Source organism: Pseudochelatococcus sp. B33, assembly GCF_053570585.1.
Genome location: NZ_JBSEFH010000016.1, coordinates 1 through 111,945 on the forward strand (window position 1 = coordinate 1; position 111,945 = coordinate 111,945).

Here is a 111,945-nt window from a genome sequence, read left to right on the forward strand (position 1 = left end):
CTTGAGCTGTCGCAATTGCACTCGTTTTAATTCGAACCTTTACGGATTCCGGGTGGCGGCAATGTCCGCGAGACCCTGGCCGAAACCGCGCGTTTCCTGTGCAGGCCGCCTCCACCTTCGGCGCAGCCGCCCCCAGCAGCGCGCCCCGCGCGCAACGCTGCCGGAAGTCCAGGGGCAGCCGCCGGATTCCCCAAAACTAAAGTCGTACGTGTTGATTCAGCGCAATCTCTAAAACTCAGAACGGTTATAAGCTGGAATCATTTAATTGTTCACGGACTGGAATGGTTCAATAACGGAGAGCCATCATGCGCACCCACCTCGTACTTCTGCTTTCTTGTACCTTCCTTGCCGGCGCCCCGGCGCTCGCCCAGCAATCCATCGATGTGGAGGAATTGCGCGCTACCGCGCAGAGCCTGTTCCAGCCCGTTCCCACGGCCGAGGAAGTCATCAAGGCGCGCAACGTCAGCCAGGAGCAGATCCAGCTCGGTCATTGGCTGTTCTTCGAACCGCGCCTGTCGTCGAGCCAGATCATCACGTGCAACACCTGCCACAGCGTCGGCACGGGCGGTGCCGACAACATCTCGACCTCGATCGGCCACGGCTGGCAGGCCGGCCCGCGCAATTCGCCGACAGTGCTCAACGCAGTCTTCAACATCGCCCAGTTCTGGGACGGCCGTGCCGAGGATCTGGCGGCCCAGGCCAAGGGCCCGGTGCAGGCCAGCGTGGAAATGAACAACACGCCCGGCAAGGTGGAAGAAGTTCTGAAGAGCATCCCGGAATATGTCGATCTCTTCAAGACGGCCTTCCCCGGCGACGACAGCCCTGTCAGCTTCGACAACATGGCCAAGGCCCTGGAAGCGTTCGAAGTGACGCTGGTGACCCCCAACTCGCGCTTTGACCGGTTCCTCACGGGCGAATCGTCGCTGGGCGAGCAGGAACTGGCCGGTCTGGACCTGTTCATCAACAAGGGCTGCGTCGCCTGCCACGGAGGCCAGAACGTCGGCGGCGAAAGCTACCATCCGTTCGGGGTCGTCGAGAGGCCCGGCGCCAATATCCTGCCCGAAAACGACAAGGGCCGCTTCACGGTGACCGAGACGGTCGACGATGAATACGTCTTCCGCGCCGGTCCGCTGCGCAATATCGCGCTCACTGCGCCTTACTTCCACAGCGGCCAGGTGTGGGATCTCGAGCAGGCCGTTGCCATCATGGGCACGAGCCAGTTGGGCGAGGATCTGAACGACGACGAGGTCAAGGCGATCGTCGCCTTCCTGCACACCCTGACCGGCGATCAGCCGCAGGTGGTGTATCCGACGTTGCCTCCGAGCACGAAGGATACACCGCGCCCGGTCGCACCCGGCGGTCGTCCCGGCTGATACTCACGGCCCGCCAGAGCATGTTGTCTTTTCACGAAAACGACAACATGCTCCAACTTCCTAATTTTGAACGATAAGCGCTCTGGGCCCGACGGGAATCGTCAGAGCGGCCCCTTCGCTTCGAGGAAGCAACGGGCCGCTCTCTCGCAAGTTCCTGCGTTTCTTCGTGGTCGCTCAGTCCCGCATCAACGATGCGACAATCTTGAGTTTGCGAATGCGTTCCTCCGTCCAGGGCAAGGAAAGATTGAGCGCTATGAAGTTGCCGAACGAGTTTGTGACAGAGAACATCGGCCCCGGCGGCAGGCTTATCTGATTGGTAAACGCGATTCTTGACGCTTTCATCGAATCGAAGTTACGCGGCCCGCGCACCCAGCACATGAAGCCTCCCATCGGTCGGTGGACGGTGCAGGCAGCAGGGAAATTTTCGGCAATCAGTTGCAGGCCGTGATTGATACGCTCGGCGAGCATTGCCCGCACCTGCCGCAGATGCCGATCGTAGCCGGATTTGATGATGTATTCCGCGATGCCATGCTGGATAATCCCTTCGCCGCTGGAAAGCACCGCCATAAACTGCCGCTGCGTGAGGATCGGCTGATAACGCGGGCTAATGACGCTGCTTACACCGTAGCCGTAGGCCAATAGGCCGCCCAGAGTCGAGAAATGCAGGACCTGGTCCTTGGTGTCGTATTGCTTCAGGGACGACATCGTCTCCCCGCAGTGCGTCAGTTCACCGAAGAGGTCGATTTCAATAATAGGCACGTCCATGCGATTGGCGGTGGTGACCACGCTCTGCATCGTCTCCGCCGAGTATGTGATGCCCGTGGGATAATGATGAACTGGCATCAGAATGCAAGCCTTGACCGGATTGTTATGTAACAGATGCCGAAACTGATCCGCGTCAATTCCGGTCTTGGGATGCGAGTAAATCTCCACTGCGCGCAACTGCCGCCGCTGGAGCGCCGCGAAGACCGGGAAGAAGGACGGGCTTTCTATAAGCACCAGATCGCCGGGTGCGGTCAGAACCTCAATGCAGAGATCCAATCCCTGGATGCCGCGCCCGAGGATCGCAACATCGGCCGGTCGAACGATGATACCCTTCAGCACCGCGCGGCGCGCGATGACTTCCCGCAAGAGCGGATCTCCCTCCGGCGAATCCATTTCCGGAAAGGCGCGACCGCGTACACGGAGAATCTGGCGGATATGCTGATCGATCTTCTGCCGCACGCCGAGATCCCGGCTCGGATAGATCGCGCCAAACGCCTCCAATTCATGACGATGCCAGAGCGAGGTGACCCGAAAGGCCATCTCATCGACCGACACAAGATGATTGGACTGGATTTCGTTGTCCTCTGCCGCCGCATCGGCTGTCGCCTCCAGCTGACTTTCGACGACGAAGAACCCGGAGCGCGGTCGCGCGACGATGATGCCGTCGCCTTCCAAAAGAGAATAGGCATGATGGATGGTCGTCATGCTGAAGCCCGTCAACCTGTGCAGCTTGCGCACTGACGGCAGCTTGTCTCCCGGCTTTAGCGTGTTCGTCTCGATTCGATGACGGATCAGGTCAACAATCTGCTGATAACGCGTGGATGGGGGCTGTGCTGTATCGTCCATGTGTACTGATACGGTTGAGGTCAAACTGCTGCTATCGAAAATCGCTCAAATTGCTTCACTGGGTGAGTCAGGAGATGCGCATCGGACGTGTGTCCGATGTGCTCTGCGAGGTACCTTGTTGGAGGACGAGACATACGGGGCAATCTGCGTTGAAGAAAAAACACAATAACACGATAATATAACATTCGCAATAAAAAACTTAAAACGATCAACTGCACCCTTTCCAGAATTATATTCTGGTAAATATCGGTATTGTGTTGGCACAATATCCATATAAGATTGTATAAATTAAATAACAACTGATAATCAATCAACAAATCAAGGGAGGAGTGTTGACCATGCCGCGTACCTACCTTTTTGCTGCAGTTTCATTGGGGCTCTCGTTGGCTTTCGGTGTGCCTGCCTTGGCGGAATATCCGTCCAAGCCCGTGACGATGGTCGTGCCTTTCGGCCCCGGCGGCGGAAACGACATGGTGGCCCGGTATCTGGCCGATCATCTCGCCAAACTCTGGGGTCAGACGGTCGTCGTCGAAAACAAGCCCGGAGCCGGCACCGCCATCGGCACGGCGTATGTCGCCAACGCAGCCCCGGACGGGCAGACGCTGCTGTTCGTGTCCAATACCTTCACAACGACTGCGGCCGCCCAGGCCAATCTGCCCTACGACGCCGCCACTGATCTTGTTCCTGTCGCCATGTCCGGCAAAGTGCCCATGGGTCTCGTCACCGGTCCCAAGACGCCCGCCAAAACGGTTGCGGAACTCATCGAGGCCGCCAGGAGCAAAGAATTGCTCTATGCGACTTCCGGCCCGGGCACGATCAACCATTTCGGTGCCGAGCTATTCAACGATGTCGCAGGCATCAATGCGCGTCCGGTGCACTACAAGGGCGGCAACGAGGCACTGACCGCCCTGATGGGTGGCGAGATCGATATGTTCTTCAGCAGCTTCCTGCAACTGGAGTCGTTCATCAGTGCCGGTCAGGTGAACGGCCTCATGGTGACAGGCCCCGAGCGCGTGCGGAGTTCGCCCGATCTGCCTACTCCGGCCGAGGCGGGCGTAGGCGGCTCTGAAGTTGAACTATGGTGGGGCGTATTCGCTCCGGCCGACACGCCGCCCGAGACGGTCGCCATGATCAACGATCGGGTGAACGAGATCATGCAGTCGGACGAGACCAGGGAGTTCCTCGCCAAGAACGGCGCTACGCCGACCGTGATGACCGCGGACGAATTCGCGGCTGCCGTCAGCGATGAACTGACGAAGTGGAAGGAGATCGCGAGCAAGGCAGATCTGGGCCTGGAGGCGCAATAGCCAACCCGTCCGTGCAGGAGCCTCGCGCATCATCGCGCATGCGCGAAGCCCATACGGAAGACATCATACGGAAGACATCGGGCATGAAAATCAGAAATCAGACAGACACTGCCTCCGGCCTGTTTTTCATCATTCTCGGCGGCGGGTTCGCCGCTGGCGCTTCGAACTACCGCCTGGGAAGCGCAGCCAACATGGGACCGGGCTATTTCCCCTTCTGGGTGGGGCTCGCTCTGGCCGCGATCGGTGCCGTGGTGCTCATACATGCCTTCAGGGATCCTCAGCCGAAGCCGATAAGCGCCTGGGACATCCGCGGTCTGCTGCTTGTCCTGCTTTCGGTCGTTCTGTTCGGCCTGCTTATCCGGACTGCCGGCCTTGTCGTGACCATCAGCCTCGTCGCCCTCGTGTCGAGCTTTGCCGGGCGCGACGTCACGTGGAAAGCGACGCTTGTTACCATTGCCGTCGCTCTGGTGATCAGCGTCGCGATATTCAGCTACATTCTGGGGCTGCAGATCCCGGTATGGCCGACCCTTTTCGGTGATTGAGCGCAGCGATGAGCCTTATCGAGAATCTCGCACTTGGCTTCCAGACCGCCCTTTCGCTGGACAACGTCTTCTATGCGCTGATCGGCTGCGTACTGGGAACAGCCATCGGAGTGCTGCCGGGTCTTGGCCCGCTGGCCACCATCGCGATGCTCCTCCCGTTCACCTACGGCATCGAGCCCGTCGGCGCGCTGGTCATGATGGCCGGCATCTATTACGGCTCCGCCTATGGTGGCTCGACGACCGCGATCCTCGTCAACCTGCCGGGCGAAGCGTCGTCGGTGGTCACGGCGATCGATGGTTATCAGATGGCCCGGCAGGGCCGCGCAGGCGTAGCGCTTGTCACTGCGGCGTTGAGTTCCTTCTTCGCGGGATGTGTCGGCACCCTTGTTCTGGCGACCTTTGCCATCCCGCTCGGGCGGGTCGCGCTGAGTTTCAATTCCCCAGAATACTTTGCCCTGATGGTGCTCGGGCTGGTCGGAGCCGCATCGCTGAGTTTCGGCTCGGCGCTCAAATCCATCGGCATGATCCTGCTGGGCGTGCTGCTGGGGCTCGTTGGCACGGATCTGAACACCGGGGTCATGCGCTACACCTTCGGGTTCCCCGAACTATGGGAGGGAATTGACTTCACCGTCGTCGCCGTCGGCATCTTCGCCTTCGGCGAAGTCATTGCCGGCCTCGCCAACACGCAAGGCGGCAAGAGCCTGCTGACGAAGGACCTCAGGCTCTGGCTGACAAAGGCGGACTTCCTGCGTGCAATACCGGCAACGCTGCGCGGTACGGGACTGGGAGCCGGAGCCGGGCTCCTGCCGGGGGCCGGGCTGTCGATCGCATCCTTCTTCGCCTACGCACTGGAAGCGCGTACATCCAAATACCGTCACGAACTGGGAAAGGGCGCCATCGAGGGCGTCGCATCGCCGGAGGCCGCCAACAACGCGGCTGCTCAGACCGCCTTCGTTCCGACCCTCACGCTCGGCATTCCGGGTAGTCCGACCATGGCGCTGCTGCTCGGCATCATGACCATTCACAACATCCAGCCGGGGCCGATGGTGATGACGACCAACCCCGCGCTGTTCTGGGGGCTGATTGCCTCGATGTGGATCGGCAACGCCATCCTGGTCATCCTCAACCTGCCGCTCGTCAGATTCTGGGTGCGGGTCACAATGGTGCCGTTCCAGTACCTGTTTCCGATCATTCTGGTTGTGTCCTGTATCGGCATTTTCACGCTGCGTTATTCGGCGTTCGACGTGTTGCTGGCGGCTCTGTTCGGGTTGTTCGGCTATCTGCTGCGGAAGATCGACTGTCAACCGGCACCGCTGATGCTGGGGCTGGTTCTCGGGCCGATGCTCGAGGAGAACTTCCGGCGCTCGCTGGTGATCTCCCAGGGCGACATATCGATCTTCTTCGACCGCCCGATCTCGCTGGCTCTCCTGCTCACCGCTGCGTTGCTGATCGTGCTGGCAAGCCTGCCCAAGTTCCGCAGGAAGGCTGATGCGATCATGGCGGAGGAATAGCGTTGCGACCGGTTATACCGCCGGCCGTCCGGCCGGGAATGAACAATGCGCGTGTCACGCCGGATCCGTGGTGCTGGTCCAGCAACAAGGGTGGAACTCATGAGTGAGAGTGTCGATTGGATAGAGGCCGCCTCGGTGGCGGATGCAGCCGAGAGTGAGATGCTCCCCGTGGAACTGAACGGGCGGTCGCTGGCGCTCTATCATGTGAACGGCGAATGGTTTTGCACCGACAACATCTGCTCGCATGCCTATGCGCTGCTCACCGATGGGTGGCTGGACGACTACACCGTGGAATGTCCTCTCCACAACGGCCAGTTCGACATCAGGACAGGCCGCGGTCTGTGCGCGCCGATCGAGGAAGACATCTCCACCTTCCCCGTTCGCGTGGAAGGCGAGAAGGTTCTGGTCGGGCTGCCGGCCGGTGAACGACGGGACTAGGTTGAGGCGAGAATGTCACAGACAGACATCGTCGTCGTTGGCGCAGGGCAGGCGGGAAGCCATGCCGCCATGGCGCTCAGAAACGCCGGCCATCACGGCTCGATCACGCTGGTGGGTGAGGAGAACGAACCACCCTACGAGCGGCCACCTCTGTCCAAGGAGATGCTGACAAGCACTGAAATGCCGGCGCCTGCCCATTTTCACCCGTTAGAACGTTATGGCGAGAAGAAAATTGACCTGATCTGCGGTGTGAGGGTGAGCGCCATCGATCCGGGCCGCCGGGTCGTCTCCCTCGATGATGGTCGGGCGCTGCCCTTTGGAAAGCTCCTGATTGCAACCGGCAGCCGGCCTCGCCGCATGGAGGTGCCGGGCAATGAGCGACTGATCTATCTGAGGAACCTGGAGGACGCCCGCGTTCTCAGACAAAGGCTCAATCCCGGAATCCGGGTTGTATGCATCGGCGCAGGTGTCATAGGCTTGGAAATAGCTTCGGCAGCGATCGCGCGGAACTGCGCCGTGACGGTCATAGAGGCAGGCCAGGGAGCGATGGCGCGATCCGTCAGCACCGAAGTCGGGAAATGGCTGTGCACCCGGCACGAAGAGCATGGTGTGCGTTTCCTGTTCGGCAGCAGCATCGCGGAAATCCGTGAGGAAGGCGTGGTCACAGCGGGCGGACACTTCGTCCCGGCGGATGTCGTCGTTGCGGGGATAGGTACGGAACGCGATACGGCGCTCGCGGCTTCGGCGGAGATCGCGGTAGCCAACGGCATTCTCGTCGACGAGTTCGGCGAAACGACCATTGCCGGCATCTACGCGGCCGGAGACGTAGCGGCATTCTGGTCCGCGCGCCATGGGCGGCACGTGCGGCTCGAAAACTGGCAACATGCCCAGGACCACGGCAGTGCCGTCGGACGGTCCATGGCGGGTCAGCGCGTGCCGTATGATCCGGTTCCCTGGTTCTGGACAGACCAGCACGGCATCAACCTGCAGATGGCGGGTTCGGCGGAGGGGGCCGCATCGGCAGTTGTCAGGGGCTCGACTGCCGACGGAGCGTTTTCGGTATGGACGTTCGACACCGCCGATCTCGTGATCGGGGTGACAGGGATCAATGCCCCGCGTGACGTACGGGCCGGAAGGATGCTCATCCGCAGTCGAAAATATGTCGATCCCGCGCTGATCGCGGATGTGTCGTACCCCGTGCAGACACTTGTGAAGGCGGTGGCGTGATGCTTCGGCACCGCGCAAGGAGCGAGCAGCGCTGGGAGTTCGTTGCTCACAGGCAAGCTGGAGAGTCTTGGAAGGGCTGACGATGACACTGAGACCCATTGATTGCGACGTTCACCCGATGCTGCCCGGCATGAAGGCGCTGCTGCCCTATCTGGAGCCGTACTGGCAGGATCAGGTAACGACGCGCGGTATGGATGCGTTTGACATTACGACCTATCCTCCGAAATACGACATCACCGTGCGGCCCGACTGGCGTCTGAAGGAGGACGGCACCGGCCAGAGGTTCAAGATGTTGCGCGATCAGGTTTTGGGCCGGTTCAATGCATCGGCGGCTATCTGCAACGTCGTCTATGGCGGACAGATCGTCTTCAACGTCTATCTGGCGGCGGCCATCTGCCGGGCCATCAACGACTGGATCGTGGCGGAGTGGCTGGAGCTCGACGACCGTCTGCGAGCGTCGATCGTCATACCCGTGCAGGACACCGAAATGGCCATCGAGGAAATCGAACGGCGCGCCGATGATCCCCGGTTCGTGCAGATCCTGTTTCTGAGCGGCGGCGACACGCCGCTGGGACAGCGCCGATACTGGCCGATCTACCGCGTTGCAGAAAAATACGGCCTGCCGATCGGCATTCATGCGGGACACGCCCACCGCTTCGCACCGACCTACACGGGATGGCCGTCCTTCTATCTGGAAGACCATGCGACGTTGTCGCATGCGATACAGGGACAGCTTCTGAGTCTGGTCTATGAAGGCGTATTCGCAAAATTCCCCGATCTGCGGGTCGTGCTCATGGAGTCGGGGGTATCGTGGCTGCCCAGTTTCATGTGGCGCGCCGACAATACCTGGCGGGCGTTGCGCAGCGAAGTACCATGGGTCGAACAGCCGCCCAGCAGCATCGTGCGCGAGAGGGTTCGGCTGACCATGCAGCCGCTGGACGTGCCGGCCAATGGCACTGTTATCACCGCGCTCTTCGAACAGATCGGCTCGGAGGACATGCTGCTCTATGCCAGCGATTTTCCACATTGGCAGTTCGATGGTGACGCGGTGTTCGCTCCCGGCATTTCCGATGCGCTCAAGCACAAGATCGCCATCGAAAATCCCTTGGCCACCTATGATCGCCTGAGAGGAGTCCAATAATGAACGTTTCGGTTTCCTCCGCCTCGACGAAGGCAGGTCCCCAGACCAAGCCGAAAATCATCGACTGCGACGTGCACCCGCTGCTCAAGCGTCCTGCGGATTTGAAGAAATATCTTGCCAGGGAGTGGCATGCGCATTTCGATGAATACGGAAATTTCCTGCGCATGCCCTATGCGGCCGGCGATCTCTATCCCAAGAGCGCCCCGTTCATCTCGCGTCGTGATGCCTACCCGCCGAGCGGCGGCCCTCCCGGGTCGGATCTCGATTTCATGCGCGAGCAACTGCTCGACCTGTTCGACATCGAGCTCGGCATCCTGCAAGTGCTCTATCCGAACGGCGCCAGCCAGCGAAATCTCGCGTACGGCTCGGCAATCACCAGCGCGCTGAACGATTGGCAGATCGCGGAGTGGATAGAGCCCGAGCCGCGCCTCAAGGGTTCCCTCGTGGTCGGCAACGACAATGTCGAACACGCCGTGGCCGAAATCCACAAGCACGGCGACGACAAGCGTTTCGTCCAGATCTCTTTCTCTCCGCGAAGCATTGAACCGATCGGCAGGCGCAGGTATTGGCCGATCTATCGGGCAGCGGTCGAGCATGATCTGTCCATCGGGTTGCATACGCACGGCCACAACGGCCATCCCTCCGTTCCGGGGGGCGGATGGTGCTCCTACTATGTCGAGCATCATCAACTCGTTTCCATCGGTATGCAGGCGACGCTCGCCAGCCTGATCATGGAAGGCGTGTTCGAAGAGTTCCCGACGCTGCGGGTGATGTTCATCGAAGGCGGTTTCTCCTGGGTGCCGGCCTTTCTATGGCGGCTCGACAGGCTGTGGGAACGGCTGCGTTCGGAAGTGCCGCACGTGAAGCGCAGGCCATCCGATTATGTGAAGATCAATTGCTGGTTCTCGACCCAGCCGATGGAGGACGTAAACGAGCCGGACCATCTGCGTCAGGCCATCGACTGGCTGGGCTGGGACCGTCTGTGCTTCTCGACCGACTATCCGCATTGGGACTTCGACGATCCGCGCTACGCATTTCCTTTCAGGATGTCCAATCAGGAGCAGGCGCTGGTGTTCCGCAACAATGCCCTGCGTTTCATGAATATCCCGGAGGAACCGGCTGCATGAAGAAGATCGTCGTCTGCCGAGTGTCGGAGTTCCCGGAAGGAACCCGCCGTCTCGAGACGATCGCCGGCCGGCCGATCGTCATCTTCAACGTCAAGGGCGAGTTCTTCGCCCTTCTGAACAGATGTCCGCATCAGGCGGCGTCGTTGTGCCACGGTGTTCTCACAGGAGTTGCTGAAAGCTCGGAACCGGGGCTGATCGAATACTCGCGTCAGGGCGAGATGTTGCGCTGCCCTTGGCACGGCTGGGAGTTCGACGTCCGCACGGGTCAGTCCTGGTTCAACCCGTTGCACACCAAGGTCAAGCTGTATCCGACGGAGGTCAGATCGGGCAGCGAACTCATCAAGGGCGACTACAAGGCGGAAACCTTCGAAGTGGAGTTGCGGGATGACTATGTGGTCGTCACCGTATGACACGTTCATTATCGAAGGACGCTAGCTCATTTCATCGAAGCGCGCTCTAGAGGACGGGGGAAGAAATGACTCAGCAACAGAACCCAGACTGGAACGGAAAATATCCCATCGTCGGTCTCAAGATCGACACATCCTTCAACCGCACGCCGGAGGAGAAGGCGAGACGTTTCCATGACTTCTCCGTGCCCGATATCAGCGATTGGGTCGGACTGATGTACACGATGGACGGGCTGTTGAGGCCCGGTTACACGCCGATGCGCAAGCTTGTAGGCCCAGCCTTCACCGTGAAGATGCCGCCCGGCGACAATCTGATGCTGAAGAAGGCGATCACGCTGGCCGAACCCGGAGACGTGCTGGTGGTGGATGCGCGGGGCCACGCCTCCTACTGCTGCGGCGGCGCCGAGATGATGTTGATCGCCAAGAAGCGCGGTGTTGCCGGGATGGTCCTCGATGGGTTCTATCGCGATCTGAACCAGATGAAGTCATTCGACTTTCCCATTTTCTGCCGCGGCGTGCATCCGGCCACGGGACCGAAACGCGGTCCCGGCGAGATCGGCGTTCCGGTCAGTTGCGGAGGTGTCGTGGTGCATGCCGGAGATGTCATCGTCGCCGACGAAGACGGCATCTGTTGCATACCGCAGGATGACGTCGGCGCGGTTATCGAGAAGTGCGGCACTGTCCGCGAATGGAAGGTCGAGGACGACTGGCCGACCGTTGTCGAGGACAATCGGAAGAAAGACGAGTACTACGATTCCGTACTGGCCAGCCGCGGCGTGAAGATCATCAAGTGACCGGCCGCTCCTCCCGGGGCGGCGGCCGCACTACAAGACCAGCACGGGGCTTTTCCATTGGATGAAGACCGTACAGCCGTTCTCCGTCCAGACGCTGTGCTCCGTTCCTTCCGGATTGCAGATGACGGAGCCGGTTTCGTAATAACCACGTTCGTCCGATTGGCTGCCATCGACCGCGACGATGGTTTCGAGCCCGGTATGGCGATGACGCGGGACCAACGTACCGGGTTTGTAGCGCAGAAAGGCCCAGACCGGGCCTTCGGCATCCCGCTGCCGCCACAGGTAATGGACGTCGACCCCGTCTCGGAACGGCTCGTAGGGCAGATCGCGCCACGCACCGCTCAGAAGCGCCGGAAGGGCCTTCGGGTCAGCCATGGAGTGCCTCCAATATCATGTGGGTTTCCGCCGCCCAGCCGACGATGCCCCCCCTGCGCCACGATCATTTCGATCGTGGCGTCGTGAAAAGCGGGGAAGTAGCTCGCTGTCGCGTCCGTTGCGAGCAGGCAGTCGAAGCCGCGGTCGTTCGCCTCGCGCATGGTCGTCTGGACGCAAACCTCGGTGGTGACGCCGGCGAACACCAGTTGCCGGATGTTCCTGTGGCGCAGCACCACCCCGAATTCGGTGCCGTAGAAGGCGCCTTTGCCGGGCTTGTCCACGACGACCTCCGTTCGCAGCGGCGCAAGTTCGGGGATGATATCGGCGCCCGGCTCACCCGCGACGAGCAGCCGCCCCATTGGTCCCGGCTCGCCGATCCGCAGTGCCGGTTGGCCGCGATCCCGTTTTGCCGGAGGCAGGTCGCTCAGATCCGGGTGGTGACATTCACGCGTATGCAGGACAGGCAGGCCCGCGCGCCGGAACCCGCCGATCAGACGGGCCACCGTGGGCACGATGCGGCGCAACTGCGAGACATCGTTGCCAAGCGACGCGCCGAAACCGCCTTCTTCGAGGAAATCGCGCTGCATGTCGATGACGACAAGCGCCAGGGTCTCGCGTTCGAACGGGAAGGGGAAAGGTCGCGCAGGGATTGTATCAGTGATCGTATCAGTGATCGTATTCATGCCGTATGCCCCGCCATGTAGCGGCCAAGGATCGCGGGATCCGCTCCGGTGGCCGAGGTCTGCCAGGCGACAGGCCGTCGGCCATCACCACGATCCTGTCGGAAAGTTCGAGGATTTCGTCCAGATCCTCGCTGATCAGCAGCACTGCCGTACCGGTATTGCGAACCTGGACAATGCGGTCCCGGATCGCGCGTGCAGCCGAGAAATCGAGACCGAAACACGGGTTTGCGACCACCAGCAGCGAACACATTCCCGCTCAGTTCCCGCGCCAGCGCCACACGCTGGACATTGCCGCCGGAAAGGTCGCGCACCGGAGTGTGCGGGTTGCGGGTCCGGATGTCGAAATTCCGGATCAATTCGTTCGCCCGGCGCATTATCCGGCGGCGATCGAGCAGGAACCGGCGCCCGTCACCGTCGAAGTCGCGCAGTGCAAGGTTATCCGCAACGCTCATCCGCGGGGCGCAGGCATTCAACAGCGGCTCTTCGGGCAGACATCGGTGGTGATGCCGGTCAGCACGATGTTCTCGATACCATGCAGACGCAGGACCAGTTCGAGATCGGTTGCGCAGAAGCTGCCCTTGCCCGGCTTGTCAATGATCGCCTCTCCCGGGAGGCAGCCTTTCGAAGATGGGGGAGCCGAATTCCTCTTCGAAGCGCTGGATCCGCCGGTTCAGTGCCGAAGCTGTGATGTTCATGTCATCGGCGGCTTTTCGTATCGAGCCGGCCCGCATGATCGCTTCGATATATCTGAAATCCTGAAGATGCTTCATCGCGGCCTCCCGAGCGGTGCATTGAATGCACCTGTTTTATGAAAAATTAGCAATAGAGATTTCGCTCGGAACACTCCACAACCGCGGAATAAAGCGTTTTCAAGCAAAGTGGGTACTGGTTTGCGTGAAGAAAACGCGTTAAATTAAAAAGTTAAATCATTTCTGCGTTTCAACGAAACGCAGAAATGATTTAGGCAAGGAGAGCATCGAATGAGCATTCCGTTGACGCTGCGGGAACTGAAGGCTGTCTATGCTGCGGGCGTTTCGCCGGAAGAGCTCGTCCGGCAGGTCTATGCGCGCATCGCGGAAGTTGCCGATCCGGGGATCTTCATCAGTCTGCGGGACGAGGCGGATGTTCTCTCCGATACCCGGGCATTGGGCGCTTATGATCCTGCGCTACCGCTTTGGGGCGTTCCCTTCGCGGTGAAGGACAACATCGATGTCGCGGGATTGCCGACGACCGCCGCCTGCCCGGCGTGGCGCAATGAACCGGCTGCGGACGCCTTCGTCGTTTCCCTGCTGCGTCAGGCCGGAGCGCTGGTGATCGGCAAGACCAACCTCGATCAGTTCGCGACCGGGCTGGTCGGCGTCCGCACGCCTTATGTGCCCCCGAAGAATGCGCTCGATCCCGAGATCGTGCCCGGCGGATCTTCCAGCGGTTCGGCCGTGGCCGTTGCCCACGGCATCGTCAGCTTCGCACTGGGCACCGATACCGCCGGATCCGGCCGCGTTCCTGCGGCATTGAACAATATCGTCGGGCTCAAGCCGTCGCTCGGCGCATGGTCGGCGCGGGGATCCGTCCCGGCCTGCCGCTCGATCGAAACGATCTCGGTCTTCGCACTGACGGTAGAGGACGCCTATGCCGTCTACCGTGTCGGTGCCGTCTACGATGCGGAAGATGCCTATGCCAGGCCGATACTGGCCGGCGATCTGTTCAAGGTCCGTCCGGGGCTGCGCATCGGCGTCCCGGACGGAACGAGTCTGCGCTTCTTCGGGGATCGGGTTCAGGCCGCCTCCTTTGCTGCGAGTCTCGACCTTTTGCACGAAGAGGGGCATGAGATCGTTCCGGTGGACTTTACCCCGTTCTATGACATCGCGAACATGCTTTACGAAGGTGCCTGGGTCGCGGAACGCAACAGCGTGATCGCGGACCTCATGGTCTCGGATCCGGAGGCGATCCTCCCTGTCATCCGCCAGATCATCGGCAAGGCGGGGACGTTTTCGGCAACAGACGCGTTCCGCGGGTTCTACCGATTGCAGGAGTTGAAACGGCGCGTCGAACCCGTTCTGGCTGCCCTCGACTTGCTCTGCGTGCCGAGCGTCCCGACTTTCTATACCGTAGCCGATCTGGAAGCCGATCCGGTAACGCCGAACACGAAGCTGGGCACCTATACGAATTTCGTGAACCTGATGGACATGTGCGGACTGGCCGTTCCGACGCCAGCGCGTACGGACGGGCGTCCCGGCAGCGTCACCTTGCTGGCGCGTTCCGGTCAGGATGCGCTGCTGGCGAGCGTTTCCGGCTGCCTTGAGCGCGCAGGCAAACGCAGCCTCGGTGCGACCGGATGGTGCTTGCCGGACCGTCTTCCCGCCTCCGATCTGCCTGAGGGGTTCATGAAACTCGCGGTCTGCGGCGCGCATCTGTCGGGCTTGCCATTGAACCCGCAGCTGACCTCGCGCGGGGCGTATCTGCTCGAAGCCACGCGCTCGGCGCCGTTCTATCGCTTCTATGCCCTCGCAGGAGAGGGGCAAGCACGTCCGGGGATGATCCATACCTCGGAACGCCAGAGCGCGGGGATCGCGCTCGAAGTCTGGGCGATGCCCCTTGCGCGGGTGGGCGATTTCCTTGCCGGCATCCCGGCGCCGCTCGGACTTGGCAAGGTGATCCTGGCGAGCGGCGAGGTGGTCTGCGGCTTCATCTGCGAAGCAAGCGGAGCTGAAAATGCCACAGACATCACCGGCGTGGCAAAAGTGGGAACCGGTTTTGCATCCGGAATTGCGTAAAAACAAAGAGATAGAGCATTTCTCTCTGTTTCAACGAAAAGAAGAAGTGCTCTAGAGCGCTTTCCGATCAAATGGAATCATTTGATCGATCAGAATTCGCTCCAATCAAAGAAGCGCAGAGTAATAGCCGATCCAATCAGATCGGCTATTACTCTAGCCGGCGTAGATCATCGTCTCGACCGGAACGGCCGACGCCAAGATGCCCCTGTCGGTGAACAGATCGAAGAAGGTCTGGAAATAGCCGATGCTTGTCGAATCCAGCTCGTCATACATCGCATAATCGGACATGGGCACCCGCGCGGCAACCTCGCCTTTCAGCGGGGTATAGCCCGCGAAATACTGCCGGGCCTCGTCGGGATTGCCGCGGACGAATTCGACGCCGCGGCGATAGGCCGCGATATAGGCCCCGGCGGTATCGGGATAGGCGTCGATGAATGCCGAAGTAAGGCTCGCCGCGCCTCCATCCCAGGGCGCCAGCGGGTCGCCGAGGATATATTTGGAGATGACGCCGGCCTTGAGGATGCGTGTCGTGCCGTTGACCGTGCCGACCGTCTCTTGCGGTTCGAGCGAATAGGCGCCGCTGATCTGCCCTGCGACGATCGCCCCGACATGCTGGGGAAACGGCAATTCGACCACATTGGCGCCGGCGGCCCCGCCGCGCTCGAACACCAGCCGCGCCAGCGTCATGTTCTGTATCCCGGGTCCGCCCGCGACGGTCAGGCCAGCCAGATCGGCGATCGTCTGATGGTCGCTGCCCGCCGGAACCAGGACTTGATCGAGGACGAACTTGGCATTTGTCGGGTTCGTGCAGATCAATTTGAGCAGTCCCGGCTGGGCGAGTTCCCCAGGCGCAAGATTGGCAGACGCGGTGCCATTGGCGCTTCCGTCGCACCGCCCGGCGAGGATGGCCTCGACGATCTGCTGCGCGGTAGCGTAATTCTGCCTGCGTCTTTACACGCACCGCCCGGAACCAGCCGGTGCGCATGGTGTTGGCGATCCTGCGCGCATCGCTGCGGTCGGCCCGCCCGGCAGTCGCGCGACAGCTTGGACGCGTACAGCTTCGGTCCCTCATGGAGCGACGCCTCATCCGGTAACCGGCGAGGTTTCGCAGCGCCGGAGAACTCGATGACCGTCGCGGCGTGAGACTGACGCTACAACCCCAGTGAGGTCAGGCCCGGGTGGTCGTCCGGGCGTCGGCCGAGCGGCCAATGGAACTTGCGCTCGGTCTCGGCGATGGGCAGATCGTTGATCGAGGCGAAGCGGCGGCGCATCAGGCCCCGGGCATCGAACTCCCAGTTCTCGTTGCCGTATGAACGGAACCAGTTGCCGCTGTCGTCGTGCCATTCATAGGCGAAGCGCACGGCGATGCGGTCGCCGCCGAAGGCCCAAAGTTCCTTGATGAGGCGGTAGTCGAGCTCCTTCGCCCATTTACGGGTCAGGAAGGCGACGATCTCCTCACGGCCGCACGGAAATTCGGCGCGGTTCCGCCATTCGCTGTCAGGCGTGTAGACCTGCGAGACACGCTGTGGATCGCGGCTGTTCCAGCCGTCCTCCGCCATGCGCACCTTCGCCGTTGCGGTCTCGAATGTGAAAGGTGGAACAAGATTCATCGGTTCTGTCATCCAATTAGGAGCGCCGCTGCGAGGGCGGCGCGATGGTACGCTATTCCTTGAAGCCGTACTCCGGCACATTGCCGGATGCGCCGTAGTACTTGTAAGGCAGGAACTTGCCGGACATCACCAGCTTGACGCGGTCGCCCTTGGGATTGGGCAGGCGCTCCATCGTCATGTCGAAGTCGATGGCCGACATGATGCCATCGCCATACTCCTCCTCGATCAGGGCCTTCCAGGCCGGCCCGTTCACCATCACCAGCTCGTAGAAGCGGTAGATGAGCGGGTCGGTCGGCGGCATTGGCATGCCGCGCATCGGCGTCTCGTTCAGCATGGCGATCTCGGCCTTCGACAGGCCGAACAGCTCGCCGGCTTTCGCCGCCTGCGGCTTGGTCAACTTCATCTGGCCGAGAATGGCGCCGACGACCAACACCTCCGAATAGCCCCCTATCCGCTCGCATATGTGTTTCCACGACCAGCCGTTCTCACGCTTGATGTCGAGCAGTTTCTCAGTGAGGTCTTCACGCTTCATGTCCGTCTCCGTTTTGTGAGAGTTGCGTTGGATCAGGCCCGCACGCCTGCGATGCGGTGCAGCGCAGGTGCCCGCTCCTCCTCGGGCTCGGTGCCCGGCGAGACGAGGGGAACGCTGCGCGGGTCGTGGGCCGGGTTGGCCGCCCGGAAGGTGCGGCTGCGGGTGACCAGGAAGTCGACGATGTGGTTGCGCACCGGGTAGTAGGCCGGGTGCTTGTGGAGATCGATGCGCGACCGCTCCTTCGGCAGCGGGTTCTGGATGATCTCGGCGAGCACCGCCCCCGGCCCGTTGGTCATCAGGAAGATCTTGTCGGCGAGGAAGATCGCCTCGTCGACGTCGTGGGTGATCATGAAGGACGTCTGGCCGGTCTCCAGGCAGATGCGTCTCACCTCGTCCTGCAAGGTTCCGCGCGTCAGTGCGTCGAGCGCCGAGAACGGTTCGTCCATCAGCAGGATCTTGGGCGTGATGGACAGCGCCCTGGCGATGCCCACCCGCTGCTTCATGCCTCCGGACAGTTCCGACGGGCGCTTGTGTTCCGAGCCGCCGAGCCCGACCAGTTCGATGAATTGCCGGGCGTGCTCCCTGACTTGCGTCGCGGACCACGACGGCCATTTCGACGTCACGGCGAAAGAGACGTTTCCGAGCACGGTCCGCCAGGGCAGCAGCGCATGGCTCTGGAAGATGACGGCGCGGTCGAGGCTGGTGCCCGAGATCGCCTTGCCGTCGACGATGACCGTGCCCTCGCTGGGCGCATCGAGGCCGGCGAGAATGTTGAGCACCGTCGTCTTGCCGCAACCCGAATGGCCGATCATGCAGCCAAACTCGCCACGGTCGAGCGACAGCCAGAGATCCTCGAAGACGGTGGCGGTCCGGCCCGCAGCCTTGCCCGGATAGCGGCGGGCGATGCCCTCGATCGAGATGAACTTGCTCATCGGCTTCACTCCGGGAAGGTGACCATGCGCGTCGCCCGGCCGAGCAGTTGGTCGAAGAGCATGCCGACGAGGCCGATCACGAGGATTGCGATGATGACATTGGTGATGGAAAGGTTGTTCCACTCGTTCCAGACGAAATAGCCGATGCCGGTGCCGCCCACGAGCATCTCGGCTGCGACGATGACCAGCCAGGCGATGCCGATCGAGATCCGCATGCCGGTCAAGATCGTCGGCGCGGCCGCCGGGAGGATGACGGTGAAGGCGCGGCGCAGCGTGCCGACCTCCAGCGTCCGGGCGACGTTGATCCATTCCGTCCGTACCGAGGCGACGCCGAAGGCGGTGTTGATCAGCATCGGCCAGACGGCGCAGATGAAAATGACGAAGATCGCCGAGAGGCCCGAATCCTTGATCGTGTAGAGGGCGAGCGGCATCCAGGCGAGCGGCGAGATCGGCTTCAGCACCTGGATGAACGGGTCGGTCGCCCGGCCGATGAGCGGCGACATTCCGATCAGGAAGCCGAGCGGGATCGCCACGGCCACGGCGAGCATGTATCCGAGCAGGACACGGGCGATCGAATAGGCGAGTTGGATGCCGAGCCCCTTGTCGTTCGGTCCGTTGTCGTAGAACGGGTTGATCAGATGCTCCCAGAGCTGCCGGCCCACGTCGAGCGGACCGGGCATGGCCGATGCGCCCTGGGTGACCTGGATGCCCATCAGCCTTGCGTATTCGGGGTCCATGTCGGCCGCTGCGCTGCCGCCCCGTGTGGCGGCATGCCAGACGACGAGGAAGACGACAAGGATTGCGACCGAGAGGAGTGCCGCGCGCAACTTGAGGGAGGCGGCCATGTCAGTCCCCCCGCTTGATCGCGAAACTGTCGAGATAGGCGTCGGGTTCGGCGGGGTCGAAGGTCTTGCCCATCACGACGAACGACTTCGTCACCTCCGCCGGCGGGGTCAGCCCGACCTCGTCCATCAGCCGGGCGGTGTCCGTTGCAAGGAAAACCTCCTTCGCGATGGCGTTGTAGTCGACGTCGCCCTTGATCTGCCCCCAGCGCTTCATCTGGGTCATGATCCAGACGGCGAAGGATTGCCAGGGGAAGGGATCGAAATCGACGCGGTTCGGCTCGCGCACCACATTGCCGAGACCGTCGGCGAACGTCCCGGTCAGAATCTGTTCCAGCACGATCTCGGGCTGGTTGAGATAGTTGGCCGGTGCAATCGCAGCGGCGATCTCCTTGCGGTTCTCCGCCTTCGTGGCATAGGCCGTCGCGTCGATGATCGATTTCAGCAGCGCGGAATAGGTGTTCGGCATTGTCTCGATGAATGCCTTCGAGGCGGCGAAGGCACAGCAGGGATGCCCCTCCCAGATGTCCTTGGTGAGGATGTGAATGAAGCCTACCCCGTCATAGACGGCGCGCTGGTTCATCGGATCGGGCCCGAGGAAGCCGTCGAGATTGTCGGCACGCAGGTTGGCGACCATCTCCGGCGGTGGTACGGCGCGTATCTGTACGTCGGTATCGGGGTCGATGCCGTGCTCGGCCAGATAGTAGCGCAACAGGTAGTTGTGCATGGAGTAGTCGAAGGGCACGGCGAACTTGAAGCCCTTCCAGTCCTTCGGGTCGCGCCGATCCTTGTGCTTGAGCGCCAGCGTGATCGCCTGGCCGTTGATGTTCTCGACCGCCGGCATGGCGTATGGCTGGGGGGGCGAGCCGATGCCCATCGTTATCGCGAGCGGCATCGGCGAGAGCATGTGCGCGGCATCGTATTCCTTGTTCAGCGTCTTGTCCCGGATCACCGACCAGCCGGCGGTCTTGATGACCCCCACGTTGAGGCCGTGCTTGGAATAGAAGCCCATCGGATGAGCCATGATGATGGGCGTCGCGCAGGTGATCGGGATGAAGCCGACGCTGAGGTCGGGTTTCTCGATCGGTCCGCCCTGCGCGAACACCTCGGTCGCCGTCACCAGCGGGAAGAATTGCGCGACCACCGCTGCCGCGGTCGAGGCGCCCACCGCCCTCAGAAAGGCGCGGCGCGAGACGTCCTGCGGAAACATCGCCCGCATCACCGCCGCGGCGACGACGTTTTCATATTGCCGTTCGGCACTGGAGCCGACCTGCTCCGCCAGGTACCGGCTGTCGTGTTCGCTCTGGCTGGCGTGGCGGCCGCAGCTGCAGCCGGATGGGACTGAACGGTCGTCGAACGGGTTGTTGAACATGCGGTTCCCCTGTGCTTCTATCTGCAGTACGTGAAGCAAGCCGCATGCCAGTTTCGCCGCGAGGGGCTTGTCCCTGTAGACAAGGGATTTTTTTCGTCACGCCGGGTCCGTATTGACTCACGAAATTTCGTAGATTACGATTTTTCGTATCCGGCAGTAACGAGATTTCGGATGCATCCGCCGCTGGCCGAGAGCTACTTCCGCCATTCCCCGCAGGCCGAACTGATCTTCGATCCCCACGAAGACCGGATCGTGGAGGCGAACGTGTCCGCTTGCCGGCTGCTCGGATACGACCGTGACGCGCTGATCCGCTTCAAGGTTTCGGAAATCCATCCGGGGCAGTTGCCAACGCTCATCGTGTTCACGCAGGCGGTGATGGCCCTCGGCAGGTGGTGGACCACCTCGCTCAAGCCGCGCCATGCGGCCGGACGCGAGGTCGAAGTCGAATATGTCGGCTCGGTCCTGCCCATCAATGCCGGCCGGAAGCTCATCCTCGTCGCCGCAAGCGACATGCAGGAGCGCCGCAAACGGTCGGTCGATGCGGCTGCCGACGATTTCATGGGCGGCGGCATTACCGAGTGGCAACGTGTCGAGCGGGTCTTCCGCGACATCGAGCGCGAGAACCGCCTGATCTTGCGTGCCGCTGGCGAGGGCATCTACGGCGTGAATGCCCAGGGCAAGACGACCTTCGTCAACCCTGCCGCGGAACGGATGCTGGGATGGAGCGCGCAGGAACTCGCGGGCCGCGACATCCATAGCATCATGCATCATACGCGCCCGGACGGCACACACTATCCGCATGAGGAGTGCCCGATCTATGCGGCCTTCCGCGACGGCGCCGTACACAAGGTCGACGACGAGGTGTTCTGGAGGAAGGACGGCAATCCCGTGTGGGTGGAGTATACCTCCACCCCGATCCGCGACCGGAACGTGATCGTCGGTGCGGTGATCGTCTTCCGCGACGTCTCGCAGCGTCGGGAGGCGGACGAAAAGCTGCGCGCGGCGCTGGCCGAGGTCGACCGGCTGCGCGAACGGCTCGAGCTGGAAAATGCCTATCTCCAGGAGGAGATCCGCATCGAGATGAATGTGTCCGGCATCGTGGGAAGCTCGCAGGCGATCCAGTCCACCCTGCGCCAGATCCAGCTCGTCGCGCCGACCGATGCGGCCGTGCTCATCACGGGGGAATCGGGAACCGGCAAGGAGCTGATCGCTCGCGCGATTCACGAGGCGAGCCATCGCAAGAACCGTCCGCTGATCCGGGTGAACTGCGCGGCGATCCCGCGGGAACTCTTCGAGAGCGAGTTTTTCGGTCATGTGAAGGGCGCCTTCACCGGCGCCCTGCGCGATCGCGTCGGCCGCTTCGAACTCGCCGATGGGGGCACGCTCTTCCTTGACGAAGTCGGCGAGATCCCGCCCGAACTGCAGGGCAAATTGCTGCGCGTGCTGCAGGAGGGGGATTTCGAGCGTGTCGGCGAGGAACGGATGCGCTCGGTGGATGTGCGGGTGATCGCGGCGACCAACCGCGACCTGAAAGAGGCGGTGCGCCAGCGGCAGTTTCGGAAGGACCTCTATTTCCGCCTCAACGTGTTCCCCCTTCAGTCGGTGCCGCTCAGGGACAGACGCGAGGATATTCCCCTGCTGGCGAGGCATTTCCTCGCGCTGGAGGAAAGAGCGAACCGCCCGAGGCTCGTGCTGCCCGAGACGGAGCTGAGAAAACTCATGCACTATGACTGGCCGGGCAATGTGCGCGAACTGCAGAACGTCATCGAGCGCGCAGTGATCCTGGCGCAGAACGGCCGGCTGACGATCGACCTGCCTGACAGCGCCGTGGGCGCTGCCCCGGGCGAGCCCGCAGGCCCACAGGATGCATCGTCCGATCGCATTCTGACCGAGGCGGAGATTCGATCGCTGGAACGCAGGAACATCGAGGCAGCCATCGTGGCATGCAACGGCCGCGTTTCCGGCGCGGGGGGAGCGGCCGAGCTTCTCGGCTTGCGTCCGACGACGCTCGCCTCTCGGATCAAAGCTCTGGGTATCGACCGAATTGGGTGACGCCGGCGTTCGGCCCCGAGTGCTCGGCCAAGGTGCGGCCTTTCCGGATTGATGCTCGGCCCAGATTTTCACAAGAAGGCTCCGTCAATGAAGAGTATGAGTTCTTGCCGTTCTGGGCGGGGCTCATGGCTTTGCACGAATGCGAGCCAGAGGCAACTCTGGAAAGTCAATCAACAAATTGCGCCGGGTTCAGAAGCCATCTACTCTGCATGTAGTATCACCGCACCAGTAGAGCTTCTACAACTTGCCTGGAATAAGCTCAGGACTTGTCGATGAGAGCCGGCAGGTGACAGGAGCGGCGATGCAAATGGCCGAGAAGCATGTGTGGGCGCATAGGCCGCTATGGGCACGTGGACAAAGGTTTGCGGACGGTTGGTGCTTGTATTTCATTGGCTTTGAATACCAGCCGACAGGTGTTCTGGTGAACGGCAAGCACTATCCCATCGTGAGCATGGATTGGGTGGAGGGCGACACGCTCGGATCGTTCCTTGAAGACAACTATTCTGACAAAGGATATTCTGACAAAGGACGCATCGAATGTTTGCGCTCCCAATTCGCCGAGGTTGAACGATTCCTGCGGTCGAAGGGGCTTGCGCATGGCGACCTTCAGAGAAACTAATCGATCATGATGGAATCTATGTGCCGACAATGGCGACCGGACAGGGTGCTGAACCCGGCACAAGCATTTCCAGCATCCGAACCGCTCGACAGCAGACTTCGGACCGGACATGGACCAGTTTTCGTTCATCGTGATCGATTTGAGCCTTTGGGCAGTAAGTAGCATACGATCCAATGCGCGCTCCGCCAGTCCGATCGTCTATGGCAGCGGCGACTTTCCCGCCTGCCTGGAGCGCGTCCTGGCTGTCACCGATCACGCCGGCTTCGCCGCCGGGGGGCGCAGGCCGCCAGTCAGGGCAGGCGGCCGGGCTTCGTCGCTGCCACGGGCATCAAGTATAGCGGACGCGGCCTCTATGAATCGGCCATCGTGCGCGTCGGCCGCACAGGAAAGGTCTCTGTCTACACCGCGCCTGATCATGGAGCAGGGATTGAAGACGGTGGCCGGCTGGAGCAATCCGCGACCCCGCGTCATTTTCGCTTGACACCCTATCCGGGCACCGGTTTAACTAGTTAGTAAATAAAGCCAGGGGAATGCAAACAAGTCCTATGACAAGAGTTATGTCGTCGTATCTTCTTTCGGCGGCGGACGTCGAGGCATCGTGCCCGTCGTCCGTCTGGCATCGGCGCGGGAAACCACATCGGCCGCTTGGGCGATGCGGAATGGTAGGTGCCCGATGAGCGCCCGGCCTGACTATCAAGGATACCGGAACAATGCCGGCGGCAGGCTTGCGGAGCCGATGGTCGATCACCTCGGAGAGGGCAAGAGCGCGATCGAGAAGGACGAGATTCCGGCAATCCATGCCTTCGATATAGCGCATGCCATCATGCTGACCGAACAGAGGATCGTTGAGCGGGCGGTCGGGGCCGACATCCTGCGCGGGCTGCAGGAAATGGAGCGCCGCGGTATGGCCGAGACGCGGCTTGCGACCGGCGGGGGCATCCATTCGGCCGAAACCTTCCTGATCCGCGAGTATGGCGATGCAATAGGCGGGTGGCTGCATCTCGGCCGCAGTTCGGGCGACCTGCACGCAGTCTCGCGCCGCGTCGCGCTGCGCGGGCAGGTCCATCGCATGCTCGCGGCGCTCGGCGCCCTGCGCGAGGCGCTACTCGACGTCGCCAGCGAGCATCTGTCCACCGTCATGCCGGGCTATACGCACGGCCAGCACGCCCAGCCGATCACCTACGCACTCTGGGCGACCATGTTCGAGGAGGCATTCTCCCGCGACGCCGGAAGGCTGCTTTCCTTCCATGAGCGGCTGAACCTGTCGCCGGCCGGGGCTGCCATCATGACTGGCAGCGATTTTCCCGTGGATCGGACGCGTGTATCCACGCTGCTCGGCTTCGACGCGCCGCTCGGCAATACGTTGGACGCGATCCTGAGCCATGACATCGAGATGGAAGGTGCTGCGGCGCTCGCCTTGCTTGCGCAGACGCTGAGCCGCATGGCGAGCGACCTGCATCTGTGGTCCGGTTTCGAGTTCGGCTTCGTCGAACTGCCTGACCGCTACTGTGGCACCAGCAGCATCATGCCCCAGAAGAAGAATCCCGATGCGCTGGAAGACATGAAAAGCATGGCGGTGCAATCACTGTCTTCCTTCGTGACCACCTTTACTACCAATTACGGCCCGACTGGCTTTCCGATCTTCGAGCAGCGGCACAGCTTCCATCTCCAGGCGGCATTCGGCGAGACGCTGGCGATCCGGCTGGAGGCGCTAGCGCCGATGCTGCGCGACATGGCGGTCAAGGTGGAGCGGATGCGCGCCCTCGCCGGCGCGAACTGGGCGCAGGTGACCGATGTGGCCGGCATGCTGGTCCGCGAGGCCCGGCTGAGCTGGCGCACGGCCCACCATGTCGTCGGCGCTTTCATCCAAAGCTGTGTGGAGCAGGGGATCTCGCCGGATCAGACAAGAGTGGGCCACTTGGCGCAGGCCGCCGCCGGCATCGGCCACAGGCTGCCGCCGCTCGACCCTGCAGCATTCGCGCAGGCGATGGATCCTACGAGCTTTGTCCTGCGCCGGCACATTGCTGGCGGGCCGGCGCCGGAGTTCATGGCTCGGTCGATCGCGACCGCGCGTGCCCGGCTGGCCGATGATGCTGCCGCCCATGCGCGCCTCGTTGCCAAGGTGGAGGCGGCCGCCCGCGAGCGCGAAAGGGCGATGCAGAGGATTATCGATGAACATCCAGGCGGGATCGTAGCGGGCGACAATGCCGTGCGAGCGAAGATAAAGGTAGGCTGATGATCAGATTCATCGCGATGCGGTTTCTCTCGACCGTTCCTGTGGTGTTCGTCGTTGCGGTCGTGGTCTTCCTCCTCGCCCGCCTCATTCCGGGCGACCCTGCGACGATCATCGGCGGAGAATATGCGACCGAGCAGGAAGTGGAGGCGATCCGCCTCGCAATGGGGCTCGACAAGCCGCTGCTCGTCCAGTTCATGACCTGGCTGGGGCGGCTGGCGGTTGGCGATCTCGGCACCTCCGTCTTCTCCAACGTGCCGGTTTCCCAGCTTATCCTGCAGCGCGCCGAGCCGACGCTTTCGCTGACCATCTCGACGCTGGTGATTGCGCTGCCACTGGCGCTGACGCTGGGCATCCTCGCCGCGTGGAAGGCGGGACGGAGTCTCGACCAGATGCTGATGCTGTTTGCGGTGGTCGGCTTTTCCGTGCCGGTGTTCATCCTCGGCTTCGGGCTCGTCTACGTGTTCGCACTGAAGCTCCAGGTGGTGCCGGTGCAGGGCTTCGCGCCGATCGGCGCCGGCTTCCGCCCGTTCCTGCAGAGCATGGCGTTGCCGGCCAGCGCGCTGGCGCTGGCCTACACGGCGATCCTGTCGCGGACCACGCGGTCCAGCATGCTCGAGGTGATGAGCGAGGACTTCAACCGCACGGCGCGCGCAAAGGGCCTCAACGAGGCCGGTGTGCTCCTGCGTCACACCCTGCGCAACGCCTCGATACCGATCCTGACCATGGTCGGCATCTCGGTGGCGGGACTGTTGAGCGGCTCGGTGGTGATCGAGAACCTGTTCAACATACCGGGCATCGGCCGCCTGCTCATCGATGCAGTGTCCAAGCGCGACTATCCCATCATACAGGGCGTGATCCTCGTCTTTTCGCTGATCTACGTGCTGATCAACCTATTGATTGATATCCTCTACGCGGTGGTCGACCCCCGCATCCGTTACTAGTCGGGAGCCGACCATGCTTGTTCAGGACATGACATCCGAGCGACCAAAGAACCGCAAGCAACGGCGATTCCGTCTTTCGCCTGCGCTTGCCGGGCTGGCCGGCTCGCGTTCGGTCGTCTTTGGCGGAGGAGTGGTCACGCTCTTCTTCCTCTGCGCGGTTCTCGCGCCCGTACTCTTCACCGTCGATCCCGTTGCGATCAATCCGATCCAGCGCATGAGGCCGCCCTCCGAATTGGCTTGGTTCGGAACGGACGCGCTTGGCCGCGACGTCTACAGCCGCGTCATCTTCGGCATCAGGACTTCGCTCATCGTAGGGCTGGCGGTCGTCGTCCTGTCGACCGTGGTCGGCCTGTTCCTTGGACTGGTGTCCGGCTATGTCCGGGCCCTCGATCCGATCATCATGCGCATCATGGACGGGCTGATGGCGATCCCGGCGATCCTGCTCGCCATCGGCCTTGTCGCGGTGACGGGTGCCAATCTCGGCACGGTGCTTGCGGCGATCACGGTGCCGGAAGTTCCCCGCATCGTCAGGCTGGTACGCGGTGTGGTGCTCTCCATCCGCGAAGAGCCCTATGTAGAGGCCGCGATTGCCTCCGGCACGCGGGTTCCGGTAATCCTCTGGCGACACATACTGCCTTCGACCATTGCGCCGCTGCTCGTCATGTCGAGCTACGTGGCCTGCCACGCCATCATCGCGGAGGCAGTGCTGAGCTTCCTTGGCGCGGGTCTGCCGCCGGAAATCCCCAGTCTCGGCAACACGATCGCGGAAGGCCGGCGCTTCCTGCAGATCCAGCCGCATCTGGTCTTCATTCCAAGCCTGGTGCTGTCGGTCATCGTGCTGGGCGTGAACGTGCTCGGCGACGGCTTGCGCGACCAGTTCGACCCGCGCATGAAACGCCGGCCCTAGACCATGATCCCGAAGAGTGAGCCCCGGCTTTCGGAGCAGATTCCGGTCTATCTTAGTAATTGTGCCGCATTTGTGCGACGCAAGGTGATCTCACCTTGCTGCAGGATGCTCTAGGCGTGAGGAGAGAGAATGACAGAGACAGCTACGCCCTCCCTTGCGATTTCGGATCTGACCGTCGCGCTTCCCGATGGAGGCGACAGGCCGAATGCAGTCGAGCACCTCTCGCTCAAGGTCAACCGCAGCGAAATCCTCTGTGTCGTCGGTGAATCCGGTTCGGGCAAGTCCATCGTCGCCCAGACGGTCATGGGTCTTCTGCCGCGCGGCATCCAGGCGACGGGCGGCTCGGTGAAGCTTGCCGGCGAGGAGATCCTTGGCGCCTCGGCGCAGCGCATCCGGCAGCTTCGCGGCAGTCGCATGTCGATGATCTTCCAGGAACCCATGACCGCGCTCAACCCGGTGATGAAGGTCGGACCGCAGATCGCGGAGGTCTTGCGCATCCACACAAGGCTGTCGGCCGCCGAGCGGCGGGAGCGCGCGACGGCGATGATGCGCGCCGTGCAGCTGCCGCGCATCGAGGAGATGTATGACAGTTACCCACACCAGCTTTCGGGGGGACAGCGCCAGCGGGTGATGATCGCTTCAGCGCTCGTGCTGGAACCGGAACTGCTCATCGCCGACGAGCCGACGACGGCGCTCGACGTGACGACGCAGGCGAAAATCCTGCGCGTCATCAAGGAATTGCAGTGCGAGCGCGGCACGGCGGTGCTGTTTGTTACGCATGATTTCGGCGTCGTGGCCGACATTGCCGACCACGTAGCGGTCATGCAGCGCGGCCGGCTGGTCGAAAGCGGGCCGGCACGCGACATCCTCTGGGATCCCCAGCATGAATATACGCGCATGCTGATCGCGGCGGTGCCGAACCTCAAGCCGAAATCGCCGAGCGCGATGGCCAAGGGCGTCACGCTTTCCGTCTCGAACCTGTCGAAGACTTACGTTTCCAGCAGTTTCTTCCGCAAGAAGGAGCCGCTGCACGCGGTCGACAACGTCTCGATCGATATCCACCGGGGGGAAACCTTGGGGATCGTCGGCGAATCCGGATCAGGCAAATCGACGCTGGCGCGCTGCATAACGCGGCTGATCGATCCGTCGGCGGGCACCATCCGCCTCGACGGTTTCGAATTTTCCGCAGCGCAGGGCGAGACGCTGCGGCGTGAACGGCATCGCGTCCAGATCGTGTTCCAGGATCCGTACCGTTCGCTCAACCCGCGCCGAACCGTGGGGCAGTCCATCGTCGAATGTCCGATCAATTACGGGATGCCGAAGGAGGAGGCCTGGTCGCGGGCAGCCAGGCTGATGGAGCTTGTCGGTCTTGATCCGGTGGCGGTGGGGCGCTTTCCGCACGAGTTCTCCGGCGGCCAGCGCCAGCGTGTCTGCATCGCCCGTGCGCTCGCGGTGGACCCCCAGATCCTCGTCGCCGACGAGGCGGTCTCGGCGCTCGACGTCTCGGTGCAGGCGCAGGTGCTGCGCCTGCTCGACGAGATCAAGGCGCGGCTGCACCTGTCGATGCTGTTCATCACCCACGACCTGCGCGTCGCTGCGCAGATCTGCGACAACATTGCGGTCATGCATCAGGGTAAGGTGGTCGAGGCCGGGCCGACACACGAGATTTTCGCCCGGCCGAAGCATGCCTATACTGCGCGCCTTCTTGACGCTGTCCCCGGCAAGCATTGGCAGGACCGTCAGGTTCCGGTGGCATGAACTGACGGACCGGTCGCCACCGCCCCGCCAGGGGATGGAACGGAATCTTGTCACCGCTGCAGGGACGAAAGAGCTAGGATCCGGAGTGAAAAAGGCGTTCGTCTCGTACTGCTGGTTCCCACTGACCTTTCTCATCGCGCTGGCGGGCGGGACGGTGTTCTGGTGGTTCAATGTACCGCTCGGCTGGATGCTCGGCGCGATGGTAACCTGTCTTTGCGCATCGCTGCTTGGCGTGCCGGTGGTTGCTGTGCGTGCGTCCCGCGGTCCCGTGATCGTCATCCTGGGACTGGTGCTGGGATCGAGCATGACCCCCGCCATGATCGACACCGCCGGTAAGATACTGCCGACGCTTTTCGCGCTGTCGGCCTACATCGTCATTTCCGGGCTGATCTGCGTGACCTATCTGCGCTTCGTCGGCAGGTTCGACTGGACGACGTCCTACTATTCGGGGATGCCCGGCGGGCTCAACGAGATGGTCACGCTCGGCGAGCAGCGCAATGCGGATATCCGGATCATCGTGCTCGTCCATTCGGGACGCATCCTGTTCGTGATCGGGACCCTGCCTTTCATCCTGGCCCTGATGAGCGACCTCGATCCGTTTGTGCGGTCGGCGCGTCCCTTCGTCCCGCTGACCTGGCAACCCGAGGGCCTGTTCTGGGCGGCCTTCTGCGCGGCTGCAGGCATTATAGTCGGCGGTTGGCTGCGCCTGCCAGCACGGTTCCTGTTCGGCCCGATGATCGCAAGTGCTCTGGTCCACATCTCCGGCGTCTCGGATTTCAGGGCGCCGACGCTGCTGGTGAACGCCGTCCAGCTCGCCATGGGCCTCATGCTTGGCTGCCGCTTCGCCGGCACGTCGCCGAAGCTGGTGCTTCGCGTGCTTTCACATTCGGTCATCACGGCCAGCCTGCTTCTGGCGGCTGCCTTCGCGTTCAGCTTCCTGCTCAATCTCTACTACGACTATGACGTCCTGCAGCTCATTCTGTCCTATTCGCCAGGCGGGCTGACCGAGATGGGCCTTGTCGCGCTGACGCTGCATCTCGATGTCGGATTCGTCGTCATCCATCATGTCGCGCGGATCTTCTTTGTCGTGGTGATCGCGCATCTCGTGAACCAGCTTTTCTTGCGGCGCGGCACCAAACCCACCTGACAAGCGTCTTTTCCCAGCTCCCCGGTCTTCATAACGCGTCGGCAGGTTGCGGGCGCGGCTTCGTTCCAATATTGAATAACTGTTTCATTACCGATTTTTACGGGGATGGTCGCTTTGAGGAAAAGCAAAATAGGGCGAGGCTCCAGGGAGCAGATCCTTGAAGCTGCATTGAACCAGTTCGCATCGAAAGGCATTGACGGCGCGAGGGTCGACGACATCGCACGCCTCGCCAATGTCAATAAGAACCTCATTTATCACTATTTCCAGAGCAAGGAGAAGCTCTTCATCGCCGTACTGGAGCATGTCTATGAGACGGTGCGCGAACACCAGCAGGATCTCAGGCTGCGCAATCTGGGACCGGAAGAAGCCATGCACGAGCTCGTGCATTTCACGGCCGATGTGTGGATCGAGATTCCCGAATTCATACGGCTGCTGGCCAGCGAGAATCTGCATGAGGCACGCCATGTGCTGCAGTCGCCCAAGATTCTCGAAATGTACAATCCTCTGGTCGAGACGTTGACGAGCATTCTGGAGAGCGGCGTGGAGCAAGGAATTTTCCGCGAGGGCATCGACCCGATCGATCTCTACATCTCGATCACCTCGCTCTCGGCGCACTATGTGGCGCATCGCTACACGTTCGAGGCCATCTTCAAGCGCAATCTGATGACGCCGAGCCGGCTGCGAAAGCGCAAGGAGGTCATCAGCGAGATGATCCTCTGCTACCTGAAGAATAAGTAGGGATCGTCGCCGGCAATTGGTCGCGCGCACGATGTCTTCCGACTGGATTTCCTGATGGCCTCCCAGACCCGCTGCGGGGTCCTTTTGGATGAAAGCAGCGCCGAGTCCAGCAATCCGCCTGACTGAGATCGGGATAGTCGATGCTGCAGGCGAGACCCGTCGAAATCCTCGTGCCGATCCTCTCGGGCGGCGTGCGAGACTTGGACGGCCTGTGGGTGTTGGCTGTGAAAGCTACGATCCGTGGTGGCCATTTGTGACGATGGCCAATCTGCTCTCCGAATTTTCTCTGTGGACATGCCCGGGCAGGACGGACAGGCCATGCCGTCCTTCGCGGAACTTGATCGCCCGGTCAGGGGCGCGTCGAACTGCGAACCCGCATATCATCGGTTTCACAGGCAGATCATCTGCTTGACATTGGCTTAACTAGTTAGTTTAATCTTTGAAACGGTCAAGAGTGGGGCCTTCTGGGGGCGCGTTGTTTCATAGTCGCGGTCTTGCAGGTTGCTCGGGGATTCTGAGCGGCAGGCAAAAAGAGCCGTATACTAGTACTACAATTGCGATTCAGATTGTTCCCGTTTTGACCTCTTAGAATGAGCGTTTCTGCCATCGCGTATTTTTGAGAATAGACTGTTTCGGTAAAGCCCATTTCCATCTCTTGAGCATCCAAATTCCAAATTGCAACTGGAGTACCAGACTAGAACTGACCGGTCGTTCCGGCAGCAACATCAATCGCCACCACGGGAGGATCCAGACCAGGAAGTCCACTTTCTGAAACGCGGAGAACGAGAAGGCTGCGGGCGATACCCACATGAACAGGCACGGATCTCCGTGTGGAAAGTAATGCTGTGTGCCGAATCCAGAGGAAGAACAAAGGAAAGACAGATGAAGCTCTATCGCCGCTCGCTCAAATATGCTGTCGCATTGACGGCTTCGCTGCTGCTGTCCTGGTCAGCCGCCGCTCCCTCCGTAGCGCAGGATTCCGCCTCCATCCTGCGTGTCGTACCCTATCAGGACGTTACTGTCTTCGACCCCATCACCCAGTCGACCCCGAACGGCACCAACTACGGTTATATGGTCTACGACACGCTGTTTGCCACGGACGCGGATTTCACGCCGCAGCCCCAGATGGTCGACACCTGGGAAGTCAGCGAAGACAAGATGGTCTATACCTTCAAGCTGCGCGACGGGCTGCTCTTCCATGACGGCCAGCCGGTGACCGCGGAGGACTGCATCGCCTCCATCAAGCGCTGGGGCCAGAAAGACGGCGTCGGACAACTGCTCATCGCCGCTACTGACTCGATGGAAGCCATCGACGACAAGACCTTCAAGCTCACGCTGAAGCAGCCTTTCGGCATGGTGCTCGACGCACTGGCCCGCTCGAACAACGCCGCGCCCTTCATCATGCCGAAGCGCTTCGCCGAGACGACCGAGGCCTCGAAGCCGGTCGTGGAGGCGATCGGCTCCGGCCCCTACAAACTGCTGAAGGATGAGTGGGTGCCAGGCTCGAAGATCGTGTTCGCCAAGAACGAGGCCTATGTACCCCGCAAGGAGCCGGCATCGCGCTTCGCGGGCGGCAAGATCGCCAATTTCGATCGTGTCGAATGGCTCATCATGAGCGACGCGGCAACCGCCCTGGCGGCTCTCCAGCGTGGCGAAATCGACATCTGGGAAGATCCGCCATCAGAGCTCGTCCCTGTCATCGACTCCAGCCCTGATATCAGGACCTCGATCATCAATCAGCTCGGCCGCATGATGCATATAAGGCCAAACCATCTGCAGCCACCCTTCGACAATGTGAAGGCGCGCGTGGCGCTGGAATACATCACCAGCCAGGAGGAGTATCTAGCGGCGGCGGTGGGCGATCCTGAACGTTACCAGATCTGCTACGCCATGTTCTACTGCGGCGGGCCGCTGGCCACCGATGTGGGCAACGAGCCGCTCCTCAACAACGATCCCGCCAAGGCGGCGGAACTGTTCAAGGAAGCGGGATGGGATTTCTCCAAGCCTGTCACCATCCTGCAGGCGACTGACTCCGAACTCTACCGCAATGCGAGCTTTGTGCTGGCGCAGAAGCTGAGGGACATCGGCCTGAATCCGAAGCTTGAGGCGATGGACCTCGCAAGCCTCAACTCGCGGCGCACCAATAAGGGTTCGCCGGAGGAAGGCGGATGGCAAGTGTTCGTGACTGGCACGTCGCCCAGCAATGGCGTCAACCCGCTAACCAGCAACATCGCCTTCGCTAATTGTGACAAGGCCTGGATAGGCTGGCCTTGCGACGAGGAACTGGAGAACATCCGCAAGTCGTTTCTGACGCTCTCCACGATCGAGGAGCGCCGCGCGGCAGCGGAAGCCTTCCAGAAGCGTTCCTACGCGCTGGCCACCTACATCCCTCTTGGCCAGTACAAGGTCTATGTCGCGCACAGCGACAAGGTCGAGGGCATTCTCGAGACCGGCGAGAACTATGCCTACTGGAACATCACCAAGAAGGATTAGTGCTCCGCGCTTGGATCCCAGGCGGGATTTGACCGCCCGGGGTCGGTCGAGACCAAAATTCGGAACGGCTGCCGGAAGGCCGCTCCGAAGGCTGGCTTCGACATTGCAGGCAACGGCTCATAATGCAGGCCGGCATTATCCGCAGAGCGGGAGCACCCCCTTGTTCTCGATGCGCAAGGGCCCGAGGCGATTGGAAAGGCCGGTGCCAGGTATGCCGGAAATCGAACCGGAGGCATGGCGGTGCCCCCAGCAAAGTGGAGGAGCTAAAGTGGAGTCCCCATTGAACCACGAGGTGAGGGCAGTCCAAGCCTCGTCGAGTGACGCAGAACCCATCGATCCGCGGGCCTTTCGTCAGTGCCTGGGCCAGTTCGCGACGGGCGTGACCGTCATCACGACGCTCACGGATGGCAGGCCGGTGGGCGTGACGGCCAATTCGTTTTCGTCGCTTTCGCTCGATCCTCCGCTGGTGCTGTGGTCGATCGGAAGGAAATCGCGGAGCTTTCATGCCTTCGAGGCAGCGGAGCACTTTGCCATCAACATTCTCGCTGCCGATCAGGTCGACGTTTCGCAGCGCTTTTCGAGCGCCGCCGAGGACAAGTTCGAGGGTTTCACGTGGTCGGCGGGCCATGCCGGGCTTCCACTAATTCCCGGCGCGATCGCGCATCTCGAATGCAGCGCCGCGGCCGCGCATCAGGAGGGCGATCACATCCTTCTCATCGGACGGGTCCTGCGCTTCGTCAGCATGTCCGGCAGCCCGCTGCTCTTCGCGCAGGGCCGATATGGCGTGGTCGAGGAGCATCCTGCTGTGAAGGCGACGCGGGAGAGCGCGTCGGCGGCAAACGAGGCTGTGCCGCAGGAGACGCGGCTGCTTTCTCTGCTGTTCAAAGCCCATCGTCTCGCCTCCGCGAATTTCGACCGGCACCGCAAGGCCGAAGGCATGACGGCAGCCCACGTCAGGATTCTCGCGGAGCTCTATGACCGGCCGCGGCTCACGGCGGAGCTTCTGTCCAGGCGCGCCTATATGGGCAGGCGCGAACTCGACGACGCTGTCGCCGATCTGGTCGAGCGGGGCTGGGTCTCGCGGCTGCCGGACGGCGCGCTGGAACTGACGGCGGCCGGGCGAAGCAAGCGCGAAACGATCCGCCGTCTCAGAGACGAATTCGACGCCAGCCAGTTCGCCGGCGTCCCTGAGACGGAGCGGGCGTGCGCCCGCGATTTTCTGTCCAAGCTGATCGAACGGCAGGCCCGTGAGCTGGAACAGCAATGATGCGGCGCCGCGCCGACCGCAAGGGCCCATAACAAGGCCCTTCCAGTACTTGATAGCAGGCTAACCAGATAGTTTGTTCTGTGGGCCAGCGCTAGCTTGGTCCGCGTGTTTGGATCGAGAGAGGCAATGACGAAAATGGGGCAGCAAATGGCAAAAACGAGGAAGCAGTTGAAGCTGGGCTTCAGCATGGCAGGCAACGGAGGTCACAAGGCAGGCTGGCGTCATCCGCTGGCGCGGGTCGAGAGCACCTCGCAGTTCTCGGTGTGGAAGGATATGGCGGCGGCGCTGGAGAAGGCCCGGATCCACTACATATTCCTGGCCGACGGCGCGGCAGTGCGCATTGATGCGGCCGACGATGACGCGCTGAGCTATTCGGGGCAGGTCGACAAATTCGAGCCACTGACGTTGCTGTCGGCCGTGGCGGCCGTCACCAATCATATCGGGCTGGTAGCCACTGCCTCGACCACCTACAACGAGCCTTATACGATCGCCCGTAAATATGCCTCGCTGGACCACCTGTCGGGCGGTCGCGCCGGCTGGAACGTGGTGACGACGTGGAGCGAACATGAGGCCAAGAATTTCAACCGCACCACTAATCTGGAGCACGCCCTGCGCTACAAGCGGGCCGAGGAATTCGTCGACATCGTGATGGGCTTGTGGGATGGATGGGAGGACGGCGCCTTCATCCGGGACAAGGCAACGGGCCGTTATTTCGATCCGGCCAAGCTCCACAACCTTTTCTACAAGAGCGAGAATTTTTCCGTGCGCGGCCCGCTCAACATCGAGCGGCCTATCCAGGGATATCCGCTGATCGCGCAAGCGGGCCAGTCGGAGCCGGGCCAGGAATTGGCGGCCAGAACCGCAGACGTGGTCTACACCGTCCAGTATAGGCTCGAGGAGGCGCAGGCGTTCTATCGCGGCCTGAAGGGACGGATGGCGAAATATGACCGTTCGGAAGACGAGCTTCTGATCCTTCCCGGCCTCAATGTGATCGTCGGTCGGACGGAGGATGAGGCGCAGGAGAAGTTCCACGCGTTGCAGGACCTGATCCACTTCCAGACGGGGATGAACATTCTGCGCGGCCAGATCAAGGGCGTTGAAAACTTCCCGCTCGACGAGCCGCTGCCGGAAATTGAGATGGAAACGGGCATGGTCAAGAGCGTGCTCCAAGTCATTCTGGCCCGTGCGCGCCGCGACAACATGACGGTGCGTGATTTATGCAAGTTCGTCGCGACCTCCAACCACAACATCATTGTGGGCACGCCTGGCAAGATCGCCGACATGATGGGCGAATGGTTCGAAGCCGGCGCCTGTGACGGCTTCAGCCTGCAGGCGCCCTATTTCGCGCAGGGGCTCTATGACATACTCGACCTGCTGATCCCGGAACTGCAGGAGCGCGGCCTGTTCCAGGCCGAATATGCCGGCGGAACGCTGCGCGAGAATCTTGGCCTCAAGCGACCGGTGAACCAGTTTCTCGATCCGCTGCACAGCCGGGTGACCCGGGCGAGGATGGCGCAGCTCAAGTCGGCCTGACCGGCTGGTAATCCGGCGGATCGCAAGCATCCGCCGGATGTTGCCGAGCTGCGCCCTCGTCCATGCGCAGCTCTGTGCCTGCCGAGATCGTCCGCGGCGCACGCGATCGACCGCCAGAGGGTCTTCGAGGATCGCATGGTGGAGGAGCCGGAGGCGCATATCACCCGGCAGCCGGCGAGAGCGCCGATTGCCGAGAGCGCCGATTGCATTGCGGCCGGCCATCAGGAGGGAGCCGCTATGCGCGATCAGGCCGGGCTGTGGTTGTCCCGGTGAAGCCGACTATTCCTTCCAGGAAACCGCGCCCAAAAGAAAGATGCGGCGGGGATTCGCCTGCCCGCCGCGGTCCGGCGCAATATGGCCTGCCGTGGCCGAATACGGAGCTTCAGCCTGCCTGGGCAGCGGCTGGCTCGGCGTTCTTGCGCTCCATCAGATCGCCATCCTTGTTGTAGGGGCTGTCGTAGAACATATCCATCATGGGATTGTAGGGACGCCCTTGCGGAACGCGGAGCCACAATCGAACGAGGTGGCGCTTCCGATCCGGTTCCGGATAGTCCTCGAATTCGGTCCGGGAATGAAGGCAGGCGCGGTTGTTCACGATCATGACCTCGCCTGGCTCCAGCATGAACTCGACGCCCATCCCCCCGTCGTTCGCAAGCTTGTCGAACAGATCGACGGCTTCCTTGAACTTCTCCGGCATCGGGATGCCGGAAATCTCGGCGGCCTTGTCCATGTAGTCGCGGATGTAGGAGACGCTGACGATGCCGTCGATGCAGCTAAAGACGGGAACCTTGAACGGCGACACGGCTGGCAGACCCGCCGGCTGCTTTCCCTTGCGATCATAGGGGTGGCCTTCATAGAGCTGATCGAGGAGATCCGGACGCGTCGCGGCGATCACATTGTGGATCGCAAGCGCGCTGACGAGCTTGCTTTTCCCGCCGGATTTGCTTTTGCGAAGGCTGAGAAGCACAAGCATCTGGCCGCTGATGCCGTCCGTGTGGAAAACGAGTTCCTGCGTACCGTATTGGCGCCGCTTGAGGGGATTGTTGTCTCCCATGTCTCTCACATGGTCGATCTTGTCGCCCTGCTTGTTCTGCGCGCCGGCAATACCAAGATGCGTTCCAATTCCCCAGACGAGGCGCGTCAGCTCATCATCCGAATAGCGCTCCCGCGAGAGGCCGCGCAGAACGACCGCGCCCTTCCCCGTGTTCAGTTCCTCCGCCACGTCGGCGAGGAAGGAATTGATCTGCGGATCATCGAACGCCTCCCGCTCGATGCTTTCGATCGGAAGCGGCTTGGTGCGCTCGAGAAGTGTATGGAGAACCTCGATCTGTGCATCGGAAAATGCATAGACCAACCCTTCTTTCCCGCCGATCGCCTCGCCCCGCCAGGCAGAACCTTCGGAAATTGGCTCGTAGCGCACATTCATCATCTTACGTCTCCCATTGTTATGAAAAAGACCCGGATCGCCCAGGTTTCGGCAAGCCGGGTAACGAAGTTGGGGCATCCTGACGATGCCGGTCGCGAGGAGCCGAGAAAGAATTGCCGAAAAGAGAATGCTGTTCCAAAGACGTCCATCGAAGCTCGACACTCCGAACCGACGGAGACCATCCGGAATCGAATGCAGTCCCGCGTAGGCAGTCTTCCATATCCCTCGTCGAGAAAAATTGACAGAGCTTAACTAGTTAGTCAAGTTCATTTTTTTAGTCAAGTCCACTTTCTATGCACGGAAAGGGGACAGGAAACCTCGCCCCATGCCGATTTGCGGTGCCCGGCGGAGCTGCAGGTTATCCTGCACGGCCTGGGGCTTGACACTAATTCTGGATGTGTTCTTAAATAACAAGATAGTTAATTACATTCAGAGCGCAGCCCATGCGGCGCCTTTCCACCTGGCGGAACACCCTGAGGTGGATGGCGAGGAGCAGGCCAAGAAGGTGGGACGGAATTCGCGTTTCCGCGCTCTGCCAAGAGGCGTTGATGGTCGGTACGGCACTTGACTTTCCTGCTTCGGGAGAAGGTTCGCCAGATGCGGCGTCGGCGACCGATCGCTGCGCGAACCTGGCCATGAAGGGCCTTCCGGCCGGCACGATGCGGACGGTTCGGCACGGCGGGACGTCGCCCGACGCGGCAGCGGCCGGCCCCACCGCAACTCATCTTTTTTGCAAGAGGGTACCGGCATCTCACGGGCGAGATGCCTTTTGAGGACGCGATCCGCTCGCGGAGGCGCAGGATCTCTAACCAACCCAGGATCTGCAACCGAACCTGGAACATAAAGAGGGGAATGAGATATGAAACCCAGACTGGCTGTAAATCTGCTCTTCGCAGTGTCGGCGTTAGCGACCGCATTCACCATGACGAGCGCACAGGCGCAGACCTCGGAGGCGCCAAGTGTTCTGCGCGTTGTTCCGACGCAGGACCTGGTTGCCTTCGATCCCGTCGTCGCATCGAACCCACAGGGATCCAGCTACGCGGTCATGGTCTACGACATGCTTTTCGCGTTTGACGAGCAATTCGTGGCGCAACCCCAGATGGTGGACAACTATACGGTCAGCGACGATCGCATGACCTATACGTTCACGTTGCGCGAAGGACAGAAATGGCATGATGGGCAGCCGGTGACGGCGGAGGATTGCGTCGCCTCCATCAACCGCTGGGGCTCCAAGGACGGGATGGGCCGTATCCTGCTCTCCCGAACGGAAAGCATCGAGGTCATTGATGAGAAGACCTTCCAGTTGAAGCTCAAGGAGCCATTCTCGTTCGTGATCGACGCGCTCGCGAGAAGCAACAATGTAGGCGCGTTCATGATGCCGAAACGCTTCGCCGAGACCGATGCCTCAACGCCGATCACCGAAGCGATCGGATCGGGTCCTTACAAGCTCGCCAAAGACGAATGGGTTCCCGGAGTGAAGATCGTCTTCGTCAAGAATGAGGACTATGTGCCCCGCCAGGAAGAACCATCCGGCCTTGCGGGCGCGAAGATCGGGTATTTCGATCGTGTCGAATGGAATCTCATCAAGGATCCGGCCACGGCCCTGTCGGCGCTTCAACAAGGCGAGATCGATATATGGGAGACGCCTCCACCGGAACTGCTGTCGGTCGTCAGGGCGTCACCGGACCTGGCGACCTCGGTCGTCAATCCGCTCGGCCGTCTCATGAATCTGCGCCCGAACTTTCTTCATCCGCCGTTCGATGACGTCCGCGCACGGGTGGCGCTTCAGTATCTGACGGACCAGAACGAGTACATGATGGCGGCCGTTGGAGATCCGGAGGCTTTCATGACCTGCACGGCCCTGCTGTATTGCGGTGGTCCGCTGGAAACCCATGTCGGCGCGGAAAGGCTTCAGGCAGAGAATGACCCGGAGAAGGCCGCGGCTCTGTTCAGGGAAACGGGTTGGGACTTCTCGAAGCCGATCACCATCCTGCAGGCAACGGACGCGCCTGAATATACGGCGACGGCCCTGGTCCTGGCGGACAAGTTGCGGAGCATCGGCCTGAATCCGCGGCTCGTTTCCATGGATTTGGCGACGATGCAGGTCGCCACCCGCAAGCGCAGCACGCCTGAAGAAGGAGGCTACAATATTTTCGCGACCTATAATTCGCCCGGAAACGGCGTCAATCCGCTGACGGGCAACATCACCTTCGCGAACTGTGACGGGGCCTATGCGGGCTGGCCCTGCAACGAGGAACTCGAACGGCTGCGCCTTTCACTGGGGGTCGCCCCCAGCATCGAGGACAGGCGCAAGATAATCGAGGAGTGGCAGAAGATCGCCTATGATTTCGGTCTCTTCGTCCCCGTCGGGCAGGTCAAGACGACCGTCGCGCACCGCGCCGATATCGAGGGCATTCTGCAGACCGGCGACGTCAACGCATATTACAACATTCGCCGAAAAGAAGATTGATCGGCTTGAAAGGGGGGCCTCGGCCGATCTCTGCCGAGGCCGAACCGTAGTCATCATGCCACCAAATCAAGGGCTTCATTGACCGGAAGCGACGTAATGAGCGTGACGACATTGATGACATGTTGCAGGTATGTGACGCCATCGGCAACAATCGCGCGTTCCGGTTCGATATCCGAAATCTCTTCCGAATAAACCGCCGTAACGTCAACCTTATGGTCCCGATGAACACGGAATATATTCTGAATATGTTCAGTGGATCTAAATTTATACATGTTTACCCCGAATTAATTAGGATTGATGACAACCGAACTATCACAGAAATCGTTCTGTTTTCGCAGTGACGATTGGTTACAAATAAAGAAACGAATTGTTTGAAACGAACTATTTTTGTGTTCGGTAACGTTATGCCTATCATCGGGAGCCATCGAAATAGAATGGAGCAACGACGATGGCAAATCCGAAAAACGAATGGCCCGCCATGACACGCGTTTACGGGGGCAAGAGCGACGGCATGTCGCTTGAAGACATGTTTGAGCGATACGTCTGGATCGCGAAGGCTGCAAACGTTCTCGATACGGCAGAGGGCGAAGTGCTGCCGGATGCAGATAGGAAGAAAGCGTACTTGCCGGACTGGATGACAATCTCAGTAGGAAAAACGACGACGGCAGCGACAAAATCAAAAACGTAGAGACCTATGAGCAGTGGTGGCGCAGTACTGGCGACAAACGGAAGGAAGTCAACGCACTGGCGTGGAACATCCATCCGGGTGTCACGCTTCAATATGAGCTCGAAGCGTGCGACCTGTCGCCGCCCTTCACCTGCCGCTCGCCACCGTCGCCGCGATCATCTCCGGGCGCGATCCGATGATCCCGGACGTGGCGACACGGCTTGCTCGCTATTTCGGGAACAGCACCGATTTCCGGCTTGCCCTCCAATCCGCCTATGATGATGGGGCGACGTGGGCGCACATGGACGCGCGGCCGCGCCTGTCGTTCGCCGCGCTCACACACAGGGCGGACGTTCCCACGGCGGTGGGCGTCTACGCGCTCTATCGGACAGGCGAGCGCGTCCACGGCGGCATCGCTGGTGCGCCGGGTTTGGGGCAACCATGCCCGCTGCAGGCTGGCGTCTATCAGAAAATCAGCATTGCGGAGGAACGTCGCGGAGCATCTCGGCATCGCTTCATCCGCCGACATCCTCGCGACGCGATACATCCCGACGTCCGATCAACTGGCGGCGGTGAGGGCTGACGCGCGATGCATTTGCGGGGATAGGGGCGGGCGTCATCGGCTGTCTGCTCCCCTACGGCCAGAGCACCGCAAAGCCTGCCAGCGCCCGCTGCTGCTCCGGCAAGCGCCTATGCATCACGGTCCGGGCGCTTTGGCACCACATGTTTGAGAAAGATCGGCCAGATTATCAGCATGCCAACGCCCAAGATGGCGGTGCTGGCGGCAAAACGCTCCCATCCGCTCATGCCGAACACGGCGGAAGGAACGCGCGACAGGCCAGTGAACAGACCGCCCAAAAGGATGGCCACAATGCGCCAGAACCATTTCCGCTTGTTTGCGTCATCCTGTCGTACCGTGTAGATATCTCTCGCGGAATTTTATGGAGGATTCTTGGCGGGCGTCAAAATCACTGAGTCTAATTTCTCAGTAATTCCAATAGCTTAGCGTCAGATTTGGCGGGCCGCGACCGATAGTGATGATCACTACGTTTACGCTATAGCCCTACGATAATGGCTCATGCGATCGAACATAAACAGCAGCGCCCGGCACATCCTAGCAGCTCCTTAGATGAATCCTTCTTGATGCGCCTTGTTCAGAATCTCGATCAAAATCACGCTCTGCCGCTCGGTAGGAATCTTCGCGGGCATTTGCGCAGCGATCTGGAGGATGCCCACTTCCTTTGGTGTGAGCAGCCGGCGGCTAGAACCTTCGCGGAGGATTGCCGACCACTGTGCCGGCGGCACCTCGAAGACCTGCCGTTGAACCTCGATCCCGTTGTCGATCTTTTGTGTCTGTCGGGCCGTCTTCGCCTCGTGCCGATTATCCTCGACCGAGGCGAGATCGCTCCAGAACGCCTCCGGCAGCAACTCAGTGATGTGATCGACTTGGTCGAGCAGGCGCGTCCAGCACCCCTCTCGCTTACACCACTCGGAGATGTTGGAGATGCCCTGTGGAGGTCGAGTGATGTCCTCGTTCACGGCCGTCGCGATCGTGACCACCGCCTCTGATAGCACGTCGTCGATCGCTTGGGCTGACCAGATACGCTGATAATCGACGGTCGTTTTCCGGCGCTTGGTAACCTCGCCGAGCATGGAGAGCGTGTAGGCCACTATGTTGGCCCGATAGCCTCCGTTATACCAAGACTGCACCGAAACTAGCTTCTCGATCGCACGGAACAGGATACCGCGGGCGATGGCGCGCTTGAAATAGAACTCGTTGAAGCTGTCGGACGATTTCTCCCATTCCTTGCCGACCCGCAGCGCGTAGCGTGCGAAGTTTTTCTGGCTGCCGAGGTTTACCCAACGTGGGTGATCATCGAAGACGTTCTCGAACTTAGCGAGGTCGGTTTTCGTGAACATCTGCGTCTTGGGATATTCCGTCCGGAACCGCTTCTGCTCGGCGGCGGTGAGCTTCGACTGTGCGTCCACGTACTGGCCGCGTGCACGCTCGTAGAACCACTTCGTTTCGCGCTGTGCACCCTGCTGGGCGGGAGCCCAGATGCGGCGCGAGAACTCAGCCATACGGACGTGAAACGGGTGATTGGAGAAAAAGTCGGCCGCGTTCACCCTATTCTGGGTATTGGCATATTCGGAGATGCGCGGGACGACCATTTCGCTCTGCTCGCTGTCGATCACCGACAGCTTCATCTGGACGAAGATGCCCGACAGGTCCGCCTTGTCGCGGCGCTGAGTATGGAAAAGCGAAGCGGTCGTCTGGCCGCCGTTGACGATCTGGAGATCGGTCATGCGGATGATCTGGAGGCCGCTATCGGTCATCCGGGTCTCGACCTCCTGCGCCGTCGCGGTGATGCCGTTGTTGTAGGCGAAGAACATCTGCGGCTCGTTCATGATGGTCGCGCGGATACCCTTGTTTACCTGTGCGCGGGCCTGGAGGAAGGTCCGCACGTTCTGCTCCAGCAGGCGTGCGCTGTAGCGGTCATAGAGCGCGGCCAGAATCGGGGCGGGCATAACGATCAGGTAGGACTGATAGGAATCCGAGCCGAGATTGGCAGGCAGGCAGTTGATGCCATCCCCGAACATTTCGACGAAATCGATGTCGAGCGGCTCCTTGTGTCCGCGCGAACTGCGCTGGCGCTGGAAGCGAGCCATGTCCCAGATGTGATAGGTGGCACGGATGACGCCGACCTCACCGTCGGGAAACGTCTGGAAGCGGTCGCTCAACACACGCTCGGAGGTCAGATAGAAATTGACCTGGCGCAGCATCGCCCGCCGGTCGGCAATCTGCCGGACCAGCCCGTATTCGGGGGTGGTGACATCGGGCTCCAACGTCCCTTGAAGGCTCGCCTCGAAAAAATTAACGACGCGCTTGAATGTGGCGTCCACATCCGTGCGCGTGAGCGTCTCCAGCTCGCGCCGGCAATCGAAGTCGGCGACAAAGATGTCGAGTGCGCCCTCGTCGTTGAACCAGTAGCCGTCAACCCGCATGCCGCGCGGCGCGCGGTAATGGCAGTGCTCGAAACCTTCGATGAAGCCGGTCTCGATCAGCTCAGTGGAGACTGCCTCCATGAAGGCTTCAAGCTGATAAGTGCTGTTCGCCTCGGCATCGGCCAGCGTCTCTTGCCGAAAGTCGTGAAAGAACTCCTCTACGGTCTGCTCCATCAGTTACCCCCGAATACTCTCGTATTATCGCATTCATAGGGCGCAATGGTTTCCAGCCGGATATCGTAGGCAACTCTGTCGATGCCTGTCGGCAATTGCGACCGCATAAGGCGCGGAAACCCGTCGCCGACGCGATAACTGTGCACATCGCTGACGACAAAGAGCGGCGCGTCGTAGTCGGGAAGCGGTGCATAGCCGTGTGCTACCAGCTTGCGGTCGAAAGCTTCGACGGCCTCCGCTTCGCCGAGTCGTCCCTGCACTGCGGCGACGATCTCGTTGAGCGACTGGGAGCCTGCCGCATCCGGCAGGCTGCTCAATCGGTAGATGCGCAGAAACAGCGCGTCGTTCAGGGACTCAAGCTGATCCTCTGACGAAATGCGCACCGTGCTTCGCTCGGTGCCGGACAGCGATTTGATCTCCACCGCCGTGTTGCCGAAGATGAAATCCTGATGGGATTTCTCCGGGCCGAGCCAGGCTTCCACCGCGACAGCGGATGATGGCTGTCGGTCGATCATCTCCAGCAGGAAGGTCAGTTCAGCGAAGAGGCCACGGACTTCCTCGGTTGACAGATGCTGGCTGCGACCGGACAGGAAGGTCTTCCAGCGCCGGATGTGCGCCAGTGCGACGGCGAGCGAGCTGGCGGAATCGGTAGCGCGCTCCAGCGCAGAGGCGAGCGTCCGACAAAGGCCCTCGAAAAGGTCGCGATCGACCTGCTTTTCGAGAGTGAGGACAAATCGCTGCTGTCCCGGCTCGCCCCCGCGAAGATCGACGTCAATACCATGCACCGTAACCACATTCTTCCGGAACTGGTCGGTGTGATCGCCATGAAGCTCCGCAATGAACAGGCAGGAGCCGGTCGTGTCGCGTCCCCAGAAGCAGGGCACGGTGGTTTCGCCGGGAGGCTGACGGACGTTGAAGTCCGCACCGGGGACCGCGATCTCATCCCACGGCGAGGACTCAGACATCGTAGTCCTCCTCCTCGTCCGGATCGTCGCCATAACCCTGCATCTGCTGGAGCCAGACCTTGTTCACGACCACGTTGATGGTGGTCGAATAGTCTCCATAGGGAAAGCTGACGCCGAAAGCGGCGATTGGTCCTGCCACGGCCCCGTCCCTGGGTTCGAGGCTGTGGATCATGAGGAGCGGCCTGTTCCGGACCATCCGGTAGTGGGTATCGGACACCGCTCCGGTTCCATCTTCGCCGCCGGCCAGTGCCTCGGCCTCCTTCCGCTGCGCGTCATCGAGCCCGAGCTTCTCGTCGCCGCGGGAGGCGACACGATCCTTGTTCAGGCGCCACGCGGTTCCGTTCGGCTGATCCTTGCCGACGACACGCACCTGGCTTCTCAGCGTGAACGGTCCGCCATCGCCCGGTGCGCCTCCGGGGGAGATGAGCAGGACGTCGGCGAGCGGGCGCTTTTCCGCGATCCGTTCGAGATAGTTGACCACGTCCGATTTAATGCCGGCGAAGGTCGAGTGGGTCTCGAACCGGGTCAGGAAATCCTCGACCGCCGCGATCGGGACGTCGCGGAAGATCAAGCCCTTCCCGGTGTCTTCACCTGGCCGCCCTCCGAAGCCGCTACGCCACTGCTCGGCGATAAGCTCGAAGTTCCGCACGTTCACCTCCGGATCGGTCGAGACGACGTAGCTCTCCCGCAGCCGCCCGCTGAAGCTCTGTTCGACTGTGACCTCCTGGCCCGACCGCATCTTGTTGGTGGCGGTGATCAGTAGGCTGTCAGGGTGCGAGCGGACATACAGGCCGAAATCCTTCGGGCTCAGCCCGTCGCGCCGCATCCGCTTGACCTGCTGGGTGAGTTCCTCGGCAGCCTCCGCGATATGGGAATACCAGTTGATAGAGTCGCGCGAGAGATGGACGCGGCAGATATCCTCGAAGCCCGGCCGGTAGCCGAACCAGCGGCCCATCTGCATCAGCGTGTCGTACATTTTGGTGTTGCGATACATGTAGCTGACGGTCAGGCCCTCGATGGTCAGGCCGCGCGACAGGCTGAGACCGCCGACGGCGATGGCGGTGAGGCCGACGCCCTCCTTCTCGTAACGGGTGTAGTCGAGCACCTCGTCGCTCTTGCTGTTGATGACGTAGAGGTGGAGGTGGTCGAACACGCCGTTGAGCGCCGCCTTGACCTCGGGCCAGGTGAAGCCCGCATCAGCATATTCGGCGTCGAACGCCTGTTTCAGGTGCTGCATGTAGACGTTCGTCGAAGAAACGGATTCCGGCATTAGATAGTTCGCGCGGACCGCCTCGCTCATCTTCTTTTCGCGAAGACTGAGGAAGTCGCGCACGGCCTGCTGCACCGGCACAAAACGCGATACGTTGATCATCATCGAGCAGTGCTTGCCGGTCTGCCCTCGCAGGTTTCGGATGGCGCGTGCAACGATGAATTCGTCCAGCGCGCGGTAGAGGCTGGGCGGCAGCTCTGGAACGGGGTCGTCGCGCTTATGCCTGTAGGGAAGGAAGTCCTCGCAGTCGTCGATCGGCTTCACGATCGACTGGCTGGTCTCGTCGTCAAGGAATACCTTCTCCGCGCCGAAATAGGTCGTCGGCGCATCGAGACAGTAGATAAAGTCGCGCGGGAACAGCTCCTCTCGCACATCATCGTCATAAGCGTCGGGGTTGATGAAGATGTTAGCGAACGGCGTCGCCGTGTAGCCGACGTAGCAGGATTTTGCGAACAGCCCCAGAACACGCCGGATCATGGCGTTGGTCCGGGTGGGGTCGAGATCCTCCTTGTTGGTGTTGATCGAGGCGTTGTCGGCCTCGTCGTCGATGAGCAGCATTGGCACGTCGGAAATCCGGCCATCGCCCTCGGCGTTCAGCGCCTTCAGCCATTTGTGCAGCGCCGTCAGGGTAGTGACGTTCTTCTTGATGATGAGGATGATAGGCTTGGAGAAATCGTTGATCTTCCAGCCGCTCTTTGCTGCGGTATTCTTGTTGAAGTCCTCGTTAATGTTAGTGAGTGTCGCCGGATGAGGATAGCCGGGATCGAGCCCGACACCGATGGAGCGTCGGTCCTCCGGATCGCTGGACCGCCCGATGAAGGCTTCGTCGATGCGCTCCTGGGTCTGCTTGCGCAGATTGTTGTGAATACCTGCGATAACGATGATGAACTTGTAGCCGGCGTCGGCCGCGCGGGCGATCAGGCCCGTGTAGTTGGCGGTCTTGCCTGACTGGACATGACCGATGACCAAGCCGCGACGGTTCCACGTCGTCCCCTCGCTATGGGGGTCTTGGAGATGCCCCAGGATGCGGCTGGTCACGTCGCTCAGCGACTGGACCATCCGGGGCGGCCAGCCGTCCTTCAGCAGGAAGTTCTCATAGGCGTTACCATAAGTCCAGGTGATGTCCTCACGCTTGCGGACCCACTGGTCGTCATGCTTCGCGGCAACGTCGACGAGCGAGACGCCCGCACCCATGCGCGTGTCGACCGAGATCATCGCCTCGGTGATGATGTTGCGGAGGTCGCCCGTGTAGCCGAAGATGGCGGCGATCTGCTTCGCCTTCTCCTCCACCTGCTCGCGCGTCGGTGTCTCGGTCAAGTTGGCGAGACCCGAGATCAGCGCGTTGGCGATGTTGCGTTCTTCGGTGATGATTGTGCCGGTCATGCGAAAGTCTCTGCTATAAATTTCTCGGCTGTCTCGATTTGCCCGTCGAAGAGACGCGTCGATCGCACGATCTGGAGGAATGCCTGCGGGTCACCCGGTCCGTCGCCGTAGAGCACCTGCTTGAGGCTTTTCAGCCGATCCAGCGTCTGGTCCTTGTCCGTGGCCGCTTGGCTCACCTCACGCGGATGCGTCGAGTAGTCAGAATAGATCATCTCGACTGGTAGCGTAGCGGCGATGGAATCGAGCAGCACGCCCAGCGAGGCGGCATCGTCGGACGCCAGCCTGGCACAGAGAGAAGCGATGAGCGGGTGCTCCGTGTTGATCGCGAACCGGATACCATCATGATCCGCATAGCGTTCCCAGAGCGGTGCCTGGCTCTCCTGAAACAGCTTCTGGCCGCGACCGCGATGGACGGTGACGCTGCGAGCGGTGATCTGGCTTATGATCTGCCGCAGGCGCTCGCGCACGGCATGCGGCGGCCGGGCGCGTGACTTCTTGATATCGATGGTCCAGGCTTCATCGAGACTGTTCGGAAAATCGATCTGGACTCGCGCCAGCTTTGTCGCCTCCCCCTTGGGCACCAGCCGGAACCAGTCGCCCCAAGCCATGAGGCGGCCGTTGCGATAGACGTAGGCACCTTGGTTGGAGATGAAGTCGCTGCGATCCTGATAATAGTCGTATTCGGAAGCGGAGAGCCGGCTGTGGTGAGGCAGGATGTAGGGCTGCATCACGATCGGCACGTCGCCTATCCAGACCTTCTCTTCCCGCAGTATCTGGGTCGCCTCGTTCTTCCGGCAGAAGGGATCGAAGGCGGCGATCGGATGGCCGTTGATGCGGATGGCCAGCTTCCGCCGACCTTTTACCTCGCCGGCGAGAAAGCGGTGGAAGACGAGCGACAGATGCCTTTCGACAACCGCCAACTTCTCGTTGACGATCTCGTCGCGCTTCTGCCCGGTCTCCTCCTCGAGCAGCCGGTCGAGGTCACGCCAGATGACCAGCGTTCCGGTCTCGCCGAGCGTCTCGATAAAAGGCTGCTCCGCGATCTCGCCAGGCTCGAGAACTGAGATGAACCAGTCGTCGTCTTCCTGGATCCGGGCGAGGCTCCATTCCGCGCCGGCGCGATGGCCCTTCACGGCACTGACCACTGTCAGGCGACGACACTGAGAGAAGGAGGCGGTCTTGAGGCCGAGGCCGAAGCGTCCGAGGTCTTTCGGCCCTCGCTCTTTGCGCGGATCGGTGGCACCGTGGCGCATCGCCGCGATTACCTCTTCCTCGTTCATTCCGCAGCCGTTGTCGGCGATGATGAGCACCGGCGCACTACGGCTCATGTCGCAGAATATCTGAATATCCGTCGCGTCCGCCGAGATGCTGTTGTCGATCAGGTCCGCAACGGCGGTTTCAAGCGAGTAACCAAGATCGCGGAGGGAAGCCGTCAGACTGGCGGCACTGGGCGGCAGATGGTGCGATCTTGCCATCAGCCGTTGCCCCGCAGTTTATCGGCGAGGCGGCGGACAACACCTTCGGCGTCGGTCTTCAGCTCGCACTCCCAGACGGTCACGACGGTCCAGCCAGTTGCTTCAAGCGCGGCACGGTTGCGTGCATCGCGGCGGACATTGCCGTCGAACTTCTCCTGCCAGAACTCACGTCGAGTCGATGGCGTGGTAGTGTTCCGGCAACCGGGATGTCGGTGCCAGAAGCATCCGTGAACAAAGATAGCGGTGCGGTATTTCGGCAGGACGACATCAGGGCGACCGGGGAGCTGCTTCGCATGAAGGCGGAACCGGAAGCCTGCACGGTGCAGCAGCGATCGCAGCCGCAACTCCGGGCGGGTGTTCCGCCCTTTGATCCGCGACATATTCCAGCTCCGCCGCTCGCTGGTGAGCAGGTCCACCATTATCGGCCACCCCGTATTGAGTCGAGCACCTCAGCAACGATCTCAGCGATCTGTTCGGCGAGCTTCGGGGGCACGGCATTGCCAACTTGGTGATACTGCTCGGTGCGAGGACCGGCGAAGAAATAGTTGTCGGGAAAGGTCTGAAGGCGGGCGGCCTCGCGCACGGTCAAGCTTCGACACTGAACTGGATCGTAGTGAATGAAATAATGGCCGTCCTTCGAGATATGCGACGTGACCGTCGTTGACACATGGTCGGCAAGCTGGACCCGGAAGCGGTCAGAGAACATCTTTCCGCTTCGGCCCTCCTCGACATTCTGATGATCGGGGAGGAGGTTGGAGGGGAAATCGGCGAGCTTGGGGCTACGCCCGGTCTCCTGCGCAAACGTAGCAGCGTAGAGGTAGCGGCGCAGGTCGGATGCCATGTGACTGCGTGCCTCGTGCAAGGTCAGGACCGTCAGGCGGTCGTCATACAAGCTGCGCAGCACGTCATGGTTCGGCCGCCGCATCACGTAGCGGGTGGATGAAGTGGAGCGCGGCGAACGCATCTCTATGAGTTTGTCGAACCTGAGTTCCCGTGCGACTTGTCCCGCATAGGCCGCGCCGTTGAGCTGTCCGCGGACGTTCATGCTGGATATCTGCCGGATGGCGCTCAGCCAAGCATCCCGGCTGTCCTTCTCCTTCGACAGGCCGCTTCGGATTGCAGGAAGGGAACTGATCGTGTCACGGACGGTCGGGGCGGCCATCTTCCTGAGAATGGAGGGCCGGACCTTCAGGTCGCTACGGATGCCGACGATGAACATCCGGTGCCGTGCCTGGGGAATTCCGTGATCCTCCGCGCGCACAAGGAACAGCCGGGGATCGACCTCGCCCTCGGCCATCTCCTCCTCGGTGAGAGAATAAAGCCGGTAGGCAAGGTCGACCGGCGCGTCGGCGATGGCGGTCGACGGCCGCTGCAAGTCGCGGACGATCCGGTTGATAGCAGATTTGCCTTCAATGGTGGCCGAGAGCAGTCCCTTCACGTTCTCCATGACGAAGATCGGCGGCCGATGATCGGCGATGATTCTGAGATATTCGAGGTAGAGAGTGTGCTTCTCATCCTTCATGAAATCAGGATCGCCTTTCATCCGGGATCGACCGACAAGCGAATATGCCTGGCATGGAGGACCGCCGACGAGCACCCATTGCTCATTCCCCGCCAAACGGTCACCAATGATCCGGCGGACTTCGGCGTGTGTGTCGGCTCCCAGAGAGACCCGCAGTGCACTTTGCGCAGCATGGGCATGCGCGGCCGGATGCCGAGCATACAACTCAGATTGGGTGATATGACCGGCGAGAAAGTCGTAGTAGTCGTCCGGAACTTCACCAGCAGGAAAATGTCGGAAGAAGTGCCTCAACATCAGCGTCTGATGCGAAAACGTGTCACGCTCGATCGAAACCATGCTTCGGAAGCGGGGCCTATCACGCCGGTCGAGTGCTGATGCGAATCCCTCGCCGAGCCCACCTGGGCCTGCAAAAAGATCAACCACTGGATAGGCGGCATCTCGATTCAGGTGAAGGGCAGACTTGCGCGCCGTCGTGCCGGCACTGCGGCTTGGCGCTGCCCCAATATCTCTTTTTGCGAGCATCCCGAACTATCGCTTCTGCGGTAAAGAGACGGTGCGCATGCGCTTTGGGTTTGCCGCTACTGCGTCGGTCATTCGCTCATATTCCTCCACCGAGACGACGACCACCACGCCACGCCCATGCTTCTCGATGCGAACCGGCTCTGCACGCGCGGTGTCGATCATCAGGCCGAAGCTGTTCTTGGCTTCGCGCGCGGACATGCTTTTCATGGCTTAAATCTCGCCCATCCCAATTGCGCCATTTAGAACAGAATGGCTCTTTTAGGCAATAGTCATCCGTGCTTGCGCGGCGTTGCCGCGCGATGGCGGACGGCGCTGCGATATTTGAGGTCTCCGCGCCGCCCGCCATCGGTCACGCCCGATCCTGCTTCGGTTGAGTTCTGTCATGCGCGTCTGCTGGGCGCTCCCCCTCGAATCCCATCTTTCCGAGTTTCGTCCATGTATCGCGCGCATGGTCACCGCCCTCGCTCTTCAGCTTTTCGGCGATCCAGATCATCGCGCCGTAGATCACGGCGCGGTCATCATTGGTCAGGTCCACGACGCCAGCCTTGACGATAAGGCCGCCGAGTTCGATCAGACGCCGGGTGCGCTTGCGGCGCTCGACCTGCCATGTGCGCATGTCATGCCGCGCCCGTGCCGCCTGATGCCGGTTGCGCGCTGCCCGGTTGCGACGGAGCGTCGCCAGCGTCACGGTCAGGCGATGACGCAGATCGCCGCGATTTGCTGCGAAAGAACGCAGCGCCGCGTTTCGCCCATACCTCTCTCTTTGCGGCATCTTTGGTTTCGGCCAATGCGACGAGCGCACCGGCCAATTCATCAGCTGTGAGGTTGTCCGCTCCGGTGGCAATCACCAGTTCGCCGAGCTGCTGCACCTTTCGCGTTTTCAGTTCCTTGGCCTTGTCTTCAAGCGCCTTCAGTTCCGCGTCATAGTTCCGTGGCTTGCGCATCGCTATCTCCATAAGCTGTTGATGCAGCGATGATAGTTGAGCGCGTTGCGGATTGCTTCTATGTTGCCGGGACAGTCTGGCACGGCCCGGTTCCTCCCGAGATTTTTTCGAGGGAGGGCGCGCTTATACGTCGTTCCGACGTGCGCTTAACCGTGCCAATGCTTGATCGCGATGGCGATCTATCATCTTCACGTCAAGGTCATCGGCCGCAAGGCCGGGTCGAGCGCGGTGGCTTCCGCCGCCTACCGCTCGGCGTCGCGGATGCGCGACGAGCGCATCGACCGCGTGCAGGACTTTTCCGCCAAGCGCGGCGTCGTCCATTCCGAGATCATGCTGCCGGAGGGTGCGCCCGAGCATCTTGGCGACCGCGAACGGCTCTGGAACGATGTCGAGGCGTTCGAGGTGCGCAAGGACGCCCAGCTCGCGCGCGAGGTGGAATTTGCCATTCCCCGCGAGATGACGCAGGCGCAGGGCATCGAGCTTGCCCGCGATTTTGCGCAGTCGGAATTTGTCGATCAGGGCATGATCGCCGATCTGAATGTGCATTGGGACATCGGCGAAGACGGGATGCCGAAGCCCCATGCCCATGTGATGCTCACCATGCGCTCTGTGGACGAGAACGGCTTCGGGCAGAAGGTGCGTGACTGGAACCGCACGGAGATGGTGGAGCGGTGGCGCGAACGCTGGGCCGAGCATGTCAACGAGCGGCTGGCCGAACTCGACATAGACGCCCGCATCGACCATCGCAGCCTTGAGGCGCAGGGCATCGGCCTTGAGCCGCAGAGCCAGATCGGCGCACCCGCGCAGCGCATCGAGACACGTAGTGTCGGCGAAGGGATCGAGGTCGCGGACACCGTTGCGGATCGGGCCGAAATGCACCGCGAGATCGCCCGCAACAACGGCGCGCGGATCATCGCCGATCCTTCCGTCGCGCTGGACGCGATCACGCAGCAGCAATCGACCTTCACGCGCCGGGACATGGCGATGTTCGCGCACCGGCAGAGCGACGGCATCGAGCAGTTCAACGAGGTCATGGGCGCGATGCGCGGCTCGCCCGATCTTGTCGAACTTGGCAAGGACGGACGCGGCGAGGATCGGTTCACGACCCGCGACATGATCGAGGCTGAACAGCGTTTGCACCGTGCGGCCGAATTGATGGCCGAGAAGGAATTGCACGAAGTCAGCGACAGGGACCGCGAAGCGGCGCTGGCCCGCGCGGAACAGCGCGGCCTTGTCCTTTCCGGCGAGCAGACCGACGCTCTGGCGCATGTCACGGACGGGCGCGATCTTGGCATTGTCGTCGGCTATGCCGGGACCGGAAAGAGCGTCATGCTCGGCGTTGCGCGCGAGGCATGGGAGGCGGCAGGCTATGAGGTTCGCGGCGTGGCACTGTCCGGCATCGCCGCCGAGAATCTGGAAGGCGGATCGGGCATTGCGTCCCGCACCATCGCCAGCATGGAACATGGCTGGAAGAACGGGCGCGACATGCTGACTTCCCGCGATGTGCTTGTCATCGACGAGGCGGGCATGGTCGGCACCCGGCAGTTGGAGCGCGTGCTGTCCCATGCGCATGAAGCCGGTGCAAAGGTGGTGCTGGTCGGCGATCCGCAGCAGTTGCAATCCATTGAGGCGGGCGCGGCGTTCCGCTCGATCCACGAGCGTCACGGTGGCGCGGAAATCGGCGAGGTGCGCCGCCAGCGCGAGGATTGGCAGCGGGACGCCACCCGCGATCTGGCGACCGGCAGGACCGGCGATGCGATCCATGCCTATGACGCGCACGACATGGTGCATGAAGCGGCGACGCGCGACCAGACGCGCGGCGACCTGATCGACCGCTGGGACCGCGACCGGCAGGCGGCACCGGACGCAAGCCGCATCATCCTCACCCACACCAATGCCGAGGTGCGGGAACTCAACGAAGCCGCCCGAGACCGGATGCGGGATGCGGGCGATCTGGGCGAGGATGTGCGCGTCACGGTCGAGCGCGGCGAACGCAGCTTCGCCGCTGGGGATCGCGTCATGTTCCTGCAAAACGAGCGCGGGCTTGGCGTGAAGAACGGCACCCTTGGCACCATCGAACAGGTCAGCACCCAGAGCATGACCGTGCAGACCGATGATGGCCGGTCCATTGCCTTCGACCTGAAAGACTACGACCGGATCGACCACGGCTACGCCGCGACCATCCACAAGGCGCAGGGCATGACGGTGGATCGGACGCACGTGCTGGCAACGCCCGGCATGGACGCCCACGGCAGCTACGTTGCCCTGTCACGCCACCGCGACGGCATGGACCTGCATTACGGCCGCGACGACTTCGCCACACAGGACAAACTCATCAACACCCTGTCGCGCGACCGGGCAAAGGACATGGCGTCGGATTACGAACATCGGATCGACCCGGCGCAGGACTATGCCGAGCGGCGCGGCATCAGCTTCCGCGCCCGTGCTGCCCAGATCATGCGCAGGCTGATGCCGGAGCGCGTGCGCGATGCCGTCGATGACATGCTCGACAGATTGCGCGCGCCGGGCGACGGCGTGCCTGGCCCTGATACTGGAACTGGCCGGGAAAGGGAAAGGACCGGGAAGCCGGTGGCGGAGCAGCAGATCGGGGAAGACCCGGAGGCCGCGTTGCGCCGCGCCCGTGGCCGGGCCTTTGTCCGTCATGCACATGCCGTGGACGCGATCTTCAAGGCGCAGGACCGGGACATCGCTGCAACGCCCGAGCAGGTGCAGGAACTCCACGAGGCCCGTGCGGCCTTCAACGATCTGCGGCCAGACGGTTCCCGCGATGCCGAGGCGGTTTACAAGCGGAACCCCGACTTTGCGGCTGATGTGGCTTCTGGTGATCGTGAGCGCGCCATGCCCGTAAGGCACGCCATGCAACGGGAAGCCGAGATGCGCCAAAACCCCGAACTGCGCTCCGACCGCTTCGTGGAACGGTTCCGGGACCTTAAGCAGACCGGCGACCGCCAATATGCGGCGGGCAACTATTCCGGCTACAGGTCAACGCGGGCAGAAATGGGCAACATGGCGAAAAGCCTCGAACGCGATCCGCAGATGGAATCCCTGCTCGAAGGCCGCAAGAAGCAGCTTGGCATCGACATGGATTTCGACTCGGGGATGAGGCTGGGGCGGCAACTTTCCCTCAGCCATGGCCTCGGCAGAGGCCGGAGCATCGGATTGTAGGGCGTAGGTCTTTCCTATTTACCGCCGTTTCTACGCCATAGCCCTACGCTGCCTAAATATCAGTTGCGCAACGATAAATCACTGTTCTGTCTGGTCTCTGCAATCGTCAGAAACCACCAGCAGGAGGCCGCGCAGCCATGCGTCAACCAGACCGTATCGTCCGTCTCAAGACCGTTCTCGCCCGCACCGGGCTGTCCCGGTCCACCATCTATCGCAAGATCGCCGAAGGCACCTTTCCAGCCCAGATCAAGATCAGCGCTAACGGCGCGGGTTGGAAGGAATCCGATATCAACCGCTGGGTCGCCAACCCTGCTGGATGGCGGCAGCGTTCGTTCAACGAATTTGACTTCCTCGATGACTTCTGACCGCAGCGACGACCGCAAGCCGGTGACGCCATCACATTCCCGGCGCACCAAACGACCGCCTACGGCGTCAGAGCAGCTTGAGGAGTTGCTGGGATATCCGTGGCCGTTCCCCGGCAGGCCGCCCAAACATGACCTCAGCACATGGACCGTCACCGACGACTGGCCCGACCCCGTTCCGGTCACGGAAGCCGAGATCGAGGTGTTCGAGCGATGGTTCGGCGACCTGTTCGATGAGCTATTCGGCCCCGACACCGGATCACCCGACGCCGGGATCGAAATCGACCTTGAAAGCGGTACTAAATAATGATACTGGATACTCCATGAAAAAGCGTCACAGAGCCACGCTGGAACTAATTTTCGCCCGCCCGGTCAACGGTTCGATCCGCTGGGCCGATATAGAGGCGTTGTTTGTAGCTCTCGGGGCGGAAGTCAGCGAACGGGAAGGTTCGCGCGTCGGCGTGTTCCTGTTCGGCGAAGTGCGCGTCTTTCATCGCCCGCATCCGTCACCGGATACGGACAAAGGTGCGGTTGCCAGCATCCGTAAATGGCTGGACGAACACGGAGTAAAGCCATGAACAATGTCGTTGAAATCAATGGTGAGAAGGCGGTCATCGCTTTCGACCCCGAGATTCAGATGCTGCGCGGCGAGTTTGTTGGCCTCAATGGCGGGGCGGACTTCTATGCCGAAAGCGTCCACGATCTGATCGAGGAAGGCCGCAAGTCGCTGGCCGTCTATCTCGAAATGTGCCGGGAGAAGGGCATCGAGCCGCGCCGGAAGTTTTCCGGCAAGTTCAATGTTCGCCTTACGCCTGACGACCATGCCGCCGCAGTCATTGCCGCAGCGGCATCGGGCAAGAGCCTGAATGAATGGATCGTCGGGACGATCCGGGAAGCCGCTGAATAGCGGCCTCGTTCGGGACGACCGGCTTTGAAAGGAGACAGATTATGACCGCTTCCACCGTGCCGCTACGCGCCGCCCTTTATCTGCGCGTTTCGACGGCGCGGCAGGCCGAGCATGACGTTTCCATCCCCGATCAGAAGCGGCAGGGCGAAGCCTATTGCGAGTCCCGCAACCTGCAACTGGTCGAAACCTTTATCGAACCCGGCGCATCGGCCACCAATGACCGCCGCCCCGAGTTCCAGCGCATGATCGAGGCCGGGACCAGCAAGCCCGCGCCGTTCGATGTGGTCGTGGTTCATTCGTTCAGCCGCTTCTTCCGCGATCACTTCGAACTGGAGTTCTACGTCCGTAAGCTGGCGAAGAATGGTGTGAAGCTGGTTTCGATAACTCAGGAAATGGGGGATGACCCCATGCACGTCATGATGCGGCAGATCATGGCGCTGTTCGATGAATACCAGTCCAAGGAAAACGCCAAGCACGTCATGCGGGCCTTGAAGGAGAACGCCCGGCAAGGCTTCTGGAACGGCTCGCTTCCTCCTATCGGCTATCGCACCGTCGCCGCCGAGCAGCGCGGAGCCAAGACCAAGAAGAAGCTGGAAATCGACCCGCTTCACGCCGACACGGTGCGGCTGATCTATCGCCTTGCGCTGGAAGGCGACGGCACGACCGGCCAGATGGGCGTCAAGAACATTGTCTCGTATCTCAACAGCCGCCGCATCTTCACCCGCGACGGCGGACGGTGGGGTATCGGGCAGGTTCACCGCATCCTGACCCGGCGCACCTACATGGGCGAGCATGAGTTCAACAAGCGGACCAAGACCAAGGAACTGAAACCAAAGACCGAGATCGTCACCGTCCCGGTTCCGCCTATCATCGACCGGGAAACCTTCGACGCGGTTCAGAAGCTGCTCAAGGCCCGCAATCCTAAGGTCATGCCCGCCCGCGTCATCAGTGGCCCGACCATGCTGACCGGCCTGATCCATTGTGCCAAGTGCGGCGGGGCCATGACCATCCGCACCGGCAAGGGAGGGCGCTATCGTTACTACGCCTGCTCGATGAAAGCGCGACAGGGGCCGACCGCCTGCGAAGGCATGGCCGTGCCGATGGAAAAGCTCGACGATCTGGTCGTCAATCACCTTGAGAAACAGCTACTCCAACCCGAGCGGCTGGAAACCGTCCTGTCCGCCGCACTCGACCGCAGGGAAGAACACGCTGAGCGCCGCCGCGAGCATATCGCTGAGTTGAACAAGCGCGCCACCGAATCGGAACTGCGCCTCAAGCGCCTCTATGACGCTATCGAGGCGGGCGTGGCCGATCTGGACGACCCGGCGCTGAAAGACCGCATCGACGGACTCAAGGCCATCCGCGATCAGGCCAAAGCTGACGCCGAGCGCGCGCAGGCCATGCTCCAGAACACAGGACAGAAGGCCTTCACGCCGCAGATGCTGCGAAAGTTCGCCGCAACTGCCCGCGACCGTATCCGGCTGGAAAGTGGCAGCTATCGCCGCGACCACCTGCGCGCGCTGGCTCAGCGCGTTGAGGTCGCAGACGGCGAAGTTCGCATCATGGGATCGAAGTCCCGGCTGCTACAGACGCTGGTGGCGGGAAGTGGCGTAATCTCAGTGCCCACTCAGGGACTGAAGTGGCGGAGGGGGTGGGCCTGACGTCCAACCTTCTCCACCTTAAGTTATTGACTTTATTCACTCCTTCGGGCGACTGCACTACAGACTCCGCACGACCTCGCCTAGCCGACAGTAACACCAAAGATCATACCCACCGCTGCGGTCGCGGCCATAGCAAGCGCGCCCCAGAAGGTGACACGAATGGCTCCCTTGACGATGCTGGCACCTCCGGCTGAGGCGCCGAGCCCGCCCAGCACCGACAGCGCCACCAGAGTAGTGACCGCGACGATGAGAGTGATCTGAGCCGCAGGCACGAGCCCCGCAATGATAAGAGGGATGACCGCCCCGACGGCGAAGGTCGCCGCCGACACTAGGGCAGCCTGGATCGGATGCGCGGTCACGGTCTCGGAGATGCCGAGTTCGTCGCGGGCATGCGATCCGAGCGCGTCGCGTTCGGTCAGCTGGTGGGCCACCTTTTCCGCCAGGTTGCGATCCAGCCCCCGGTCCACGTAGATCCGGGTGAGCTCCTCGAGCTCCGCCTCAGGCGTTTCCGCCAGCTCGCGGGTCTCGCGGGCAAGATCGGCTTGTTCCGCATCGGTCTGGGAACTGACCGAGACGTATTCTCCTGCTGCCATGGACATCGCACCGGCCACGAGGCCAGCCAGCCCCGCGATCAGGACCTCCGGCTTTCCCGATCCTGCCGCGGCGACGCCGACCACGAGGCTCGCGGTCGAGACGAGCCCGTCGTTGGCGCCGAGAACGGCGGCCCGCAGCCAGCCGATGCGGTGCACCATGTGGATCTCGGAATGCGAGAGGCGGCTCATGGCGTGGCTCCTTGCGCGATGTCGTCCTGCCCGGAGGAGACAGCCTTTGGTTTCGGAGTGGTGGGTTCATGGGGTGCGATGCGCAGCGCACGGAGGGCGTTCAGGATCACTGCAACGTCGATGATCTCCTGCAGGAGCGCCCCCTGCACCGGAGTGAGATAGCCGAAAGCCGCCGCGATCATGCCCATGACCGACAGGCCAATCCCGGCGACAACGCTTTCGACAGCGATGCGGCGCGCCCCGCGCGCGATCTCGATCCCCGGCCCGAGCCGGTCGATCCGGTCGACGAGCAGCACGACGTCGGCCGCCTCCGCCGAGGCAGCGGCGCCGCGTGCGCCCATCGCAACACCCACATCGGCCGCAGCGAGTGCAGGCGCGTCGTTGACGCCGTCGCCCACCATCATGACCGGCCCGTGCTTGCGCTCGCTCAGCACGAGCAGAACCTTCTGATCGGGTGTGAGGCCGGCGCGAAGCCCGTCGAGACCGAGCCCTTCCGTTACGCGCTCGGCCACGTCGGCGCGGTCGCCGGTGGCGAGCAGGATGCGCGCGATCCCCTCGCGGCGCAGACCGTCGAGCATCGCGCCCGCGCCATCGCGCAGCGGATCGGACATGACAAGGTGCCCGGCCATGTGCCCGTCGACGGCGACGGCGACGAGGACCGAGCCGGCGGCAATGACGGAATGATCGCCGGGCCGCCTTCCGACGCGAGACGCCACGAAGGCATCCCCACCGACGATGACCTTCCGGCCTTCGACATGGCCCACGACGCCTTCACCCGGGATCTCCGCCACGTCTGACGGAACGGGCAGAGAGAAGCCCCGCGCCTTTGCGGCGGCGACGATGGCCTGCGCGACTGGGTGTTTCGAGGCCTGGTCGAGCGATGCCGCGAGGCGCAGGATATCGTCCTCCGCCATGCCGTCGTGGCTGTCGATCGAGACGATTTGCGGCCGGCCGTCGGTCAGTGTGCCGGTCTTGTCGAGGATCAGCGTTCGGATGCGCGCCATCGTCTCGAGCGGTCCCGCGCCCTTGATTAGCACCCCGAAATGCGCGGCGCGCGACAGGCCGGCGACGAGCGCCACCGGCACGGCCAGGATCAGCGGACAGGGCGTGGCGACGACGAGCACGGCGACGGCCCGGATCGGGTCGCCGGTGAACCACCACGCAGCGAAGGCGATGCTGACCGTGGCCGCGAGAAAGCCCAGCGACCAACGGTCGGCCAGCCGCGACATCGGCGCCTTCGAGGCCTGCGCCTCCTCGACCAGCCGGACGATCCCGGCATAGGTGCTGTCCTTGGCTTCTCTCGTCGCCGTCAGGTCGAACGCCTCGCCTGCGTTTGTGGAGCCGCTCATGGCTTCGGCGCCGTGGGCGAGGCGCACCGGCAGGGACTCGCCCGTCAGCGCGGAGGTGTCAACGAAGGCCGTCTCCGAGGCCACCATGCCATCCACAGGCACCACGTCGCCCTGCCGGATCAGGAGACGGTCGCCGGGCGCGATGTCGTCGAGCGGGACCTCCTCCAGCCCGCCGTTGCGGTGCCGGGTCGCGCTCCGGGGCACGCGGGAGAGAAGGTCATGCATCTCGCGGCGGGCACGGCCCTCAGCGAAGGCTTCGAGGAATGTGCCGCCCGAATACATCACCGCGACGACCGCCGCGGCGAGCGTCTCGCCGAAGACGAGAGCCGCCGACATCGACAGCGCGGCGACGATATCGAGGCCCACCTCGCCGGAGCGCAGGCTGCGCAGGATCTCGACCACGAGCGCAGCGAGCGCGGGAACGACGCCGGCGATCCAGATCAGGTTCGCTGTTTCGAGTCGGCCGGAAAAGTAGAAGGCAAGTCCCGCAATCAGGCCGGTCGCGGCAATGAGCAGGATAGCGGTCTTGAAGCGGTCGGTCCGTGTCGTCTCCATGCGGCTCATCTCCCCTCGGCTGAGGCGATTGCCGCTGGCTCTTCGGAAAATAGTCGTCCGACTCCCACGCCCCGTGCGCTGGCATCATCATAGCGCAAGAGGAACAGGGCGTCGAGCCCGCTTCGTCTTGCGAGCGCCGCGCCTTTGTCCGGCCCAAGCACCATGAGGGCCGTCGCCCACGCATCAGCTTCGGCACAGGTTCGAGCCACGACGGTGACGGAGGCCGGCGACGCGATCAGCGGCGCGCCCCGCCTCGGGTCCATCGTGTGCGACAGGCGGCGCCCCTGCACCTCGACCCAGTGACGGTAGTCGCCGGAGGTCGCGACGGCGGCATCCTGAAGCGCGAGGATCGAATGCGGCGTCCGGCGCTTGGTGTCCGGCGCCTCGACCGCGATGGTCCAGGCTTCGCCGTCCGGCCGGAGGCCCATTGCACGCATCTCGCCATCGATCCCGACGAGTCCATCTGAAATCCCATGATCGCGCAGGGTCTCGGCGAGCCGGTCCACGCCATAGCCTTTGGCGATGCCGTTGAGGTCGAGCGCGATGGGCGCGGCCTTGCGCACGCGGGCGTCGTCCATCTCCAGCGCCTCATGTGCCGGGCGGCGCGAGGCGGTCATCGCGGCGCGGATGCCATCCGGCGCGGCGTCCCCGGGCCCGAAGCCCCAGGCTGTCACCGCGTCGCCGATGCCAATGTCGAACGCACCGCCCGAGGCGCGCCCGATCTCGAGGCCGAGGCGCAGGACCGCAGCCAGTTGCGCGGGCACCGCCACCCATTCTCCCACCGGCGCCGCGTTGAGCCGCATCAGGTCGCTGCCCGCGTTCCAGGTCGACATCTGTCCGTCCACCTCTTCCACGACCGCCTGCAGCGCCGCGCGGATCGGGGCCGGGTCGAAGTCCGGCTCCGCGAAGAACAGCGCCGACCAGCGCGTGCCCATGGTCGGTCCGTTCAGAGCGATGCGCGCGCGCTCAGTAGACATCTTCGACATACCGCCCCTCCGCCTTCAGGACCGCCGGCGTCAGCCCGGCCGGTGCGAGGATCTCGGCCAGCGCCTCGGCCACGCCGGCGGCCATGTCTCGTCCGCCGCAGACCATCACGCGCGCCCCATTGCGGATGAGCTCCGCGACCTGAGTGGCCTCGCCGCGCAGCGCGTCCTGGACATAGTGGGGACGCGCCCCGCGTGAGACGGCCGTGACCAGCCGGGTCAGACGCCCCTCGTCCTGCCAGCCGCGGAATTCCTCGCCGTAGAAGAAATCGCTGTCGCGATGGCGCATGCCGAAGAACAGGTGAACCGGCCTGCCGCGCGTGTTGCCGCGCACAAAGCCCGCGAGCGGCCCGATGCCGGTCCCCGCGCCGATCAGGATCAGCGGCGCACGGCTCCGCCCCGGACGGAAACCGGGGTTGGGGCGCAGGAAAGCGCTCACCGTGTCGCCAGGTTCCAGCGCCGTGAGCTGACCCGAGCAGAAGCCGCCGGGGTGCTTCTTGACCACGATCTCGATGAAGCCGTCGCGGCGTCCGGAGGCAAGCGAGTAGAGCCGCGGGACGGCGCCTCCTTCGGGCAGAATGCTGATCAGGTCGCCGGCCTGGAACCGGGCGAACCCGCCCCCGAGCAGCCGGCACCAGAGCGAGGCGCGCGGAAGCGCGAAGCGGAGGATGGCGGTCGGCGCCTGCACCTCGGCGCCGTAGTCGCGCCGCGAGACGAGGGTCAGCGTGGTCGTTTGCGGTTGGACCGGCTGATGCGACAGTTCGAGGTCGATCCCGAGAGCGTCTCCAAGCGCCCGGCCCCAGCGCGCGAAATCCTGCGGCGATTGCCGGTCGATGGTGTCGAGAGCCAGCAGTTCGGGCCAGCCCTTCGCCTGCGCCGCTGCCGCGACGTCCCTGGCGAAGGCGCAATAGGCCGGAAAGCTCCGGTCGCCGAAGCCGAGTACCGCGAGAGGGATGTTCGGCGCGCGGTCGGAAGCGTTCAGCCGGTCGAGAAAGCCTTTCGCCGACGCGGGCGCCGCCCCGTCGCCATAGGTCGCGGCGAGCAGGATGATCCGCTGGGCGCTAGTGTAGCGCTCCGGCGTGAAGGCCGACATCGGGCCGACATGGACGCTCTGCCCGGTTTCTGTCAGTGCGGCCTGCAAGGTCGCGGCGAAGCCCCAGGTGCTGCCGCCCTCGCTGCCGACAAGCAGGACCGTCTCGGCGCGACCGGCAGGCTGATTGCCCCGGATGCGCGGCCGACCGCGCCGCCCTGCGAGCCAGACCAGCACGCCGGTCGCGCCCATCGCGGGCACGCCGAGCGCCATGAGCCCGAGCATGAGGCCGAGCGTCGCTGCCCCCTGTCCAGTGTGCAGCATGTAGATCGTTTCCGAGACGCGCTCCCATCCCGTGAGGTCGGCCCACGCCAGGAGGGCCCCGTCGCCCTGATCGAGGTATCCGGTTCCCCGGTCCGTCTTGAGCGTGAACACGTCCGTCGCATCGCCGGGATAGGGAAAGCTCAGCTCGCGCAGTTCGGCGACGGGCGTCTGCTGCAGCGTGGGCATCCGGTCCAGCGCGAACCCCGTCTCTCCACTGACTTCGGTCGGGGCGGCCGCTATGGCGCCTCCATCCGGCAGGAGATCGAAGGTAGACGCAGTCATCCAGAGGGCGGTCGTGGAGGACAGAACGAGGCCGACGACGGCGATCCGGGCGATCTCGACGTGCAGCCTGCCCGCGAGCGGACCACGCAAGCGCGCGAACCAGTGCCGCCAGCCGCCCGCCCGCCGCACGACAAGCGCGGCGCCGGAGAGCGAGAGGACCAGCATGGCGGCAGCCCCTGCAGCCATTGCGATGCGGCCTCCATCCCCGAGGAACAGCGACCGGTGCAGGTTGGTCAGCCAGCGTTCGGCCTGGTTCGGGTCGGCCGAGGCCACGCCCTCGCCCGTCGCCGGGTCGATCACGGCGGCGCCCGGCGCACCCTGATCGAACCAGTAGGCGGTGATCCGACCTGAGGGCGACCGGCGGATCTGCTCGACGCCCGGATAGACGGCCTGGATGCGGTCCGCGAGAGCGGCGACGGTCAGTCCGGCTTCCGCCTGCGGCGCGGCGATGCGCTCGGCCGTAGGGAAGACCGACAGAGCCGCGCCGCTCAGGCTCAGGATGGTGACGAGCGCGAGGGCCAGAAGACCCGGCCAGCGATGGAGTGCACGGATCATGGCCCCGCTCCTCACATGTCGTAGGCGAAGCTGGCGATGTACCGGCGCCCGGTCACCGGCGTGCCCGCGCCATCGGTCGTGAGCGGGACGGCCACCTCGTTCGGGCTGTCGCGCATGTCCTCGACGGCCGCGTCGATGTGGAGCGTGTAGCCCGCGTCGAAGAGCGCGTCGGCGAGGTCGAGCGTGATCTCGAGCGTGCGGCCCGCGCCGACGCTGGCGCCGGTGATGCCGTTTACCTGCGCGGTGTCGCCGCCGGTGGCGCGGTACCAGTCGCTCAGATGCTCGTAGTACTTGGACTTGTCTCCCGCCATCCACAGGCTGCCGACATAGGCGCCGGAGGCGTCGGTGACGTAGAGCGCGAGATAGGCCCCGTCGCCGCCGTAATTGTTGAGGGTCGTGGTCAGGGTCACCGGCCGCGCCATGGCGAGGCCGGGAAGCGTCAGCGCCGTGGTCAGCGCGAGCGTTGCGAGAAGCGATTTCATCGTGATGATCCTAGTTCGGAGGGGGCTTCGGAGCGGTTCAGTTCACCTGAACCTGCGGAGGTGCGCCGTTCCCGAAGAGACCGTTCTGCGGCGGGGCGACCGTGCCGGCGGGCGCGGGATTGCGAGCGCTACCGCTGCAATCGTCGTCGTCATCATCGTCGTCGCAGTCGTCGTCATCGTCGTCGTCATCGTCGTCGTCATCGTCGTGGCCGCGACGCGAGCCGTCCCGCCAGCGGTCGTCGTCGTCATCATCGTCGCTTGCGAGCACGAGCGGCATGGCTTGCGAGGCGTCATCGAAGAGCGCGGCAACGGGCCGAAGGACGCCATCGGCCGGGGCTTGCATCGCGCTCCAGGCGGGGACGCCGATCGCGGCGGTCAGCGCCGTGGAAGCGACCAGAAGTGTCAGGGTCTTCTTCATGGCAGGGTCTCCTTGTCATCTGCTGACAACAATCTGGAGACGCGACCTGAGGGCTTCCTGACGCATCGGCGATTCCCGCTTCAGCTTGCCGTCAGGAAAAGAGCGGCTTCCGAAAGAAAAAGGCCCCGCCCGTGAGGGCGAGGCCAAGGGGCGCCGCAGGGATGGTCGGCCTTGGGTGTGGGTGCGATCAGGCGATGTCGCCGGGACCGGGCCCGCGTTTATCGCCTGTCACCATGGCGCGCGCCAGGTTCTCGTGGTGACGGAAGGATGCCAGCACGACGCCGCCCACATGCAGCGCGGCCAGCAGCAGCATCAGGTTGGCGAGCGTCTCGTGGACCTCCTTCAGCGGTCCCTCGACCTCGCCCCGCGCGCCATATTCCCGCTCGTCACCGTCGTCGTCGGCCCAAGCGGGCGCCACGATGGCGGGCATGGACGGAAGCATCGCCAGACGGGCTTCGTCCTCCATGAGCCAGCCAGTGAAAGCTGTCCCCGACAGCGTGACCAGCAGCGCCATGACCATCGCCGCGCCCGCCGGGTTGTGGCCGAGGTAGCGCCGCTCGCGTCCGCGGGTCATGTCCCCGAGATAGGCCAGCGTCTCGCCGGGGCCTTTCAGGAACTGGGCGAAGCGCGCGTAGCGACTGCCGACGAGGCCCCAGACCAGACGGAAGGCCACAAGTCCGGCGACGGTGTAGCCTGCGAACTCATGGACGGGTTGCAGCTCGTCCGCAGTCAGCCATGCGGTTGCGAAGGCTGCGACCAGGCCCCAATGGAACACGCGAACCAGCGGATCCCAGACACAGATCTTGCTGCTCGGCCCCGTGCTCATCTCTGGCGACTGGTGTGAGATTGCGTCAGTCATCGTCACCTCCTTCGCGATCCCGGCGGGGGCGATGGTCCTCGTCCTCGTATTCGAACTCGATCACCTGCAGCGTCGCCGGATGAACGGTCACCTCGATCCGGCGACCCTCGGCGTCCCGACCGTCGATCTCGTAGCAGCCGTCGTCGATCTTGATCCGGCGCACCGTCCAGCCGTTCTCCTCGGCCAGCCGGGCGACGGCGTCGCGCGGCTGCCAGTCGGCCATCGGCACGAAGCAGTCGTCGTCCGCCAGCGCGACACCGGCCGGAAAGACCGCGAGAAAGCCGAGAATTGTCAATGTCTTCTTCATGGGCCAAACTCCTCGCTACGGCCATCTTGACGCAATTCATGCGCGGCGAAGCTGACGGCAGCCTGAAGGGACGTGCGCCGCCGCTTCAGCTTCGTGTCAGCCAGACGGATCATGGAGGGTCATCGGAAGAGGAGGGGGACGAGCATGCGCATCCTGCTGATCGAGGACGACACGGTGCTTGGCGCGGCGGTGCGCGACCAGATCGCGGCCGAAGGGCAGTCGGTCGATTGGGTAATGCGCCTCGATGCGGCCGGCGACGCGGCGAAATACACGTCCTACGACCTGATCCTGCTTGACCTGATGCTGCCGGACGGGCGCGGGATCGGCTTCCTGAAGAGCCTGCGCGCGCGCGGAGACGTGACACCGGTCATCATCCTGACCGCGCTTGATCAGGTGTCGGACCGGATCGAGGGGCTGAACGCGGGCGCCGACGATTATCTCGTGAAGCCCTTCGATCTTGCAGAGTTGTCCGCGCGCATTGGATCTGTCGCTCGACGCTACAGCGGCAACCCGAACCCCATCGTCACCCACGGGCCGCTGGAAATCGATCTTGCCGCCCGCAGCGTTCATCGCGACGGAAAGCCGATGCAACTGACTGCAAGGGAATGGGCGTTGTTCGAAGCCTTTCTCGCGCGCCCCGGTCAGCTTCTGTCCAAGGCGCAGCTGGAGGAGAAGCTTTACGCCTTCGACGCCGAGGTGGAGAGCAACACCATTGAAGTCCATGTGAGCCGCCTGCGCAAGAAGCTGGGTACGGCGGTCATCGAGACCGAGCGCGGCATGGGCTACAGGCTTGGCCGTCCATGAGATGGCCCGCCAGCCTTCAGGGCCGACTCGGCCTTTCGCTCGGCCTCGCGCTGACGGTGCTGTGGCTGCTGGCGGCGACGGTGACGGCCGTGATCGTTCGGGGCGAGTTGGACGAGGTCTTCGACAGCGCCCTGCGGGAGACTGCGGAACGGATCCTGCCGCTTGCGGTGACCGACATCGTCGGCCGGGAAGATCAGGGCGTGACGCAACGGCTCGCGCCCATCCGGGAGCACGACGAGTTCTTCACTTACCTCGTGCGGGATGCCGAGGGGCGCATTCTGCTGCAATCCCACGCGGCCGACGCGGCGGTATTCCCGCCCTGGAACGGACCCGGGTTCCGTCAGACCGCCACCCACCGGTTCTACAGCGACGCAGCGCTTCAGGACACGATCCGGATCATCGTGGCCGAGCCGCTGGCCCATCGCGCGTCGGTCGCGCGTGAGATCCAGATGGGCCTCGGCCTGCCGCTGCTCATTGTGCTGCCGATCGCGCTGGCGGCGATCATTCTTGCCGTTCGCTTCAGCCTCGATCCGCTGCGCCGGTTCCGTGCTCGGCTGGAGGCGCGCGGCGCCCGCGACCTGTCGGAGGTTCCTGCCAACGATCTGCCGACGGAGATTGGTCCACTGGCCAACACGCTCAACGGCCTTCTGGCCCGCTTGCGCGAGGCGTTCGAGGCCGAGCGCAGCTTTGCTGCGAACGCGGCCCACGAGTTGAGAACGCCGTTGGCCGGCGCAATCGCTCAGGCGCAGCGGCTGAGGGCGGAGACGCAGGAGCCGGCCACCGAAGCGCGTGCCGCCGAGATCGAGGCGACGCTCAAGCGCCTGACCCGGCTTTCCGAACGCCTCATGCAGCTTGCGCGGGCCGAAGGAGGGCGGCTGCGGATGGACCGGAGCGGGGACCTGAGGGCGGTCGCCCGCGTGATGGTGGACGATCTTGAGCGCGCCAGCACGAAGGACCGCATCGCGCTGACGCTGCCGAGTACAGCCGTCATGTCCGACATCGACCCCGACGCCTTCGCCATCCTGTGCCGCAACCTCGTGGAAAACGCGCTCCGGCACGGAGCCGAAAACACGACGGTCGACGTCACGTTGACCGCGGACGGGCTGCTGTCTGTCGCGAACGACGGCCCGGTCCTGCCACGCGACACGCTCGACCGCCTCACGGCGCGCTTCGAAAGGGCGAACGCGAATGCCGACGGTAGTGGGCTCGGCCTCGCCATCGTCGCCGCCATTGCTGGCCGGATCGGCAGCTCGCTCGTTCTGCAGTCGCCACGTCCGGGTGCATCATCCGGTTTCCAGGCGTCGATCAGGTTGCCAACTGAAGTCCCGGACACCACTGCAAGGCGCGACGCGTAGCAGGAGACGGGTGCCGGAACATCAGCGAACCCGCGCTTGGTCCCGCATCACGGCATAATCGGCCATCATGTCCGCGACCGCCGAGCCCTCCGGCAGGTTAGCCAGTTCGTCGGCTGCCTGCGCCTGAAACTCCCTGCTGTATTCGACGACCGGCGGACATGCCCCGTGTCCGCCGACGTCAGAACTGACCGTCGCGCAGCCGCTCAGCCAGATCGTCACGAGACCGAGGGCGGCGAGCCGCCGCTTCCAGCATCCGGCGTTGGACGTCATTGACCTTCTCCGTGGTTTCAAGGCGTTCTGCGAGGCGTCCCGCTCGCTCCCCGGAGCGCCGAAGCGAAAGCAGGAACAGAAGCACTGCCAGCGCGATGGCTCCGTAGCGCAGCGCCGCTCGCACCCACGGGCTGGCCGCAATCCCGGTGAGGAGCGCGGCGATCACCGCCGCCCCCGTTTCCAGTCGTCGAGGCGGGCATAGATCGTGACTGCGATGCCGCCGAGCGCGACGGCGATGAACACCCAGCGAAGCGTGTCGAGATACGGCACGAGCGGCAGAATGGCGGTCTGGGTCTCGGCCAGGACGCTCTGCGCGACCTCCACGCCGGCAGCACCCAGCGTCGCGACACCGGCCGCACCACCACCCTTCATGGTGCGGCTGTCGGCCAGCACCTCGCGCGCGGGCGGCGTCTCCGCCGCGAAGGCCGTCGCCCGGATCGGGAACCGCTCGCCCCACTGCCGTGCGGGTCCGAGGTCGACATGGATAAAGCCCGAGCGCGGGTAGAATCCGAAGCCTAGGAACCCGACCTCCCGTGCCGCCGCCTCGAAGGCCGCCGGGTCGTGGTTCGCCATGGCGATGTCGAAGGCGGCGCCGTCGAGGTGCTTGGAGCGGGTCGCGCCGCCCACAGCACGGTTGTGCTCGGGGCTGCGATAGGCCGAGCGGACGATCAGCGGTTTGCCCAGCCGGTCGCGCAGCGCCTGCAGCTTGTCGAGGGCGGCTTCGTTGACCAGCAGCTTGCCGGTGCCCCGGCACGCGATCTCGGCGGGTGAGAAGTTCGGCCAGCGCCAGCCGCTCTCGGGTACGTCGCGCCAATGGCGGTGGAAGGTTGTCGTCATGGGGGGTCCTCCGAAAACGAAAAACCCGCCTCGAGGGCGGGTCATTGCGGGCTTATGAATGGGGATGGGGAGCGGCTACGGGCCGCCGCCGAAGATCTTCAGCTTGATGGCGATGCCCGCCAGCAGCGCCAGCATCACGCCGGTGGTGATCATGCGGACAGCGGTCTGCATGGCGGTGCGGCGCACCAGCCGGATGCAGTCGACCAGGGAGCGCAGATCGCGGATGTCGAGGGCCGCCTCGTCGCCGTCGAGGCCGACATCGGCGAGCGCGCGTTTCGCGCCTTCCTCGGCCGCCCGCGTCAGGATCGCCTCGAACTCGGCGTCGGGCATGCGCACGAAGCCCTCGGATCGGGGTGGTGTCATTGGATCCTCCTTCCGCCGGTCAGCCGATCTTGCAGCCCCAGAAGGACGTGTGATCGGCGGCGAAGTAGCCGTCCGCGACCCGGAAATACCCCTGCAACTCGACGGTATCGCCCGCGGTGAGCGGGACCATGGTCTGCAGCCAGATCGCGGTGGCGAGCGAGACGTGGGTGGCGGAGATTTCGCCGAGGGAGCCGCGGATTTCGGTCGTGCCGTTCAGGACCAGCCGTCCGCGCATGCGCGCCGTGGCGCTGGCATTGACCTTGTAGAGCAGCGTCGCGCCGAAGAGGTAGGTGCCGTCCACGGGGGCGACGAAGTGGTTGTTCGCGGCGTCGAACGCGCCCTGATCGTTGTAGTCGGTGTTGTTGAGGCCGATCTTCGTCCAGGTTCCGACGCCGACGTAGTTGTCGTAGTTGGTGTACGCCTTGAACCGCGGCAGCCGAGGCTGGTCGACGATGCCCGTGGCGTTGTCGACGCTCAGCCCGTCGAAGAAGGTGCTGCCGTCGGCCGAGACCGCGAGGCGGAAGCGGTCGGAGCCGAAGAGCCCCACCAGCGCCTTGGTCACGAAGCCGGTCTGCAGGGTCAGGCCGAGATCGTCGCCCGCGGCCTCCTTGTTCATGGTGTAGAACAGATCGCCGGTGCCACCCTCGGCCACGGTCTTTGCCGTCCAGAGCGCGGCGTTCAGCTTGGCCGAGAACGGGTTCGAGGCATCCGCTGTCGTGCCCAGCCCCAGGAGCGCGAGGTTCTGCAACGCGGCCGGTGTCGTCCCGACCCAGCCTACGCCGTCGTAGACTAGCAGAAGGCCCTCGTCCTCGACCCACGCCCGCCAGCCCGCACGAGGCGGCAGGCGCAGCCAGGAACCGTCGGTGAATAGCGCCACGTTCAGATCCCAGCCCGCCCAGTCGCCCGTCGCGCCCGAGCCGACGATGTAGCGGTCACCATCGGTCGGAGAACCGGGCGGCGCGGTCAGGTTTCGGTCGAGGACCGAGAGCTGGACGAGCCCGTCGAGGATCCGCAGCGCCTCGTTGTGGGTGACGTGCTTCTGGGCCTGCGCTGCGAGGATGTAGGGCAGCAGGAGATGGGTCGTGGCGTCGGACATGGGCGGTCTCCAGAACGAAGAACGCCGCCTGCATGGCAGGCGGCGAACAGTGGCGCAGCGGTGGTACTGACGAGCTACCCGCGCTCGGGCGTCTTCCCCGGAATGGCCGACAGAACCGGGTCGGGCTTCGGCGCGTCCCACGTTGCGGTCATTGCGGCCCAGCGATCAATCTCGGCCCGGAAGGCCGGGTCGTCGATCCGCAGATGGAAGGTGTAGAGCCGATCCACGATCTCGCGCATCAGCGCGCGCATCTCGTCGTCGTCGATCCGCGAGACCTCGGACCACGGAATGCGGTTGCCGTCCGCGTCCACTACGATGACGTCGCTGCCGTCGCCTGTGCGCGAGGCAGGCACCTGACCCGCGTGGAGTGTCTCAAGCTGCGTGTTGCGCACGCAGGCCACGGCCATCACTCTGGCAAGCTGGGCTGCAATCCTGTCTTCGTCCTCGGGGCGCATGTCCCAAGCCTACGACGTAGATCGCGCGCCGTGCCAGAACTCATTGCGCTACCTCAGAAGCTCAGCGTTACAGCCTTGGGCGCACCCCGCCCGACAAGGGCGGAGAGCTGATGGATGCGGATGTCTAGCGTGTCGCCGGGCCCGAGCGGCCCGCCCCAGTCGGCGGTCTGCTGGTCGGCGGTGTAGACCGCGCTGGTGGTGGCCGTGCTCAGCACCCGCTTCACGGTCACGCCATCAAGAATCTCGACCTCGTAGGCTTCCAGTTCCTCGGCCAGCGGCACCTCAAGCCCGCCCCAGCTGTCCGAAGCCAGCGCGCGGGACCGGCGTGTCCAGCGGATCGTCAGATCGCCGGGCGTGCGCGGCGTGCGCCATGGCTGTTCGACATGGGCGACCGAGAACGGCCGCAGCCCGGCGCCCTGAGGCGTGAAGGCTTGCGCGACATAGGTCTCGTCGCTGACCGGACGGCTCGCGGGGCCGATGCGCCAGTTCCACGGGATGCCGAGATCGGCCTCGGCGATCGGCAGTGACGCGAGGCCGTCGTCGAGCACCACGACCCGCGCTCCCGCAGGCGCCGGGTTGCCCATGGCGCCCTCGGTGCCGCGCTGGCCGCGCAGGAGCCGGGTCAGGCGGTAGCGGCCGGGAGCCAGCAGCTCGGCCGTGCCCGCCTGAATGATCTCCCAGGTCCCCGGCGCACTCTCGATGGCGAGCGCGTTTGTGCCACCGAACAGCGTCAGGTCGGTGACGCTCTCCAAAGTGCCGGTCAACAGATCGACCACCAGCACGTTGCCGAGATCGAACCGCGATGTGGGACCCGAATAGAAATCCGAGACCAGCGTGCCGATCCGGGCGCGGGACTGAGTCGTCGTCAGCAGCTCGAACCCATCGGTCGAAGGGCTGCGGAACACCGCGATCTCCCCCGGCCAAGGAACGGCGTGCGCCGCGACCAGCGGCCGATGCGCGGGCTGGTCCTCGGTCAGTTGCGGCAGGTCCATCAGCACCGCATCCGGCGCACCGAACACGACCACCCGCGTCAGCGAGGCCGCGCGGGGATCGCCGGGCGGCAGGTCGTAGGTCGCGCGGTCCTGGCGCACCGCCTCGACGCCGCGCGCCTCGGCGTCGGCGATGGAGACGAGCCGCAGATCGACCAACCGCCCGTCATGCGCGAGCCGGATCGCGTCGGCCGGATCGAGCGCCAGGCGCGAGGGCGACAGACGGAACGCCGCCGTCTCGCGACCCACCCACGCCTCCATCAATGCTCGGCGGCAGCGGCGCTCGGCCTCCTCGGGCGGCACCGCCATCGGGAAGGACTCCGAGGCGATCCGGGTCGTGTCTACCGTGATGCGCCGCGCCTCGACGAGGGCCGCGTCGTAATCCTCGTCGGCCCGCGCGACCTGCCACTTCAGCGCCTGCGGCAGTTCGGTCTCCTGGCCGCGCGTCAGCTCCAGCAGATCGCCCTCGCGGGCGGCGACCAGATCGTCGGGCGCAAGGGTGGCGACGGAGGCCCGGCCGCGCATCACGAAGCGGATCACACCCTCGGTCTCGACTGCGTCGAACCCGAAGTGGCGCGACAGCGTCGTGATCGAGGCGCGCGGGCTTTCCAGCGCCGTGATGGCGTAGCCCTCGACCGCGCCCCAAAGCCCGGTGACATCGATCCGGGACTCGCCCAGCCCGGCGCGCAGGCAGAGATGCCGGACCAGCGCTGCCAGCGACACCGCGCCCAGCCGCCCGGTCAGCCAGTGGCCGAGCCGCCAGTTCGCCCCGTCCGTCCAGACGTCGGTCAGCGCCGGAAAGAACGGATAGGGCCGCGCGTCCCAGGTCCAGGCGGCACATTCGGGCACATGCACCATACGGCCGCCGTAGACCGAGGACAGCGGGTTGTTCGCGGCCTCGCCCCACCAGAGGTACGTTGCCTCCAGATACGCCCGCTGGATCGCGTCGTCGCGCCAGCCCCGCGAGAAATGCGGCGTGAAGCTCTCCGACGACTTGGGGTCGAAGAAGACGTTGGGCTGGTTGGTGCCACGGTCGATGGCCGGGCAGCCCAACTCGGTGAACCAGATCGGCTTCGACTGCGGCACCCAAGCGGTCGGCGTGCCGCTTTCCACCCCGCCCGGGCGGTTGTAATGCGGGTTCGACCACCAGGCGCGCAGATCCTTGTAGCGGAAGACCCACGGCTTGGCCGCCGCGCCGTCCGTGATCGGGGTGCGGACCTGTGCGGAGCGGTCCGCCGCGCTGGCGTAGAACCAGTCGAAGCCTTCGCCACCCGCAATGTTCGCCTGCAGGTAGGCGCGGTCGTAGATCGCGGGCCAACCTTCGGCCGCGTCGGCATGCTCGAATCCGTCGCGCCAGTCCGACAGCGGCATGTAGTTGTCAATGCCGACGAAATCGATCTCCGGATCGGCCCAGAGCGGGTCGAGGTGGAAGAACACGTCCCCCGAACCATCGCCCGGCTGATGCCCGAAGTACTCCGACCAGTCGGCGGCATAACCGATCTTCGTCCCGGACCCGAGGATCGCGCGGACATCCGCGAGCAGGTCCCGATACGCCTGCACGGCCGGATAGCTGCTGGCGCCCGAGCGGATCGTGGTCAGCCCCGGCATCTCGGTGCCGATCAGGAAGGCGTCCACGCCGCCCGCCGCCGCGCAGAGATGGGCGTAGTGCAGCACCATGCGCCGCAGGCCCCAGTCGCCGGGCGTGCCTGTCCACGAGACAGACTGACCCGCCACGCTGAAGCTCGCTGGCGTGGCCTCGCCGAACAGCGCCGCGACCTGGCTTGCAGCCGTGGCGGTCTTGTCGACGGTCCCGGCGAAACCAGCGGCCGGGGAACAGGTGATCCGCCCGCGCCACGGGAAGACTGGCTGACCCGTCTCCGCGGCGTTGTCCGAGTACGGGTTCGGCAGGGTGTTGCCGGGCGGCACGTCCATCAGGATGAACGGATAGAAGGTGACCCGCAGCCCGCGCGCTTTCATCTCCTGGATTGCCTGCACCACCGCGAAGTCGGACGGCGTGCCGCCATAGACCGGGCGGTCCTGGTCGTCGCGGCTGACGAGGAAGGCGCTGGCGCGGCTGACGCCATTCACCGCCCAACTGGCGGGCGTGGTGGATTTGGCCGAGACCTCGACGCCCGGCCGCACCTTGCACGATCCCGCGCGCAGATCGTCGCCGAACCACGCCACCACGAGGCTGACGCTCTCGACCGCAGGGGCCATCGCCTGCAGCCGGTCCAGCGCCTCCACCATGTCCGTGGAGTCGGCCAGCGCGTTCAGGTTCTCGGGCACCGTCGCGCCGCCATCGGTCTTGCGGATGGCCTGCGTGGCATAGGTGAACTCGCCCGAGGCCGGGATCGTGGTGACGGCGCGGGTCAGCCCCTCGGCGGTGTCGGGATCGGCCAGCGGCCGGAAGACCTCGAAGGACAGCTGCGGCAGACGGTTGCCGTACGTCGAGAGCGCCAGTTCCTCGAACACCACATAGGCGGTGCCGCGATAGGCGGGCGTGCTGGCGGCGCCCATCTTTGCCGCGATGAACGGATCGGGGCTCTGCACCTCGTCGCCCGGATACCAGCGCCAGGTGACGCCGGAGAGGTCCATCGGCTTGCCGTCGGCCCAGATGCGGCCGATGCCGGTGATCGGGCCTTCGCAAAGCGCGACGGCGAAGCTGGCATAGTAGAGATACTCGGTCGTCTTGACCTTGCCGCCCCCGCCGCCCTTGCCGCCGCCCTGCGTGGTGGTCTTGGTCTCCTCGCGAAAGTCCGTCGCCCAGATGATGTTGCCGCCCATGCGCATGCGGCCGTAGAGGCGAGGAATGACCGCGCCCTCAGTGGCCGAGGTGATGCGCAGCGTGTCGAGCCGCGCACCCTCGATGCGCTGGGTGGGCGCGAGCGACGAGATGATCCAGCTGTCCACGACAGAGCCGATGCTCGAGCCGATGAAGCCGCCGATGGTCGCGGCGCTCACGCCGAGGATCGCGCCACCGATGCTGCCGCCAATGGCAGCGCCAGCGGCGCCGAGAACGAGCGTGGCCATGTCGGGGTCTCAGCGTTGCGGGAACAGGAAGGCGAAGGCGATGCGCCGCCGCCAGGATGGAGTGAGCGGTTCCTCGATCACGCCAAGCCGCTCATAGGCATGGAGGAAGGTGCCGGGCCCGGTCAGGATCCCGACATGCTTTGCGATGGCGCGCGGTTTCATGCGGAAGAGGACCAGCGCGCCTGGACCGGCTGCCGCCGGTTCCACCTCGATCATCATGGCGCGCGCGCCCTCGGCAAGAACCTCGCGCGGCCCGGTCTCGCCCCAGTCGCGGCTGTAGGCAGGGATCGGGAACGGCTCGGGGCCGACGACCTCGCGCCAGACGCCCCGGCCCAGCCCGAGGCAATCGCAGCCGACACCGCGCAGGCTGGCCTGGTCGTGGTACGGCGTGCCGAGCCATGAGCGGGCGATGGCGATGACGCGCGCCGGGTCGACCGCTGCGAGGGGTTGCGTCACAGCACGCCTCCCTCGTGCCCGCCGTCCTTGGTGGCATAGCGGAGAACGGCGTCCTGACCGGGGATGTGCGGGAACCCCCGGAAGTTGGCGGTGTTGGCGAACTTCGCGCCGCAGGTCTCCATCCGTTTGTCGCAGCCAGCGCGGATGGTAAAGGCGTCGCTCTCGGCGATCGCGCGCACCGGCGCCTCGAGCAGGGTCAGCACAGCGATACCGTCAGTGACGTCGTGGCCCAGCACCTCGGTGCGCCGCCCCGCGTTGGCGCCGCTGGTCCATTCGACCGTGCCGAAGGTGAACCAGCCGTCCTCTAACCCACCGAGGCCCGAGGCGGTGAAGGCCCGGTCGCGCAGGAGATCGATGACAACGCCCGTGCCCTTGTAGGCGGGATCCTCCAGATCGACGCCGCAGCGCGCGTCGCCGAGCGCGGCATCGCAGGTCGCCTGGAAGGTCCGCCCGACCGTCTGGCCCAGCACATGGGCCAGCGAGCGCACCTCGGCGACGAAGGCCAGCCGCCCACGCCGGATCTGGCCGATGGCGCCCCGGCGCATCAGCACGCGCTGCGAGGTATCGGCCCAGTTCACGCGCCAGACCTCGACCTCGGCGTTGTCCCAGCGGCCGTCGAGAATGTCGGTCTCGGTGATCCGGTCGGAGGTCAGCACGCCTTCGGCGTCCTGCGCATCGACAGAGAGATCGGAGCCCGAGCGGACCTCGGAGGCCGTCAGCCCGCTCTCGGGCTCGAAGTCAGTGCCATCGAAGGTCAGCGTCCGGTCGTGGTCGGTGAAGCCGAAGGTGACGCCGTCGGCCCGGGTTATCCGCCAGCACCAGGCGAGCGTCGTCGTGCCATCTTCGAGATGTGCCTGCAGGTCGGGAGCGAGGGTCTTCATCGGCGCAGTTCCAGCAGCGGTATGGAGGTGATCGAGCCGAGCCGTTCGAGGTCGAGCGTCACGTCGAGCACGTCGGTATCGAAGCGGACGGGCACGTCGAACTCGAAGCCCGCGGTGATCGCGACGCCAGCGCCCGGCGCGGCACCGAAGCTGACCACGCCGGTCGTGGTGTCGACCGACCAGCCGGAGAGCTGCTCGACGCCCGACAGAGCGATGCGCACGGTTCCGGTCACTGGTTTGGCAATGGCGCGCGTCCAGGATTGCGCGCCCGAGGCGTAACGCTTGACCAGTTGGAAGGCGGTCGTCGTGTCGTCGCCGGTGCCGATGGCTTGGTCGGTTGGCGATGGCGTACCCGAGGGCAGGCAGGACTTGTGGTCGCCCCAGTCCTTGAAACGGAAGCCATGCAGCCGCCCGTTTCGTGCTTCAAAGAAGGCAACGACCGCCGCAAGATCATCAGCGCGGCGGATACCGTAGGCGACGTCGTAACGGCGGCGCGAGTTGGACCAGCTGGCGTTGCGCTCCTCGTCGCCCGATGCCAGTTCGACGATCTGGGTGCGCCGCTCTGGCCCGCCCCGCGCGCCGCGACTGATGTTGTCGGGAAACCGGACCTCGTGAAACGCCATCAAGTCTCTCCCTGGTTCGTGCTCTGGCCCCCGCAACCGGTTCCCACTTGCGGGGTCGCACTCACATGCCCCTCCGCCCGAGCGACACGGCGCGGGCGATGTCCGCCGCGACCTGCGTTCGCGACTGGCGGAAGCTCTCGACGTCACGCGCCATGATGGTGACGTTGACCCCGCCCGCATCGTAGCTCTGCGCCTCCCGCCGCGACAGCACCCGCTCACCGCGCTGCAGGATCGCGGGCACCTCGTCGTGGCGAAGTCCGGCCAAGCCGCCGCCATGCATGCGGGGCGCGGCTGCGAAGGCCATGGCCGGGACCATGCGTGAGGGTCCAGCCGAGCCGACCATCCCGCCCGCATGCAGAACATTGGCGAAGATGCCGCCCGCGCCGGCGAAGACGCCGGAGAGCGCATTGGCGATCGGCCCGAGGATGAACCGCCGCGCCGCCAGCTGGGCGAGATCGGCGAGCAGCGAGGTGACGAGGTCGCGGAAGTTCAGCTTGCCGGTCTTCACGAACTGGCCCACCGCGTTCTCGGCAGACTGGAAGGCGCCGACAAGGCTCTGGCCGATGTCGCCGCCGATGTCGCGGGCCTTGCTGGCGTAATCCGACAGCGCCGCCGTGACCGCCCGCCAGCCGGTGACGGCAGCCTCGCTCGCGGGCTCCGCCGCAGCGGCGGCAGCCCCGGCTGCCGCACCGGCCCCTGTGGCGGCGCGGCCGGCTTCACCCAGCGCCGTCTCCAGCCGCTCGGCCGCGCCGGTGGCCTCGGTCAGCGCATCGGCACTGGCCTCGTCGGTGCCGCGTACCGCATCGCGCAGCGCCTGCCAGCTTTCGAGCGGGGCACGGGCGCCTGCGGCCAGATCGCGCGCGGCGCCCCGGTAGACATTCGCGGATTCGAGCGCCCTGTTCGCCGCCTCGGTCAGACCGAGATCGGGCGCGGTGAGCGGGTTGTCCTCGAAGGCCCGGTCGAAGGCCGCCTGCGCCGCCGTCGTCGTAGCGCTGGCCGCACCCTCGAAGCGGTTCTCGATCTCGCCGAGGTCGAGGTCGGGCACCAGCGAGATGCGGCGCTCCGACCCGAGGGCTTCGAGCCCCTGGTTGATGCCGCCAATGAAACCGTTGATGCGCGAGACCACGCCGTTCAGCATCGCCTCGACACCGTCAACCAGGCTGTTGGCGGCCTGGAACGCCAGATCGCCGATGGCGGCGGGCAGCAGACCCCAGATCGCCTTGATGGCTTCGTACGCGCCTTCAAACGTGTTCGCGGCCGTGTTGCCGAAAGCCACGACGCTCTCGATAGCGCTCTGCATGCCCGACGCCGCATCGGCTTTCAGGTCGAAGAACAACGCCGTGGCGGCTGCGCCCGCCGCCGCCGCACCCATCCTGATCCGCTCCCAGACCTCGACAGCGAGGTCCTTCAGGAGCGACATCGCCTCACCAAAGCCGCCCGCTCCAGAGACGAGGCGTGTGAACTGATAGACGAGCTCGCCCGCGCCGACGATCAACGCGCCGATGCCGGTGCGGATCAGCGCGCCGCGCAGGACGACGAGCGCCGTGGCGAGACCACGGACAGAAAGGGCAGCAGCGGCCATGCCGGCGACCCAGCGGCCCGCGAGGAAGGCCGCGAAGGTCGCGGCGTAGGTGGTCAGGCGGCCGATGTTGTCGAAGAGGCCGCGGATCGCGATGCCGAGCGGCCCGGTGCGGCTGGCGACAACAGCCATGGCGTTCGCGACCGCTTCCAGCGCCGGGGCTGCGGCGACGGCCAGCTGGTTGGAGAGCCCGCGCCAGATCAGTCCGAGCCGGGAGATCGCATCGTTCGTCCGCTCGATCTGGTCGGCGTCCTGCTCGGAGACCACGACACCGAAAGCAAGCACGTCCTCCGTCGCCTGGCGCAGCGTCGCGGTGTCGATCCGGCTCATGGCGATGGAGCCTTCCTCGCCGAACAGCTGGCCCGCGACGGCCGCGCGTTCGGCGGCGGGCACGAAGTTCTCGATGGCCGCGTTGATCGCACCCACGCGCTGGTCCAGCGGCAATGCGATCAGCTCGTTGGTCGAGAGCCCCAGCCGGTCCAGCGCATCGGCCGCGGGACCGGTCCCGGCGGCCGCCTGGCTGAGACGGCGCGTCAGATCCTTGGTGGCCTGTTCGATGCCGGACATCGACACGCCCGCCAGCTCGCCCGCGCGTTCCAGCGTCTGGATCGAGGCCACGGTGGTGCCGAGCGACTGCGCCAGCTTCGCCTGCGCATCCACCGTCTGAAGCCCGGAGCGGATCATCGCCACGCCCGCGGCTGCAGCGGCTGCCACGGCGGCAGCGGCCGCGACCCGCACCCGCCGCGAGAAGGCCGCGAGCCGGGCGTTGGCCGCCTCCATCTCCCGGCTCAGCCGTCCGAAGCCGCGGGTGCCGGCCTCGCCCACGCCTTCAAGCTCGGCGCGCACCTGCCGTCCGCCCACAGCCGCGAGGCGGACGCTGACCCTCTTCTCAGCCATGGGAGTGATCCATCTGTTCGTTGAGTTTGGAGACCATCACCGCCTCGATGACGGGCAGCAGTTCGGCCATCGCGAGCGGCGGCACGCCGAGCGCGTCACCGAGCGCCAGCGCCGCCGACATGTCCCAGCCGATCACCGCGCCGGGGAGCACCCGGAGCTGGCCGCCGAGACGGCCGACGAGGTCCCAGACCTGCCAACCCTCCGGTGTTTCCGGACGGTTCAGCCGCGCCGGGCAGTCCGGGCAGCTTTGCGCGCAGGCTTCGCAGTATCGCTCGCCCCCGCCGAAGGACCATTCGGCGAGAGCGCGGAGGCGTTTTTTTCCCGTTCCAGCAGCAGGCCCTTCGAGACGTAGCTCAGCTGGAAGGCTTCGAAGATCGGCCAGACATCGAGCAGCGCGTCGATCGCCTCGGGTGCCGGATCGATGGGGCTGCCGTCGGCGTCGCCGATGCCCTCCCAGGCGAGCACCGCCCGCCGCGCGAGCGCTTTGGCGAAGGCGACGGCACGTTCCTCGTCGGAGGCATCCTCCGGCACGGCCTCGACAGCGGCATCGCTTCGCGTCGCCACCATCAGCGCGGTGGTCAGCGGGCGCAGCTGCACTCGGACGCCGGGCACGAGGTCATGCCAGCGCGGCGCGTTCGTCAGGTCGAGCGTGAGCATCAGTATTCCTCGATGTCGTTGATCAGGGTGGCGGTGCACATCCGGCCGACGGTACTGTCGCGGGCGGCCTGCCAGTCAAAGGTCGCCTGCACGCCCTGCGGCCCGGAAATCTCGATGCGGGGTCGCGGCAGGTAGACGGCGTGCACGGTGAAGGTGAAGCTCTCGCCGGACGGCAGGACGTAGGCGAACTCCATCTCGCAGGCCTCGCCGTTGATCGCCTGCGTCACCAGCGTCTGGTCGGCGAAGCGCACCTCGATCCGGCCGGTCAGCGCGGCGATGGAGGGGTCCGCCCCGTCGATGCGGCCGTCCGAGCGGATCGTCTCGATCCGGTCGAGGTTGTTGGCATAGGTGATCTCGGCCGAGACCACGTTGCCGAGCGCCGTGCCGTTGCGCATGATCGACCCGTTGAAATGGCCGAAGCGTTTCAGCTCCAGCGCGGCGAGCGTTCCAGCGCTGGTGGTCGTTCCCACCGTCTCGCCCTGCGCCACCAGCCGCGCAGTCGCGGTCAGGAGGCCCGAGCGCTGCATCTGCCAGGTGATCTGGTCGAGCACACAGCCGGAATACATCGCATAGCGCGGCACCTCGGGCATGCCGGTCTCGATCGACATGCTGGGCAGCGTCCAGGATCCCGACTGAAACTCATGCGTCCAAGGGCCGGTCCCAGTCGTGGTCGGGTCGCCAAAGGCCGCCTTCAGCCAGAAGCCGAACGCCTCGGCGTCGAGCGGCACGACAACATCGCCATCCGCCGTCACCGCGTCCTTGATCGGCGCCAGCGGGTCGCGGCCGTAGCCGAGGAGCTCTGAGTTCAGCAGCGGCTGCTCTGCGCCGAGCGAGGTGCTGGCGAAAGGCATGCGGGTGAAGCCGCTGGCGGGCGGCGTTCCATAGGTCGTCTCGAACGCAAGCGCCATCAGCGCCCGCGCCCCCTGGGCTCGTGCCATGGTGTTCTCCTCGGGTTGTCGGGATCAGGCCAGCTGATCGGCCGTGGAATAGTGCAGCACCACCGGGATCACGGCGGCCTTCAGGCTCGCCGCGCCCTCGACGGGCAGATCGACCGGCCTCGGCGCTTCTGCCTCGACCCAGTCGCAGAGCCCGCCCAGCGTGCGGTCGGCGGCGATGGCCGCGCCGATGCTGGCGGTCAACGTGTCGAACGCCGCGTCACGGTCGGCGCCCTGCACGACCGCTTCGATCTCGGCGCGGTGTTGGTAGTGGTAGCGCACCGGCGACAGCGTCACCTCGGGTTCCCCCGGCTCGCCGTCGCGCAGGATCAGCAGGCCATCAGTGGGCACACGCTCGGGCAGAACCTCGCCGCGCAGGGCGGTGGCAGACAGCGCCGAGAGCCGCGCGTGCAGCGCGGTGAGGATGGTTTCACGAGGGCTGGGCATGGAGATGGACCACGATTGGCGACTGCGGAAAGAATACGCCTCAAGCCCAGTCGGACCAATGCAGCAGCATTCACGGACGGCGCCAATGTGCTAAGGTCGTGACGCGGGTCAGCGGTGGAACTCATCCTCGTCAGGCTCATAATTGCGACAAGCTTCGACGCCTGTAGCCACCGCGTCGAGCAGAGCCTCCACATCGTGCAGAAGATCCGCAATCCGGGGGCTGCTAATCCGATAGCGCACGAAACGACCATCGCGCATGCTGGTTACGAGGCCACACTCCGACAGACATCGAAGGTGGTTCGAGACGTTGGGTTGTGTCAGGGCCGTGCGCCCGACGATCTCGTGAACGACCAGCGGCCCGGCGCACAGAGCATCCAGGATCGCCAACCGGCTCTGGTCCGCGAGGCCGCGAAAGAACTTCGCCCGCCGCTCGGTGGCCGTCGCGACGGCATTGCGGTCCGCGGCGATTTGTTCCATATCATTCTCCGCTGATGTGTTTCGCACATCAAGATAGCAGGACCAATGCAAGCATGGCCAATGCCCAAGGCGCCGAACCGACCGCAGATGTCGCATCTTTCCGCTACCGCGTCTCCGGAATGGATTGCGCCAAGGATGCCGCCCAGATCGAGCGGGCCGCGCAGTCGGCGGGCGTGGCGCCGGAGGCAGTAAAGGTCTCCTCCGCCACCCACATCTTGACGTTGAACGTCCCCGAAGCGCGGCTGTCCGAGATCGAACGGGCCGTGGCCGCGACCGGCTACGGGTTCGATCGCATCGAAGCGGGCGACGACGAAGCGCAGGAGGGCGCAGCTTACCAAGACCCGGCCTATCGGCGCGCGCTCTGGATCGTGGTAATTCTCAACGTCGGGTATGGCATTGCGGAGATGATCGGCGGCTTCATTTCCGGATCGCAGGCCGTGAAGGCCGACGCGCTCGATTTCATTGGCGACGGCCTCATCACCTTTCTGGGCCTTCTGGCAATCGGTTGGAGCATTGTCTGGCGGGCGCGATCCGCCCTGATCCAAGGCATCTTCCTTGGCGTTCTGGGCCTTGGGGTTCTTGGGACGACGATCTGGCGCGCCTTTACCCAGACGACGCCGGACGCCGGTCTCATGGGGCTATTCGGTCTCATCGCTCTCGTGGTCAACGTCCTCGCGGTCCTGCCGCTGCTGCGGTTTCGCAAGGGTGACGCGAACATGCGGGCCGTCTGGCTCTTTTCGCGCAACGACGCGATCGGCAATGCGGCCGTGGTTGTGGCCGCGGCCCTCGTCGCGTGGCTGGGCAGCGCATGGCCCGACCTGATCGTCGCGTTCGGGATTGCGGGACTATTCCTGCATTCGTCCTGGTCGATTATCCGCGACGCGCGGGCTGATCTGAAGACAACTTGATGCTATCAGTTCGAAGCGGCCATCGCGGACATCGTCGAATAAGCGCAAGGCCCGCCACAGCAGTCATCTTCAGAACCTCTGCTCCACCCAGCTCGCCACTATCAGCCCCGGCACACCGTCCACTGCGCGCTCCGCATCCCGCGCCAGGTCCAGCCGCTTCGGCAGCTTCACCTGCGGCACCAGCAGGAAGATCGGCGCGGTGACCTTGCCGCGGCCGGTCTTCGACCGCGACACCACCGCCTGGCCTTTCGTGTTCAGCCGTCCCTCCGCCACAAGCAGGCTCGGTCCGGTGCGGCGATAGACGAAGCGCAGGCGCAGCCCGCGTCGCCGTTCCCATTCGCCGGGCGTGATGCGGCCGCCGCGCAGGGACTTGCCCGCGGCGGGCAGCGGGATCGCCAGCCAGAACCCGTTTTTCGAGCGGATCAGCGGCCCCGTGTCATGCGCGCCCACGATGACCGGAGCCTTGGACCAGACCAGTGCCGCGGCGTCCAGGCTCTCGCCCGACCTCGGGAAGTTCTGGCTCCGGATTGAGTTGGCCAGCCGTGTGCCGAGACCTGCGCCGGTGATCTGCAGCCGCCACGCTGACTTCAGCCCGGTTCCAGCTTCGCGCATGGCGGCCGTCACGGCGCGCTCGCCCGCCGCGATCTCGGCCGCCATCATCGCAACGATGTCGGGATCGATGTCGAGCTTCAGTTTCACACAGGCCTCAGATCCACGGTCCAGACGAGCCGCTCGCGGTCGCGGACGGGCTCGCCCTGGATGAGGAAGGCATCGCCGTTGATCTCGATCCGGTCGCCGGGGCGTGGGGCTGGAACTTCGGCCACGCGCAGATCGATCCGCGTGGTCTCGGACCAGAGTCGCGCATCGCCGAAGTCGGTGATCGCGTCCGCACGCCGGGCGACGGCGCGCACCAGCACGGGCGCGCCGCCGTCGGCGATGTAGACCGCGTCCCGACCGACGTTCGGATCGGCGAAGAGCGCGCCGACGGCAGCGGCGAAGGCGCTCATCAGAACGTCGCGTTCAGGCGCACCCGACCGATGGTGTCGCCAGCACCGCTCGCCACCGCCTCGACGGCCACGCCGATGAAGGTGTTGTCGGTCGCGACTGTGGTGCAGCGCTTGTTGGTGTCGTCCCAATAGACCCTGGCGCCGGCAGTCCAGGCCTGGGAGCCGACCTTGGTGATATCGAAGACGCCGACGAGCGCTGCCTCGACGGGCTCGGCGATGGCGGCGTCCCCGGCGGCGATGCCGAAGATGGAGCCGACGAGCAGGCCATCGCCGGAGGCGACGGCATAGGGCGCGGTCAGGGTGATGGTGTTGCCGGGCTGGACGTAGTTTTTCATGGGGAGGATCCTTGTGGAAAGACGAAGGGCGGCCCGGGAGAACCGCCCATGTGTCAGGGTTCAGCATCGGGTGCGGGTTACGCGCCCGGGTTCTTGTAGAGAGCGCGCCAGTCGATGGCCTTGGCGCCGAAGTCGAGGCGGCACTTGATCTCGACGCCGTCGACGTCGAAGCCATTGCGCGTCTCGATGTAGGCGCCCTGCTGGCCCTCGAGATAGGCGTATTCGATGGTGTCGATCTGGTTCGGGCTAGCCGCCAGATACCAGGCGGTCTCGCTGGCGGCGTCGAGCCGGGGCTCGCTGATCGGCGCGAGGGTGCGGATCGACTGCGGCACCACGCTGGAGGTCGCGGCGGGCACCAGGTTCTGCGCGACCAGCTGCTCGGCCTTCAGTTCCAGCGAGGCGGGCACGATCAGGAAGGCGGGGCGGACGTTCAGCACCGTCTTCTTGTCGAGGCCGGTCTGCTTGGCCATCGCGGCGCGGGCCGCGCCGACGCTGCCGACGTCGAGCGCCGCGCCGGTGCCGGCGAGGTTCTTGTGGGTGGTGTGGAACAGCGCGTTGCCGTCGGCCATCGCTGGGTTGGCGGTGATGATCCCCCAGACCACGTCCGACTCCAGCTGGGCGATGGAGTTGCCGTACATCGCCGGGATGCGGGTAAAGGCGTCGAGATCGTCGTTGATCAGCGTCTGGCGGGTGATGGCGACCACCCGGCCATAGGTCTTGACCTTGTAGCTCTCCTTGCTCTCGCCGAGCGTGCCGCGCTTGAACTCGCCGCTCTCGCCGACCTCGAGCAGCTGCGGGGCTTCGCCGAGCTGGACCCGGTGCATGGCCTTGAAGTCGGTGGCGAGCACCTGGCGGCAGAACAGCATGAAGGTGCGGGGATAGGCCTCGTAGGCCTGCCGCAGGGTCTTGTTTGTGACCGCCGACAGGATCTCGGGGAAGTCCGAGGTCGAGTGCAGCGCCCGCGTCGCCACCTCGTCGCGCGACAGGCCCCGCGTATTGACGCCCGCATTGCCGAGGCTCTCGCGGGCCAGTTCCATGAGCGTCATGCCGCGATACTGGCGGGCGGCGTCCTCCAGCTGGAACAGCGTCGGGCTGTAGCGATGCAGGAGCGCGTTCGCCACCGCATCGCGGCGGGTGATGCGCTCGTCCCGGCCGCCGAGGGGGACGGAGACATGGGGGAAGGTCCGGGTTTCGTCCGACTTCGCGGCGACCTGGTCGAGGATCAGGCGGCGGGACTCGTCAACGCTGACGCCGCGCTTGACCAGATCCTCGGCGAAGCCCCGCTCGAGGTTCAGGCGGCCCGCGAGATCGTAGATGGTGGAGACGCGGTCGCGCTCGGCCTCGCGGGCGCGGGTGGCGACCGCTTCGGTGTCGGGCGCGGGCGTTGCCTGCGTCTTCGGCTGGCTGCGGGTTTCGACTGCGGCGACCTTCGGGTCGGGCGCAGCTGCTTTCGGCTCGGTCATGGTGGCGTCCTCGGTTGCGACCGGCTCGGTCGGCTGGGGGGTGGCGGGGGTTGCGGCGTCGCTCGCCGGGGTTTCGGTCTTGTCCGTCATCGGGATCGGTCCTTTCGTGCTGGAAGGGGCGTCCCGGCGGTGGAGGACGCAGTCGTGAAGCGGGGAATGGGCGCGGAAGACCGCGGCGGGATCGGCGCCGACAGCGACGGCGGAGACCTCGAAGGGCGTCCAGTCGACCGCGCGCCAGAGTTCGCGCGCGGCCTCGGGTTTCGAGACCTCGAAGCGGTGGACCTGGTAGCCGATGGACACCGCCCGGATATGCCCGGCCTGGATGTCGCGCCAGATCGGCTCGACATCGGCGCGCTCGCTGATCCGCACCAGCGCGATGCCGCGACCATTCTCGATCCGGGCGGAACCCGGCACGACTGACCCGATCACCGCGTCGAGCGTGTCGAGCTCGTGCACCTTCAGGAAGGGCGCGCCCGCGTTCAGCCGGTCGAGGCGGACATGGGCGGGGTCGAGGCTCAGCTCCTCGTCGTAGGGCTCGCCGAAGAAGGTCGCACGCCGGACGCGGGCCCCGGCCGACCAGACCACCTCGACGGTGCGGCTGTCGGCATCGGCCGTGTTCGGCGCAAGCTCCGCCGACCGGCGCATGGCCGGCAGTTCGATCATCGTGTCCATGGGGTCAGTCCTGTTGGCCGGCCTGCGCCGGGTCGGTTTCCGCGTCGGCGGAGGGGTCGTCGGCCGGATCGTCGGCATTCGGATCGGTGGCCGGATCGCTGGTCTGCGCGCTGCCGGTCTTGGTGACGCGGCGCGGGTCGCTGTCGAGCACCAGCCCGAGCGCGTCGAGCTTGGCGTTGGTCGCGGCGATCTCGGTCAGCACGGCGTCCGGGTTGCGGCCCTGTTTCGCGATCACCTCGGCCAGCGTCATGGTGCCCGACCGGATCGACAGCAGGTTCGCCATTGCATCCTTCTGCGGATCGACCGCCTCGAACTTCGGCGGCGACCATTCGACAGGCACGACCGGCGACGGGATCTGGCCCGCCGCCCATGCGGCTTCGGTGAACCAGCGCCAGACCGGCGCGCAGAACATCGGGATGAAGAGCTGCCACTGCACCGCGTCGATCTGGCGGCGGAACTCCACAAGCCCCGCCCGGATCGAGGAATAGTTGACCTGGCTGAGGTCCCCGGTCAGCAGCTCGTAGGGCACCCGGAAGCCCGCCGAGATCGTGTGCAGGCTCGCCCGCTTGTATTCGCCGTAGCCGCCGGTGGCCGACGGCTGGTTGAAGCGGATGTCCTTGCCGCCGCGCGCATAGGCGATCAGCCCCGGCTCGAACTGCTCCACGCGGTTGCCGTCGGCATCGACCACCGACGGCGCGATGCCCTGTTGCGCCTCGTCGTCACCGAAGACGATGGCGGTCACGCAGGCCTCGGTCTTCTTGCGGACCAGTTCCGCCACCTCGTAATCGTCGAGATCGCGCAAGCTGCGGATCACCGGCGCGCCCCAGGGGACGCCGCGCGCCTGGGTGCGCTGCTTCTCGTAGACATGGGCGATCTCGGTCGCGGGGACCGGGCGGCTCTGCAGGCCGTTCTGCAAGGCGCCATATGCGTCGCCCGGGTGCTCCGCGTGGAGCCAGTAGGCCCGGCGCTTGCCCACCGGGTCGAACTCGATCCCCTGCACCAGACGCCCTGCGCCGAGGACGCCGGACTTGGTGGCGTCGAGGAAGTCGGCCTCCAGCACCTGCAATTGCAGCGGCACCGGCAGACCATCCGACGACCGGCGCAGACGGCGGCGCACAAGCACCTCGCCCGCCTCGACCATCTCGCGGCAGATCAGTGTCTGCAGGCCGTAGAAGTCGAGTTGGCCGTCGGCGTCGCACTCCGCCGTCCAGCGCTCGAACAGCGCGTCGACCTTCCGGTCCAGCTTGTCGTCACCGCTCGCGGCGCGCGGCATGATCCCCGCGCCGATGATGTTGTTGACCAGCACCGCGACGGCCTTGGCCGCATGCGGGTTGTTGCGCACCAGATCGCGCATCCGGTCGCGCAAGAGCGCCCCGGCGACGCCGATCTCGGTGTCGGCCGAGGATCCCGGCGCGCGCCAGCCCTCGGTGCGCCGCCCGCGCGCGGCGCCGTCATAGCCCCGCGTCAGCGTCTCGAACGCCTGACGCGCCATCACCCGGCGAGCGGCCATGCGCGGCGCCACAGTGGCGATGGCGTGGTCGAACCAGTTAGCCGACATCAGCGATCCCCGCGGCTGAAGCTCGCCAGCCCGGCCACCGGCAGCGGCCGGGTCGTTCCCGCGATGGCGCGCTCGATGGTCCGGATGCGCGCCAGCAGGTCCTCGGCCGAGCCATAGTCCACCGACTTGCCGTCGTAGCTCACCCGGGTCGTGCCGCTGGCATAGGCCCGGCGCAGCGCCGAGAGCTCGGTTTCCGTCCAGTCGGTCATCTTCAGAACCATCCTCCGCGCCGTCCGAGCCAGTCGGAGCGGCGCTTGCCCTGCGGGGCCTGTCCCGGCCGGTTGATCTGTCCGGCGGGATCGGTGTCGGTGGGGGCGGCCCCGAGCTGATCCTCGAGATCGCGCCATTTCTCGTCGGGCCAGCGGTCCGCGCCCGCGATCCAGGCGGCGGCGCGGGCGTAGACCCGGCAATCCAGCGCCTCGTTGCGCTCGCGCAGCTTCTGCCATTCCAGCCGGGCAAAGCCGCGCTTGGTGCGCACCGTGACCAGCTGCTCGGCAACGAACTGCTTCAGCCATTCGTTCTCGACCCAGTGCGACAGATGTACCGAGCCGGGCGGGAATGTTGCGCCGTCGGTCATCTCCTCATCGGTCGGGCGCGCCAGCCGCAGGAAGCGGTAGGTTTCGGCCTTGAAGGTCGACACCGCCACGGTCCAGAGCCGCGCCCCGCGACGCAGGCGTTTGCCGCCCTCGGTCGCATCGACGAAGGTCGGCCCCGAGACCGGGCTCGAGCGGTTGAACCCCTCGACGCCTTTGACCGGCGATACCTGCGCGAACCCTTGCGCCCGCGACCAGGAATAGACCGCCGGGGCCTCGTAGCCGGTGTCGATGGCGAGCCGTGCAATCCGCAGATGCGCGCCGCGTTCGTGCGGCCACGACCGGTCGAGCAGCGCGGTCAGCTCCGACCAGGCGTCGTGCCGATCCGGCCCGCCCTCGATGACGACGTGATCGACGAGCCAGGACTCAAGTCCGCGCCCCCAGGCCCAGACATCGACCTCGATCCGGTCCTTCTGCACGTCGGCCCCGGCGGTCAGGAACAGCCCACCCGCCGGAACGGTGCCGGATGTCCAGCGCTCGCGGCGGTCGTAGAGCCGCTGCCAGTCGGGAGCTTCTCCGGTCTCGACCCATGTCTCGCCGAGGATCGTGTTGCGGAACGCCTTGATCGCCTCGTCCGAGCCCTGTGCCGCGTCCCATGCCCGCACGATCCGCTCCCAGCTCAGCCAGCCGATCGGCGAATAGAGCGCCGAGAGGTGATACCCGACCGTGGTCGGATCGGCGGCCGTGGCGGTCGCCCGCCATTCGCCGCCCTCCAGCATCGCCGTCTTGTGGTGCTCCGCGATTGCCGCGTCGCAGCCCTCGCAGTGATACTCCGCCGTCTCCGGGCGGCCCTTCTGCCAGCGCAGCCGGTCGAACTTCAGCCACTGCATCGCACCGCAATGCGGGCACGGCACGAAGAACCGACGCTGGTCGCTGGCCTCGTACTCGCGCTCGATGCGCGACAGCCCCCGGATCGTGGGCGTCGAGACCAGCAGCACCTTGCGCCGATGGGCGAAGGTCAGCGACCGGGCCTCGGCCAGCGTGACCGGGTCGCCTTCCTCGTCGGCCGAGGCCGGATAGGCGTCGACCTCGTCGAGGAAGATGTAGCGCGCCGGGGTCGAGCGCAGCCCGACCGCCGAGTTGGCGCCCGTCATGATCAGGATGCCGCCCGCGAATTCCTTCGACAGCATGGTGTTGCCCGCGTCGCGGGATCGCGCGGGCTTCACCCGCTCCCGCAACTCGGGGCTCTCGTCGATCAGCGGGTCGATCCGCTGGCGCGAGTTGCGCTTGGCCAGTTCCACCGTCGGCTGGACCGCCAGCATCGGCCCCGGCGCCTGGTGGATCGCAAAGCCGATCCAGTTGTTCCCCGCCTCGGTCGCCCCGACCTGCGCGGCCTTCATGAACACGATCCGCTGTGTGGGATCGCCGGGCGAGAGCCGGTCCATGATCTCGCGCATGTAGGGCGTGCGCACTGTGCGATACCGCCCGGGTTCGGCCGAGGCGCGGCCCGAGAGCATCCGATGCCGGTCCGCCCATTCGGACACCGTCAGGTCCGGGTCGGGCCGGAGCCCGTTGCCCCAGGCGCGCAGGATTTCGCCCGCGCCGTCGAAGTCCGTCAGTGCGTCATCATCACCTGAAGTCGGGCCGGACCTCGGCGAGTTCGTCGAGGTGGGCGCGTACATGTTTCTCCAGCACCTTCTGCATCGCGGCTGGCTCCACGGTGATCTGCTGGCCCGTCGCGTCGCTGCACGAGGCCGAGAGCTCGGCCGCCATCAGCGCCGCCGCGCGCGCGGGCCAGTTCACCCATGCGTCCCGTTCCTCCCGCGCCAGCCGGAACACCAGCGACAGCGCGCGGGCCCGCTCGATCAACTCCCCCTTCAGCTTCTGGAGCCGGATGCGCCGCTCCTGCGCCTTCAGCACCTCGTTCGCCGTCTTCGCCTGCAGGAAGGTCGTGCCGCCGCCGACCGCCGGGACCGCCAGCCCCTGTTCGCGCAGGGTGTCTCCAACAGCGGCGACCGCCGCCTCGGGGACGGGCTTCAGCTTCGGCGCGGGCGGCTTGCGGGTCTTCGACGGGTCCGTCGTCTCGGCGCGCCGCGCGTCGCTGGCGGCCGCGTTGATGCTGCCGTCGGGATAGAGGACCAGCCGTTCGGCCGTCTTCGCCTTCTGGATCGCGCCGCGCGATAGCCCGACATGGGCGGCGTACTGGCGCTCGCTCATGCCCTGCATCGACGGCTCCGATTATCATTCAGATTCAAGTGCTTATCGAGTTGATAAGCCTCGCGGACAGAGGGAATGTCACTCCAACGAAGCGATGCAACTCACCCGGAGCCACCACGATGACCACCCGCCTGAACCCGATCACCACCCCGCGTCACGAACTCCGCGCCGAGAAGGCGCGCCGGAACAAGGAAGCCGCGCTCGCGGCCTTCATCGGCAAGAAGGCCGAGATCGACGAGATGCTCGCCCGCCTGCAGGCACTCAGCGACGACCATTTCAACTGCGCCCCCGACGAGGCGGGCTGGGCGATGGTCGGCACCCTCGAACACTACGCCAGCCTTCTGAAGCGCATCACCGACAGCGCCTTCGGCGAGGGCGAACACGCCCGCTGATCTCCGGCACTGCCGGAACTCCCGCCGCGCGCCCTGCGCGGCTCGGGGTCGTAGAAGGCGCCGCATGACGCGGGCCCGAATACGGAGACGACCCCATGACCAAGCTTTCCGATACCCAAGCCATCATCCTCAGCGCCGCCGCACAGCGCGAGGACCGCATCGCTCTGCCGCTGCCCGAGAGCCTGCGCGGCGGCGCTGCCGCCAAGGTGGTCGGCGCGATGCTCGCGAAGAACTTCCTGCAGGAGGTCGACGCCGACATGCGCAATGGCGAGCCCGTCTGGCGCGAGACCGGCGACGGAAACGGCGTCACGCTGGTCGCCACCAACGCAGGCCTCGCCGCCATCGGGATCGAGCCCGAGGACGCGAACGCCGCGCCTGCGGGCGCGACGGACGCGCCGACCGAGGAGCCTGCGCCGGACACCCCCACCGAACCGAAGGCTTCGCCCAAAGCGCGCACGCCGCGCGAGGGCACCAAGCAGGCCACCCTGATCGCCATGCTGCGCGCGCCGGACGGCGCGACCATCGAGGAGATCATGGCCGCGACGGGCTGGCAGTCGCACACGGTGCGCGGCGCGATGGCCGGGGCGCTGAAGAAGAAGCTCGGGCTCGAGGTGACTTCGGAGAAGGTCGAGAACCGAGGGCGGGTCTATAGCCTGCCGCGCGACTAGCGCCGCGCACCACGCCAGTCGAAATGCCGCCGTCCCTCGGGGCGGCGGCTTCTTTGTCTCAAAGCGAAATGTTCCAGTAGTCGAGCACCTTGAGGACATCATCCCGAGGATAGTGCGGGCCAGCGGATGCTAGATCCTTGCGAATGACGGCCTTCCTGCGGTCTGCCGCGTCCTTGATCCGCGCCGAGAACTTGGCCGTGCCGAGAGGGAGCGAGGGCCGATCAGGCTTCGGCCAGCTTTCCGGGTAAGCGCCCCAATCCGACCATTCCGCCACCTGCCGCGCGTTGTCTGCGACCTCCTCATGGTCACAAGACCAACCGTAGAGTTGCAACGCGCATACGCGCAGCATCATCTTTACTTCGGTCATGACGTCCGTGAATGCCTTTAGTGGCGTGGGGAGAAGGACCATGTTCGCCACGCAGGAAAAGAAGCGCCGATCCTGCACCACGGCGTTGCTGATCTGATAAGCAGCATCATCCACACCCCATATATGGCAACATGACCAGTTCGGCCGTTCCCCGGCACGAAGGCCCAATGCGAGCGTCAGTGCCTTGTTCGCGTGAATGTTTCCTTCGAATTTGTGGATGATCGCGCCCGTCTGCCGATTGCGGTTCATCTGCGGCTCGGACCAGTTCGCCTTATAGAACAGGGCTCGTCTCGCGTGTTCTGGATACCAGACGGAAAGATACTCGAATGTTCGCGGATCGACCCATCGCGCAGTCCTCTCGATCAACCCCATCACGTCTCCGAGGCCGAGCTCTCGCCGCAACGCCTCTAGGCCGTCTGGAAGCAAGTCGGCGGCGTCGCTATTTCCTTCTTCCTCTTGGTTCTGCAGCACTACAATCTCGATCCCAAATCTCTGGGCGGCAAAATAGATCAGCCGCCGTCTCCAACTCGGAGAAACCATAGGATCTGAGTGGTATAGCGGCAACTTGGAAACCGCTTCGTGGTGTCGGCCTAACGCTGGTGTTCCTTGTCCATGGCGCATCGGATCGCCTCGAACACCCGCCGCAGGGCGAAGGATCGTGCGATGCTCACCACGGTGAACACCGCGCCCATCTTCAGGTTCTGCGCCAGCGTCGTGTGCAGCCCGAAGATCGGGAAGATCAGGATCTGCGTGACCACCGCGACGCCGTAGCCGACGATCACGTTGGCGACGGACTCGACCAGCGACATGGCACGCGATTGCTTCATGCCGCTGCCTCATCCATCGGCCAGCAATTCAGCCGCCAGAGTTCGCAGCGCATGCGCCGCAACCAAGGGGACCACGCCGTTGCCACAGAGCCGAAGCCGGTCCACCCGGTGGGCCAGCCCATCAGCGCCTCGACGAACAGCGGGTTCAAGGTCCGGCGCGGCTCGGAGGTATCGCTCCCAGCTATCGTCGTCACCAGGACCTGGCGGCCAAGCAGGCCGTTCACCGGTGTGTTCGCCAGTGTGGTTGCCCCATCCTTGTGATCCCGCGCCGTCGGCGTCATCCACATGCGGCTGGCATGGGTCAGATCGGCCGTCTTTCGGTTGCCCGCGCTCGGCTTGCAGCCGTCGTTCGCCATTGGCGTCGGCCAGTCCCGCGCCATGCGGTCCAGACCCTTCTCGTCGCGCCGTTCGCCGCCCCGGCTGTGGAAACTGTCCGTCTGCGGCGTCGGCCACAGCGCAGCCGTCGTCGCGAGGTTCATCCCGTGCTGGCCCGCTGCCTGCGATGGCGTCGGTTTGGTCTGCCGGTTCTCGTTGGCGCTGGCCCTCGCCCTCGGCCATAGGCGCAGCAATTCCGTCCGGTTCCCGCCACTCGAGCGGGTGCCGGAGCAGGCGCGCGGGGTCGGCCAGCTCGTCCCCCTCGCGGATGGCAAGGATGAAGAGCCTCTCGCGCTTGTGAGGCGCGCCGACTTCCGCCGCCGTGAAGAGGCCTGCCGCAAGGCGGTAGCCCATGCGGACCAGTCCGCTGGCGACTTCGGGGAAGCCGAGGCGGAGATGATGGGCGACATTCTCGAGGAACACGAAGGGCGGCTCGATCTCGCCGACGATCCGGGCGACATGGGGCCAGAGGTGGCGCGGGTCGTCCGCGCCCCGGCGCTTGCCCGCGACCGAGAACGGCTGGCACGGATAGCCCGCAGTGACGATATCCACCGCGCCGCGCCACGGGCGGCCGTCGAAGGTGGCAACGTCGTCCCAGAGAGGTGCGCGATCCAGGGACGCGTCTTCCATCCGCGCCACGAGAGTGGCTGCGGCGTAGGTTTCCCGTTCGACATGGCCCACAGCACGATATCCGGGGATGGCGATGGTGAGCCCGAGGTCGAGACCACCTGCGCCGGAACAGAGCGAGAGGCCGAAGAGGCATGCGTCTCCGGCTCCGGAAGCGCGTCCGGAGGAAGGTAAAGCCAGGTCATGCATGTCACGCGGCGGTCTTGCGCTTGCGCGCGGGTTCGGGGGCGGTGTCCGTAGCCAGGGGATCGGCCGGGGGTGCGGCGTCGTCGCCCAGCCGCTCGGTCCTCACTTGCGCGAAGGTCCGGCCATCGCCGTCGAGGATCGCGTCCTTGCCGGTTTCGACCTGCCAGCGCTCCACGGCGACATCGACGTAGGCCGGGCTGATCTCCATTGCGAAGACGCGACGGCCATTGGTCTCGCCCGCCATGATCTGCGAGCCGGAGCCGGAGAACGGCTCGTAGCAGAGGCCGCCCCGCGCCACATGCTGGCGCATCGGGATGCCGAAGGCGTCGAGCGGTTTCGGCGTGGGATGGTCGGGCCGGTCGTCCTTGGCGAAGCTCGGCAGCGTCCATGTGGACGGCAGCGTCTGCTCGGCCACCTTCGGCGGACGGTTCGGACGGCGCCAGCCCATGAAGCAGGGTTCGTGCTTCCACAGGTAATGCGATCGGGTCAGGACGCCCCGGTCCTTCACCCAGATGATCTGCTGATGGACGAAGGCGCCCGCCTTTTCCCAGCAGGCTTCCAGCATCGCCTGGCGACGCGAGGCGTGCCAGCAGTACCAGGCGGCGTCCTCGGCGATGGCCTCGGCGACGGCCGCTGAGATGAAGCCGTCGTAGAGTTCCGCCCCCTGCGAACTGTCGTCCCATGTCGTGCCGTAGGACGCCGACCAGTCCTTGTTCCGGGTCGGGTGGTTCGAGCCATCGTAGTCAACGAGATACGGCGGGTCCGTCGCAAACAGGATCGCCCGCTCGCCGTTCATCAGGCGGCGCACGTCGGCAGCGCTGGTGCTGTCACCACAGAGGAGGCGATGGTCGCCGAGGATCCAGAGATCGCCGGTGCGAGAGGCCGGATTGCGGGGCGGTTCGGGAATGGTCACCGGCGGCACGGAGCCCCCGGCGCCACCTTCTTCACCGTCCCCCTCCGGCACGAAGGCCAGCAGCTTGTCCAACTCGCCGTCGGAGAACCCGACCAGCGACATGTCGAAATCCTCGGCCAGCAGATCGTTCAGTTCCGCCGACAGCAGCGCCTCGTCCCAAGTGCCGAGTTCCGTCAGCTTGTTGTCCGCAATCCGGTAAGCCCGCCGCTGCGCCTCGGTCAGATGCCCGAGGACGATCACCGGCGCTTCGGTCAGCCCGAGCTGCGTCGCGGCCAGCACGCGCCCGTGCCCCGCGATCAGTTCCCCGCCCTCGGCCACGAGGCATGGCACGGTCCAGCCGAACTCGGCCATGCTGGCGGCGATCTTCGCCACCTGGTCCGCGCCATGCGCCTTCGCGTTCTTCGCGTAGGGCTGAAGGCGCGACAGCGGCCACGTCTCGATCGCGTCCGGGGCGAAGCTCAGCGTCATGGTGGGCAAGGTTCCTCGGTCGGGTGGATGCCGGTGGCTTCCGGACTCCGGATGCCGGGCCGGACTCCAAGCGGGGTCCAGCGGCCACCAGCGGTGTCCGGTCGAAAGGCCAGCGTTCATTGGTGTTTGCGCGGGGCGCGCGAGGCTCCGGCTTCCGGGTGGCTTCCCAAAAATCCGGCCCTGTCGCTGGCGATGTCCCGCGCTTCGCCCGCCAGCATACGAATATCGCCAGGAAGGAACCGGAAACTGCCGTGGGCTGGACCCCGGCCGGACCCTCGCTGGATACCGGGGTCCAGAAGGCCCCCATCAACGCAAAGGGGAGAGCGAGCTTTCCAGCGCACTCTCCCCATCTTGCCTTCGGAATAGCACGATCATGTTGCAGATGTCGAAGGAAAAAGTGTTGCAACACATTGGAGTCACTGCGCATTCAGGCGCGCAGCGATCTTGGTCAGCGCCAGCTGCCAGCGACGCCATGCGGTCGTGCGGTCGCACCCCAGCTCGCCGCTGATCTGCTTCCACGGCACGCGGGCGGCACGAGACCAGACCAGCTTGCGCTCCGCCTCCTCGATCCAGAGCACCCAGTCGAAGGTCTGCTCGAGCCGGGTGATCGCGGCGGCCGAGGGCCAGACCCGCATCGGCTGCGGCTCCATCGCCGCGATCTCGCGGCTGGTGCGCACAATGTCGGGCCAGGTGTTGAAGTAGCCCTGCGCCTTCACCGGCGGCAGCTTGCGCAGGGTACGGAACGCCTCCTCGAAATGATCGGCGACGCAGTCGGCGGTCCATTCCCGATCAGCCATGACGCGCCTCCCTGTCGGAAGGGCGCGGGCCATAGAGCTTCTCGCCGAGCTGGCGGACCAGTTCACGCTCGGGCCAGGTGAGGCGGTCGTCATCGGCGGAGACCGCGAGGACGCCCTGTTCGTGCCAGCCCTCGCGCTTGACCTGTTCGGGATCCCGGCGTCGGCCGCCGTAGCCGTGGGGATGCCATCTCATGCGACACCTCCCTTCGTCTCGATCGCCCAGAGCAGGATGGCGATGGCGTCGGCCTCGTTGTCGTCGGCCGGGCTGAAGCCGCGGGCGCGGACGGCGGCAACCATGGCGGCCTTGTCGGCGTTGCCCCTGCCAGCGGCGTGGCGTTTGATCGTGCCGACCGGAACGCCCTCGTAGGGCACGCCGCGCAGCTCGGCCCATGCGGTCAGCGTGGCCATGAGCCCGCCGTAGATGTGGCTCGCGTCGGTGCCTGCGTGGCGTCGGACTTCCTCGAACCAGATGGCGGCGACGGGCCCGGACAGCCGGTCGATCTCGGTCAGCCAGTTGGTGAAGCGCAGGTAGCGCATGCCGCCGCCGTCGAAGCGGCCGGGGCGCAGCGAGACGGTGCCGCTGGTAATCAGGCCGTCATGGCCGCGGATCGCCCAGCCGGTCGAGGTGCCGAGGTCGAGCGCGAGGATGCAGCGGTTGCGGGGGGTGTCGAGCGGCAGCGATTCAAACCTTGCGCCGTCGCAATTCGGGATCAGAGTCGGCTGAGCCATGATGGGTCTCCTTTGCCGGTGGCCTATGGTGGTGGAAGACGACGGCGGTCTGGTGCTTGGCGGTACGGGGCCGCCGTCGTCGGATCGGAAAGCACAACAGACCGTCACGGCGGCGCGCGCGGCTGGCCCGGACGTATGGGAGGAGTGGCCAACCCTGTGGGGTGGCCCTCCCATACGTAGTATGGGGGTTTGACACCTAACTGTTCCGGGGAGGACAAGTGGCTGAAATCATTGCGGAATAAGACTTCATGAAGTCTTCGGGCATGAGTTAGGGACCTAACTCTTATTTGCCCGTAACCCTTTGATTTGATTAATTGCACAGTTGGCGCTGTCATATGAGTCAGGCCTCACTCATATGAGTGAGGTCGTCCTCCAGCCCCTCCGGGTAGACCCAGACGGCGGGGTTTTCGACCTGCAGGCAGAGCCCGGATTGGGGGCATTTGAAGTGGCTGGGCAGGACCGGACGGGCGCTTGTGGCGACCTCGCCGGTGTCCGGATCGACCTCCTCGACGGGCGCGCCGAACTGCATGCCCTCGACGCAGAGGTAGCCGAACCGCGACCGGGTGATAGGGAAGCCGAACCCCGAGGGGTCGCGCAGGAACTTCACGAAGCCCTTGGTCGCCAGCACGCTCAGGCGCTCGCGGATGGTGTGCTTGCTGCCCAGACCTCCCCGGTTCTCGAAGGTCTCGGCGAACTGCATGGCGGTGTAGAGGCGCTCGCTGGCCGCCTCATCCAGCAGCATGCCGAGGATGACATCGTGCTTGCGCAGCCGCTCGGCGTCGAGTTTCGCGCCGACCTCCTTGCGCACCAGACGCTCGTTCAGCGGGTTCAGCTCGACCCACTCGCCCTTCACCTTGTCGATGAGCTTGCCCGGCAGCGCGGGGCCGTTCCGAAGCTCGATCTCCAGCCTGCGGACACTGCTGTCTTCGTCGGGCCGGTGCATGAGCAGCCCCGAGGTGTAGAAGCCGCGCAGCGCGCTGGCGCCGGAGAGCGCAAGGAAGGGATCGTCCTTGACCTGGTGCTTGCTGGCCTTGCGGGTGTGGTGGGCGAGGATGACGCCCGCGTCCGGATTGACCGCCTCGCGCAGGAGTTCGACCCGGTCCTTCAGGAAGAACATCATGGCGGTGTTGTCGTTCTCACCGCCGCCCTCGGGGCCACCGTCGAAGAGGTTGCGGATCGGGTCGATGACGATGATGTCGGGCGGCGCGTCGGGGAATGCGGCCCGGATCGCCTCGGCAACGCGGGTGACGCCCTCCGCGTCGAGCAGCAGCTTCAGCTTCGGTGTGGCGATGAAGGTGTCGCGCGCGGCGGCGATCACGGTGGCGGGCAGCGCGATCTGCTGCATGCGCTCGCGCAGGTAGTGATACTGGATCTCGGCCTGCAGGTAGAACACGCGCAGCGGCCGGGGCGGAGTGAAGCCGAGGAACGGCACGCCTGCCGCCATGTGCACGAGCCAGGAGATCAGGAAGTCGCTCTTGCCGACCTTGGGCGCGCCGCCCAGCACCAGGAGACCGCCCGGGGTCAGCACGCGGGGGCCGATGATGTCCTCGGGCATTGGACTGGTGTCGTCGAGCAGCGCGCCGAGGCTGAAGGTCGGCAGCGGGCTGGCCGGGGTATTGGCGTGGGCCGCGCGCAGGAGCGGCGGACCGTTGCGCTTCACATGCAGCGCCCATAGGCGTTCGGACTCGGCCATCAGCCGATCGAGCGGCCAGGACGGGCGCAGCATGGCGGCGTTGTAGCCGCAGATCGCCTCCCAGCCTGCGAAGGGGTCGAGGCGCCCCTCGTGCACCAGGCGCACGTAATGGCCGATGGCGGCGCTGGCCCCCTGGAACCGCGACCAGTCGTCGACCGCGCCTTCGCGCACCGGCGTGGTGAGCACCGCGTCGATGCCGGGCTTCGATGCTGGTGTGGCAACGTCGCTGGCGAAGCCCACGCCGGGCAGCGGCGGCATCTCGGCGACTTGTTCGGCGAAATCCGCAAGATCCACCTCGACGTCGCGATGTTCGCGGATCTGCACGAGGCGTTGATGGCCGTGCTTGTGATAGACGGTCCCGGGCACCCGGATCGGCTGATGGGCGGAGCGGAAATGCGTGTCGCCGCCGACCTTCACGGCGATCTCGCCGCGCAGGCGGCAGAGGGTGACCAGATCCTCGCCCTCGGCGGGTTCGGTCAGTTGCCACCAGACATGGAGCTTCGCCGCGCCCTCGGGCGTGCGCCCGCCGCTTTCGATGATGAGCGTCGGCGCGCCGAGGTGGCGGGTGACATGGTCCAGCTTGGCCGGGATGTCGCCCGCGTCGAGATCGACCACGATGGCCTGCATCTGCAGCACGTCAGCGGCGCGGGCCTGGCCCTGTTCCTCGACCGTGCCGGGGATGACATAAACCGCAGCGCCTTCACGGTTGGCCCACGCGGCAAAGGTCGCGAGTTTCCCTGGTGCGCTGTCGTCGGCCGCGATCCAGATATTGTGCGGCTTGCCGTCCCGGCCCTGACCCTTGTCGACGAAGCCGCGGAGCGGGATCAGCCCCTCGCACCAGCTGAACACTGCGTCGAGGAAGACGGCGATCTGCTCGGGGTCGGCGTCGCAGCCGAAGGGGTTCTCGGACGGCGGCCCGTCGTTGAAGTCCATCCAAGGGTTGAAATGCAGGACGCCGTCGTCGCTCATGCCGGCAGCCCCCAGCAGCGCTCGGACCAGGGGCAGAAGCGGCATTCGAAGAAATCAGGCGTGGTGGCGACGCGCGGCAGAAGCTCGCCCGCATCGGTCGCCTGCAGGATCCGCACGCCCCGGTCGGACATGCGCTGCGCGAGATCGGCGTCGAAAGGCACCAGCTGATGGTGCATCTCGGCCGTGTCCTTGTTGATCGCGGTGAACACGGCTGGCGCGGCGCTGATGCCGGGCACGCTGGTTTCCATGTAGGCCTGATAGACCGCGATCTGGGCGGCGTAGACCGGCTTCGACTTGGTCACGCCGTCCTTCACGCAGGCGCGCCAGTTCTTCGCGTTCATCGTCTTGCATTCCCAGAGCGCGGGAACGGCCAAACCGAAGCCTTCAGGCCCGGCCGCGATGATGCCGTCGACATGACCGCGGATGCGCCCGCCCGCGACGGAGAAGCCGAACTGGCCGCCATCGGGGCGGTTGCCCTTGCGGGTGTAGAGGTCAAAGCCCGCGCCGCGCAGCCAGGCGACGGCCAGATCCTCGAGCGCATGGCCTATGGCGAAGATGCGCAGCGACTGGCCCGAGAAGTCCTGGCCCTCGTCCTTCGGCGTCGCCGTGAACTCGAACTGCAGGGCGCGCTCGCAGGCATGGCCGAGACGCGAGCCGCCGAGGTAGTCGCGGGGCGGCCGCGTCGTCTGATCGGCGGTGAGCGCCAGATCGACGGCGGCGTTGACCTGCTCCGCGAAACTGGGCCGATGATTGTAATCGAGTGTCAAAACGGCACCTCCGGCGTCTGCGCTCGGGCGATGTCGGACATGGCCTCGCGGAAGCCCTCGACGGCTTCCTCGATCAGCGCGCGCACCTGCGCCTCGGTCAGATCTGAAAGCAGAGTGGCCCAGCCGATCTCGTCCATCAGCAGCGCCACGCGCTTCATGGTGGCGGTGATCGCGGCGCGCTCTTCCTCGGTCAGGTCAACCATGGCGAAACGCTCCCTGGCCAAGCGCGTCCAGAAGGACTGGCAGGGCATCGAGCAGAACCAGACCGAAGGCCGGGGTTGCTTCGACCGGTGCGAATCGAACCAGCCAAAACCACGGGTGGTTTGCCGGCAGACAGCACAGAGCGTCCCACGCGGATGCCAGAGCCGCCGCCGGTCCTCGGCGGTGATGAGGGTGGATGTGGGCATGGGTCATGCCGCCCTCCGTTCGGGAGAGGCCGCCGTGTCGATCAGCTGGCGGATAGCGCGTTTGTTGAAGCCGAAGGTCATCAGCGCCGAGGCGCGGTAGCGCGTCAGGCCGAAGTCGTGCCGGCACTCGGGCGGCAGGTACTGCAGCTGCTTTTCCGTGGGCGGCTGGCGCAGCCAAGAGCGGGTCTTGAAGGCGCTTTCGTCGGTCTCGTGGGTGTTCAACCAGTCGTCGGCCTGCGCGAGGCAGACCGTGCGTTCGCCAACACCCAACAGGTGGGGGCGTTCGCCCTTCGCGCCGCCGATGGCGTACCAGACCCCGTCCAGCCAGAAGATGCCGCCCCAGGCCGCGAAGCCCGTGGCCATCAGCGCGTCGTCCGTGCCGTAGAGGTCGACCCAGGCGAAGCTGGACCGCTTCAGCAGGTCGATTTCCGTCATCATGAAGCCCGACAGCGGCGCGGCACCGCCACCTTCACCGGTCTCTCCGTCCTCCCGCGGGAACGCCTCGCCGCAGAGCGGGCATTCGGTGGCGGCCAGCGGGATCTCCGCCTCGCAAGCCGGACAGGTCTTGGTGGGGGCCTCACCGGTCTCGGTCTTGCCGTCCAGATCGACATCCTGTTCCAGCGTGCCGTGGATCAGGCTCGATGTCCCGAAATCCAGCACGATGCAGTCGGTCTTGACGATGCCGGGGTGTTCTTCGGGATCCACCGTGCGCAGGCCCCGCCCGACCATTTGGATCATGGTCGACTTGTAGGAACTGGGCCGCAGCAGCACGACGCAGGAGGTGGGCGGATGGTCCCAGCCCTCGGTCAGCACCGCCACGTTGACCACGACGCGGATGTCGCCCGCCGCGTAGTCGGCGAGGATCGCCTTGCGAGTCTCGGCCGCCAGATCGCCGTGGATCAGCGCGGCGGAAACGCCCGCCGCCCTGAAGGCGTCGGTGACGTGTTCGGCATGCGCGACAGTGGAGCAGAACACCACGGTCTGCCGGTCGCCCGCCTTCTCCTTCCAGTGGCGGATCACCTCGTCGGTGACGGGGGCGCGGTCCATGATGCCCGCCACCTCCGCCATGTCGAAATCCGACATGGTCTTGCGGACCGAGCGCAGTTCGTCCTGCACGCCCACGTCGATGACGAAGGTGCGCGGCGGCACCAGGTGGCCTGAGGCGATCAGCTCGCCCAGCCGCACCTGATCGGCGACATTGTCGAAGACCTCGCGCAGACCTTTCTTGTCGCCCCGGTTCGGCGTCGCCGTGACCCCGAAGATGCGGGCGTCGGGATTGGCCTCGCGCACCCGGTCGATGATGCGGCGATAGCTGTCGGCGACGGCATGGTGCGCCTCGTCGACGACCAGCAGGTCGAGACGCGGCATGTCGGCGAGGTTCGAAGCCCGCGCCAGCGTCGGCACCATGGCGAAGGCGACCTGGCCGCCCCAGGACTTCTCCGTGGCGTCGATGACCGAGGTGGCGACGCCAGGCACCACGCGCTGGAACTTGGCGCGGTTCTGCGCCGTCAACTCGTCGCGATGGGCGAGCACGCAGGCCTTGGCCCCGTCGCCGATCATCTCGCCGGTGACCGCCGAGAGCATGATGGTCTTGCCCGCGCCGGTGGGCGCCACGCCCAGCGTGTTGCCGCGGGAAGCGAGCGCAGCCACGCTGCGCTCGACGAAGGTCTTCTGGCGGGGGCGAAGGCGCATGGCCGGTCTCCCCTTACTGCGCCCAGCTCGGCCGACCGGCGGCGCCGGGGGCGGACGCGGGCTGGCTGGGCTGGGTGGCCGTGGTGGGCTGCTGCGGGGCGTGGCCCTGCGCCGGGGCGGCGGAGACCTGCGGCGCGACCGTGCCCATCAGCGCGGCGTAATCGCGATGGTCGGGGGTGACGGCGGCGCGGATCTCGTTCTTGTCCTCGCCGTTGGTGTCGGTGCCGATGTCGATGCGGGCGACGAACTCGACGCCGTCGAGATCGCCGAAGCCGTTGATGCGACGGCGCGCCTGCGCCTCCGGCGAGTTGTCCTTGTCCGACACGCCGCGCGCCGAGTTGAGGATGCCGCGGATCAGGCCGCGCCCCATGTTGGCCCAGTCCGGACCCTTGGGGCTGTAGAGGCCGATCAGCGACCAGACCTTGCGGCGGGCATAGGGCCCCTCGAGCACCGTGTATTCGGCGTCGAGATAGACGGCGCCGGTGGCGGCGCGGCGCGCCCAGCCGCCGGTCCAGCCCTGCGAGGGGTCGTCGAAGCCACCGGGGCGGAGCGTCAGGCGCACCTTGGCGAGCGTGCCCTTGGGGATGACGTTGGTGTTGGATTGAGCGGAGTTGAAGTCGTTCCAGGGTCCGGACATTGCGCGGCTCCTTTCAGTTGGAGGGTGGGACGCGCAGCGGCGTCAGAAAGGGAAAGCCACCCGGGCGACCTGATCGGGACACCGGGCGTGGTGAGAGGCGCTCAGCCATGGTCGGGCTCCTGCGCGGGGGCGGGATCGGTGGGCGTCACCGGCGGCCAGGTCAGGCGTTCGGAGGCAGGCGCCGCGGGGCGCTGGATCTTCTCCATCAGCCTTCCGAGATGTGGGGCCTCGACCCTGTCGAGGCGGCCCGAGCGGTCCTTTGCCGGAAAGCCCCAGGGGTTCAGCGTCTGGCAGACGAAGGCGCGCTGCGGCTGGCCGCCCGGGTCCGGGATGTCGGCCATGGTGATGACCTGATCGACGATCCCCGGCAGCTCGAGCCCGGTCTTCGAGCCGTCGATCTGCGGCTGGAAAACCTTGCGATTGAAGTCGTCGAGCCGTTCGTCGAGGATCCCGACGAACCAGACATGCTTGCCGCGCGTGTGCTGCAGGTGGGTCAGCCAGCCGATCATCTCGCGGCCATGCAGCCCGTAGGCTCCGCGGATGTCGGGCTTGCCGGTCTTCTCGGAGAACGCCTCGGGCTGGCCGCGGCACCACTGGAAGCAGAGCCGCCCCGCCACGGTGATCGAGTCGATGAAGACGGTCTGGTACTTCCCGATCACCGCCGGATCGCCGTAGCGCCCGCAGACCTCGTCGAAATGCGCCTGGCTGTAGGGCTGCTCGTCGCGCAGCGCCGGGTTCGGCCCGCCGATGAACACCGCGAAATCGCGGCATTCCTTCCAGGTGCGGGGCCGGAGCGTGTCGATCTCCAGCCCCTCGACCGCCAGATCCCCGGCCTCGAGATCGAGGAAGAGCGTGGTCGAGGCGTTCAGCGTCCAGAGCAGGCTGGTCTTGCCAATGCCGGACCGGCCGAAGATGACACCCTTGATCCCCTTGCGCTGTGCGAGCCGTTCGTCGGCGCCGATGATGGGAAGGGCCATCAGTGGCCCTCCTTCTTCATCACCGCCATAGCGGCGCGATCTGCGCCGATACACCCGGCCTCGCGGGCGAGCTTGTAGAGGCGCTTCAGCGCGTCTGCGCGGCGGTAGGCGACTGTGCTCTCGCGCTCCGCCTCCACGATGGCGAAGGCGATCTCGTCGACGGTCGCCTCGATGACAGGCAGCGGCTCGCGCGGCTCGTCACCGGCTCGCTGCGGGAAGGCGATGGTTTCGGGGAGGTCTTCGAGGGCGTAGCTCGCCTTGCGAAGACGGGTGATGTCGTCCGGCTGGTCCGGCATGGCGGTTCTCCGTGGGATGATGTGATCGAGGAGGCGCATCAGGCGGCCTCCCGGACGTCGGGCGCGGGCTCGGCGACGTAGATCGCCAGCAGCGGCGTCCCGTCGGCATGGGCGCCGGCGTCCTCAATCTGATAGTTGCGGTTGGGCTCGCAGACCTCGGTCAGCTCCCAGCGGCGATAGAGCCCTGGAAGACGCCTGAAATCCTCAAGCGACAGATCGGCAGTGCGGTTCATGCGTGTCTGCTTTCGGTTGGAGGGAAGGCGCTCGGGGCGCTCGAATGGGAAAAGCCACCGGCGGCACCGGATCGGGACATCGGTTCAGGGGATTTCCTGGAGGGCGTCGTGCAGCCGGCGCATCGCGCGCTGATACCGCTTGCGGGCGGCGGCCTCGGTCAGCCCCAGTTCGACGGCGACCTCGGCTTGCGAGAAACCCTCGATCGCCACGCGGATCACCAGCAGGGCGTCGTCGCCGAGCAGCTTCCGCACGGCGCCGTTCAGCCGCGCGTACCCGGTTGCGCCGATCCCGCTGTCGCCGCTGTCCGCCACCTCGTCGGGGTCGGCGCCACTGGCGAGATGTTCGCGCGCCATGTCGCGCTGGCGCACGCGGATCATGTCGCGCTCGACATTGCGCAGGACCGTGGCCGCGATCCAGTTGACGCGCCCGAGGTCGAGGCCGCGGACCGCCTCAGTGGTGCGCGCCAACACGTCGGACGCGACCTCGTCGGCGGTGCCGAGCCTGCGCCAGATCGACCGGCGCCGGATGGCGTCGAGGCCGGGCCAGAGCGCCAACAGCAGGAGAGTCAGCGCGCAGTCAGACGTGCGCCCGTCGCCCTGCGCCGCCCTGACGAGCGCGGAGAGGATCACGTTCTTCTGGCCCTGATCGCCGGGGGTGCTATGCAGCCCGTCCAGCAGGGCCGCTGGATCCCGGAACGGTGCGAGGGCGGCCTGCGCACGCCTGACGGCGTCGAAACTGCGCTGGAAGTGAAGGTTGGAGGAAGATTGCATGAGGTGATCACGGATCTCGTGCCACGCGAAGGACATCGGACGCCTGCCTTGCGGCCAGGCGTCCGGCGCCTTCTCGTGGCCAGGTCAGGACGTCGCGCGTCTCTGCGATTTCAGGGGGTTGGGTGGATGCGCGCGTCAGCGCGCGGGCGCGGTCGCGTGGTTCAGCGTGCCGCAGCCGCGGCAGGTGGCCTGAACCGGAAAGCCCACGAGATACTCGTGCCCCCGCGCGAAGCGCAGGTGCATGCGGCCGTCCCGGCAGACGCCGAGCAGCTTGTCACAGCGCGTGCAGCGCCATTCCGAGTTGGAGGTGGTGGGCTTGGTGCTCAGCGGGCTGTGCGATGAACGCGCTCGAGCTTGAAGTGGGTAGGCCATCTGGAGGCTCCTTTGTTGAGAGGAGCCTTCTCAGATCACGGGGAATCAGAGTGGGTCAGACAGCCAAACCTAGCTGAAACCTAGTCGGATGAGCATTTAGCGTGCGATGCGCCACGACCCTCGTCCCCCACTCTCGATGAACTTGGGGTGTAGGTCCTTCCATAAAGCGGTGCCGTATACCTGCCTTGGATGATCCATGCCTTCACCGCAGATGTCGCCTGTCGGCACGGCCAAGCCGCCCGCGTTCGCGGCGTCCACCATTAAGCGCGTCGCATCGACCCGCGTCTTGCCGTTCACGACAATCTCGCCTTTCCCGGGAACGACAAGTTTGGCAAGGGTAGCACCCACCTGCAAAAGCCGCGCGCGCTCGCCTGCTGCGGCGAGAGCCCGACCGGCAAGAAATTCGGTCTTCAAAAGCTCTGCATCAGCTTCTTTGCCTGGACCCAAGCAAGAAGTAATGGGAACAACAACATGACTGCCAAGACACTGGAAGGGCGACACACCTGTTGCCAAGACCACGCCCTGGGGCAAATCAGGCATCCGGCGCAACGCCGTATCGACTTCCGCACAAACCTCTCCATTGTCGAGGTTACGGGCGATCCACACCGGGATAGTTACACCTTCGATCTCAACGCTGCCGACCCGCCAGAGATTTTTTGTTTCGGAAACGCGCCGCCCTGTGCGCTTGACAAATGTCATCGCAGACAGGATTTCATGCAGTATTTCGTCGGTGCGAATTTCGTATTGCTCGACCACCTTACGCGGGAGAGTGGGACCTTCACGTTTCTCTGAGTCGACTGCAACGACGCTTCCATCTGCCTTCAGGACTGCATCATCACCCACATTCCAAAGTTCGTCCTCTAAAAGGACAATATCTGCGAGCCCGCGACGGACAATAATGCTGGCCTTGTTCAATAGAGCGATGTCTCCCCCGAGACCTTCGATCATGTCCGCCTCGACGGGCCCCGGGGCGTGGTCCAGCAAACGAAGGATATTCGGCATGGCAGTGCTCATCTCAGCGCCCGAGAGTGACTGATATTTTTCAACCACTTTCCAATGCTCCAGAAGAGCATTTGCAATTGAGATGCGCTCCCTCTGCCTGAGGCCCGCGACCGTCGAGCGGTTTTTCCCTGACAAGGCAAAGGTAAAGCTTGACGCACGCTCCCTCCCGTGCGGCTGGTAAGTCACATGAATTACGACCCGTACTATCCTGCCAGCCCCTGGCAGTCCCCGAACCGCGGCCAAGAGCCTTTTCGCGAAGGGACGCATGTCGTCCTTCGGTCCGCATTTTGCAGAGAAAGTCTGTCCCTTGATCCCAGCAGTTATGGAAGCTTCGATGACAGTAGTTGCGAGAACGCGTCCTTTCAGATGTGCCGGAATGTCGAGCTCCACTGTCTCGCGAAACCGCCAAAGATTATAGACCTCCCAGCTCAGTGGTCGGGTCAACAGGTCTACATTCAAAACCTTCTTCGCAAAAGTTTCACCCAGCACACGGCGAGCAACCGGATCTTGAGCGCATACCTCGATCATGCCGCGAGAGGGGGTGTAGCTAATCAGGAATTCGTCGACTGGTTGATAATCTAGTGGCCTTGGTTCTTGTCCCGTTTTCCACTCGCGAACACGCACATTTTGGCCGCCACTCATCACGAGTAATATGATTCTATCACTTCGGGGGTCTGCACTGAGGTCGTTCCAAGCATAGACTTTGCAGCCGTCGACCAGTCCAAGCTGCGACTCAATTTCCTGTTCAAGTGTGTCGCACTCTATGTCGTCAGTTGACAGTCGAATTGGAAGATCGACAAAGCGCCCTTCATAAAAACGACCAGTTTCCCGGAACCTCTGGAAACGCCAGGTTCGATCAACTTCGACAAAAACGGATGGGGCTTCGATCCATCTTAATAGTGCTCTATTGAGGCCACCAACAGTATCTCGATACCGCGTAATAAATTCGTCGCTCAGCCGCTCCTCTACGATACGAAGAGCTAAGCGGTCTGGGACGTCCTCTGACTGATCCAGAATCTCGGAAGCTGCCTGTTCAATTTGAAAGGAAGCAGCCGCTGACTTGCGCCGAATCTCCGAAACTGCGGTTTCGACCGCCCCCTCCGTTTGGCCGACAACGCCCAATCCCAGACTAGTGAAGTCGGGATGTGAGAGAAATTTGCCAACCAGTGCGGGAGCCGCTTCCTTGATGAGCAGCTCAAGACTTGGATTATTTTCAGCGCTTCGTTTTGCCAAGACAGTTCCAACCTACGCGATTCACAGCGGACAAGATCTTCGAACGCTAGTCTATTCGGCCAGAGCACACTGGCAACGGTCTTGTCCCGTTCCGCGCAGCCGGGTGGCTTTTGATCGGTAGCGACAGCACCGAACAGGTTTCCCCTCGACATGAAACGACCGAACCCACTCCCGCCCGACCAGATGACGCCCGCAGAGCGCCGTACTGAGCTGTGCGGCCTGCTGGCGCTCGGCCTGGTTCGGCTACGGATGCGGGATGGGGGCGAAGTATCTGAGGATACTGGAGAACGTTGCCTACACTATCCGCCCGACCAATGCCGTCATGCAACTCCAACTCGCCGGAGAAATGCATGAACAAGCCCGATCCCATCCCCGCGCGCCTGGCCGCGCTCAAGAACACGCCGACGCCCGACCTGAAGCAACAGTGGCGCGACCTGTTCGAAAGCGAGCCGCCACCATTCAATCGGCGCTACCTCGAGTCCCGCCTAGCCTACCGCATCCAGGAACTCGCCTACGGCGGGCTGAAGCCAGAGACGATCCGGCGGCTGGAGCGGCTGGGCGAGGAACTGGACGGCGGCGACCGATCCAAGCGCGGCATCCGCGCCGATCGCAACCGCCCCATCACGGGCACGCGCCTCCTGCGCGAATGGCAGGGTGTCGAGCAGATCGTCACCGTCACGGCCGACGGCTTCGAATGGCAGGGGCGGCCCTACAAGTCACTGTCCGCTATCGCTCGGGCGATCACCGGCACGCGCTGGAACGGCTGGGTCTTCTTCGGCCTCAAGAACCACAGGGCGCGGTCATGACGAAGCCGCCCGAGAAATCGAAGGTCGTCCGCAAGCTGCGGTGCGCGGTCTACACCCGGAAATCCTCCGAGGAAGGGCTGGAGCAGGAGTTTAACAGCCTCCACGCCCAGCGTGAGGCCTGCGAGGCGTACATCGCCAGCCAGCGCTCCGAGGGCTGGGTGCTGGTCCGCGATCAGTATGACGACGGCGGCATCTCCGGTGGCACGCTGGAGCGCCCCGGATTGAAGCGGCTGCTGGAGGACATCGAGGACGGGCTGGTCGACGTGGTCGTGGTCTACAAGATCGACCGCCTCAGCCGCTCGCTGGCCGACTTCGCCAAGCTGGTGGAGGTGTTCGACCGGAACGGCGTGACTTTCGTCTCGGTCACGCAGTCGTTCAACACGACCACGTCGATGGGGCGGCTGACGCTGAACATCCTTCTCAGCTTCGCCCAGTTCGAGCGGGAGGTGACAGCCGAACGCATCCGCGACAAGGTCGCCGCCAGTCGGAAGAAGGGCATGTGGATGGGCGGGGTGCCGCCCTACGGCTATAGGGTCGAGAACCGGAAGCTGGTCATTGACGAAGAGGCCGCCGCGCATGTGCGTTGGATCTTCGCCCGCTTCCTCGAGATCGGGTCCTGCACGGAACTGGCGCGGGAGGTCGGCAACCGCGGCATCCGCACCCCACGCGGCAATCGGATCGACAAGAAATACATCTACCGGATGCTCAGCAACCGCGCCTACATCGGCGAGGCGGTCCACAAGGGTGAGAGCTATCCCGGCGAGCACGACGCGATCATCGACCGCGAGACGTGGGACAAGGTTCACACCATCCTGCAGGAGAGCCCTCGGAAACGCGCTGCCCGCACCCGCGCCGACACGCCCGCGCTGCTGAAGGGGCTGCTGTTCGGTCCCGATGGCGCCGCGTTCTCACCGACGCACACGCGCAAGGGCGACAGGCTCTACCGCTATTACGTGAGCCAGACTGTGCTGAAGCACGGTGCCGGGTCGTGCCCGGTCGGCCGCGTCCCCGCGGGCGAGATCGAGGCCGCCGTAATCGACCAGTTGCGCGCCATGTTCCGCCAGCCCGAGATCGTGGTGGGGACGTGGAAGGAGGCGCGCGACCACGCCGACGACATCACGGAGGCCGACGCCCGCGCAGCGCTTCAGCATCTCGACCCGCTGTGGGACGAACTCTTCCCCGCAGAGCAGGCCCGCATCGTGGCGCTGCTGGTCGAGCGCGTGGACATCGGCACGGAAGGCCTGAACGTGCGGCTCCGCGTCGATGGCCTTGGCGGCCTCGCGCGCGAGATGCTGGCTGGAGACATGGGAGCGGCTGCATGACCCGCGGCAAGCCGATCCCCGAGACCATGACGCTCCACGTTCCGTTTCGCATCGTGAAACGCGGCGGGCGGAAGGAGATGCAGATGCCCGACCATGTCCGACCAGAGCGCACGCCGGACAGCACGCTGGTCAAGGCGCTGGCCCGCGCGTTCCGCTGGAAGCGGATGCTGGAGTCGGGCGAGTTCGCCACCATCGCCGAACTGGCCGAGCGAGAGGGGATCGCTGCACCATACCTTACGAGGACGATGCGCCTGTCGCATCTGTCCCCAGACCTGGTTGAGTCGATCCTCGAAGGACGTCAGCCGCGTCACCTGACGCTCGAAGTCCTGCGGCAACCTCTGCCGGAAGACTGGACCGAGCAGAAGCGTGCGCTTGGCGCACCTGCGACACCACAAGATCTGCGGTGAAACAGGGGATTCACGTCGGAACCAAGGCATGTTACCGTCAAAGAAAAGGGGCAGGCATGAGCGTAGTATTCACGGTTGGCTATGAGGGAACCGACATTGATCGGTTCGTCCGGACGCTGAAAGCGGCTGGCGTCGAAAGGTTGGCCGATGTTCGCGCGGTCGCTGCATCGCGCAAGGCCGGTTTCTCGAAAACCAAGCTGGCCGCGCGTCTTGCCGACGAAGGCATCGAGTATTCGCATTTCATCGCCCTTGGCGATCCCAAGCCCGGCCGCGAAGCAGCCCGGGCCGGAGATTTTGATCTGTTTCGTTCTATTTACGGCGCGCATATCGAAACGACCCCAGCGCAAGAATCGCTGCGGGAATTGATCGATTTCGTTCAGGATGCGCCGACTTGCCTGCTCTGTTTCGAGCGCGATCCGGAAACCTGCCACAGGACAATCGTCGTGCACGAAGTGATCGAAGAGACGGGCTTCGAGGTATTCAATCTGTTCGCTGATGATCCGGAGCGATATGTCCGTCACGCTGCAAAACTGCCGCGTTTCCATTCTGGTGAAGGCCTTACCGCAGCGTAGCGCCAACCACGGGGAAACTGTCTGCTGCGCCGGGGTGACAGCCCGTGGCGAATTCAAGCGCCTGTTCCCAATCCGATTTCGGCATCTTTCCGACGGCGCTGCGTTCAAGCGCTGGGACTGGGTCGATTTCAAGTTCAGGCCGCCGACCAGTGATCGTCGTGCGGAGAGCTGCCATGTGATGGAAGACAGCATCACAGTGAACGGCAGCATGTCGCCGAAGGATCGAGCGTCGTTTCTCAGCCCGCTCGTGTCTGCCTCCATCAAGGAAGCCGAGGCGGCTGGCAGGTCGCTCGCGCTGATCCGGCCGCGAAACACCCGATTCTTCTACAAGGCCAAGAAGCCGGATGAGATCGAACAGGAACGGCGACTGTATGCGGAGGCCGCGCGCCAGGGGTCGTTCTTCGATGAGCAACTGAAGGCGCTCGAGCCCAGTCCCTATGA

The 111,945-nt window shown here is 64.6% G+C and carries 110 protein-coding genes and 3 pseudogenes (1 of these 113 only partly in view); 41 read left to right on the forward strand and 72 right to left on the reverse strand.

What is annotated here, in order from left to right; all coding sequences use genetic code 11:
- Positions 1-305 precede the first annotated feature (305 nt).
- Positions 306-1,373 (forward strand): cytochrome-c peroxidase, encoded by a 1,068-nt coding sequence (locus ACUSIJ_RS17855; protein ID WP_449309774.1) that lies wholly within the window; start codon positions 306-308, stop codon positions 1,371-1,373.
- A 174-nt stretch (positions 1,374-1,547) separates the two neighbouring features.
- On the opposite strand, the gene ACUSIJ_RS17860 is transcribed toward ACUSIJ_RS17855, so the two are convergent.
- Positions 1,548-2,984 carry an aminotransferase-like domain-containing protein gene (locus ACUSIJ_RS17860; RefSeq protein ID WP_449309775.1) on the reverse strand — a complete coding sequence of 479 codons (1,437 nt, stop codon included), beginning with the start codon at positions 2,982-2,984 and terminating at the stop codon, positions 1,548-1,550.
- Positions 2,985-3,322: 338 nt separating this feature from the next.
- On the opposite strand from ACUSIJ_RS17860, the gene ACUSIJ_RS17865 reads away from it, so the two are divergent.
- The 9 genes from ACUSIJ_RS17865 to ACUSIJ_RS17905 all read left to right on the forward strand — a co-directional run bounded on the left by ACUSIJ_RS17865 (position 3,323) and on the right by ACUSIJ_RS17905 (position 11,478).
- Positions 3,323-4,291, forward strand: a complete 969-nt coding sequence (locus ACUSIJ_RS17865) for a Bug family tripartite tricarboxylate transporter substrate binding protein (RefSeq protein ID WP_449309899.1) — start codon at positions 3,323-3,325, stop codon at positions 4,289-4,291.
- An 83-nt stretch (positions 4,292-4,374) separates the two neighbouring features.
- Positions 4,375-4,833, forward strand: a complete 459-nt coding sequence (locus ACUSIJ_RS17870) for a tripartite tricarboxylate transporter TctB family protein (RefSeq protein ID WP_449309776.1) — start codon at positions 4,375-4,377, stop codon at positions 4,831-4,833.
- An 8-nt stretch (positions 4,834-4,841) separates the two neighbouring features.
- Complete coding sequence (locus tag ACUSIJ_RS17875; RefSeq protein WP_449309777.1) at positions 4,842-6,344, forward strand: tripartite tricarboxylate transporter permease; 1,503 nt, start codon at positions 4,842-4,844, stop codon at positions 6,342-6,344.
- 99 nt (positions 6,345-6,443) lie between these two features.
- Complete coding sequence (locus tag ACUSIJ_RS17880) at positions 6,444-6,782, forward strand: non-heme iron oxygenase ferredoxin subunit (protein WP_449309778.1); 339 nt, start codon at positions 6,444-6,446, stop codon at positions 6,780-6,782.
- A 12-nt stretch (positions 6,783-6,794) separates the two neighbouring features.
- A complete protein-coding gene (locus ACUSIJ_RS17885) occupies positions 6,795-8,009 on the forward strand; it encodes an NAD(P)/FAD-dependent oxidoreductase (protein ID WP_449309779.1) in 1,215 nt (404 codons plus the stop codon).
- A gap of 82 nt (positions 8,010-8,091) precedes the next feature.
- Complete coding sequence (locus ACUSIJ_RS17890; RefSeq protein ID WP_449309780.1) at positions 8,092-9,150, forward strand: amidohydrolase family protein; 1,059 nt, start codon at positions 8,092-8,094, stop codon at positions 9,148-9,150.
- Positions 9,150-10,277: an amidohydrolase family protein gene (locus ACUSIJ_RS17895; protein ID WP_449309781.1), complete on the forward strand. Its 1,128-nt coding sequence runs from the start codon at positions 9,150-9,152 to the stop codon at positions 10,275-10,277. The genes ACUSIJ_RS17890 and ACUSIJ_RS17895 overlap by 1 nt, the downstream gene beginning before the upstream one ends.
- On the forward strand, positions 10,274-10,687 hold the full coding sequence (locus tag ACUSIJ_RS17900) for a Rieske (2Fe-2S) protein (RefSeq protein WP_449309782.1): 414 nt from the start codon (positions 10,274-10,276) through the stop codon (positions 10,685-10,687). Before ACUSIJ_RS17895 ends, ACUSIJ_RS17900 begins: the two co-directional genes overlap by 4 nt.
- Positions 10,688-10,752: 65 nt before the next feature.
- Positions 10,753-11,478: an RraA family protein gene (locus ACUSIJ_RS17905; RefSeq protein WP_449309783.1), complete on the forward strand. Its 726-nt coding sequence runs from the start codon at positions 10,753-10,755 to the stop codon at positions 11,476-11,478.
- 30 nt (positions 11,479-11,508) lie between these two features.
- On the opposite strand, the gene ACUSIJ_RS17910 is transcribed toward ACUSIJ_RS17905, so the two are convergent.
- The 3 genes and pseudogenes from ACUSIJ_RS17910 to ACUSIJ_RS17920 all read right to left on the reverse strand — a co-directional run.
- Complete coding sequence (locus ACUSIJ_RS17910; RefSeq protein ID WP_449309784.1) at positions 11,509-11,853, reverse strand: cupin domain-containing protein; 345 nt, start codon at positions 11,851-11,853, stop codon at positions 11,509-11,511.
- A pseudogene (locus ACUSIJ_RS17915) lies at positions 11,846-12,536 on the reverse strand (cysteine hydrolase family protein). Before ACUSIJ_RS17915 ends, ACUSIJ_RS17910 begins: the two are co-directional and overlap by 8 nt.
- A 487-nt stretch (positions 12,537-13,023) precedes the next feature.
- Positions 13,024-13,149 (reverse strand): annotated as a pseudogene (locus tag ACUSIJ_RS17920) (cysteine hydrolase family protein); the annotation flags it as partial.
- Between the two features lie 367 nt (positions 13,150-13,516).
- Here ACUSIJ_RS17920 and atzF point away from each other — a divergent pair.
- Positions 13,517-15,310: an allophanate hydrolase gene (gene atzF, locus ACUSIJ_RS17925; RefSeq protein ID WP_449309785.1), complete on the forward strand. Its 1,794-nt coding sequence runs from the start codon at positions 13,517-13,519 to the stop codon at positions 15,308-15,310.
- Positions 15,311-15,463: 153 nt separating this feature from the next.
- Here atzF and ACUSIJ_RS17930 read toward each other — a convergent pair whose 3' ends face one another.
- The 6 genes from ACUSIJ_RS17930 to ACUSIJ_RS17955 all read right to left on the reverse strand — a co-directional run bounded on the left by ACUSIJ_RS17930 (position 15,464) and on the right by ACUSIJ_RS17955 (position 20,598).
- Entirely contained in the window at positions 15,464-16,126 is a 663-nt protein-coding gene (locus tag ACUSIJ_RS17930; protein WP_449309786.1) for an ABC transporter substrate-binding protein, read from the reverse strand.
- 335 nt (positions 16,127-16,461) lie between these two features.
- Positions 16,462-16,920, reverse strand: a complete 459-nt coding sequence (locus tag ACUSIJ_RS17935) for a nuclear transport factor 2 family protein (protein ID WP_449309787.1) — start codon at positions 16,918-16,920, stop codon at positions 16,462-16,464.
- 52 nt (positions 16,921-16,972) lie between these two features.
- On the reverse strand, positions 16,973-17,452 hold the full coding sequence (gene cynS, locus ACUSIJ_RS17940) for a cyanase (RefSeq protein WP_449309788.1): 480 nt from the start codon (positions 17,450-17,452) through the stop codon (positions 16,973-16,975).
- Between the two features lie 32 nt (positions 17,453-17,484).
- Positions 17,485-18,384: an ABC transporter ATP-binding protein gene (locus ACUSIJ_RS17945; protein WP_449309789.1), complete on the reverse strand. Its 900-nt coding sequence runs from the start codon at positions 18,382-18,384 to the stop codon at positions 17,485-17,487.
- Between the two features lie 5 nt (positions 18,385-18,389).
- On the reverse strand, positions 18,390-19,229 hold the full coding sequence (gene ntrB, locus ACUSIJ_RS17950) for a nitrate ABC transporter permease (RefSeq protein ID WP_449309790.1): 840 nt from the start codon (positions 19,227-19,229) through the stop codon (positions 18,390-18,392).
- A 1-nt stretch (position 19,230) separates the two neighbouring features.
- Positions 19,231-20,598, reverse strand: a complete 1,368-nt coding sequence (locus ACUSIJ_RS17955; RefSeq protein WP_449309791.1) for a CmpA/NrtA family ABC transporter substrate-binding protein — start codon at positions 20,596-20,598, stop codon at positions 19,231-19,233.
- A 171-nt stretch (positions 20,599-20,769) separates the two neighbouring features.
- Here ACUSIJ_RS17955 and ACUSIJ_RS17960 point away from each other — a divergent pair, with 171 nt between their 5' ends.
- The 11 genes from ACUSIJ_RS17960 to ACUSIJ_RS18010 all read left to right on the forward strand — a co-directional run bounded on the left by ACUSIJ_RS17960 (position 20,770) and on the right by ACUSIJ_RS18010 (position 36,289).
- Entirely contained in the window at positions 20,770-22,650 is a 1,881-nt protein-coding gene (locus ACUSIJ_RS17960; protein ID WP_449309792.1) for a sigma 54-interacting transcriptional regulator, read from the forward strand.
- 307 nt (positions 22,651-22,957) lie between these two features.
- Positions 22,958-23,269, forward strand: a complete 312-nt coding sequence (locus tag ACUSIJ_RS17965) for a hypothetical protein (RefSeq protein WP_449309793.1) — start codon at positions 22,958-22,960, stop codon at positions 23,267-23,269.
- Between the two features lie 673 nt (positions 23,270-23,942).
- Entirely contained in the window at positions 23,943-25,505 is a 1,563-nt protein-coding gene (gene argH, locus ACUSIJ_RS17970) for an argininosuccinate lyase (protein ID WP_449309794.1), read from the forward strand.
- A complete protein-coding gene (locus ACUSIJ_RS17975) occupies positions 25,505-26,446 on the forward strand; it encodes an ABC transporter permease (RefSeq protein WP_449309795.1) in 942 nt (313 codons plus the stop codon). The genes argH and ACUSIJ_RS17975 overlap by 1 nt, the downstream gene beginning before the upstream one ends.
- A 13-nt stretch (positions 26,447-26,459) precedes the next feature.
- On the forward strand, positions 26,460-27,353 hold the full coding sequence (locus ACUSIJ_RS17980; RefSeq protein WP_449309796.1) for an ABC transporter permease: 894 nt from the start codon (positions 26,460-26,462) through the stop codon (positions 27,351-27,353).
- Between the two features lie 129 nt (positions 27,354-27,482).
- Positions 27,483-29,111, forward strand: coding sequence for an ABC transporter ATP-binding protein (locus tag ACUSIJ_RS17985; protein ID WP_449309797.1), 1,629 nt, complete (start codon positions 27,483-27,485; stop codon positions 29,109-29,111).
- A gap of 85 nt (positions 29,112-29,196) precedes the next feature.
- Positions 29,197-30,258, forward strand: coding sequence for an AbrB family transcriptional regulator (locus ACUSIJ_RS17990; protein WP_449309798.1), 1,062 nt, complete (start codon positions 29,197-29,199; stop codon positions 30,256-30,258).
- 105 nt (positions 30,259-30,363) lie between these two features.
- A complete protein-coding gene (locus ACUSIJ_RS17995; protein ID WP_449309799.1) occupies positions 30,364-30,996 on the forward strand; it encodes a TetR/AcrR family transcriptional regulator in 633 nt (210 codons plus the stop codon).
- A gap of 882 nt (positions 30,997-31,878) precedes the next feature.
- Positions 31,879-33,489, forward strand: a complete 1,611-nt coding sequence (locus ACUSIJ_RS18000; RefSeq protein WP_449309800.1) for an ABC transporter substrate-binding protein — start codon at positions 31,879-31,881, stop codon at positions 33,487-33,489.
- Between the two features lie 268 nt (positions 33,490-33,757).
- Positions 33,758-34,756: a flavin reductase gene (locus ACUSIJ_RS18005; protein ID WP_449309801.1), complete on the forward strand. Its 999-nt coding sequence runs from the start codon at positions 33,758-33,760 to the stop codon at positions 34,754-34,756.
- Between the two features lie 147 nt (positions 34,757-34,903).
- Positions 34,904-36,289 (forward strand): LLM class flavin-dependent oxidoreductase, encoded by a 1,386-nt coding sequence (locus tag ACUSIJ_RS18010; RefSeq protein ID WP_449309802.1) that lies wholly within the window; start codon positions 34,904-34,906, stop codon positions 36,287-36,289.
- Positions 36,290-36,671: 382 nt separating this feature from the next.
- Here ACUSIJ_RS18010 and ACUSIJ_RS18015 read toward each other — a convergent pair whose 3' ends face one another.
- Together ACUSIJ_RS18015 and ACUSIJ_RS18020 are read right to left on the reverse strand one after the other, a co-directional pair.
- A complete protein-coding gene (locus ACUSIJ_RS18015) occupies positions 36,672-37,877 on the reverse strand; it encodes a TauD/TfdA family dioxygenase (protein WP_449309803.1) in 1,206 nt (401 codons plus the stop codon).
- Positions 37,878-38,118: 241 nt separating this feature from the next.
- Entirely contained in the window at positions 38,119-38,352 is a 234-nt protein-coding gene (locus ACUSIJ_RS18020) for a hypothetical protein (protein ID WP_449309804.1), read from the reverse strand.
- Between the two features lie 222 nt (positions 38,353-38,574).
- On the opposite strand from ACUSIJ_RS18020, the gene ACUSIJ_RS18025 reads away from it, so the two are divergent.
- On the forward strand, positions 38,575-40,185 hold the full coding sequence (locus ACUSIJ_RS18025; RefSeq protein ID WP_449309805.1) for an ABC transporter substrate-binding protein: 1,611 nt from the start codon (positions 38,575-38,577) through the stop codon (positions 40,183-40,185).
- Positions 40,186-40,238: 53 nt separating this feature from the next.
- On the opposite strand, the gene ACUSIJ_RS18030 is transcribed toward ACUSIJ_RS18025, so the two are convergent.
- Entirely contained in the window at positions 40,239-40,457 is a 219-nt protein-coding gene (locus ACUSIJ_RS18030) for a hypothetical protein (protein ID WP_449309806.1), read from the reverse strand.
- Between the two features lie 176 nt (positions 40,458-40,633).
- Here ACUSIJ_RS18030 and ACUSIJ_RS18035 point away from each other — a divergent pair, with 176 nt between their 5' ends.
- The gene (locus ACUSIJ_RS18035; RefSeq protein ID WP_449309807.1) at positions 40,634-40,873 is read left to right on the forward strand and encodes a hypothetical protein; all 240 of its coding nucleotides are present in this window, start codon (positions 40,634-40,636) and stop codon (positions 40,871-40,873) included.
- A 106-nt stretch (positions 40,874-40,979) separates the two neighbouring features.
- Positions 40,980-41,435 carry a helix-turn-helix transcriptional regulator gene (locus tag ACUSIJ_RS18040; protein WP_449309808.1) on the forward strand — a complete coding sequence of 152 codons (456 nt, stop codon included), beginning with the start codon at positions 40,980-40,982 and terminating at the stop codon, positions 41,433-41,435.
- 542 nt (positions 41,436-41,977) lie between these two features.
- Here the strand turns inward: ACUSIJ_RS18040 and ACUSIJ_RS18045 are convergent.
- The 9 genes from ACUSIJ_RS18045 to ACUSIJ_RS18085 form a co-directional block, all read right to left on the reverse strand.
- Positions 41,978-44,032 (reverse strand): AIPR family protein, encoded by a 2,055-nt coding sequence (locus tag ACUSIJ_RS18045; RefSeq protein WP_449309809.1) that lies wholly within the window; start codon positions 44,030-44,032, stop codon positions 41,978-41,980.
- Positions 44,032-44,997, reverse strand: a complete 966-nt coding sequence (locus tag ACUSIJ_RS18050; protein WP_449309810.1) for a PD-(D/E)XK motif protein — start codon at positions 44,995-44,997, stop codon at positions 44,032-44,034. Before ACUSIJ_RS18050 ends, ACUSIJ_RS18045 begins: the two co-directional genes overlap by 1 nt.
- A complete protein-coding gene (locus ACUSIJ_RS18055) occupies positions 44,990-47,650 on the reverse strand; it encodes a Z1 domain-containing protein (RefSeq protein WP_449309811.1) in 2,661 nt (886 codons plus the stop codon). The genes ACUSIJ_RS18050 and ACUSIJ_RS18055 overlap by 8 nt, the downstream gene beginning before the upstream one ends.
- Entirely contained in the window at positions 47,647-49,125 is a 1,479-nt protein-coding gene (locus ACUSIJ_RS18060; protein WP_449309812.1) for an ATP-binding protein, read from the reverse strand. Before ACUSIJ_RS18060 ends, ACUSIJ_RS18055 begins: the two co-directional genes overlap by 4 nt.
- Positions 49,125-49,544 (reverse strand): very short patch repair endonuclease, encoded by a 420-nt coding sequence (locus ACUSIJ_RS18065; RefSeq protein ID WP_449309813.1) that lies wholly within the window; start codon positions 49,542-49,544, stop codon positions 49,125-49,127. The genes ACUSIJ_RS18060 and ACUSIJ_RS18065 overlap by 1 nt, the downstream gene beginning before the upstream one ends.
- Complete coding sequence (locus tag ACUSIJ_RS18070; protein WP_449309814.1) at positions 49,544-50,983, reverse strand: DNA cytosine methyltransferase; 1,440 nt, start codon at positions 50,981-50,983, stop codon at positions 49,544-49,546. Before ACUSIJ_RS18070 ends, ACUSIJ_RS18065 begins: the two co-directional genes overlap by 1 nt.
- Before the next feature lie 192 nt (positions 50,984-51,175).
- Positions 51,176-51,376, reverse strand: coding sequence for a type II toxin-antitoxin system prevent-host-death family antitoxin (locus ACUSIJ_RS18075; RefSeq protein WP_449309815.1), 201 nt, complete (start codon positions 51,374-51,376; stop codon positions 51,176-51,178).
- Positions 51,377-51,518: 142 nt separating this feature from the next.
- Positions 51,519-51,785: a conjugal transfer protein TraD gene (locus tag ACUSIJ_RS18080; RefSeq protein WP_449309816.1), complete on the reverse strand. Its 267-nt coding sequence runs from the start codon at positions 51,783-51,785 to the stop codon at positions 51,519-51,521.
- 1 nt (position 51,786) lies between these two features.
- Positions 51,787-52,113 (reverse strand): conjugal transfer protein TraD, encoded by a 327-nt coding sequence (locus ACUSIJ_RS18085; protein ID WP_449309817.1) that lies wholly within the window; start codon positions 52,111-52,113, stop codon positions 51,787-51,789.
- 171 nt (positions 52,114-52,284) lie between these two features.
- Here ACUSIJ_RS18085 and traA point away from each other — a divergent pair, with 171 nt between their 5' ends.
- The 6 genes from traA (at position 52,285) to ACUSIJ_RS18115 (ending at position 58,229) form a co-directional block, all read left to right on the forward strand.
- Positions 52,285-55,299 (forward strand): Ti-type conjugative transfer relaxase TraA, encoded by a 3,015-nt coding sequence (gene traA, locus ACUSIJ_RS18090; RefSeq protein WP_449309818.1) that lies wholly within the window; start codon positions 52,285-52,287, stop codon positions 55,297-55,299.
- 137 nt (positions 55,300-55,436) lie between these two features.
- The gene (locus ACUSIJ_RS18095) at positions 55,437-55,664 is read left to right on the forward strand and encodes a helix-turn-helix transcriptional regulator (protein WP_449309819.1); all 228 of its coding nucleotides are present in this window, start codon (positions 55,437-55,439) and stop codon (positions 55,662-55,664) included.
- On the forward strand, positions 55,654-55,968 hold the full coding sequence (locus ACUSIJ_RS18100) for a hypothetical protein (RefSeq protein ID WP_449309820.1): 315 nt from the start codon (positions 55,654-55,656) through the stop codon (positions 55,966-55,968). Before ACUSIJ_RS18095 ends, ACUSIJ_RS18100 begins: the two co-directional genes overlap by 11 nt.
- Positions 55,969-55,984: 16 nt before the next feature.
- A complete protein-coding gene (locus ACUSIJ_RS18105) occupies positions 55,985-56,239 on the forward strand; it encodes a type II toxin-antitoxin system HicA family toxin (RefSeq protein WP_072294780.1) in 255 nt (84 codons plus the stop codon).
- A complete protein-coding gene (locus tag ACUSIJ_RS18110; protein ID WP_012090880.1) occupies positions 56,236-56,568 on the forward strand; it encodes a type II toxin-antitoxin system HicB family antitoxin in 333 nt (110 codons plus the stop codon). Before ACUSIJ_RS18105 ends, ACUSIJ_RS18110 begins: the two co-directional genes overlap by 4 nt.
- Before the next feature lie 41 nt (positions 56,569-56,609).
- The gene (locus ACUSIJ_RS18115) at positions 56,610-58,229 is read left to right on the forward strand and encodes a recombinase family protein (protein WP_449309821.1); all 1,620 of its coding nucleotides are present in this window, start codon (positions 56,610-56,612) and stop codon (positions 58,227-58,229) included.
- An 80-nt stretch (positions 58,230-58,309) separates the two neighbouring features.
- Here the strand turns inward: ACUSIJ_RS18115 and ACUSIJ_RS18120 are convergent, their stop codons facing one another.
- The 8 genes from ACUSIJ_RS18120 to ACUSIJ_RS18155 form a co-directional block, all read right to left on the reverse strand.
- Positions 58,310-59,011 (reverse strand): VIT1/CCC1 transporter family protein, encoded by a 702-nt coding sequence (locus ACUSIJ_RS18120; RefSeq protein ID WP_449309822.1) that lies wholly within the window; start codon positions 59,009-59,011, stop codon positions 58,310-58,312.
- The gene (locus ACUSIJ_RS18125; RefSeq protein ID WP_449309823.1) at positions 59,008-60,915 is read right to left on the reverse strand and encodes a heavy metal translocating P-type ATPase; all 1,908 of its coding nucleotides are present in this window, start codon (positions 60,913-60,915) and stop codon (positions 59,008-59,010) included. Before ACUSIJ_RS18125 ends, ACUSIJ_RS18120 begins: the two co-directional genes overlap by 4 nt.
- Before the next feature lie 5 nt (positions 60,916-60,920).
- A complete protein-coding gene (locus ACUSIJ_RS18130; protein WP_449309824.1) occupies positions 60,921-61,901 on the reverse strand; it encodes an FAD:protein FMN transferase in 981 nt (326 codons plus the stop codon).
- A complete protein-coding gene (locus tag ACUSIJ_RS18135) occupies positions 61,882-64,089 on the reverse strand; it encodes a PepSY domain-containing protein (RefSeq protein ID WP_449309825.1) in 2,208 nt (735 codons plus the stop codon). The genes ACUSIJ_RS18130 and ACUSIJ_RS18135 overlap by 20 nt, the downstream gene beginning before the upstream one ends.
- Before the next feature lie 11 nt (positions 64,090-64,100).
- Positions 64,101-64,571 (reverse strand): DUF2271 domain-containing protein, encoded by a 471-nt coding sequence (locus ACUSIJ_RS18140; protein WP_023849189.1) that lies wholly within the window; start codon positions 64,569-64,571, stop codon positions 64,101-64,103.
- Between the two features lie 37 nt (positions 64,572-64,608).
- A complete protein-coding gene (locus tag ACUSIJ_RS18145) occupies positions 64,609-64,989 on the reverse strand; it encodes a hypothetical protein (RefSeq protein ID WP_449309826.1) in 381 nt (126 codons plus the stop codon).
- 187 nt (positions 64,990-65,176) lie between these two features.
- Positions 65,177-65,848 carry a cytochrome b/b6 domain-containing protein gene (locus ACUSIJ_RS18150; RefSeq protein ID WP_449309827.1) on the reverse strand — a complete coding sequence of 224 codons (672 nt, stop codon included), beginning with the start codon at positions 65,846-65,848 and terminating at the stop codon, positions 65,177-65,179.
- Positions 65,841-66,155, reverse strand: coding sequence for a PepSY domain-containing protein (locus ACUSIJ_RS18155; protein ID WP_449309828.1), 315 nt, complete (start codon positions 66,153-66,155; stop codon positions 65,841-65,843). Before ACUSIJ_RS18155 ends, ACUSIJ_RS18150 begins: the two co-directional genes overlap by 8 nt.
- A gap of 144 nt (positions 66,156-66,299) precedes the next feature.
- On the opposite strand from ACUSIJ_RS18155, the gene ACUSIJ_RS18160 reads away from it, so the two are divergent.
- On the forward strand, positions 66,300-66,959 hold the full coding sequence (locus ACUSIJ_RS18160; protein ID WP_449309829.1) for a response regulator transcription factor: 660 nt from the start codon (positions 66,300-66,302) through the stop codon (positions 66,957-66,959).
- Complete coding sequence (locus ACUSIJ_RS18165) at positions 66,956-68,314, forward strand: ATP-binding protein (RefSeq protein ID WP_449309830.1); 1,359 nt, start codon at positions 66,956-66,958, stop codon at positions 68,312-68,314. The genes ACUSIJ_RS18160 and ACUSIJ_RS18165 overlap by 4 nt, the downstream gene beginning before the upstream one ends.
- Positions 68,315-68,335: 21 nt before the next feature.
- Here the strand turns inward: ACUSIJ_RS18165 and ACUSIJ_RS18170 are convergent, their stop codons facing one another.
- From ACUSIJ_RS18170 to ACUSIJ_RS18240, 15 genes are all read right to left on the reverse strand, one after another.
- The gene (locus ACUSIJ_RS18170; RefSeq protein ID WP_449309831.1) at positions 68,336-68,584 is read right to left on the reverse strand and encodes a hypothetical protein; all 249 of its coding nucleotides are present in this window, start codon (positions 68,582-68,584) and stop codon (positions 68,336-68,338) included.
- A 162-nt stretch (positions 68,585-68,746) separates the two neighbouring features.
- Positions 68,747-69,421, reverse strand: a complete 675-nt coding sequence (locus ACUSIJ_RS18175) for a YcbK family protein (protein WP_449309832.1) — start codon at positions 69,419-69,421, stop codon at positions 68,747-68,749.
- Positions 69,422-69,496: 75 nt separating this feature from the next.
- Positions 69,497-69,784, reverse strand: coding sequence for a DUF6127 family protein (locus ACUSIJ_RS18180; protein ID WP_023851444.1), 288 nt, complete (start codon positions 69,782-69,784; stop codon positions 69,497-69,499).
- A gap of 19 nt (positions 69,785-69,803) precedes the next feature.
- On the reverse strand, positions 69,804-70,880 hold the full coding sequence (locus ACUSIJ_RS18185; RefSeq protein ID WP_449309833.1) for a DUF2793 domain-containing protein: 1,077 nt from the start codon (positions 70,878-70,880) through the stop codon (positions 69,804-69,806).
- A gap of 74 nt (positions 70,881-70,954) precedes the next feature.
- The gene (locus ACUSIJ_RS18190) at positions 70,955-71,335 is read right to left on the reverse strand and encodes a hypothetical protein (RefSeq protein WP_165828115.1); all 381 of its coding nucleotides are present in this window, start codon (positions 71,333-71,335) and stop codon (positions 70,955-70,957) included.
- Between the two features lie 53 nt (positions 71,336-71,388).
- On the reverse strand, positions 71,389-75,354 hold the full coding sequence (locus ACUSIJ_RS18195; RefSeq protein ID WP_449309834.1) for a baseplate multidomain protein megatron: 3,966 nt from the start codon (positions 75,352-75,354) through the stop codon (positions 71,389-71,391).
- 9 nt (positions 75,355-75,363) lie between these two features.
- Complete coding sequence (locus tag ACUSIJ_RS18200; RefSeq protein ID WP_449309835.1) at positions 75,364-75,810, reverse strand: NlpC/P60 family protein; 447 nt, start codon at positions 75,808-75,810, stop codon at positions 75,364-75,366.
- Entirely contained in the window at positions 75,807-76,691 is an 885-nt protein-coding gene (locus ACUSIJ_RS18205) for a DUF2163 domain-containing protein (RefSeq protein ID WP_449309836.1), read from the reverse strand. Before ACUSIJ_RS18205 ends, ACUSIJ_RS18200 begins: the two co-directional genes overlap by 4 nt.
- A complete protein-coding gene (locus ACUSIJ_RS18210; RefSeq protein ID WP_449309837.1) occupies positions 76,688-77,314 on the reverse strand; it encodes a phage distal tail protein, Rcc01695 family in 627 nt (208 codons plus the stop codon). Before ACUSIJ_RS18210 ends, ACUSIJ_RS18205 begins: the two co-directional genes overlap by 4 nt.
- A gap of 61 nt (positions 77,315-77,375) precedes the next feature.
- Entirely contained in the window at positions 77,376-79,790 is a 2,415-nt protein-coding gene (locus ACUSIJ_RS18215) for a phage tail tape measure C-terminal domain-containing protein (RefSeq protein WP_449309838.1), read from the reverse strand.
- Positions 79,783-79,926, reverse strand: coding sequence for a DUF7697 family protein (locus ACUSIJ_RS18220; RefSeq protein WP_449309839.1), 144 nt, complete (start codon positions 79,924-79,926; stop codon positions 79,783-79,785). The genes ACUSIJ_RS18215 and ACUSIJ_RS18220 overlap by 8 nt, the downstream gene beginning before the upstream one ends.
- A gap of 83 nt (positions 79,927-80,009) precedes the next feature.
- Positions 80,010-80,447, reverse strand: coding sequence for a hypothetical protein (locus ACUSIJ_RS18225; RefSeq protein WP_449309840.1), 438 nt, complete (start codon positions 80,445-80,447; stop codon positions 80,010-80,012).
- On the reverse strand, positions 80,447-81,385 hold the full coding sequence (locus tag ACUSIJ_RS18230) for a phage tail tube protein (RefSeq protein WP_449309841.1): 939 nt from the start codon (positions 81,383-81,385) through the stop codon (positions 80,447-80,449). Before ACUSIJ_RS18230 ends, ACUSIJ_RS18225 begins: the two co-directional genes overlap by 1 nt.
- A gap of 24 nt (positions 81,386-81,409) precedes the next feature.
- A complete protein-coding gene (locus ACUSIJ_RS18235) occupies positions 81,410-81,829 on the reverse strand; it encodes an acyl-CoA transferase (protein ID WP_123194493.1) in 420 nt (139 codons plus the stop codon).
- 108 nt (positions 81,830-81,937) lie between these two features.
- Entirely contained in the window at positions 81,938-82,306 is a 369-nt protein-coding gene (locus ACUSIJ_RS18240; protein WP_093359426.1) for an ArsR/SmtB family transcription factor, read from the reverse strand.
- A gap of 53 nt (positions 82,307-82,359) precedes the next feature.
- Here ACUSIJ_RS18240 and ACUSIJ_RS18245 point away from each other — a divergent pair, with 53 nt between their 5' ends.
- Complete coding sequence (locus ACUSIJ_RS18245) at positions 82,360-83,214, forward strand: cation transporter (protein WP_093359427.1); 855 nt, start codon at positions 82,360-82,362, stop codon at positions 83,212-83,214.
- A 69-nt stretch (positions 83,215-83,283) separates the two neighbouring features.
- Here ACUSIJ_RS18245 and ACUSIJ_RS18250 read toward each other — a convergent pair whose 3' ends face one another.
- From ACUSIJ_RS18250 to ACUSIJ_RS18285, 8 genes are all read right to left on the reverse strand, one after another.
- The gene (locus tag ACUSIJ_RS18250; RefSeq protein ID WP_449309842.1) at positions 83,284-83,913 is read right to left on the reverse strand and encodes a DUF6441 family protein; all 630 of its coding nucleotides are present in this window, start codon (positions 83,911-83,913) and stop codon (positions 83,284-83,286) included.
- Positions 83,910-84,221 (reverse strand): head-tail joining protein, encoded by a 312-nt coding sequence (locus ACUSIJ_RS18255; RefSeq protein WP_449309843.1) that lies wholly within the window; start codon positions 84,219-84,221, stop codon positions 83,910-83,912. Before ACUSIJ_RS18255 ends, ACUSIJ_RS18250 begins: the two co-directional genes overlap by 4 nt.
- A complete protein-coding gene (locus tag ACUSIJ_RS18260; RefSeq protein ID WP_449309844.1) occupies positions 84,221-84,556 on the reverse strand; it encodes a DUF2190 family protein in 336 nt (111 codons plus the stop codon). Before ACUSIJ_RS18260 ends, ACUSIJ_RS18255 begins: the two co-directional genes overlap by 1 nt.
- A 77-nt stretch (positions 84,557-84,633) precedes the next feature.
- Positions 84,634-86,691 carry a prohead protease/major capsid protein fusion protein gene (locus ACUSIJ_RS18265; RefSeq protein WP_449309845.1) on the reverse strand — a complete coding sequence of 686 codons (2,058 nt, stop codon included), beginning with the start codon at positions 86,689-86,691 and terminating at the stop codon, positions 84,634-84,636.
- Between the two features lie 4 nt (positions 86,692-86,695).
- Positions 86,696-88,249: a phage portal protein gene (locus tag ACUSIJ_RS18270; RefSeq protein WP_449309846.1), complete on the reverse strand. Its 1,554-nt coding sequence runs from the start codon at positions 88,247-88,249 to the stop codon at positions 86,696-86,698.
- Positions 88,249-88,458 carry a phage head-tail joining protein gene (locus ACUSIJ_RS18275; RefSeq protein WP_035036272.1) on the reverse strand — a complete coding sequence of 70 codons (210 nt, stop codon included), beginning with the start codon at positions 88,456-88,458 and terminating at the stop codon, positions 88,249-88,251. Before ACUSIJ_RS18275 ends, ACUSIJ_RS18270 begins: the two co-directional genes overlap by 1 nt.
- Positions 88,459-88,460: 2 nt before the next feature.
- Complete coding sequence (locus ACUSIJ_RS18280; protein WP_449309847.1) at positions 88,461-90,464, reverse strand: phage terminase large subunit family protein; 2,004 nt, start codon at positions 90,462-90,464, stop codon at positions 88,461-88,463.
- The gene (locus ACUSIJ_RS18285) at positions 90,412-91,008 is read right to left on the reverse strand and encodes a hypothetical protein (RefSeq protein ID WP_449309848.1); all 597 of its coding nucleotides are present in this window, start codon (positions 91,006-91,008) and stop codon (positions 90,412-90,414) included. Before ACUSIJ_RS18285 ends, ACUSIJ_RS18280 begins: the two co-directional genes overlap by 53 nt.
- A 110-nt stretch (positions 91,009-91,118) precedes the next feature.
- Here ACUSIJ_RS18285 and ACUSIJ_RS18290 point away from each other — a divergent pair, with 110 nt between their 5' ends.
- Together ACUSIJ_RS18290 and ACUSIJ_RS18295 are read left to right on the forward strand one after the other, a co-directional pair.
- The gene (locus tag ACUSIJ_RS18290) at positions 91,119-91,391 is read left to right on the forward strand and encodes a hypothetical protein (protein WP_036751164.1); all 273 of its coding nucleotides are present in this window, start codon (positions 91,119-91,121) and stop codon (positions 91,389-91,391) included.
- A gap of 95 nt (positions 91,392-91,486) precedes the next feature.
- Positions 91,487-92,059, forward strand: a complete 573-nt coding sequence (locus ACUSIJ_RS18295; protein WP_036751167.1) for a DUF3489 domain-containing protein — start codon at positions 91,487-91,489, stop codon at positions 92,057-92,059.
- 58 nt (positions 92,060-92,117) lie between these two features.
- Here ACUSIJ_RS18295 and ACUSIJ_RS18300 read toward each other — a convergent pair whose 3' ends face one another.
- The 19 genes and pseudogenes from ACUSIJ_RS18300 to ACUSIJ_RS18390 form a co-directional block, all read right to left on the reverse strand.
- On the reverse strand, positions 92,118-92,897 hold the full coding sequence (locus tag ACUSIJ_RS18300) for a hypothetical protein (protein WP_243700128.1): 780 nt from the start codon (positions 92,895-92,897) through the stop codon (positions 92,118-92,120).
- 119 nt (positions 92,898-93,016) lie between these two features.
- Positions 93,017-93,253: a DUF7220 family protein gene (locus ACUSIJ_RS18305; RefSeq protein WP_036751169.1), complete on the reverse strand. Its 237-nt coding sequence runs from the start codon at positions 93,251-93,253 to the stop codon at positions 93,017-93,019.
- Entirely contained in the window at positions 93,250-93,732 is a 483-nt protein-coding gene (locus ACUSIJ_RS18310; RefSeq protein ID WP_052095741.1) for a hypothetical protein, read from the reverse strand. The genes ACUSIJ_RS18305 and ACUSIJ_RS18310 overlap by 4 nt, the downstream gene beginning before the upstream one ends.
- Before the next feature lie 205 nt (positions 93,733-93,937).
- A pseudogene (locus tag ACUSIJ_RS18315) lies at positions 93,938-94,444 on the reverse strand (DNA cytosine methyltransferase); the annotation flags it as partial.
- Position 94,445: 1 nt separating this feature from the next.
- Positions 94,446-95,822: a site-specific DNA-methyltransferase gene (locus tag ACUSIJ_RS18320; RefSeq protein ID WP_449309849.1), complete on the reverse strand. Its 1,377-nt coding sequence runs from the start codon at positions 95,820-95,822 to the stop codon at positions 94,446-94,448.
- A 416-nt stretch (positions 95,823-96,238) separates the two neighbouring features.
- Positions 96,239-96,619, reverse strand: coding sequence for a DUF6362 family protein (locus ACUSIJ_RS18325; RefSeq protein WP_018303644.1), 381 nt, complete (start codon positions 96,617-96,619; stop codon positions 96,239-96,241).
- On the reverse strand, positions 96,612-96,812 hold the full coding sequence (locus ACUSIJ_RS18330) for a hypothetical protein (protein WP_018303645.1): 201 nt from the start codon (positions 96,810-96,812) through the stop codon (positions 96,612-96,614). Before ACUSIJ_RS18330 ends, ACUSIJ_RS18325 begins: the two co-directional genes overlap by 8 nt.
- Positions 96,809-97,348 carry a hypothetical protein gene (locus ACUSIJ_RS18335; protein ID WP_449309850.1) on the reverse strand — a complete coding sequence of 180 codons (540 nt, stop codon included), beginning with the start codon at positions 97,346-97,348 and terminating at the stop codon, positions 96,809-96,811. The genes ACUSIJ_RS18330 and ACUSIJ_RS18335 overlap by 4 nt, the downstream gene beginning before the upstream one ends.
- A gap of 340 nt (positions 97,349-97,688) precedes the next feature.
- Positions 97,689-100,055: an AAA family ATPase gene (locus ACUSIJ_RS18340; RefSeq protein ID WP_449309851.1), complete on the reverse strand. Its 2,367-nt coding sequence runs from the start codon at positions 100,053-100,055 to the stop codon at positions 97,689-97,691.
- Positions 100,007-100,777 (reverse strand): hypothetical protein, encoded by a 771-nt coding sequence (locus tag ACUSIJ_RS18345; protein ID WP_449309852.1) that lies wholly within the window; start codon positions 100,775-100,777, stop codon positions 100,007-100,009. The genes ACUSIJ_RS18340 and ACUSIJ_RS18345 overlap by 49 nt, the downstream gene beginning before the upstream one ends.
- Positions 100,774-101,184 carry a DUF6511 domain-containing protein gene (locus ACUSIJ_RS18350; protein ID WP_449309853.1) on the reverse strand — a complete coding sequence of 137 codons (411 nt, stop codon included), beginning with the start codon at positions 101,182-101,184 and terminating at the stop codon, positions 100,774-100,776. Before ACUSIJ_RS18350 ends, ACUSIJ_RS18345 begins: the two co-directional genes overlap by 4 nt.
- Before the next feature lie 3 nt (positions 101,185-101,187).
- Complete coding sequence (locus ACUSIJ_RS18355; RefSeq protein WP_449309854.1) at positions 101,188-102,876, reverse strand: DEAD/DEAH box helicase; 1,689 nt, start codon at positions 102,874-102,876, stop codon at positions 101,188-101,190.
- 13 nt (positions 102,877-102,889) lie between these two features.
- Complete coding sequence (locus ACUSIJ_RS18360) at positions 102,890-103,513, reverse strand: hypothetical protein (protein ID WP_449309855.1); 624 nt, start codon at positions 103,511-103,513, stop codon at positions 102,890-102,892.
- 101 nt (positions 103,514-103,614) lie between these two features.
- Entirely contained in the window at positions 103,615-104,490 is an 876-nt protein-coding gene (locus tag ACUSIJ_RS18365) for an ATP-binding protein (protein ID WP_449309856.1), read from the reverse strand.
- The gene (locus ACUSIJ_RS18370; protein WP_449309857.1) at positions 104,490-104,786 is read right to left on the reverse strand and encodes a hypothetical protein; all 297 of its coding nucleotides are present in this window, start codon (positions 104,784-104,786) and stop codon (positions 104,490-104,492) included. The genes ACUSIJ_RS18365 and ACUSIJ_RS18370 overlap by 1 nt, the downstream gene beginning before the upstream one ends.
- A gap of 38 nt (positions 104,787-104,824) precedes the next feature.
- On the reverse strand, positions 104,825-105,019 hold the full coding sequence (locus ACUSIJ_RS18375) for a hypothetical protein (RefSeq protein WP_018303655.1): 195 nt from the start codon (positions 105,017-105,019) through the stop codon (positions 104,825-104,827).
- Between the two features lie 84 nt (positions 105,020-105,103).
- Positions 105,104-105,826, reverse strand: coding sequence for an RNA polymerase sigma factor (locus ACUSIJ_RS18380; protein WP_449309858.1), 723 nt, complete (start codon positions 105,824-105,826; stop codon positions 105,104-105,106).
- A 99-nt stretch (positions 105,827-105,925) separates the two neighbouring features.
- Positions 105,926-106,162 (reverse strand): hypothetical protein, encoded by a 237-nt coding sequence (locus tag ACUSIJ_RS18385; RefSeq protein WP_449309859.1) that lies wholly within the window; start codon positions 106,160-106,162, stop codon positions 105,926-105,928.
- Positions 106,163-106,258: 96 nt separating this feature from the next.
- On the reverse strand, positions 106,259-108,397 hold the full coding sequence (locus tag ACUSIJ_RS18390; RefSeq protein WP_449309860.1) for a hypothetical protein: 2,139 nt from the start codon (positions 108,395-108,397) through the stop codon (positions 106,259-106,261).
- 350 nt (positions 108,398-108,747) lie between these two features.
- On the opposite strand from ACUSIJ_RS18390, the gene ACUSIJ_RS18395 reads away from it, so the two are divergent.
- The 5 genes in view from ACUSIJ_RS18395 to ACUSIJ_RS18415 are tightly spaced (at most 56 nt apart) and all read left to right on the forward strand, a layout consistent with a single transcriptional unit that may run on beyond the window.
- Complete coding sequence (locus tag ACUSIJ_RS18395; protein ID WP_449309861.1) at positions 108,748-109,203, forward strand: DUF2924 domain-containing protein; 456 nt, start codon at positions 108,748-108,750, stop codon at positions 109,201-109,203.
- Positions 109,200-110,525, forward strand: coding sequence for a recombinase family protein (locus ACUSIJ_RS18400; protein WP_449309862.1), 1,326 nt, complete (start codon positions 109,200-109,202; stop codon positions 110,523-110,525). The genes ACUSIJ_RS18395 and ACUSIJ_RS18400 overlap by 4 nt, the downstream gene beginning before the upstream one ends.
- Positions 110,522-110,932, forward strand: a complete 411-nt coding sequence (locus ACUSIJ_RS18405; protein WP_449309863.1) for a hypothetical protein — start codon at positions 110,522-110,524, stop codon at positions 110,930-110,932. Before ACUSIJ_RS18400 ends, ACUSIJ_RS18405 begins: the two co-directional genes overlap by 4 nt.
- Before the next feature lie 56 nt (positions 110,933-110,988).
- Positions 110,989-111,504: a DUF488 domain-containing protein gene (locus tag ACUSIJ_RS18410; RefSeq protein WP_449309864.1), complete on the forward strand. Its 516-nt coding sequence runs from the start codon at positions 110,989-110,991 to the stop codon at positions 111,502-111,504.
- Positions 111,443-111,945 carry the 5' portion of a hypothetical protein gene (locus ACUSIJ_RS18415; protein ID WP_449309865.1) on the forward strand. The gene runs 262 nt beyond the window's last position, so the window shows 503 of its 765 coding nt (coding positions 1-503); its start codon is at positions 111,443-111,445; its stop codon lies beyond the right edge, outside the window. The genes ACUSIJ_RS18410 and ACUSIJ_RS18415 overlap by 62 nt, the downstream gene beginning before the upstream one ends.

Bases quoted from the DNA above. Each gene is read 5' to 3' on its own strand.
- ACUSIJ_RS17855 (WP_449309774.1), top strand. From the start codon at position 306: ATGCGCACCCACCTCGTACTTCTGCTTTCTTGTACCTTCCTTGCCGGC.
- ACUSIJ_RS17860 (WP_449309775.1), bottom strand. From the start codon at position 2,984: ATGGACGATACAGCACAGCCCCCATCCACGCGTTATCAGCAGATTGTT.
- ACUSIJ_RS17865 (WP_449309899.1), top strand. From the start codon at position 3,323: ATGCCGCGTACCTACCTTTTTGCTGCAGTTTCATTGGGGCTCTCGTTG.
- ACUSIJ_RS17870 (WP_449309776.1), top strand. From the start codon at position 4,375: ATGAAAATCAGAAATCAGACAGACACTGCCTCCGGCCTGTTTTTCATC.
- ACUSIJ_RS17875 (WP_449309777.1), top strand. From the start codon at position 4,842: ATGAGCCTTATCGAGAATCTCGCACTTGGCTTCCAGACCGCCCTTTCG.
- ACUSIJ_RS17880 (WP_449309778.1), top strand. From the start codon at position 6,444: ATGAGTGAGAGTGTCGATTGGATAGAGGCCGCCTCGGTGGCGGATGCA.
- ACUSIJ_RS17885 (WP_449309779.1), top strand. From the start codon at position 6,795: ATGTCACAGACAGACATCGTCGTCGTTGGCGCAGGGCAGGCGGGAAGC.
- ACUSIJ_RS17890 (WP_449309780.1), top strand. From the start codon at position 8,092: ATGACACTGAGACCCATTGATTGCGACGTTCACCCGATGCTGCCCGGC.
- ACUSIJ_RS17895 (WP_449309781.1), top strand. From the start codon at position 9,150: ATGAACGTTTCGGTTTCCTCCGCCTCGACGAAGGCAGGTCCCCAGACC.
- ACUSIJ_RS17900 (WP_449309782.1), top strand. From the start codon at position 10,274: ATGAAGAAGATCGTCGTCTGCCGAGTGTCGGAGTTCCCGGAAGGAACC.
- ACUSIJ_RS17905 (WP_449309783.1), top strand. From the start codon at position 10,753: ATGACTCAGCAACAGAACCCAGACTGGAACGGAAAATATCCCATCGTC.
- ACUSIJ_RS17910 (WP_449309784.1), bottom strand. From the start codon at position 11,853: ATGGCTGACCCGAAGGCCCTTCCGGCGCTTCTGAGCGGTGCGTGGCGC.
- atzF (WP_449309785.1), top strand. From the start codon at position 13,517: ATGAGCATTCCGTTGACGCTGCGGGAACTGAAGGCTGTCTATGCTGCG.
- ACUSIJ_RS17935 (WP_449309787.1), bottom strand. From the start codon at position 16,920: ATGAATCTTGTTCCACCTTTCACATTCGAGACCGCAACGGCGAAGGTG.
- cynS (WP_449309788.1), bottom strand. From the start codon at position 17,452: ATGAAGCGTGAAGACCTCACTGAGAAACTGCTCGACATCAAGCGTGAG.
- ACUSIJ_RS17945 (WP_449309789.1), bottom strand. From the start codon at position 18,384: ATGAGCAAGTTCATCTCGATCGAGGGCATCGCCCGCCGCTATCCGGGC.
- ntrB (WP_449309790.1), bottom strand. From the start codon at position 19,229: ATGGCCGCCTCCCTCAAGTTGCGCGCGGCACTCCTCTCGGTCGCAATC.
- ACUSIJ_RS17955 (WP_449309791.1), bottom strand. From the start codon at position 20,598: ATGTTCAACAACCCGTTCGACGACCGTTCAGTCCCATCCGGCTGCAGC.
- ACUSIJ_RS17960 (WP_449309792.1), top strand. From the start codon at position 20,770: ATGCATCCGCCGCTGGCCGAGAGCTACTTCCGCCATTCCCCGCAGGCC.
- ACUSIJ_RS17965 (WP_449309793.1), top strand. From the start codon at position 22,958: ATGGCCGAGAAGCATGTGTGGGCGCATAGGCCGCTATGGGCACGTGGA.
- argH (WP_449309794.1), top strand. From the start codon at position 23,943: ATGAGCGCCCGGCCTGACTATCAAGGATACCGGAACAATGCCGGCGGC.
- ACUSIJ_RS17975 (WP_449309795.1), top strand. From the start codon at position 25,505: ATGATCAGATTCATCGCGATGCGGTTTCTCTCGACCGTTCCTGTGGTG.
- ACUSIJ_RS17980 (WP_449309796.1), top strand. From the start codon at position 26,460: ATGCTTGTTCAGGACATGACATCCGAGCGACCAAAGAACCGCAAGCAA.
- ACUSIJ_RS17985 (WP_449309797.1), top strand. From the start codon at position 27,483: ATGACAGAGACAGCTACGCCCTCCCTTGCGATTTCGGATCTGACCGTC.
- ACUSIJ_RS17995 (WP_449309799.1), top strand. From the start codon at position 30,364: ATGGTCGCTTTGAGGAAAAGCAAAATAGGGCGAGGCTCCAGGGAGCAG.
- ACUSIJ_RS18000 (WP_449309800.1), top strand. From the start codon at position 31,879: ATGAAGCTCTATCGCCGCTCGCTCAAATATGCTGTCGCATTGACGGCT.
- ACUSIJ_RS18010 (WP_449309802.1), top strand. From the start codon at position 34,904: ATGGCAAAAACGAGGAAGCAGTTGAAGCTGGGCTTCAGCATGGCAGGC.
- ACUSIJ_RS18020 (WP_449309804.1), bottom strand. From the start codon at position 38,352: ATGGCCAGGTTCGCGCAGCGATCGGTCGCCGACGCCGCATCTGGCGAA.
- ACUSIJ_RS18025 (WP_449309805.1), top strand. From the start codon at position 38,575: ATGAAACCCAGACTGGCTGTAAATCTGCTCTTCGCAGTGTCGGCGTTA.
- ACUSIJ_RS18030 (WP_449309806.1), bottom strand. From the start codon at position 40,457: ATGTATAAATTTAGATCCACTGAACATATTCAGAATATATTCCGTGTT.
- ACUSIJ_RS18035 (WP_449309807.1), top strand. From the start codon at position 40,634: ATGGCAAATCCGAAAAACGAATGGCCCGCCATGACACGCGTTTACGGG.
- ACUSIJ_RS18045 (WP_449309809.1), bottom strand. From the start codon at position 44,032: ATGGAGCAGACCGTAGAGGAGTTCTTTCACGACTTTCGGCAAGAGACG.
- ACUSIJ_RS18050 (WP_449309810.1), bottom strand. From the start codon at position 44,997: ATGTCTGAGTCCTCGCCGTGGGATGAGATCGCGGTCCCCGGTGCGGAC.
- ACUSIJ_RS18055 (WP_449309811.1), bottom strand. From the start codon at position 47,650: ATGACCGGCACAATCATCACCGAAGAACGCAACATCGCCAACGCGCTG.
- ACUSIJ_RS18060 (WP_449309812.1), bottom strand. From the start codon at position 49,125: ATGGCAAGATCGCACCATCTGCCGCCCAGTGCCGCCAGTCTGACGGCT.
- ACUSIJ_RS18065 (WP_449309813.1), bottom strand. From the start codon at position 49,544: ATGGTGGACCTGCTCACCAGCGAGCGGCGGAGCTGGAATATGTCGCGG.
- ACUSIJ_RS18070 (WP_449309814.1), bottom strand. From the start codon at position 50,983: ATGGTTTCGATCGAGCGTGACACGTTTTCGCATCAGACGCTGATGTTG.
- ACUSIJ_RS18075 (WP_449309815.1), bottom strand. From the start codon at position 51,376: ATGAAAAGCATGTCCGCGCGCGAAGCCAAGAACAGCTTCGGCCTGATG.
- ACUSIJ_RS18080 (WP_449309816.1), bottom strand. From the start codon at position 51,785: ATGCGCACATGGCAGGTCGAGCGCCGCAAGCGCACCCGGCGTCTGATC.
- ACUSIJ_RS18085 (WP_449309817.1), bottom strand. From the start codon at position 52,113: ATGCGCAAGCCACGGAACTATGACGCGGAACTGAAGGCGCTTGAAGAC.
- traA (WP_449309818.1), top strand. From the start codon at position 52,285: ATGGCGATCTATCATCTTCACGTCAAGGTCATCGGCCGCAAGGCCGGG.
- ACUSIJ_RS18095 (WP_449309819.1), top strand. From the start codon at position 55,437: ATGCGTCAACCAGACCGTATCGTCCGTCTCAAGACCGTTCTCGCCCGC.
- ACUSIJ_RS18100 (WP_449309820.1), top strand. From the start codon at position 55,654: ATGACTTCTGACCGCAGCGACGACCGCAAGCCGGTGACGCCATCACAT.
- ACUSIJ_RS18105 (WP_072294780.1), top strand. From the start codon at position 55,985: ATGAAAAAGCGTCACAGAGCCACGCTGGAACTAATTTTCGCCCGCCCG.
- ACUSIJ_RS18110 (WP_012090880.1), top strand. From the start codon at position 56,236: ATGAACAATGTCGTTGAAATCAATGGTGAGAAGGCGGTCATCGCTTTC.
- ACUSIJ_RS18115 (WP_449309821.1), top strand. From the start codon at position 56,610: ATGACCGCTTCCACCGTGCCGCTACGCGCCGCCCTTTATCTGCGCGTT.
- ACUSIJ_RS18120 (WP_449309822.1), bottom strand. From the start codon at position 59,011: ATGAGCCGCCTCTCGCATTCCGAGATCCACATGGTGCACCGCATCGGC.
- ACUSIJ_RS18125 (WP_449309823.1), bottom strand. From the start codon at position 60,915: ATGGAGACGACACGGACCGACCGCTTCAAGACCGCTATCCTGCTCATT.
- ACUSIJ_RS18130 (WP_449309824.1), bottom strand. From the start codon at position 61,901: ATGTCGAAGATGTCTACTGAGCGCGCGCGCATCGCTCTGAACGGACCG.
- ACUSIJ_RS18135 (WP_449309825.1), bottom strand. From the start codon at position 64,089: ATGATCCGTGCACTCCATCGCTGGCCGGGTCTTCTGGCCCTCGCGCTC.
- ACUSIJ_RS18140 (WP_023849189.1), bottom strand. From the start codon at position 64,571: ATGAAATCGCTTCTCGCAACGCTCGCGCTGACCACGGCGCTGACGCTT.
- ACUSIJ_RS18145 (WP_449309826.1), bottom strand. From the start codon at position 64,989: ATGAAGAAGACCCTGACACTTCTGGTCGCTTCCACGGCGCTGACCGCC.
- ACUSIJ_RS18150 (WP_449309827.1), bottom strand. From the start codon at position 65,848: ATGACTGACGCAATCTCACACCAGTCGCCAGAGATGAGCACGGGGCCG.
- ACUSIJ_RS18155 (WP_449309828.1), bottom strand. From the start codon at position 66,155: ATGAAGAAGACATTGACAATTCTCGGCTTTCTCGCGGTCTTTCCGGCC.
- ACUSIJ_RS18160 (WP_449309829.1), top strand. From the start codon at position 66,300: ATGCGCATCCTGCTGATCGAGGACGACACGGTGCTTGGCGCGGCGGTG.
- ACUSIJ_RS18165 (WP_449309830.1), top strand. From the start codon at position 66,956: ATGAGATGGCCCGCCAGCCTTCAGGGCCGACTCGGCCTTTCGCTCGGC.
- ACUSIJ_RS18170 (WP_449309831.1), bottom strand. From the start codon at position 68,584: ATGACGTCCAACGCCGGATGCTGGAAGCGGCGGCTCGCCGCCCTCGGT.
- ACUSIJ_RS18175 (WP_449309832.1), bottom strand. From the start codon at position 69,421: ATGACGACAACCTTCCACCGCCATTGGCGCGACGTACCCGAGAGCGGC.
- ACUSIJ_RS18180 (WP_023851444.1), bottom strand. From the start codon at position 69,784: ATGACACCACCCCGATCCGAGGGCTTCGTGCGCATGCCCGACGCCGAG.
- ACUSIJ_RS18185 (WP_449309833.1), bottom strand. From the start codon at position 70,880: ATGTCCGACGCCACGACCCATCTCCTGCTGCCCTACATCCTCGCAGCG.
- ACUSIJ_RS18190 (WP_165828115.1), bottom strand. From the start codon at position 71,335: ATGCGCCCCGAGGACGAAGACAGGATTGCAGCCCAGCTTGCCAGAGTG.
- ACUSIJ_RS18195 (WP_449309834.1), bottom strand. From the start codon at position 75,354: ATGGCCACGCTCGTTCTCGGCGCCGCTGGCGCTGCCATTGGCGGCAGC.
- ACUSIJ_RS18205 (WP_449309836.1), bottom strand. From the start codon at position 76,691: ATGAAGACCCTCGCTCCCGACCTGCAGGCACATCTCGAAGATGGCACG.
- ACUSIJ_RS18210 (WP_449309837.1), bottom strand. From the start codon at position 77,314: ATGGCGTTTCACGAGGTCCGGTTTCCCGACAACATCAGTCGCGGCGCG.
- ACUSIJ_RS18215 (WP_449309838.1), bottom strand. From the start codon at position 79,790: ATGGCTGAGAAGAGGGTCAGCGTCCGCCTCGCGGCTGTGGGCGGACGG.
- ACUSIJ_RS18225 (WP_449309840.1), bottom strand. From the start codon at position 80,447: ATGCTCACGCTCGACCTGACGAACGCGCCGCGCTGGCATGACCTCGTG.
- ACUSIJ_RS18230 (WP_449309841.1), bottom strand. From the start codon at position 81,385: ATGGCACGAGCCCAGGGGGCGCGGGCGCTGATGGCGCTTGCGTTCGAG.
- ACUSIJ_RS18235 (WP_123194493.1), bottom strand. From the start codon at position 81,829: ATGCCCAGCCCTCGTGAAACCATCCTCACCGCGCTGCACGCGCGGCTC.
- ACUSIJ_RS18240 (WP_093359426.1), bottom strand. From the start codon at position 82,306: ATGGAACAAATCGCCGCGGACCGCAATGCCGTCGCGACGGCCACCGAG.
- ACUSIJ_RS18245 (WP_093359427.1), top strand. From the start codon at position 82,360: ATGGCCAATGCCCAAGGCGCCGAACCGACCGCAGATGTCGCATCTTTC.
- ACUSIJ_RS18255 (WP_449309843.1), bottom strand. From the start codon at position 84,221: ATGAGCGCCTTCGCCGCTGCCGTCGGCGCGCTCTTCGCCGATCCGAAC.
- ACUSIJ_RS18260 (WP_449309844.1), bottom strand. From the start codon at position 84,556: ATGAAAAACTACGTCCAGCCCGGCAACACCATCACCCTGACCGCGCCC.
- ACUSIJ_RS18265 (WP_449309845.1), bottom strand. From the start codon at position 86,691: ATGGACACGATGATCGAACTGCCGGCCATGCGCCGGTCGGCGGAGCTT.
- ACUSIJ_RS18270 (WP_449309846.1), bottom strand. From the start codon at position 88,249: ATGTCGGCTAACTGGTTCGACCACGCCATCGCCACTGTGGCGCCGCGC.
- ACUSIJ_RS18275 (WP_035036272.1), bottom strand. From the start codon at position 88,458: ATGACCGACTGGACGGAAACCGAGCTCTCGGCGCTGCGCCGGGCCTAT.
- ACUSIJ_RS18280 (WP_449309847.1), bottom strand. From the start codon at position 90,464: ATGTACGCGCCCACCTCGACGAACTCGCCGAGGTCCGGCCCGACTTCA.
- ACUSIJ_RS18285 (WP_449309848.1), bottom strand. From the start codon at position 91,008: ATGCAGGGCATGAGCGAGCGCCAGTACGCCGCCCATGTCGGGCTATCG.
- ACUSIJ_RS18290 (WP_036751164.1), top strand. From the start codon at position 91,119: ATGACCACCCGCCTGAACCCGATCACCACCCCGCGTCACGAACTCCGC.
- ACUSIJ_RS18295 (WP_036751167.1), top strand. From the start codon at position 91,487: ATGACCAAGCTTTCCGATACCCAAGCCATCATCCTCAGCGCCGCCGCA.
- ACUSIJ_RS18305 (WP_036751169.1), bottom strand. From the start codon at position 93,253: ATGAAGCAATCGCGTGCCATGTCGCTGGTCGAGTCCGTCGCCAACGTG.
- ACUSIJ_RS18310 (WP_052095741.1), bottom strand. From the start codon at position 93,732: ATGAACCTCGCGACGACGGCTGCGCTGTGGCCGACGCCGCAGACGGAC.
- ACUSIJ_RS18320 (WP_449309849.1), bottom strand. From the start codon at position 95,822: ATGACGCTGAGCTTCGCCCCGGACGCGATCGAGACGTGGCCGCTGTCG.
- ACUSIJ_RS18325 (WP_018303644.1), bottom strand. From the start codon at position 96,619: ATGGCTGATCGGGAATGGACCGCCGACTGCGTCGCCGATCATTTCGAG.
- ACUSIJ_RS18330 (WP_018303645.1), bottom strand. From the start codon at position 96,812: ATGAGATGGCATCCCCACGGCTACGGCGGCCGACGCCGGGATCCCGAA.
- ACUSIJ_RS18335 (WP_449309850.1), bottom strand. From the start codon at position 97,348: ATGGCTCAGCCGACTCTGATCCCGAATTGCGACGGCGCAAGGTTTGAA.
- ACUSIJ_RS18340 (WP_449309851.1), bottom strand. From the start codon at position 100,055: ATGCCGCTTCTGCCCCTGGTCCGAGCGCTGCTGGGGGCTGCCGGCATG.
- ACUSIJ_RS18350 (WP_449309853.1), bottom strand. From the start codon at position 101,184: ATGCCCACATCCACCCTCATCACCGCCGAGGACCGGCGGCGGCTCTGG.
- ACUSIJ_RS18355 (WP_449309854.1), bottom strand. From the start codon at position 102,876: ATGCGCCTTCGCCCCCGCCAGAAGACCTTCGTCGAGCGCAGCGTGGCT.
- ACUSIJ_RS18360 (WP_449309855.1), bottom strand. From the start codon at position 103,513: ATGTCCGGACCCTGGAACGACTTCAACTCCGCTCAATCCAACACCAAC.
- ACUSIJ_RS18365 (WP_449309856.1), bottom strand. From the start codon at position 104,490: ATGGCCCTTCCCATCATCGGCGCCGACGAACGGCTCGCACAGCGCAAG.
- ACUSIJ_RS18370 (WP_449309857.1), bottom strand. From the start codon at position 104,786: ATGCCGGACCAGCCGGACGACATCACCCGTCTTCGCAAGGCGAGCTAC.
- ACUSIJ_RS18375 (WP_018303655.1), bottom strand. From the start codon at position 105,019: ATGAACCGCACTGCCGATCTGTCGCTTGAGGATTTCAGGCGTCTTCCA.
- ACUSIJ_RS18380 (WP_449309858.1), bottom strand. From the start codon at position 105,826: ATGTCCTTCGCGTGGCACGAGATCCGTGATCACCTCATGCAATCTTCC.
- ACUSIJ_RS18385 (WP_449309859.1), bottom strand. From the start codon at position 106,162: ATGGCCTACCCACTTCAAGCTCGAGCGCGTTCATCGCACAGCCCGCTG.
- ACUSIJ_RS18395 (WP_449309861.1), top strand. From the start codon at position 108,748: ATGAACAAGCCCGATCCCATCCCCGCGCGCCTGGCCGCGCTCAAGAAC.
- ACUSIJ_RS18400 (WP_449309862.1), top strand. From the start codon at position 109,200: ATGACGAAGCCGCCCGAGAAATCGAAGGTCGTCCGCAAGCTGCGGTGC.
- ACUSIJ_RS18405 (WP_449309863.1), top strand. From the start codon at position 110,522: ATGACCCGCGGCAAGCCGATCCCCGAGACCATGACGCTCCACGTTCCG.
- ACUSIJ_RS18410 (WP_449309864.1), top strand. From the start codon at position 110,989: ATGAGCGTAGTATTCACGGTTGGCTATGAGGGAACCGACATTGATCGG.